100 protein-coding genes and 1 tRNA gene (1 of these 101 running past the window's edge) are annotated in these 111,717 nt (G+C 75.4%); 53 read left to right on the forward strand and 48 right to left on the reverse strand.

The genetic code is table 11. The features are described 5' to 3' along the window. The coding region (locus IEX99_RS01795; RefSeq protein WP_268237448.1) for an SbcC/MukB-like Walker B domain-containing protein at window positions 1-927 on the forward strand (927 nt) is incomplete at its 5' end. A 24-nt stretch (window positions 928-951) separates the two neighbouring features. Here IEX99_RS01795 and IEX99_RS01800 read toward each other — a convergent pair. Continuing rightward, window positions 952-3,843 (reverse strand): [protein-PII] uridylyltransferase, encoded by a 2,892-nt coding sequence (locus IEX99_RS01800; protein ID WP_188897805.1) that lies wholly within the window; start codon window positions 3,841-3,843, stop codon window positions 952-954. Then, on the reverse strand, window positions 3,843-6,557 hold the full coding sequence (gene mutS, locus IEX99_RS01805; protein WP_188897807.1) for a DNA mismatch repair protein MutS: 2,715 nt from the start codon (window positions 6,555-6,557) through the stop codon (window positions 3,843-3,845). Before mutS ends, IEX99_RS01800 begins: the two co-directional genes overlap by 1 nt. 129 nt (window positions 6,558-6,686) lie before the next feature. On the opposite strand from mutS, the gene IEX99_RS01810 reads away from it, so the two are divergent. Both IEX99_RS01810 and IEX99_RS01815 read left to right on the forward strand, forming a co-directional pair. After that, on the forward strand, window positions 6,687-8,990 hold the full coding sequence (locus tag IEX99_RS01810) for an NADP-dependent malic enzyme (protein ID WP_188897809.1): 2,304 nt from the start codon (window positions 6,687-6,689) through the stop codon (window positions 8,988-8,990). Next, window positions 8,987-9,415 (forward strand): DUF488 domain-containing protein, encoded by a 429-nt coding sequence (locus IEX99_RS01815; protein WP_229677742.1) that lies wholly within the window; start codon window positions 8,987-8,989, stop codon window positions 9,413-9,415. Before IEX99_RS01810 ends, IEX99_RS01815 begins: the two co-directional genes overlap by 4 nt. A gap of 22 nt (window positions 9,416-9,437) precedes the next feature. On the opposite strand, the gene IEX99_RS01820 is transcribed toward IEX99_RS01815, so the two are convergent. The 6 genes from IEX99_RS01820 to IEX99_RS01845 form a co-directional block, all read right to left on the reverse strand. Then, window positions 9,438-9,737 carry a hypothetical protein gene (locus tag IEX99_RS01820; RefSeq protein WP_188897810.1) on the reverse strand — a complete coding sequence of 100 codons (300 nt, stop codon included), beginning with the start codon at window positions 9,735-9,737 and terminating at the stop codon, window positions 9,438-9,440. 2 nt (window positions 9,738-9,739) lie between these two features. After that, the gene (locus IEX99_RS01825; protein WP_188897812.1) at window positions 9,740-10,729 is read right to left on the reverse strand and encodes a Bug family tripartite tricarboxylate transporter substrate binding protein; all 990 of its coding nucleotides are present in this window, start codon (window positions 10,727-10,729) and stop codon (window positions 9,740-9,742) included. A gap of 69 nt (window positions 10,730-10,798) precedes the next feature. Then, window positions 10,799-11,734: an AEC family transporter gene (locus IEX99_RS01830; RefSeq protein WP_188897814.1), complete on the reverse strand. Its 936-nt coding sequence runs from the start codon at window positions 11,732-11,734 to the stop codon at window positions 10,799-10,801. Between the two features lie 30 nt (window positions 11,735-11,764). Then, window positions 11,765-12,304, reverse strand: a complete 540-nt coding sequence (locus IEX99_RS01835; protein WP_188897816.1) for a hypothetical protein — start codon at window positions 12,302-12,304, stop codon at window positions 11,765-11,767. 462 nt (window positions 12,305-12,766) lie between these two features. Next, a complete protein-coding gene (locus tag IEX99_RS22775; protein ID WP_188897818.1) occupies window positions 12,767-13,501 on the reverse strand; it encodes a bactofilin family protein in 735 nt (244 codons plus the stop codon). A 131-nt stretch (window positions 13,502-13,632) separates the two neighbouring features. After that, window positions 13,633-14,355 (reverse strand): EI24 domain-containing protein, encoded by a 723-nt coding sequence (locus IEX99_RS01845; protein WP_188897820.1) that lies wholly within the window; start codon window positions 14,353-14,355, stop codon window positions 13,633-13,635. Between the two features lie 56 nt (window positions 14,356-14,411). Here IEX99_RS01845 and IEX99_RS01850 point away from each other — a divergent pair, with 56 nt between their 5' ends. The 7 genes from IEX99_RS01850 (at window position 14,412) to IEX99_RS01880 (ending at window position 22,185) form a co-directional block, all read left to right on the forward strand. After that, complete coding sequence (locus IEX99_RS01850) at window positions 14,412-15,407, forward strand: adenosine kinase (RefSeq protein WP_188897822.1); 996 nt, start codon at window positions 14,412-14,414, stop codon at window positions 15,405-15,407. 250 nt (window positions 15,408-15,657) lie between these two features. Then, the gene (locus IEX99_RS01855; RefSeq protein WP_188897824.1) at window positions 15,658-16,233 is read left to right on the forward strand and encodes a hypothetical protein; all 576 of its coding nucleotides are present in this window, start codon (window positions 15,658-15,660) and stop codon (window positions 16,231-16,233) included. Between the two features lie 500 nt (window positions 16,234-16,733). Next, on the forward strand, window positions 16,734-18,149 hold the full coding sequence (locus IEX99_RS01860; protein ID WP_188897826.1) for a sensor histidine kinase: 1,416 nt from the start codon (window positions 16,734-16,736) through the stop codon (window positions 18,147-18,149). Beyond that, the gene (locus IEX99_RS01865; RefSeq protein WP_188897828.1) at window positions 18,146-19,468 is read left to right on the forward strand and encodes a sigma-54-dependent transcriptional regulator; all 1,323 of its coding nucleotides are present in this window, start codon (window positions 18,146-18,148) and stop codon (window positions 19,466-19,468) included. Before IEX99_RS01860 ends, IEX99_RS01865 begins: the two co-directional genes overlap by 4 nt. A gap of 24 nt (window positions 19,469-19,492) precedes the next feature. After that, window positions 19,493-19,942: a tripartite tricarboxylate transporter TctB family protein gene (locus tag IEX99_RS01870; RefSeq protein ID WP_188897830.1), complete on the forward strand. Its 450-nt coding sequence runs from the start codon at window positions 19,493-19,495 to the stop codon at window positions 19,940-19,942. Next, a complete protein-coding gene (locus IEX99_RS01875) occupies window positions 19,942-21,474 on the forward strand; it encodes a tripartite tricarboxylate transporter permease (protein WP_188897833.1) in 1,533 nt (510 codons plus the stop codon). Before IEX99_RS01870 ends, IEX99_RS01875 begins: the two co-directional genes overlap by 1 nt. Before the next feature lie 27 nt (window positions 21,475-21,501). Beyond that, complete coding sequence (locus tag IEX99_RS01880; protein ID WP_229677743.1) at window positions 21,502-22,185, forward strand: DedA family protein; 684 nt, start codon at window positions 21,502-21,504, stop codon at window positions 22,183-22,185. Between the two features lie 61 nt (window positions 22,186-22,246). On the opposite strand, the gene IEX99_RS01885 is transcribed toward IEX99_RS01880, so the two are convergent. Next, window positions 22,247-23,503 (reverse strand): molybdopterin molybdotransferase MoeA, encoded by a 1,257-nt coding sequence (locus IEX99_RS01885; protein WP_188897835.1) that lies wholly within the window; start codon window positions 23,501-23,503, stop codon window positions 22,247-22,249. Beyond that, the gene (gene mobB / locus IEX99_RS01890) at window positions 23,491-24,015 is read right to left on the reverse strand and encodes a molybdopterin-guanine dinucleotide biosynthesis protein B (RefSeq protein ID WP_188897836.1); all 525 of its coding nucleotides are present in this window, start codon (window positions 24,013-24,015) and stop codon (window positions 23,491-23,493) included. Before mobB ends, IEX99_RS01885 begins: the two co-directional genes overlap by 13 nt. A gap of 130 nt (window positions 24,016-24,145) precedes the next feature. Here mobB and IEX99_RS01895 point away from each other — a divergent pair, with 130 nt between their 5' ends. Together IEX99_RS01895 and IEX99_RS01900 are read left to right on the forward strand one after the other, a co-directional pair. Then, a complete protein-coding gene (locus IEX99_RS01895) occupies window positions 24,146-25,165 on the forward strand; it encodes an NADP-dependent oxidoreductase (protein ID WP_188897838.1) in 1,020 nt (339 codons plus the stop codon). 1 nt (window position 25,166) lies between these two features. Further along, a complete protein-coding gene (locus tag IEX99_RS01900) occupies window positions 25,167-26,030 on the forward strand; it encodes a hypothetical protein (RefSeq protein WP_188897841.1) in 864 nt (287 codons plus the stop codon). On the opposite strand, the gene IEX99_RS01905 is transcribed toward IEX99_RS01900, so the two are convergent. From IEX99_RS01905 to pdxH, 4 genes are all read right to left on the reverse strand, one after another. Further along, window positions 26,005-26,715 carry a pirin family protein gene (locus IEX99_RS01905; protein ID WP_188897842.1) on the reverse strand — a complete coding sequence of 237 codons (711 nt, stop codon included), beginning with the start codon at window positions 26,713-26,715 and terminating at the stop codon, window positions 26,005-26,007. The genes IEX99_RS01900 and IEX99_RS01905 overlap by 26 nt on opposite strands. Before the next feature lie 242 nt (window positions 26,716-26,957). Next, window positions 26,958-27,836 carry a universal stress protein gene (locus IEX99_RS01910; RefSeq protein ID WP_188897844.1) on the reverse strand — a complete coding sequence of 293 codons (879 nt, stop codon included), beginning with the start codon at window positions 27,834-27,836 and terminating at the stop codon, window positions 26,958-26,960. Window positions 27,837-27,908: 72 nt separating this feature from the next. Further along, window positions 27,909-29,423 carry a bifunctional aminoglycoside phosphotransferase/ATP-binding protein gene (locus IEX99_RS01915; RefSeq protein WP_188897847.1) on the reverse strand — a complete coding sequence of 505 codons (1,515 nt, stop codon included), beginning with the start codon at window positions 29,421-29,423 and terminating at the stop codon, window positions 27,909-27,911. Then, a complete protein-coding gene (pdxH, locus tag IEX99_RS01920; RefSeq protein WP_188897849.1) occupies window positions 29,420-30,046 on the reverse strand; it encodes a pyridoxamine 5'-phosphate oxidase in 627 nt (208 codons plus the stop codon). Before pdxH ends, IEX99_RS01915 begins: the two co-directional genes overlap by 4 nt. A 117-nt stretch (window positions 30,047-30,163) precedes the next feature. Here pdxH and fabI point away from each other — a divergent pair, with 117 nt between their 5' ends. The 4 genes from fabI (at window position 30,164) to IEX99_RS01940 (ending at window position 33,859) form a co-directional block, all read left to right on the forward strand. Next, complete coding sequence (gene fabI, locus IEX99_RS01925) at window positions 30,164-31,009, forward strand: enoyl-ACP reductase FabI (protein WP_229677744.1); 846 nt, start codon at window positions 30,164-30,166, stop codon at window positions 31,007-31,009. A gap of 35 nt (window positions 31,010-31,044) precedes the next feature. Beyond that, window positions 31,045-32,151, forward strand: a complete 1,107-nt coding sequence (gene aroC / locus IEX99_RS01930; protein WP_188897851.1) for a chorismate synthase — start codon at window positions 31,045-31,047, stop codon at window positions 32,149-32,151. A gap of 98 nt (window positions 32,152-32,249) precedes the next feature. After that, the gene (locus IEX99_RS01935; RefSeq protein WP_188897853.1) at window positions 32,250-33,482 is read left to right on the forward strand and encodes a hypothetical protein; all 1,233 of its coding nucleotides are present in this window, start codon (window positions 32,250-32,252) and stop codon (window positions 33,480-33,482) included. Between the two features lie 158 nt (window positions 33,483-33,640). Then, window positions 33,641-33,859, forward strand: coding sequence for a hypothetical protein (locus IEX99_RS01940; RefSeq protein WP_188897857.1), 219 nt, complete (start codon window positions 33,641-33,643; stop codon window positions 33,857-33,859). 126 nt (window positions 33,860-33,985) lie between these two features. On the opposite strand, the gene IEX99_RS01945 is transcribed toward IEX99_RS01940, so the two are convergent. The 6 genes from IEX99_RS01945 to IEX99_RS01970 all read right to left on the reverse strand — a co-directional run bounded on the left by IEX99_RS01945 (window position 33,986) and on the right by IEX99_RS01970 (window position 39,219). Further along, window positions 33,986-34,750 carry a TlyA family RNA methyltransferase gene (locus IEX99_RS01945; protein ID WP_188897859.1) on the reverse strand — a complete coding sequence of 255 codons (765 nt, stop codon included), beginning with the start codon at window positions 34,748-34,750 and terminating at the stop codon, window positions 33,986-33,988. Then, on the reverse strand, window positions 34,747-36,672 hold the full coding sequence (gene dxs, locus IEX99_RS01950) for a 1-deoxy-D-xylulose-5-phosphate synthase (RefSeq protein ID WP_188897861.1): 1,926 nt from the start codon (window positions 36,670-36,672) through the stop codon (window positions 34,747-34,749). The genes IEX99_RS01945 and dxs overlap by 4 nt, the downstream gene beginning before the upstream one ends. 4 nt (window positions 36,673-36,676) lie before the next feature. Continuing rightward, window positions 36,677-37,597, reverse strand: a complete 921-nt coding sequence (locus IEX99_RS01955) for a polyprenyl synthetase family protein (RefSeq protein ID WP_188897863.1) — start codon at window positions 37,595-37,597, stop codon at window positions 36,677-36,679. A 19-nt stretch (window positions 37,598-37,616) separates the two neighbouring features. Then, on the reverse strand, window positions 37,617-37,883 hold the full coding sequence (locus IEX99_RS01960) for an exodeoxyribonuclease VII small subunit (RefSeq protein WP_188897865.1): 267 nt from the start codon (window positions 37,881-37,883) through the stop codon (window positions 37,617-37,619). A gap of 131 nt (window positions 37,884-38,014) precedes the next feature. Further along, entirely contained in the window at window positions 38,015-38,947 is a 933-nt protein-coding gene (locus IEX99_RS01965; RefSeq protein ID WP_188897867.1) for a histone deacetylase family protein, read from the reverse strand. Then, complete coding sequence (locus IEX99_RS01970; protein WP_188897869.1) at window positions 38,944-39,219, reverse strand: sulfurtransferase TusA family protein; 276 nt, start codon at window positions 39,217-39,219, stop codon at window positions 38,944-38,946. Before IEX99_RS01970 ends, IEX99_RS01965 begins: the two co-directional genes overlap by 4 nt. A gap of 97 nt (window positions 39,220-39,316) precedes the next feature. On the opposite strand from IEX99_RS01970, the gene IEX99_RS01975 reads away from it, so the two are divergent. Both IEX99_RS01975 and IEX99_RS01980 read left to right on the forward strand, forming a co-directional pair. Beyond that, on the forward strand, window positions 39,317-40,225 hold the full coding sequence (locus IEX99_RS01975) for an ROK family protein (protein WP_188897871.1): 909 nt from the start codon (window positions 39,317-39,319) through the stop codon (window positions 40,223-40,225). Window position 40,226: 1 nt separating this feature from the next. Further along, window positions 40,227-41,486 (forward strand): DNA polymerase IV, encoded by a 1,260-nt coding sequence (locus IEX99_RS01980; RefSeq protein WP_188897873.1) that lies wholly within the window; start codon window positions 40,227-40,229, stop codon window positions 41,484-41,486. Between the two features lie 73 nt (window positions 41,487-41,559). Here IEX99_RS01980 and IEX99_RS01985 read toward each other — a convergent pair whose 3' ends face one another. Next, a complete protein-coding gene (locus tag IEX99_RS01985; RefSeq protein ID WP_188897875.1) occupies window positions 41,560-42,324 on the reverse strand; it encodes an HpcH/HpaI aldolase family protein in 765 nt (254 codons plus the stop codon). 153 nt (window positions 42,325-42,477) lie between these two features. Here IEX99_RS01985 and panC point away from each other — a divergent pair, with 153 nt between their 5' ends. From panC to IEX99_RS02025, 8 genes are all read left to right on the forward strand, one after another. Continuing rightward, complete coding sequence (panC, locus tag IEX99_RS01990) at window positions 42,478-43,341, forward strand: pantoate--beta-alanine ligase (protein ID WP_188897877.1); 864 nt, start codon at window positions 42,478-42,480, stop codon at window positions 43,339-43,341. A gap of 71 nt (window positions 43,342-43,412) precedes the next feature. Continuing rightward, on the forward strand, window positions 43,413-44,198 hold the full coding sequence (locus tag IEX99_RS01995) for a uracil-DNA glycosylase family protein (protein ID WP_188897879.1): 786 nt from the start codon (window positions 43,413-43,415) through the stop codon (window positions 44,196-44,198). An 89-nt stretch (window positions 44,199-44,287) separates the two neighbouring features. Beyond that, the gene (locus IEX99_RS02000; RefSeq protein ID WP_188897880.1) at window positions 44,288-45,157 is read left to right on the forward strand and encodes a dimethylarginine dimethylaminohydrolase family protein; all 870 of its coding nucleotides are present in this window, start codon (window positions 44,288-44,290) and stop codon (window positions 45,155-45,157) included. Further along, window positions 45,154-46,554, forward strand: a complete 1,401-nt coding sequence (locus IEX99_RS02005; RefSeq protein ID WP_188897883.1) for an FAD-binding oxidoreductase — start codon at window positions 45,154-45,156, stop codon at window positions 46,552-46,554. Before IEX99_RS02000 ends, IEX99_RS02005 begins: the two co-directional genes overlap by 4 nt. 9 nt (window positions 46,555-46,563) lie before the next feature. Beyond that, on the forward strand, window positions 46,564-47,811 hold the full coding sequence (locus IEX99_RS02010; RefSeq protein ID WP_188897885.1) for an MFS transporter: 1,248 nt from the start codon (window positions 46,564-46,566) through the stop codon (window positions 47,809-47,811). A gap of 402 nt (window positions 47,812-48,213) precedes the next feature. Then, the gene (locus IEX99_RS02015; protein WP_229677745.1) at window positions 48,214-49,446 is read left to right on the forward strand and encodes an efflux RND transporter periplasmic adaptor subunit; all 1,233 of its coding nucleotides are present in this window, start codon (window positions 48,214-48,216) and stop codon (window positions 49,444-49,446) included. Window positions 49,447-49,462: 16 nt separating this feature from the next. Next, a complete protein-coding gene (locus IEX99_RS02020; RefSeq protein ID WP_188897889.1) occupies window positions 49,463-52,615 on the forward strand; it encodes an efflux RND transporter permease subunit in 3,153 nt (1,050 codons plus the stop codon). Between the two features lie 144 nt (window positions 52,616-52,759). After that, complete coding sequence (locus IEX99_RS02025) at window positions 52,760-55,120, forward strand: xanthine dehydrogenase family protein molybdopterin-binding subunit (protein WP_188897891.1); 2,361 nt, start codon at window positions 52,760-52,762, stop codon at window positions 55,118-55,120. A 28-nt stretch (window positions 55,121-55,148) separates the two neighbouring features. Here the strand turns inward: IEX99_RS02025 and IEX99_RS02030 are convergent, their stop codons facing one another. The 3 genes from IEX99_RS02030 to IEX99_RS02040 form a co-directional block, all read right to left on the reverse strand. After that, entirely contained in the window at window positions 55,149-55,937 is a 789-nt protein-coding gene (locus IEX99_RS02030) for a Crp/Fnr family transcriptional regulator (RefSeq protein ID WP_188897893.1), read from the reverse strand. A 216-nt stretch (window positions 55,938-56,153) separates the two neighbouring features. Beyond that, window positions 56,154-58,097: an acetate--CoA ligase gene (acs, locus tag IEX99_RS02035; protein WP_188897895.1), complete on the reverse strand. Its 1,944-nt coding sequence runs from the start codon at window positions 58,095-58,097 to the stop codon at window positions 56,154-56,156. Window positions 58,098-58,408: 311 nt separating this feature from the next. Beyond that, window positions 58,409-59,365 carry a serine/threonine dehydratase gene (locus IEX99_RS02040; protein WP_188897897.1) on the reverse strand — a complete coding sequence of 319 codons (957 nt, stop codon included), beginning with the start codon at window positions 59,363-59,365 and terminating at the stop codon, window positions 58,409-58,411. 192 nt (window positions 59,366-59,557) lie between these two features. Between IEX99_RS02040 and IEX99_RS02045 the strand changes: the two genes are divergently transcribed. The 7 genes from IEX99_RS02045 (at window position 59,558) to ahcY (ending at window position 65,984) form a co-directional block, all read left to right on the forward strand. Continuing rightward, window positions 59,558-60,076, forward strand: a complete 519-nt coding sequence (locus tag IEX99_RS02045) for an HPr kinase/phosphorylase (protein WP_188897899.1) — start codon at window positions 59,558-59,560, stop codon at window positions 60,074-60,076. A 2-nt stretch (window positions 60,077-60,078) separates the two neighbouring features. Next, window positions 60,079-61,080: an RNase adapter RapZ gene (gene rapZ / locus IEX99_RS02050; RefSeq protein ID WP_188897901.1), complete on the forward strand. Its 1,002-nt coding sequence runs from the start codon at window positions 60,079-60,081 to the stop codon at window positions 61,078-61,080. After that, window positions 61,077-61,628: a PTS sugar transporter subunit IIA gene (locus IEX99_RS02055; protein ID WP_456304517.1), complete on the forward strand. Its 552-nt coding sequence runs from the start codon at window positions 61,077-61,079 to the stop codon at window positions 61,626-61,628. The genes rapZ and IEX99_RS02055 overlap by 4 nt, the downstream gene beginning before the upstream one ends. A gap of 125 nt (window positions 61,629-61,753) precedes the next feature. Beyond that, complete coding sequence (locus IEX99_RS02060; RefSeq protein WP_229677761.1) at window positions 61,754-62,023, forward strand: HPr family phosphocarrier protein; 270 nt, start codon at window positions 61,754-61,756, stop codon at window positions 62,021-62,023. Further along, entirely contained in the window at window positions 62,013-63,884 is a 1,872-nt protein-coding gene (gene ptsP, locus IEX99_RS02065) for a phosphoenolpyruvate--protein phosphotransferase (protein WP_188897903.1), read from the forward strand. Before IEX99_RS02060 ends, ptsP begins: the two co-directional genes overlap by 11 nt. A gap of 212 nt (window positions 63,885-64,096) precedes the next feature. After that, complete coding sequence (locus IEX99_RS02070; protein ID WP_188897905.1) at window positions 64,097-64,393, forward strand: hypothetical protein; 297 nt, start codon at window positions 64,097-64,099, stop codon at window positions 64,391-64,393. A gap of 184 nt (window positions 64,394-64,577) precedes the next feature. Further along, window positions 64,578-65,984 (forward strand): adenosylhomocysteinase, encoded by a 1,407-nt coding sequence (ahcY, locus tag IEX99_RS02075; RefSeq protein ID WP_188897907.1) that lies wholly within the window; start codon window positions 64,578-64,580, stop codon window positions 65,982-65,984. Window positions 65,985-66,006: 22 nt separating this feature from the next. Here ahcY and IEX99_RS02080 read toward each other — a convergent pair whose 3' ends face one another. Further along, window positions 66,007-66,846: a class I SAM-dependent methyltransferase gene (locus tag IEX99_RS02080; RefSeq protein ID WP_188897909.1), complete on the reverse strand. Its 840-nt coding sequence runs from the start codon at window positions 66,844-66,846 to the stop codon at window positions 66,007-66,009. A 224-nt stretch (window positions 66,847-67,070) separates the two neighbouring features. On the opposite strand from IEX99_RS02080, the gene IEX99_RS02085 reads away from it, so the two are divergent. The 4 genes from IEX99_RS02085 (at window position 67,071) to IEX99_RS02100 (ending at window position 70,470) form a co-directional block, all read left to right on the forward strand. Then, complete coding sequence (locus IEX99_RS02085) at window positions 67,071-68,171, forward strand: TRAP transporter substrate-binding protein (protein WP_188897911.1); 1,101 nt, start codon at window positions 67,071-67,073, stop codon at window positions 68,169-68,171. A gap of 140 nt (window positions 68,172-68,311) precedes the next feature. Further along, window positions 68,312-69,121 (forward strand): undecaprenyl-diphosphate phosphatase, encoded by an 810-nt coding sequence (locus IEX99_RS02090; RefSeq protein WP_188897914.1) that lies wholly within the window; start codon window positions 68,312-68,314, stop codon window positions 69,119-69,121. Window positions 69,122-69,524: 403 nt separating this feature from the next. After that, window positions 69,525-69,800 (forward strand): hypothetical protein, encoded by a 276-nt coding sequence (locus IEX99_RS02095; protein ID WP_188897916.1) that lies wholly within the window; start codon window positions 69,525-69,527, stop codon window positions 69,798-69,800. 217 nt (window positions 69,801-70,017) lie between these two features. Continuing rightward, window positions 70,018-70,470, forward strand: coding sequence for a hypothetical protein (locus IEX99_RS02100; protein WP_188897918.1), 453 nt, complete (start codon window positions 70,018-70,020; stop codon window positions 70,468-70,470). A 128-nt stretch (window positions 70,471-70,598) separates the two neighbouring features. On the opposite strand, the gene IEX99_RS02105 is transcribed toward IEX99_RS02100, so the two are convergent. Then, complete coding sequence (locus IEX99_RS02105; RefSeq protein ID WP_188897920.1) at window positions 70,599-71,807, reverse strand: MFS transporter; 1,209 nt, start codon at window positions 71,805-71,807, stop codon at window positions 70,599-70,601. Window positions 71,808-72,070: 263 nt separating this feature from the next. Here IEX99_RS02105 and IEX99_RS02110 point away from each other — a divergent pair, with 263 nt between their 5' ends. After that, the gene (locus tag IEX99_RS02110) at window positions 72,071-73,777 is read left to right on the forward strand and encodes a GMC family oxidoreductase (RefSeq protein WP_188897922.1); all 1,707 of its coding nucleotides are present in this window, start codon (window positions 72,071-72,073) and stop codon (window positions 73,775-73,777) included. Window positions 73,778-73,798: 21 nt separating this feature from the next. On the opposite strand, the gene IEX99_RS02115 is transcribed toward IEX99_RS02110, so the two are convergent. Then, a tRNA-Leu gene (locus IEX99_RS02115) sits at window positions 73,799-73,880 on the reverse strand. Window positions 73,881-74,176: 296 nt separating this feature from the next. Here IEX99_RS02115 and IEX99_RS02120 point away from each other — a divergent pair. Then, on the forward strand, window positions 74,177-74,869 hold the full coding sequence (locus tag IEX99_RS02120; RefSeq protein WP_188897925.1) for a hypothetical protein: 693 nt from the start codon (window positions 74,177-74,179) through the stop codon (window positions 74,867-74,869). A 342-nt stretch (window positions 74,870-75,211) separates the two neighbouring features. Continuing rightward, window positions 75,212-76,090, forward strand: coding sequence for an MBL fold metallo-hydrolase (locus IEX99_RS02125; protein WP_188897927.1), 879 nt, complete (start codon window positions 75,212-75,214; stop codon window positions 76,088-76,090). A 99-nt stretch (window positions 76,091-76,189) separates the two neighbouring features. On the opposite strand, the gene mce is transcribed toward IEX99_RS02125, so the two are convergent. Continuing rightward, on the reverse strand, window positions 76,190-76,597 hold the full coding sequence (gene mce / locus IEX99_RS02130; RefSeq protein WP_188897929.1) for a methylmalonyl-CoA epimerase: 408 nt from the start codon (window positions 76,595-76,597) through the stop codon (window positions 76,190-76,192). A 151-nt stretch (window positions 76,598-76,748) separates the two neighbouring features. On the opposite strand from mce, the gene IEX99_RS02135 reads away from it, so the two are divergent. From IEX99_RS02135 to IEX99_RS02160, 6 genes are all read left to right on the forward strand, one after another. After that, window positions 76,749-78,059: an aspartate aminotransferase family protein gene (locus IEX99_RS02135; RefSeq protein ID WP_188897931.1), complete on the forward strand. Its 1,311-nt coding sequence runs from the start codon at window positions 76,749-76,751 to the stop codon at window positions 78,057-78,059. Window positions 78,060-78,145: 86 nt separating this feature from the next. Continuing rightward, complete coding sequence (locus IEX99_RS02140) at window positions 78,146-79,162, forward strand: Bug family tripartite tricarboxylate transporter substrate binding protein (protein ID WP_188897933.1); 1,017 nt, start codon at window positions 78,146-78,148, stop codon at window positions 79,160-79,162. Further along, a complete protein-coding gene (locus IEX99_RS02145; protein ID WP_229677746.1) occupies window positions 79,159-79,941 on the forward strand; it encodes an N-acyl homoserine lactonase family protein in 783 nt (260 codons plus the stop codon). Before IEX99_RS02140 ends, IEX99_RS02145 begins: the two co-directional genes overlap by 4 nt. 22 nt (window positions 79,942-79,963) lie before the next feature. Beyond that, complete coding sequence (locus tag IEX99_RS02150) at window positions 79,964-80,956, forward strand: Bug family tripartite tricarboxylate transporter substrate binding protein (protein ID WP_188897937.1); 993 nt, start codon at window positions 79,964-79,966, stop codon at window positions 80,954-80,956. A 17-nt stretch (window positions 80,957-80,973) separates the two neighbouring features. After that, the gene (locus tag IEX99_RS02155; protein ID WP_188897939.1) at window positions 80,974-82,146 is read left to right on the forward strand and encodes a 2-methylaconitate cis-trans isomerase PrpF family protein; all 1,173 of its coding nucleotides are present in this window, start codon (window positions 80,974-80,976) and stop codon (window positions 82,144-82,146) included. 69 nt (window positions 82,147-82,215) lie between these two features. Further along, window positions 82,216-83,094, forward strand: coding sequence for a TauD/TfdA dioxygenase family protein (locus IEX99_RS02160; RefSeq protein ID WP_188897941.1), 879 nt, complete (start codon window positions 82,216-82,218; stop codon window positions 83,092-83,094). Between the two features lie 10 nt (window positions 83,095-83,104). On the opposite strand, the gene IEX99_RS02165 is transcribed toward IEX99_RS02160, so the two are convergent. From IEX99_RS02165 to IEX99_RS02180, 4 genes are read right to left on the reverse strand one after another with little or no spacing between them, the layout of a single operon-like run. Next, window positions 83,105-83,773, reverse strand: coding sequence for an RraA family protein (locus tag IEX99_RS02165; RefSeq protein WP_188897943.1), 669 nt, complete (start codon window positions 83,771-83,773; stop codon window positions 83,105-83,107). A gap of 23 nt (window positions 83,774-83,796) precedes the next feature. Beyond that, window positions 83,797-84,621, reverse strand: a complete 825-nt coding sequence (locus IEX99_RS02170; RefSeq protein ID WP_188897945.1) for an ABC transporter permease — start codon at window positions 84,619-84,621, stop codon at window positions 83,797-83,799. Further along, window positions 84,618-85,466, reverse strand: coding sequence for an ABC transporter permease (locus tag IEX99_RS02175; protein WP_188897947.1), 849 nt, complete (start codon window positions 85,464-85,466; stop codon window positions 84,618-84,620). The genes IEX99_RS02170 and IEX99_RS02175 overlap by 4 nt, the downstream gene beginning before the upstream one ends. A gap of 20 nt (window positions 85,467-85,486) precedes the next feature. Continuing rightward, window positions 85,487-86,602, reverse strand: coding sequence for an extracellular solute-binding protein (locus IEX99_RS02180; RefSeq protein ID WP_188897949.1), 1,116 nt, complete (start codon window positions 86,600-86,602; stop codon window positions 85,487-85,489). Between the two features lie 185 nt (window positions 86,603-86,787). Between IEX99_RS02180 and IEX99_RS02185 the strand changes: the two genes are divergently transcribed. Then, window positions 86,788-87,780, forward strand: coding sequence for an LLM class flavin-dependent oxidoreductase (locus IEX99_RS02185; RefSeq protein ID WP_188897951.1), 993 nt, complete (start codon window positions 86,788-86,790; stop codon window positions 87,778-87,780). Between the two features lie 34 nt (window positions 87,781-87,814). Here IEX99_RS02185 and IEX99_RS02190 read toward each other — a convergent pair whose 3' ends face one another. Beyond that, window positions 87,815-88,426, reverse strand: coding sequence for a hypothetical protein (locus tag IEX99_RS02190; protein ID WP_188897953.1), 612 nt, complete (start codon window positions 88,424-88,426; stop codon window positions 87,815-87,817). A gap of 150 nt (window positions 88,427-88,576) precedes the next feature. Here IEX99_RS02190 and ggt point away from each other — a divergent pair, with 150 nt between their 5' ends. Both ggt and IEX99_RS02200 read left to right on the forward strand, forming a co-directional pair. Continuing rightward, window positions 88,577-90,256: a gamma-glutamyltransferase gene (gene ggt / locus IEX99_RS02195; RefSeq protein ID WP_188897955.1), complete on the forward strand. Its 1,680-nt coding sequence runs from the start codon at window positions 88,577-88,579 to the stop codon at window positions 90,254-90,256. Between the two features lie 228 nt (window positions 90,257-90,484). After that, window positions 90,485-92,230 (forward strand): DEAD/DEAH box helicase, encoded by a 1,746-nt coding sequence (locus tag IEX99_RS02200; RefSeq protein WP_188897958.1) that lies wholly within the window; start codon window positions 90,485-90,487, stop codon window positions 92,228-92,230. 26 nt (window positions 92,231-92,256) lie between these two features. Here the strand turns inward: IEX99_RS02200 and IEX99_RS02205 are convergent, their stop codons facing one another. The 4 genes from IEX99_RS02205 to tcuA all read right to left on the reverse strand — a co-directional run bounded on the left by IEX99_RS02205 (window position 92,257) and on the right by tcuA (window position 96,546). After that, window positions 92,257-92,646, reverse strand: a complete 390-nt coding sequence (locus IEX99_RS02205; protein WP_188897960.1) for a Zn-ribbon domain-containing OB-fold protein — start codon at window positions 92,644-92,646, stop codon at window positions 92,257-92,259. A gap of 5 nt (window positions 92,647-92,651) precedes the next feature. Then, entirely contained in the window at window positions 92,652-93,818 is a 1,167-nt protein-coding gene (locus IEX99_RS02210; RefSeq protein ID WP_188897962.1) for a thiolase domain-containing protein, read from the reverse strand. A 118-nt stretch (window positions 93,819-93,936) separates the two neighbouring features. Further along, window positions 93,937-94,926 carry a Bug family tripartite tricarboxylate transporter substrate binding protein gene (locus IEX99_RS02215; protein WP_188897964.1) on the reverse strand — a complete coding sequence of 330 codons (990 nt, stop codon included), beginning with the start codon at window positions 94,924-94,926 and terminating at the stop codon, window positions 93,937-93,939. Between the two features lie 111 nt (window positions 94,927-95,037). After that, the gene (tcuA, locus tag IEX99_RS02220; RefSeq protein WP_188897966.1) at window positions 95,038-96,546 is read right to left on the reverse strand and encodes an FAD-dependent tricarballylate dehydrogenase TcuA; all 1,509 of its coding nucleotides are present in this window, start codon (window positions 96,544-96,546) and stop codon (window positions 95,038-95,040) included. Window positions 96,547-96,751: 205 nt separating this feature from the next. Here tcuA and IEX99_RS02225 point away from each other — a divergent pair, with 205 nt between their 5' ends. The 3 genes from IEX99_RS02225 to IEX99_RS02235 all read left to right on the forward strand — a co-directional run bounded on the left by IEX99_RS02225 (window position 96,752) and on the right by IEX99_RS02235 (window position 101,287). After that, window positions 96,752-99,172 (forward strand): sensor histidine kinase, encoded by a 2,421-nt coding sequence (locus tag IEX99_RS02225; RefSeq protein WP_188897968.1) that lies wholly within the window; start codon window positions 96,752-96,754, stop codon window positions 99,170-99,172. Between the two features lie 178 nt (window positions 99,173-99,350). Further along, window positions 99,351-100,529, forward strand: coding sequence for a fumarylacetoacetate hydrolase family protein (locus tag IEX99_RS02230; protein ID WP_188897970.1), 1,179 nt, complete (start codon window positions 99,351-99,353; stop codon window positions 100,527-100,529). Continuing rightward, window positions 100,526-101,287 (forward strand): alpha/beta fold hydrolase, encoded by a 762-nt coding sequence (locus tag IEX99_RS02235; protein ID WP_188897972.1) that lies wholly within the window; start codon window positions 100,526-100,528, stop codon window positions 101,285-101,287. Before IEX99_RS02230 ends, IEX99_RS02235 begins: the two co-directional genes overlap by 4 nt. Here IEX99_RS02235 and IEX99_RS02240 read toward each other — a convergent pair. Continuing rightward, window positions 101,240-102,178 carry a Rossmann-fold NAD(P)-binding domain-containing protein gene (locus IEX99_RS02240; protein ID WP_188897974.1) on the reverse strand — a complete coding sequence of 313 codons (939 nt, stop codon included), beginning with the start codon at window positions 102,176-102,178 and terminating at the stop codon, window positions 101,240-101,242. The two genes, IEX99_RS02235 and IEX99_RS02240, sit on opposite strands and share 48 nt — an antisense overlap. 117 nt (window positions 102,179-102,295) lie before the next feature. Between IEX99_RS02240 and IEX99_RS02245 the strand changes: the two genes are divergently transcribed. Next, window positions 102,296-103,168 carry a tetratricopeptide repeat protein gene (locus IEX99_RS02245; RefSeq protein ID WP_188897977.1) on the forward strand — a complete coding sequence of 291 codons (873 nt, stop codon included), beginning with the start codon at window positions 102,296-102,298 and terminating at the stop codon, window positions 103,166-103,168. A 68-nt stretch (window positions 103,169-103,236) separates the two neighbouring features. Here the strand turns inward: IEX99_RS02245 and IEX99_RS02250 are convergent, their stop codons facing one another. The 10 genes from IEX99_RS02250 to phnN form a co-directional block, all read right to left on the reverse strand. After that, the gene (locus IEX99_RS02250) at window positions 103,237-104,955 is read right to left on the reverse strand and encodes an N-acyl-D-amino-acid deacylase family protein (protein WP_188897979.1); all 1,719 of its coding nucleotides are present in this window, start codon (window positions 104,953-104,955) and stop codon (window positions 103,237-103,239) included. Between the two features lie 308 nt (window positions 104,956-105,263). Then, window positions 105,264-105,935 (reverse strand): DUF1045 domain-containing protein, encoded by a 672-nt coding sequence (locus IEX99_RS02255; RefSeq protein WP_188897981.1) that lies wholly within the window; start codon window positions 105,933-105,935, stop codon window positions 105,264-105,266. Window positions 105,936-105,950: 15 nt separating this feature from the next. Continuing rightward, complete coding sequence (phnL, locus tag IEX99_RS02260; RefSeq protein ID WP_188897983.1) at window positions 105,951-106,643, reverse strand: phosphonate C-P lyase system protein PhnL; 693 nt, start codon at window positions 106,641-106,643, stop codon at window positions 105,951-105,953. Further along, complete coding sequence (gene phnK / locus IEX99_RS02265; protein WP_188897985.1) at window positions 106,640-107,413, reverse strand: phosphonate C-P lyase system protein PhnK; 774 nt, start codon at window positions 107,411-107,413, stop codon at window positions 106,640-106,642. Before phnK ends, phnL begins: the two co-directional genes overlap by 4 nt. After that, window positions 107,410-108,264 (reverse strand): alpha-D-ribose 1-methylphosphonate 5-phosphate C-P-lyase PhnJ, encoded by an 855-nt coding sequence (locus IEX99_RS02270; protein WP_188897987.1) that lies wholly within the window; start codon window positions 108,262-108,264, stop codon window positions 107,410-107,412. Before IEX99_RS02270 ends, phnK begins: the two co-directional genes overlap by 4 nt. Beyond that, window positions 108,261-109,358, reverse strand: a complete 1,098-nt coding sequence (locus IEX99_RS02275) for a carbon-phosphorus lyase complex subunit PhnI (RefSeq protein WP_188897989.1) — start codon at window positions 109,356-109,358, stop codon at window positions 108,261-108,263. The genes IEX99_RS02270 and IEX99_RS02275 overlap by 4 nt, the downstream gene beginning before the upstream one ends. Before the next feature lie 4 nt (window positions 109,359-109,362). Then, a complete protein-coding gene (gene phnH / locus IEX99_RS02280; RefSeq protein WP_188897991.1) occupies window positions 109,363-109,935 on the reverse strand; it encodes a phosphonate C-P lyase system protein PhnH in 573 nt (190 codons plus the stop codon). Next, window positions 109,932-110,405, reverse strand: coding sequence for a phosphonate C-P lyase system protein PhnG (gene phnG, locus IEX99_RS02285; RefSeq protein WP_229677747.1), 474 nt, complete (start codon window positions 110,403-110,405; stop codon window positions 109,932-109,934). Before phnG ends, phnH begins: the two co-directional genes overlap by 4 nt. Window positions 110,406-110,537: 132 nt before the next feature. Further along, window positions 110,538-111,179, reverse strand: a complete 642-nt coding sequence (locus tag IEX99_RS02290) for an LbetaH domain-containing protein (RefSeq protein ID WP_188897993.1) — start codon at window positions 111,177-111,179, stop codon at window positions 110,538-110,540. Next, window positions 111,176-111,717, reverse strand: partial view of a phosphonate metabolism protein/1,5-bisphosphokinase (PRPP-forming) PhnN gene (phnN, locus tag IEX99_RS02295; RefSeq protein WP_188897995.1) — the 3' portion only. The gene runs 28 nt beyond the window's last position; 542 of the gene's 570 nt are visible here — the last part of the coding sequence; its start codon lies off the right edge, out of view; it ends in the stop codon at window positions 111,176-111,178. Before phnN ends, IEX99_RS02290 begins: the two co-directional genes overlap by 4 nt.

The following is a 111,717-nucleotide window of genomic DNA, read 5'->3' on the forward strand; positions in this document are numbered from 1 at the left end:
GCCGCCCGCGCCGCGACCGAGGCGGACCGCCGGGCGGCGCAGGAGGCCGCCTTCGCCCGCCTGTGCGCGGAGGCGGGCTTCGCCGGCATCGCCGCCTTCGAGGCGGCGCGCCTGCCGCCCGGCGCAGCCGACGCCCTGGAGGGGCGGATCGCCGGCTTCGACCAGGCGCTGGCGACCGCGCGCGCGGCCGAGGCGGCGGCGCGGGCGGCGGCGGAGGGCCTCGCGCCGCCCGACCTCGCGGCGCTCGAACGGGCCGCGGAGGAGACCGCCGCCGGGCAGCGCGCCGCCACCGCGGCGGCGGCGGCGCTCCGCCAGCGCCTGAGCGATGCGGACCGCCTGCTCGCCGCCATCGCCGAGGCCGGGCGCGACCTCGCCGCCGCGCGCGGGGCGCTGGAGCTGCGCCAGGAGCTCGCCGCGCTGGTCGCGGGCAGGAACCCGCAGAACCTCAGCCTCGAGGGCTTCGTGCTGCGCAGCCTGCTCGACGAGGCGCTGTCCGCCGCCAACCGGCGCCTCCGCGCGATGCTGCGCGGGCGCTACCAGCTCCGGCGGGTCGAGGACCCGGTGCGGCGGGGCGTCGGGCTCGACATCGAGGTGCTGGACGAATGGAACGGCGGCGTGCGTCCGCCCGGCACGCTCTCCGGCGGCGAGGGGTTCTGCACGGCGCTGGCGATGGCGCTCGGCCTCGCCGACACCGTGCAGGCGCACGCCGGCGCGCGGCGGATAGATGCGCTGTTCGTGGACGAGGGGTTCGGCACGCTCGACGAGGAGGCGCTCGACACGGCGATGGAGGTGCTGGCCGGCCTCGGCGGCGGCGACCGGCTGGTGGGGGTGATCAGCCACGTCGCGGAGCTGCGCGCGCGCATCCCCGCGCGGCTCGAGGTCACGCCCGGCCGCCGCGGCAGCGCCGCGACGTTCCGCATCGGCTGAGCGCGGCCGGGCGGCCGCGGCGCCTCAGGCGGCGCCCGCGACCGCCTGGCGCGGCGCCGCCGCCTCCGCCTCGGGCGGCGTCAGCGCCTCGAGCAGCGCCTCGCGCAGCGCGGCGAGCTTGCGCTCGTTCTCGACCTTCAGGCCGAACACGTCCTTGACGTAGAACACGTCCACCGCGCGCACGCCGTAGGTGGTGATGTGGGCGGAGGCGATCTGCAGCCCCTGGGCGCTGATCGCGGCGGTGACGTCGTGCAGCAGCCCGGGCCGGTCGCGGCCGTTCACCTCGATCACCGTGTGGGTGTTGGAGGCGTGGTTGTCTATGACCACCCGCGGCGGCACGGTGACGGCGCGCAGCCGCGCCGGCTCGCGCCGCACCTTGCGGATCTCCTCCGCCACGCGCAGCCGGCCGGAGAGCGCCTGCTCGATCAGCACGGAGAGGCGGGCGAGGCGGTGCGGCGCATCGAAGGCCCCGCCCGCGGCGTCCTGCACCCAGAAGGTGTCGAGCGCCATGCCGTTGGTCAGGGTGTGGATGCGCGCGTCCACGATCGAGGCGCCGGCGACGGCGAGCGCGCCGGCGATGCGGCTGAACAGGCCCGGGTGGTCGGCGGCGTAGACCGTCACCTCGGTGACGCTGCGCGCCTCGAGCACGCGGGTGCGCACGGTGAGCGGGGCGTCGGCGGCCGCGGCCTCGCGGATCAGGTGGGCGTGGCGGGCGTGGGTCTCGGGGTCGAAGGAGAGCCAGTAGCCGGGGTAGCCGAGGGCGAGGAAGCGGCGCACCTCCTCCTCCGGCCAGTCGGCGAGCATGGCGGCCGCGGCCTGCTTCGCCTGCGTCACGCGCAGGTCGCGCTCCGGCACGGAGAGGCCGCCCGCCAGCACCTCGGCGACGCGCCAGTAGAGCTCGCGCAGCAGCGTCGCCTTCCAGTTGTTCCACACCTTGGGGCCGACGGCGCGCATGTCGGCCACGGTCAGCACCAGCAGCAGGCGCAGGCGCTCGGGCGACTGGATCAGGTCGGCGATGTCGAGGATGGTCTTGGGGTCCTCGATGTCGCGCTTGAAGGCGGTCTGGCTGATCAGCAGGTGGTGCAGGACGAGCCAGGAGACGGTCTCGGTCTCCTCCGGCGTCATGCCGAGCGCGGGGCAAATCTCCTGGGCGATGCGCGCGCCGAGCTCGGAGTGGTCGCCGCCGCGGCCCTTGGCGATGTCGTGCAGCAGCACCGCCATGTAGAGCGCGCGGCGCGACTGGAGCTGGCCGATCAGCTCGGAGGCGACTGGCGCCACCTCGACCAGATCGCCGCGGTCGAGCTGGCCGAGGACGCCGATCGCCTCGATCGTGTGCTCGTCCACGGTGAAGACGTGGTAGGTGTCGAACTGCATCAGCCCGACGATGCGCGCCCAGTCGGGCAGGTAGCGCGACAGGAATCCCGCCTCGTTCAGCGCCCGCAGCCAGCGCGCGCCGTCGCGCCCCGTCAGCAGGTCGAGGAAGATCGCGCTCGCCTCCTCGTCGCCGCGCAGGGCGACGGCGCAGCGGGCGTTGCGGATCAGCGCGCGCAGCGCGAGCGGGTGGATCTCCAGGCCGCGGTCGCGCGCCATGCGCACCAGGCGCAGCATCAGCACCGGCTCGCGCCCGAAGTCCCGGCCCGGCGCCGCGATCAGCTTGCCGTCGGCGAGCGCGAAGCCGGCGCGCGAGAGGGTCTTGTCCGGGGCCGGCAGCACCGCGGGCGGACCGAGCGCCGCGCGCTCGATCGCGGGCTCGAGCAGGCGGGTGAGGCGGACGGTGTCGCGCGCCGTCAGGAAGAAGTGCTTCATGAAGCGCTCGACGCCGTCCTGCAGGCCGTGGCGGGTGTAGCCCATGCGGGCGCCCACCACCGGCTGGAGGTCGAAGGTCAGGCGCTCCTCGGCGCGGCCGGTGACGTAGTGGAGGTGGAAGCGCACGGTCCAGAGGAAGGACCAGGCGCGGCGGATCGCCTTCGCCTCCTGCTCGGTGAGGATGCCGCCGCCCGGGCTGTCGGGGCCGACCAGCTCGGGCATCTTCTGCACGCCGAAGGCGTAGCGCGCGATCCAGTAGAGGGTCTGCAGGTCGCGCAGGCCGCCGCGGCCCTCCTTGATGTGCGGCTCGACCAGGAAGGGGCTGTCGCCGTAGCGCTTGTGGCGCTCCAGGCGCTCGGCCCGCTTGGCGGCGAGGAACTGGCCGAGGCCCCATTCGGCGCGGGCGCGGGCGAAGTCCTCGGCGAAGCGGTCGAACACCGCCCGCTCGCCGGCGAGGAAGCGGGCGTCGAGCAGCGCCGTCTGCACCGTCGCGTCGGCGCGCGCGTCCTCGATGCACTCCGCCACGGTCCTGGTCGCGTGGCCGACCTTCAGCCCGAGGTCCCAGAGGAGGTAGAGCATGAACTCGACGGCGCGCCGGCCGCGCGGGCCGATCGGCCGGTCCTCGCCCGCCGGGCCGGGCGTCAGGAACAGCAGGTCGATGTCGGAATAGGGCGCCAGCACGCCGCGGCCGTAGCCCCCGGTGGCGACGAGGGCGAAGGGCGCCTCCTCCGCCTCCGCCGCGCCGCGCGGCGGCACCATGGCCGCGGTGTAGGCGTGGATCGCCTGCACCAGCCCGTCCATCAGCGCCGCGAGCCAGCGCGCGGCGGCGAGGCCGGAGAGCTGGCGCGCCTCGAAGCTCTCCTGCACCCGCGCCTGCAGCAGGCCGAGATGGCGGCGCAGCAGGCCGAGCGCCTGGTCGCGCGGCAACGGGGCGCCGCCACGGTCCGGCGCGAGCAGCGCGGCGACCAGGTCGGCCGCCACTTCCGGCGCCGGAACGTCGGGCGCCGATGCCGGCGGGATGGCGGAGGGGGGCGGCGGGACGGCCGTGCTCTCCCGCGCCGGCGCGGGGCGCCGCGGTGCGGCTGCGCGGGATACGGCCTTGCTGTTCATCATGTTGACTCTGGGGAGTTTTGCACCGCAGCAACAGGGGCGGCAAGCGATTTGAGACGGTAGAGCGTCGCCTGCGCCTCGCGCGGCGTCAGCGCGTCCGGGTCGAGATCGGCCAGGGCGGCGAGCACGGGGTGGGGCGCGGCCGCGCCGCCCGCATCGCGCGGCGCGCCCTGCGGGGCCGGGGCGGCGGCCGGTCCGGCGAACAGCGGCAGCTCGTCCGACAGCGGATCGAGGCCGCGGGCGCGGTCCTCCAGCGCCTTCAGCACCGCCTCCGCCCGCGCCACCACCGGCCGCGGCACCCCGGCGAGGCGGGCGACGTGCAGGCCCCAGGACCGTTCCGCCGCGCCGGGCGCGACGCTGTGCAGGAACACCACCTCGCCCCGCCATTCCCGCACCCGCATGGTGGCGAGGGCGAGCTCGGGCAGCCGGCCGCCGGCGAGCGTCACCAGTTCGTGGAAATGCGTGGCGAAGAGCGCGCGGCAGCGGAGGCGGTCGTGCAGCGCCTCCAGCACCGCCCAGGCGATGGCGAGCCCGTCCCAGGTCGCGGTGCCGCGCCCGACCTCGTCGAGCACGACGAGGCTGCGGGGCCCGGCCTGGTTCAGGATCGCGGCGGTTTCCGCCATCTCGACCATGAATGTGGAGCGCCCGCCGGCGATGTCATCGGCGGCGCCGACGCGCGAGAACAGGCGATCCACGAGGCCGAGCCGCGCGCGCTCCGCCGGCACGAACAATCCCGCCTGCGCAAGGACGACGAGCAGCGCGTTCTGGCGCAGATAGGTGGACTTGCCGGCCATGTTCGGGCCGGTGAGCAGGCAGATGCGCCGGCCCGGCGAGAGGTCGCAGTCGTTGGACACGAAGGCCGGGCCGCGGGCGCGGGCGAGCGCCGCCTCGACCACCGGATGGCGGCCGGCGGTGACGGCGAACTCCGGCCGCTCGACGATCTCCGGCCGGCACCAGACGCCCGAGGCGGCGAGCTCGGCCGCGGCGGCGTGGACGTCGAGCTCCGCCAGCGCCTGCGCCGCGGCGGCGATGCCGGGCGCGGCGTCGAGGCAGAGCCGGCGCAGGTGCTGCACGACGAGCCGCTCGCGCCGCTGCGCCTGCTCGCCCGCCTCGGCGACGCGGCGGTCGAGGTCGGCGAGCGCGGCGCAGGTGAAGCGCATCGCGTTCGCCATGGTCTGGCGGTGCACCGGGGCGTGCGGCCCCCCGGCGGGCGGGGCGCGCAGCAGCTTCTCGCCGGCGGCGGCGGGGACCTCGGCGAGGAAGCCGAGCTGCTGGTGGTGGCGGATCTTGAGCGACGCCACGCCCCAGGCCTGGGCGAGGTCGAGCTGCAGGGCGGCGATCGCCTCGCGCGCGCCGTCGCGCAGGCGGCGCAGCGCGTCGAGCTCGCCGTCGTAGCCGGGGGCGACCACGCCTCCGTCCTCGACGCGGGCGGGCAGGGTCTCGGCGAGGGCGCGCTCCAGCGCGGCGCGCGGGTCCGGATCGGGGCGCAGCGCGCGCAGCGCCGCGGCGAGCAGCGGCGGCAGCGGCGGCACGCCGCTCGCCTCGGCGAGCGCGGCGGCGATCGTCCCGGCCCGCGCCAGCCCGTCGCGGACCGCCGCGAGGTCGCGCGGGGCGAAGCGGTCGAGCGAGAGCCGCGCCAGCGCCCGCGCCATGTCGGGCGCGCCCTTGAGCGCCGCGCGCACCGCCGCCCGCACCGCGCCGGCGGCGAGCAGGAAGCCGACCGCGTCGTGGCGGGCGGCGATCGCCTCGGCCTCGGTCAGCGGCGCGGCGAGGCGGGCGGCGAGCTCGCGCGCGCCGGCGGCGGTCAGGGTGCGGTCCACGGCGCCGAGCAGGCAGTCGCGCGTGCCGCCGCGCTGGTCGCGCAGGATCTCGAGCGAGCGCCGGGTCGGCGCGTCCATCTGCAGCACGCCGCGCCCGCCCCGCGGGGAAGGGGGCGCGAGGCGCGGCAGGCCGCCGGCCTGGGTGGCGCGGACGTAGTCCACGGCCATGGCGGCGGCGGCGATCTCGGCCTCGGTGAAGGCGCCGAAGCCGTCGAGGGTCGCGACCTCGAAGGCGGCGGCGAGGCGCCGGGCGCCGTCGCGCGGCGGCTCGGCATGGGCGACCGCGCCGGCGTAGGGCGCGAGCGCCGGATCGGCGGCGAGCCCCTCGGGCGCGAGGATCTCCGCCGGCTCCAGCCGCGCCAGCAGGGCGGCGAGCTCGCCGCGCGGCACCGCCTCCGTCTCGAAGGCCCCGGTCGAGACCTCGAGCCAGGCCGCGCCGACCACGGCGCCCGCGGGCGCCAGCGCCAGCAGCCAGGCCGGGCGCGCGGCCTCGAGCAGCGCCTCCTCGGTGACGGTGCCGGGGGTGACGACGCGCACCACCTCGCGGCGGATGGTGGCGGCCCTGCGCCGCTTCGCCTCCTCCGGCGTCTCGAGCTGGTCGCAGATCGCCACGCGGAAGCCGCGGCGGATCAGGCGCGCCAGGTAGCCCTCGACGCTGTGGGCCGGCACGCCGCACATCGGCACCGGGCGGCCCTGGTGCTCGCCGCGGAAGGTGAGCGCGATGTCGAGCGCCTGGGCGGCGGCCTCGGCGTCGGCGAAGAACAGCTCGAAGAAGTCGCCCATGCGGAAGAAGACGAGGGCGTCCGGGTGCGCCGCCTTGGCGGCGAACCACTGCGCCAGCGCCGGGGTGGCGCCCGCGGCGCTGGGAATCGTGCTCGGCTCTCTCCGGTCCATGGGGGCGGCGACCCTAGCCCGGCTTGCCGCAGGCGCGAAGGGCCGGCCCCCGGCCGCAAGGGACTCGCGCCGGGGCGCCGGGCGCCGCATCATCGTCCCCCGAGCGACCCGAGGGGGAGGAACCGGAGGATGGACGACGTGGCGAAGGACGCGCCGCTCGGCGATGCGCGCACCGCCCGGATCACCGCCGAGGAGGCGCTGGCGCTGCACGCCGAGGGCCGGCCCGGCAAGCTGGAGACGCGGCTGACCAAGCCGCTGGTGACCGCGCGCGACCTCTCGCTCGCCTACTCGCCCGGCGTCGCCGAGCCCTGCCTGCACATCCACCGCAACCCCGCGCTCGCCTACGACTACACGAGCAAGGGCAATTTCGTCGCCGTCGTCTCGAACGGCACCGCGGTCCTCGGCCTCGGCAACCTCGGGGCGCTGGCGGCGAAGCCGGTGATGGAGGGCAAGGTCGCCCTCTTCAAGCGCTTCGCCGACGTGGACGGCATGGACCTCTGCGTCGCCACCGAGGACGTGGACGAGTTCGTCGCCGCCGTGCGCTTCCTCGGCCCCTCCTTCGGCGGCATCAACCTCGAGGACATCAAGGCGCCGGAGTGCTTCGTCATCGAGCAGCGCCTGCGCGAGCTGATGGACATCCCGGTCTTCCACGACGACCAGCACGGCACGGCGATCGTCGCCGCCGCCGGGCTGATCAACGCGCTGCACCTGACCGGGCGCGACATCGCCGAGACGCGCCTCGTCATCAACGGCGCGGGCGCGGCCTCGATCGCCTGCGCCGAGCTGCTCAAGGCGATGGGGATGCGGCCCGAGAACGTCGTCCTCTGCGACACCAAGGGCGTGATCTGGCGCGGCCGGCGCGAGGGCATGAACCAGTGGAAGTCGGCCCACGCGGCGGAGACCGGGGCCCGCACGCTGGCGGAGGCGCTGGAGGGGGCGGACGTGTTCTTCGGCCTCTCGGTCAAGGGCGCGCTGACGCAGGAGATGGTGCGCGCCATGGCGCCGAAGCCGATCATCTTCGCCATGGCCAACCCCGACCCGGAGATCACGCCGGAGGAGGCGAAGGCGGCGCGGCCGGACTGCATCATCGCCACCGGCCGCTCCGACTACCCGAACCAGGTCAACAACGTGCTCGGCTTCCCCTTCATCTTCCGCGGCGCGCTCGACGTGCGCGCGAGCACGATCAACGACGCGATGAAGATCGCCGCCGCCGAGGCGCTGGCGATGCTGGCGCGCGAAGACGTGCCGGAGGAGGTGTCCGGCGCCGGCGCCGGCAAGGCGCTGCGCTTCGGCCCCGACTACATCATCCCCAACGCCTTCGATCCCCGCCTGATCTCCCGCGTCCCGCCCGCCGTCGCCAAAGCGGCGATGGATTCGGGGGTGGCGCGGCGCCCGCTGATGGACCTGCGCCGCTACGCGCGCGAGCTCGCCAGCCGGCTCGACCCCACCGCGGCGGCGCTCGAGGCGATCACCGAACGGGTGCGGGCCAACCCGCGCCGCGTCGTCTTCGCCGAGGGCGAGGAGGAAAAGGTGATCCGCGCCGCCATCGCCTTCCGCAACGCGGGCTACGGCACCCCGGTGCTGATCGGGCGCGAGGACCGCATCCACGCCAGCGTCGCCGCGCTCGGCCTGCCGATGCCGGACGGCATCGAGATCCACAACGCCCGCCTGTCCGAGAGCAACCGCCGCTACGCGGAGTTCCTCTACGCCAGGCGCCAGCGCCAGGGCTTCCTGTTCCGCGACTGCCAGCGCCTGGTCAACCAGGACCGCAACGTCTTCGCCGCCTGCATGGTGGCGATGGGCGACGCCGACGCGATGGTGACGGGCGTGACGCGCAGCTACTCCGTCGCGCTCGAGGGCGTGCTGACGGCGATCGACCCGGAGCCGGGCGGCGTGCTGTTCGGGCTGACGCTGATGCTGGCGAGCCGCTCCGGCACGGTGCTGGTCGCCGACACGGCGATCCACGAGCGGCCGGACGCGCCGACGCTCGCCGAGATCGCGACCAAGAGCGCGGCGGCGGCGCGCCGGCTCGGGCACGAGCCGCGGGTGGCGTTCCTCTCCTTCTCGACCTTCGGCGACCCGAAGGGGGTAATCCCGGGCTCGATCCGCGACGCGGTGAAGCTGCTCGACGCGCGCGGCGTGGACTTCGAGTACGACGGCGAGATGGGCGCGGACGTGGCGCTCGACCCGGCGCTGCGGGCGGCGCTCTACCCGTTCTGCCGCCTGACCGGGCCGGCGAACGTGCTGGTCTGCCCGGGCCTGCACGCGGCGCACATCCTGACCAAGGCGGTGCCGCGCCTGACCAGCGCGACCTCGATCGGGCCGCTGCTGGTGGGGCTCTCCCGCCCGGCGCAGATCGTGCCGGTGGAGGCGGGGGTGAACCAGATCCTGGAGGTCGCCTGCCTCGCCGCGCACACCGCGATCCCGCGGTGAGGCTCTTCACCATCGGCTACCCCGAGGCGACGCCGCCGCGGTTGATCGAGGCGCTGCGCGGCGCCGGCGTGCGCACGGTGGTGGACGTGCGCGCGCTGGCGAACAGCCGCCGCCCGGGCTTTTCCAGGCGTGCGCTCGCGGCGGCGCTGGAGGAGGCCGGGATCGGCTACGTGCACGAGCCGGCGCTGGGCACGCCGGCGGAGGGGCGCGCCGCGGTGCGCGCGGGGCGGCCGCAGGCGATGCGGCCGGTCTTCCTCCGCCACCTCGCCGGGGTGGAGGCGCAGGCGGCGCTCGCCGCGCTCAGGGCGCGCGCGCGGCGCGAGGGACCCGTCTGCCTGCTGTGCCTGGAGGCCGACCCGGCGCATTGCCACCGCACGCTGGTGGCGGAGGCGGTGGGGCTGCCGGTGGTGCATTTGCGGGCATGACGGCGCGCCGTCCGCGCGGCCGTCAGTCGGCGATCCCGACGCGCTCCGCCGCGCGGCGCACCTTGCGCTCGGTCCAGTTCCCGGCGCGCTGCAAAGCCGCGCCGGTCTGCCGCGCGCGCTTCTCCAGATGCGCGGCGGTGCGCCGCCCGGCGCGATCGAGCGCGGCGCCGGTGCGCTGCGCCCCGCGCTCCACCGCCGCGCCGGCGCGCTGGATCGCGCCCGGCGGCTCCTCGGCGCGCGCCGCCGCGCGCGGCGCGGCGGCGCCGAGCGCGAGCAGCGCCATCGCCAGCGCCCACCCGGTCGCTGCGCGAGCGCGGCGCATGCTCAACTGTCCACCCGGATGCCCAGCTCGCGGATCAGCGGGCGCCAGAAGCCGCACTCGCGCTGGACGAAGGCGTTGAACTGCTCGGGCGTCATGTTCACCACCTCGACGCCGATGTTGCGCGCGTGGGCGGTGAGCTCCGGCGTGCCCATGGCGCGCACCAGCTCCTCGTTCAGCCGGCGGATCACCGGCGCCGGCGTGCCCGCGGGGGCCGACAGCGACTGCCAGCCGTAGGCCACCGCGCCCTCGTGGCCGAGCTCGACCAGCGTCGGCACGTCCGGCAACTGCTCGGACCGGCGGTCGCCGAGCTGGGCCAGCACGCGCACGCGGTCGGCGCGCACGAAGGGGATGCCGGTGGAGGTGTCGATCAGCACCAGGTCCACCCGCCCGCCCAGCAGGTCGTTCATGGCCAGCGGCCCGCCGCGGTAGGGCACGTGCGTCGCGTCGAGCCCGGTGCGCTTCTTCACCATCTCGCAGGCGAGGTGGTGCGGCGAGGCGACGCCCGGCGTGCCGTAGGTCAGCCCGTGCCGCTTCGAGGCCTCCACGAGCTCGGCGAAGCTGCGGTGCGGGCTCTCCGGCGCGACGACGAAGAACAGCGGCCAGCGGCCGATGAAGCCGATCCCGGTCAGGTCGCGGTCGGGGTCGTAGGGCAGGCGCCGGTAGAGCGCCGGGTTGTACACCAGCATGCCGTTGTCGGAGTGGAGCAGCGTGTGCCCGTCCGGCGCGGCGCGGGAGACCTGCTCGCTGGCCAGCACGGCGCCGCCGCCGGGCCGGTTCTCGACCACGATCGGCTGGCCGAGACGGGTGCCGATGGCGTTGGCGATCAGCCGCGCCATGGCGTCGGAGGCCCCGCCCGGCGGATAGCCGACGATCCAGCGGATCGGCCGGTCCGGCCAGGCGCCACCGCCCTGGGCGCGGGCCGCGCGGCTGCCCCGGGTCGCCGCCAGCGCCACCCCCGCCATGCCCAGCACCGTGTCCCTGCGTCGCAGCATCCGCTCCGTGCTCCCGTTCCCCGCGGCATTCCTCGAGGCGCGCATAATGCGCCGCGCGCCGGCGTCGCGCTACGGGGCGGCGATCGCGTAGGCGCCGACGAGCAGGGAGAGCCAGAACGGCAGGGTCGCCGCCGCGGCGACATGTTCGGTGGTGGTGATCGCCGCCATGAGCGGCGCGTCGCCGCCCATCGCGCGCGCCATGACGTAGCTCGTCGGTGCCGTCGGCAGGGCCATGAAGGTGACGGCGACCGCGGTCTCCAGCGGGGGCAGGCCGAGCAGCGCCGCCAGCCCCCAGGCCAGCGCCGGCATGCCGACCAGCTTGAGCGCCCCGGTCAGCGCCTGGGTCGGCGCCTGCGCCCCCAGCGTGCCGAGCGAGAGCGCCGCGCCGACGCACAGCAGGCCAAGCGCGATCGAGCCCTGCCCGAGCGCGGCGACCAGCCGCGAGAGGCCCGGCGGCAGCCCGCCCAGCGCGGCGAGACCGAAGCCGATCAGGCAGGCGAGCATCAGCGGATTCGCCAGGACCTGGCGAAGCAGCGTCAGCGGCCCCGGTGGCGCGCCGCCACGGCCGAGCAGGAAGGCGAGGACCGTCACCGTCTGCACCACCGGCACGATCAGCCCCGTCGAGACCGCGGCGAGGGCGAGGCCGGGGGCGCCGAACAGCGCGCCGCAGATGGCGAAGCCCATCAGGTTGTTGAACCGGATGCCGCCCTGCAGCACCGAGGTCATCGCCGCGTGGCCGTGGCCGAGGGCGCGGGCGAGCGCGGTGCTCGCCACCGTCCCGACCGCCAGCGCGCCCCAGATCGAGAGCGCCATGCGCCCGAGCGGCAGCGTCGCGAGGTCCACGGCCGAGAGCGCGGTGACGATCAGCGAGGGGAGCAGCACCCAGAAGGTCAGGCGCTCCATCCCCGCCCAGATCGCCTCGTCGCGCAGCAGCACGCGCTTCAGCGCGGCGCCGAGCAGCAGCAGCCCGAAGGCCGGGACGAAGGCGTCGAGCCAGGGGGCCATGCGGAACGGCGGGCGGCTGGCCGGACGACCTCAGTCCCCGCCGCCGAGGAGCGCCACCACCGGCCCCCTCGCCTCGCGTCGCCTGGGGCCGCCGGAGGCCTCGAACGGGGCGGCGTCGCGCGGCGATGCCGCCCGGCCGGACGCATCCGGCCCGTGCCCGCCCGCCGCGATGTCGCGCAGGCAGGCCGCCTCGGTGCGCGCCTCGGAGCCGGAGGCGCGGGCGGCGGCGAAGGCGACGCGCAGCGTCGCGGCCGCGCCGTCCGCGCCCTCGCGCGGGCCGCCTGCCGCGCGCACCGGCGCGGGCTGCGCCGGCTCGTCGCGGTAGAGGATGACGTCGAGCGCGCAGGAGCGCGCCGTGTAGAGCCAGACCTCGGCCGGCCCCTCGGGCCGTCGCAGCGCCGGCTCGCCGAGCCTCCGCACCACCGCCTCGGCCGGCAGGCCGAGCAGTTCCGCCGCCTCGGACGGCGGCGGACCGGCTTCGGCGCCGCGCCGCGCCGCGGCCGCGCCGAGGACGGCCAGGGCGACGGGACGCGCCCGCAGCGGCGCATCCGGGTCGGGCGACGACGACACGGCATCGGGCCCGGCGCCCCGGGCCGCCACTGGCGACGCGCCACGCGGCGGCCGCGGGACGACGGCCCCGGCCGCCGGCCGCGACGCGCCGGCCAGCAGCGGGCCGCCCGCGGGTTCGAGGGCGGCGAGGCTGGCGCGCGTGCTCGCCAACGAGGCCCGGAGGCTGGCGGCGACGGCCGCCGGATCGGCCCCGCGATCCGCGCCCGCGCACCCCGTGGCGGCGGCGGTCGCGCCCCCCGCCAGCAGCGCAAGCCGGCGCAGCGTCCGCACAGTCCGCCGCGAGCCCGGACGCCGGGCGGCAGCCGGCGCCATGCCGGCGGCGGAACCGGCGACGGGCCGCGGCCCGTCCCCGGGCGCGGACGGTCCCGCGCTCATGCCCGCGGCGGATGGCGACGACGCACCGGACGCGCCCCCCTCCTCTCCCCCTGCCCCCTCGCACCAGCGCGGAGGCCTATTGCGCCGTCAGGCCTCGGCGGGCTCCGGGGTGCGGGCGGGCGCGGCGGTCGGCATGGCCGGCGGCACCGGGGCACGGGCGGCGGCGCCGCTCAGCGCGGCATCGGTCAGCATCTCCATGCGGCCGGTGATCTGGCCGCCCTCCTCGACCTGGAGGCGCCGGCAGCGCGCCACGCCGAGAACCTTGCCGGTGGCACGGATGACGAGGCTGCCGGTGGCGGTGAGGGTGCCGTCGAAGGTGCCGGCGACCTCGGCGTCCTCGATCTGCACCTCGCCCTTGAACACGCCCGAATGCGTGATGAGGAGCTCGGCCGCCTGGATCATCTGCGACTCGACGGTGCCCTCGACGACGAGGCGCTCCGCGTCGCTGACCGTGCCCTGCAGGCTGATGCCCTTGCCCACGACCAGCGTGCGGCGATCGCCCGCCTCGGCGCGCGGCACGCCCCCGCCCTGCGTCACCGCGGCGGCGCCGACCGAACGCGCGCCGGCGAGCGTCGGCGTGCCGGGACGCGCCGCGCCAGCGACCGGCGAGGCGGGCGCGGCGTTGGGGCGCGGCGCGGTCGCGCCGACCGCCGGCGGCTCCTTGGGCGCCGGGCGGAACGGTGGCACGCCGAGTTCCGGATCGCGCGCCACCGGCACGCTCGCGCCCGGCTTGTCGGCCGAATCGGCGCCCCCCGAGGACGGCGAGGCGGCGCCCGGCGCGGCGCCCGGTGTCTCGTCACGGCGGCGGCGGAAGACGGACATGCTGTTCCCCCTGTCACAGCGGTGTGGGCCCCGCGGCGCGCGCTCTCCCCCGCGCCGCGCACCTCCCGGTCCTGCGGCTAGCACGCTCGGACGATCGCATACAACCGGTAAGCGAGGGGTTATCCCCAGCTTCATGCGCCCCGGCTCGCGCCAGGCCCGCCCCGACCGCCAGCCGTGCCGGCACCCCCGTGCAGCAGATGCGTCGCCGCCGCGAGCCCGAGGACCGGGACCAGCAGGTTGAGCAGCGGCACCGCGGCCGCCAGCACCCCGAGCGCGCCGAGGCCGAGGACGGAGAGCCGTTGCCGCCGGCGCTCGGCCCGCGCCGCGGGCGCCCCCATGCGGCGCATCGCCACGGTCTCGAACAGGCCGGCGCCGAACGCCCAGGCCCCGACCGCGAAGGCCAGCGCGGCGCCGACGCCCGGCAGCACCAGCGCCACAGGGATCAGCGCGAGGTGCAGCGCCAGCAGCCGTGCCCCGAGCCGCAGCCCGGCGCCGAGCTGCGCCGCCAGCGACGCCCCCACGGCAGGCGGCAGGCCCGGATAGTGCCGGCGTTCCACCGCCGCGGCCACCGGATCGGCGAACTGTGCCGCCAGCGCGACCACCGCCGGTACGAACAGCCAGGCCGCGAGCAGCAGGGCGAGCAGGCCGCCAAGCGCCTGCGCCGCCCAGTCCAGCGCCGGCCCGGCCAGCCAGTCCGGGGCGCTCGCCGCGAGCCGCGCCGCGCCGCGCCAGGCGAGCCAGAACAGCAGCGCGAAGGCGGCGGCGGCCAGCGCCGCGGCGCGCCACAGCGGGCGGCGCAAGGCGGGGTCGTCGAGCTGGGCGACGGCGAGCAGGACGGCGCGCAGGAGCGACATGTTGCGGCCCCGGGTGGTGACGGGTATGCGGAGCGGCCCCCGCCGCGAGGTCCCGCATGTCCCACGCCACCGAACTCGACATCCTCGGCATCGGCAACGCCATCGTGGACGTGCTGGCGCGCGCGGAGGACTCCTTCCTCCACGAGCACGGCATGGTGAAGGGCGCCATGCGGCTGATCGACGCCGCAGAGGCGGAGCGGCTCTACGCGGCGATGGGCCCGGCGGTCGAGAGCTCCGGCGGCTCGGCGGCGAACGCCTGCGCCGCGGCGGCGGCGCTCGGCGCGCGCGTCGGCTTCCTCGGCAAGGTGGCGGCGGACCAGCTCGGCGCGGTGTTCCGCCACGACATCACCGCGGCGGGCGTGCGCTTCCCGACGCCGCCGCTCGACGGCGGGGCGCCGACCGCGCGCTGCCTGATCCTGGTGACGCCCGACGGGCAGCGGACGATGAACACCCATCTCGGCGCCTGCGTCGCCTTCGGCGAGGGCGACCTCGACATCGCGGCGCTGCGCGCGGCGCGGATCACCTACCTCGAGGGCTACCTGTTCGATCCGCCGGCGGCGCAGGCGGCGTTCCGCGCGGCCTCGGCGGTGGCGCACGCGGCGGGGCGGAAGGTGGCGATCACGCTGTCCGACCCGTTCTGCGTCGCGCGGCACCGCGAGGCCTTCCTCGCCTTCGTCCGCGAGGAGGCCGACATCCTGTTCGCCAACGAGGCGGAGATCCGCGCGCTCTACGAGGTCGAGCGCTTCGAGCACGCGGCGATGCTGGCCCGCGCCGACGTGGACCTCGCGGTGCTGACGCGCGGGGCGCAGGGCAGCGTGATCGTCGCCGGCGAGGCGACGCACGAGGTCCCGGCCATGCCGGTGCGGGTGGTGGACACGACCGGCGCGGGCGACGCCTACGCGGCCGGGTTCCTCGCCGCGCTCGCGCAGGGCCGGGCGCTGCCGGAGTGCGGCCGCTGGGGCGCGGTGGCGGCGGCGGAGGCGATCAGCCACTTCGGCGCGCGGCCCCAGGCCGACCTGAAGGCGCTGGTCGCCCCGCGCCCGCATCGCTGAGCCGCCGGAACGGACGGCCCGCGTCCCGGACGCCCTGCGCGCCGCGCCTCCACGACCGGGGGCGCGGAGGGCGGCGGGCGCGTCGCGCACGCTCGGCCCGCCCTGCCGACCGGTCGCGCCTTCGCCGGTCCCCGGGGAAACCCCGGGGAGGCGTCCGTGTTGATTCGGCGATCGGGCGGCGGGGCCCGGTTCGCCGGGGCGCCGCCGCATCCGTCGTCCCATCCGAGACCAGCACGGAGACGTGATCGCGATGCGCAAGGTCCAGCTTCTCGCCACGGTGTTCGGCGCCGCGCTGCTCGTCGCGGCGCCGGGGGCGCTGGCGCAGCAGGCCGGCTCCGACCTCGGTCGTCCCGGCGGCGCCGGCTACGGCTTCACCCCGCCTCCGGGCACGCCCCTGACGCCGCACACCGAGGGCGGCGCAGGCCTGATCCCGCCGGTCGGACAGCAGTACGACGCGGCGCGCCGCGCCGAGGCCATATCGCGCGACGTGGACGCCCTCCTGCGCCAGGCCGACTCGGCGATGGCGCGCGGCAATTTCGCGCTGGCGAACGAGCTTCTCGAGCGTGCCGAGACCGAGCTGCTGAACCGCGAGGCGATCGCCGGCGGAATGACGCCGCAGGGCTCGGAGCTGCAGCGCCAGATCGCCGAGGCGCGCCAGGCGCTGAGGAACCGCGACCGCGCGGCGGCCCAGCAGCACATGCGGCTGGCGATGGACATGACGGCCCGCGACGCGGGCGCGGCGACCGGCGCCGGCGTCGCGGGGACGGCGCCGGCGCACGGCGGCAGCGGACCCGGCGGCGCCGGGCAGGGCGGCAGCCCGCGGTGATGCCGGCCGCCGGTCGGCCGACCGGCGGTCGTTGCGCCTTCGGCAGGGCCGGGGCCCCAGTCCCGGCCCTGCCTTCCTTCCTGCGGAACCGCACCGTCGGAGCCTGCGCAGCGGCGACCCCATCGCGGGCGCGGAGGCGATACGATGACAATGCGCAGCGCTCCGGCGTGACGCGCGGAGGCGCGCCGCCCGGGCGCGGCGCGGGCCTGTTGTCCGGATTCCCGGACATTCTCCCCGGGCGCCGGCCGGAAAGCTGAACGGCAGCACCGCGGAACCGGCCGGCGAGGCCCCGATTCCCCCCGATCCCGGCGCGGCGGCACGCTGGCACGCCGCTTGCTGCGGTGGGTCGCCATGCAGGTCCCCGCGTCGTCCCCTCCATGCGCCTTGCGTCCCGCCCGGGTGCTGGGACGGCCCTGCGCCGCTGCTATGAGGCCCCCGGCTCTCGCGCGCCCCGGGGAACGGCCTCGGTTGCGACGAGGCCGGAGGCGACGCGTCGAACCATGCCGAAACCTTCCCGTCCGCCCTGGACGATCGCCGTGCGGCTGCCCCTCTTCGTGGGCGTCGCCGTCTTCCTCTCCGCCGTCGGCACCACCCATCTCGCGCTCTACGTGATGGGACGCGAGCTCGACCAGGAGATCGCGCAGATGGCGGATGTCTACATCGACAGCCTGGCCGGCGCCGTACTGCCGGCGCTGGTGCGCGACGACCGGGTCGAGCTGCAGGAGGTGCTGGAGCGCGGCCTCGGGCTGCAGCGGGGCGTCACCGACCTCGGCATCGTCGTCACCCGGCCGGATGGCGCGCCCATCGCCCGGGTCGGCGACCCGCAGGGCGACCCGCCGTGGAACCGGGGCGGCGGCAACGTCGCCTGGACGCGGACCGCCGGTGGCGCGACGGCCTGGGCGCAGCGCGAACTGGTCGCGGACGGCGAGCCCATCGCGCTGATCGCCGCGCAGCTCGCCTTTCCCGAGCAGGTCACGCGCCGCAATCGCGTCGGCATCGCGCTCACCGTCGCCGACCTGGTGCTCGCGGCCCTGGCAGCGGCTCTCGCCATGCACTTCGCACGACGACTGATACGTCCCTTCGCCGCCGTGACGGCGGCGATCGAGCGGGCCGGCAGCGGTCGGCCGGAGCCGCTGCCGCCGCTCGACGCCGCCGCCGCGCAGGACGCCGAGATCAGCCGGCTGGTCGCGGCCTACAACCTGATGGTCGAGCGCCTGCGCGACCGCCAGGAGCTCGCCGCCCGCCTGGAGGAGCAGGAACGCGCCGCGGTGCTCGGCCGGCTCGCCGCGACCGTCGCGCACGAGGTGCGGAACCCCCTCGCCGGCATGCTGACTGCGCTCGACACCATCCGGCGCTTCGGCGCGGACGCGGCGGCGCGCGAGCATGCGGTCAGCCTCGTGGAGCGCGGGCTGATGCAGATCGAGGCCGTGGTGCGCACCACCCTCGCGACGCACCGCGAGGCGGCCGAGCCGCGGCCGCTTTCCGACGCGGATCTCGAGGACCTGAAGGTCCTGGTGCAGCCGGAGGCGCGCCGCCGCGGCGTCGACCTCGCCTGGCGGGTCGATCTGCGCGGCGACGTGCCGACCGATGCGGTGCGCGTGCGGCAGATCGTGCTCAACCTCCTGCTCAACGCCGTCACCGCGACGCGGCAGGGCGGCCGCGTGACGCTCGAGGCCGGCCGGCGCGGCGACGATCTGGTCATTGCGGTCGAGGACGAGGCCGGCGGGCTGCCGCCGGAGCTGGCGCGGCGCCTGGGCGGCGACGAGGGGGGGGCCGGGACCTCGCAGGGCCTCGGGATCTCGATCGCCGCCCGCCTCGTGGAGTCCCTCGCCGGCCGGATCGAGGTGGAGGCGGGCCGCAGCGCCGGCACGCGCATCGTGCTGCGCCTGCCGGCCCGGCGCGAGGGCGCGGCATGAGCGCGCCCGCCGCCATGCGCCGGTCGGTGGTCCTGATCGAGGACGACGCCGTGCTCGGCGAATCGCTGACGCAGCGCCTCGCCCTCGAGGGGATCGACGTCTGGTGGGCGCGCAGCGCGGCGGAGGGCGAGGCGCTGCTGCGCCGCCGGCGGCCCACCATGATCGTCTGCGACATCCGCCTGCCGGACGGCGACGGCGAATCGCTGCTCACGCACCTGATGCCGCAGCTCGGCGGCACGCCGATCGTCGTCGTCACCGCCTATGGCGACGTCGGGCAGGCGGTGCGGATGCTGCGCGCCGGCGCCGACGACTACGTGGAGAAGCCCTTCCCCGCGCAGCTCCTGATCGACAAGCTCGACGCCTTCGCCGCGTGGTCGCCGCCGGCCGAGCCGCCCCCCGACGCCGCGGGCTGGGCGTCGCCCTCGATGCAGACCCTGCGCCGGCACCTGCTGAAGCTCGGCCGCGTGGACACGACCGTGCTGCTCGTCGGCGAGAGCGGCGCGGGCAAGGAGGTCGCCGCCCGCGTCCTGCACGAGGCGGGCCCGCGCGCCGCCGCCCCGTTCCTCGCGGTGAACTGCGCCGCGATCCCGAGCGACCTGCTCGAGAGCCAGATCTTCGGGCACGAGCGCGGCGCCTTCACCGGGGCCAACGAGCGCCAGATCGGCCTCGCCGAGCGGGCGGCAGGGGGCACGCTGTTCCTCGACGAGGTGGCGGAACTCGCCCCCCCCTCGCAGGCCAAGCTGCTGCGGCTGCTGCAGGAGAGACGTTTCACGCGCCTCGGCGGACGGGAGGAACTCGCCCTCGGCGCGCGCATCGTCGCCGCGACCAACGCCGATCTGCGCGCGCGCGTCGCCGAGGGCCGGTTCCGCGACGACCTCTACTACCGGCTCGCGGTCGTCGAGCTCCAGGTGCCGCCGCTGCGCCAGCGCCCGGAGGACGTCGAGGAGCTCGCCGCCCACTTCCTCCGCCACTTCGCGCGCAGCCTCGGCAGGGACGTTCCCGCGCTCGACGCCGAGGCGCTCGGCGCGCTGCTGCACCACGGCTGGCCGGGCAACGTGCGCGAGCTGCGCAACCGGATCGAGCGCGCCCTGGTGCTGGCCGAATCGCAGCGGCTTGGCGTCGCCGACCTGTTCCCCGAACGCCAGGCGCAGGAGGCGCCCCCGCTTTCGCTGGCGGCGGCGCGGGAGGCGGCGGAGCGCGAGCACATCCGGCGGATCCTGGCGCGCTGCGGCGGCCGGATCGGCGACGCCGCGCAGATCCTAGGCGTGTCGCGCACCACCCTGTGGGAGCGCATGCGCCGCCTGGGCATCAAGGACTGACCACGACACATCGGGAGGGTACGCTTGAAACGCGCACGCGATTACGGCGACATCGTCGGGGGCCTGCTCCTGATCGGCGCCGGGGCCTGGTTCGGCATCTACGCCCTCGAGTACCCGGTCGGGCAGCTGCGCCGCATGGGTCCCGGATTCTTCCCGGCCGTGCTCGGCGCGCTCGTCGCCCTCTTCGGCGTGCTGGTGCTGATCCCGGCGCTGTTCCGCGGCGCCGAGCTGCCGAAGATCGAGTGGCGGCCGTTCTTCATGGTCTGCGCCGCGCTGCTCGGCTTCGCGCTGGCGGTCGAGCGCGTCGGCCTGGTGCCGGCCACCTTCGTGCTCGTCATCCTGGCCTCGATCGGCCGGCGCGGCTTCAGCCTGTTGCCGACTCTGGTGCTCGCCGCCGCGCTCGCCGTCATCGCCGTGGTGATCTTCAGCAAAGGGCTCGGCATCCCCATCTACGCCTTCCGGTGGAATTTCTGATGGACCTCATCGCGAACCTGGCGCTCGGCTTCGAGCACGCCTTCTCGCCGACGAACCTGCTCTACTGCTTCATCGGCGTGTTCCTCGGCACCTTCGTCGGGGTGCTGCCCGGGATCGGCGCGCTCGCGACGATCTCGATGCTGCTGCCGCTCACCTTCCACGTTCCGCCGACGACGGCGCTGGTGATGCTGGCGGGCATCTACTACGGCGCCGCCTACGGGGGCTCGACGGCGTCGATCCTGCTGAACCTGCCGGGCACGCCCTCGGCCGCCGTCGCCTGCCTCGACGGCTATCCGATGTCGAAGCAGGGCCGGGCCGGGGTGGCGCTGCTGATGACGACGGTCGCCTCCTTCTTCGGCGCCACCATCGGCATCATCATCCTGACCCTCTTCTCGCCCGTGCTGGCGGAGGTCGGGCTCGCCTTCGGGCCGGCCGACTACTTCGCGATGATGGTGCTCGGCCTGGTCGCGGCGGCGACGCTGACCCAGGGCTCGCCGATCAAGGGCATCGCGATGGTGCTGGTGGGACTCTGCATCGGCATGGTGGGCACCGACGTGCAGACCGGCCAGCAGCGCTTCACCTTCGGCATCCCGGAGCTGTCGGACGGGTTCAGCCTGGTCGCCATGGCGATGGGCCTGTTCGGCGTGGCCGAGGTGATCGCGAGCGTGCATCGCATCCGCGACCAGCGCGCGGCCGATCGGCCGAAGATCACCTTCCTCTCGATGCTGCCGACGCGCGACGACGTGCGCCGCTCCTGGTTCCCGATGCTGCGCGGCAGCGGCATCGGTTCGATCTTCGGCGCGCTGCCGGGCACCGGCCCGACCATCGCCTCCTTCATGTCCTACGCGGTGGAGAAGCGGGTCTCGAGGGAGCCATCGCGCTTCGGCAAGGGCGCGATCGAGGGCGTCACTGCCCCGGAATCGGCCAACAACGCCGCGGCGCAGACGGGCTTCATCCCGACCCTGACCCTCGGCATCCCGGGGGACGCGGTGATGGCGCTGATGCTCGGCGCGATGATCATCGCCGGCGTGCAGCCCGGCCCGCGCCTCGTGGTCGAGCATCCCGAAATCTTCTGGGGCCTGGTCGCCAGCTTCTGGATCGGCAACGTGCTGCTGGTGATCCTGAACATCCCCCTGGTCGGCATCTGGGTGAAGATGCTGCAGATCCCCTACCGCATCCTCTATCCGGCGATCCTGCTGTTCATCTGCATCGGCGTGTTCAGCGTGAACAACAACACCTTCGACATCCTGATGGTGATGATGTTCGGGATCTTCGGCTACGTGCTGATGCTGCTGCGGTTCGAGCCGGCGCCGATGGTGCTCGGCTTCATCCTCGGGCCGCTGATGGAGGAGCATCTGCGGCGGGCCATGCTGCTCTCGCGCGGCGACCCGGCGGTGTTCGTGCAGCGGCCGATCAGCGCCACCCTGCTCGCGCTCACCGCGCTGCTGCTGATCTGGGCGATGATCTCGCTGCTGCGCTCCAACGGCGCCAAGCAGCGCGGGGCGGCGGCCGTCGCCAACGAGGCCGCATGAGCGCGCGGGCCCGGGGGGGCGCGGACCTTGATCGGGGATCTCGCCGCGCCGCTGCTCGGCTGGGTGGAGGCGAACGGGCGCTGGGCGCCGCTGGTGCTGCTCCTGGTCGCCTTCCTCGAGTCGCTTCCCGTGGTCGGCCTCTTCGTCCCGGGCTCGCTGGTGCTCGTGGGCGCCGGGCTGCTGGTCGCGGCAGGGGTGCTCAGCCCGCTGCCGGTCCTCGCCGCGACCGTGCTCGGGGCGGTGGCGGGCGACCTGGTCGGCTTCCGCCTCGCCCGCGCCTTCGGCCCGGCGGCGGTGCGCCGGCACCTGCCGAGGCGCTACCGGCGAACCTACGCCCGGTCGCTGCTCGGCTTCCGGCGGTTCGGCTGGTGGGCGGTGTTCGTCGGGCGCTTCCTGGCGCCGCTGCGGGCCTTCGTTCCGATCGCGGCCGGGCTGTCGCGCATGCCCGAGCGCAGCTTCCAGACCGCGAACGTCGCCTCGGCGCTGGTCTGGGCCCCGTTGCTGCTGCTCCCCGGCTGGCTCGCGGGCTCCGCGACGGCGCTGCCGGCCGGGAGCGGGGGGCCGCATGCGGGGCTGGTCCTCCTCGCCATCGCCGTTGCCGCCGGCGTGGTCGCCTTCCGCCGGTGGCGCGCGGAATCCGCCCCGTCCGGGCACCTGGTGAGGACGGCGCCGGGCGCCCCGACAGTGCCGGGACGACCGGCCCAGGGGTGATGCCGCGTGGCCTCGACCGGCGCGGCCGCGCGACCATGCCGGGACCGGCCGCGGCGCGAGGTCAGAACAGCGCCGCGAAGGGCAGCACGGCCAGGCGATCGCCAGGCGTCACCGCCACGGTCTCCTCCGGCAGTTCCGCGAAGGCGTCGGAACCGGTGAGCGAAGACAGCAGCCCGGCCCCTTCGCGCGGAAAGATCCGCGCCCGCGGCAACGGGTCGCCCGGGACGAGCGAGACCCGCACATACTCCCGCCGTCCGGCCTTCTTCCGGTAGGCGAACGCCGCCTCGGCCGGGAAGCGCGGCAACGCCTCCGCCAGCGCGCCGGCGCGCCGCAGCACCAGCGGCCGCGCGAGCTGCAGGAAGGTGACGACCGCCGCGACCGGGTTGCCGGGCAGCCCGATCACCGGCGTGCCGCCGACCACGCCCATCGCCGCGGGGCGGCCGGGCTTCACCGCGAGGCGCCAGAACACCAGGCTGCCGCCGCGCTCGATGGCGCCGCGCACATGGTCCTCCTCGCCGGTCGAGACGCCGCCGGAGGTCAGCAGCAGGTCGTGCGCCCGCGCCGCCTCGGCCAGCGCCGCCGCCGTCGCCTCGGGACGGTCCGGCAGGATTCCGAGGTCGGTCGCCTCCACCGGCAGGCGCGCGAGCAGGGCGAGCAGGGTGAAGCGGTTGCTGTCATAGGTCCTGCCCGGCCCGAGCGGCGCCGTTCCCGGCTCGGCCAGCTCGTCGCCGGTGGAGAAGACGCCGACGCGCAGCCGCGGCCGCACCGGCAGCGCCGCCTGGCCGAGCGCCGCCGCAAGGCCGATCTCCGCCGGGCCGAGCCGCCGCCCCGCCGGCAGCGCCACCGTGCCCTCCGCCACGTCCTCGCCGGCCGGGCGCGCGTTGGCGCCGGGCTTCAGCCCCTGCGGCACGAGCACCGCGCCGGGCTCGAGGCGGACGTCCTCCTGCATGACGACGGTGTCGGTGCCCGGCGGCATGGGCGCGCCGGTGAGCACGCGCAGCGCCTCGCCGGGGCCGGGGGCCGCAGGCGCGCCGGCCGCGCCCGCGGCGACCCGGCCGACGATCGCGAGCCGGGTCTCGCCCGCCGCCGCGAGGTCGGCGTGGCGGAAGGCGTAGCCGTCCACCGCGGAATTCGTGAAGGGCGGCAGTGGCAGCCGGGCGACCAGGTCGCGGGCCAGCACACGGCCGAGCGCGGCGCGCAGCGGCACCTCCTCCTCGCCGCCGAGCGGCGGGATGCGCGCCTCGATCAGCGCCTGGGCCTGCTCGATGCGCATCAGCGGGCCGGAGAAGGCGAAGCAGTCGTCGCTCAACTGGGCCATGGCACCGTCTCCACCCCGACGGCGAAGCGCAGCACGAATTCCGCGACGCCCTCCACGTCGTCGAGGCCGACCCAGGGCAGCGCGCGGCCGCGCCCGGGCGGCGGGGCGTCGGCGGCGAGGGCGACCACGGCCGGGTCGTCCGGATGCAGCCAGGGTTTTCCGTTGGCGGCGCGATGCACCTCGATCTTCGGCACGGGGTCGCGTTTGAAGCCCTCGACCAGCACGAGGTCCACCGGCGCGAGACGGGAGAGCAGGAAGCGCAGGTCGGGCTCCGGCGCGCCGCGCAGCTCCGTCATCAGCGCCCAGCGATGGGCCGAGCTGATCAGCACCTGGGAGGCGCCGGCGGCACGGTGCTCGTAGGAATCCTTGCCGGGCTGGTCGAGGTCGAAGCGGTGGTGCGCGTGCTTGATCGTCGAGACCCTGAGGCCGCGGCCGGTCAGGCGGGGGATGACCCGGGTGAGCAGCGTGGTCTTGCCGGCCCCGCTCCAGCCGGCGAAGCCGATCAGGCGCATGCCCCGGTTCCTAGCCCGGCGGGCCGGGAGCGCCAAGCGGAAGCGGCGCCGGCCTCGCCCCCCTGGCGTGGCGGGGCGCACGGGGCGATCCTGCCGGCCGACCGTCCGTCGCGACCAGGGAGCCCGTGCCATGGCCGAAACCAACCTCCAGGTCCTGCTGCGCCGCCGCCCGGTCGGCGCGCCCACGCCCGAGGATTTCGAGATCGTCGAGACGCCCCCGCCCGCGCCCGGCGAGGGCGAGGTGCTGGTGCGGGCGCGCTACCTCTCGCTCGACCCTTACATGCGCGGCCGGATGTCCGACGCCCCGTCCTACGCCAAGCCGGTCGCGATCGGCGCGGTGATGGAGGGGCGCACGGCGGGCGAGGTCGTCGCCTCGCGCGATCCGCGCTTCAAGCCCGGCGATCTGGTGGCCGGCGGCTACGGCTGGCAGCGCTATTCGGCGGTGAGCGGCGAGCGCCTGATCAAGGTGGACGAGGCGGAGGCGCCGCTCTCCGCCTGGCTCGGCGTGCTGGGGATGCCGGGGCTGACCGCCTGGGTCGGACTCGAGGACATCGGCCAGCCGAAGCCGGGCGAGACGGTGGTGGTGAGCGCGGCCTCGGGCGCGGTCGGCCAGGTCGCCGGGCAGATCGCCAGGATCCGCGGCTGCAAGGTGATCGGCATCGCCGGCGGTCCGGCGAAGTGCGACTTCGTGGTGCGGGAGCTCGGCCTCGACGCCTGCCTCGACCACCGCGGCGACCTTCCCGCGCAGCTCGACGCCGCCTGCCCGGAGGGGATCGACGTCTATTGGGAGAACGTGGGCGGCCCGGTGCAGGCGGCGGTGTTCCCGCGGCTGCGCGACTTCGCCCGGATGGTGATGTGCGGCATGATCGCGCAGTACAACGAGGCGCCGGGCGCCGACGCGGCGGGCGCGCCGCCGGGGCCGAACCTCGGGCCGGTGGTGAGGAAGCGCCTGCGCATCCAGGGCTTCATCGTCAGCGACACGGGCTGGCCGCGCTATCCGCGGTTCCGCGCCGAGATGCTGGGCTGGATGCGGGAGGGGCGGATGAAGTGGCGCGAGGACGTGGTGGAAGGATTGCGCAACGCGCCGGCGGCGTTCATCGGGCTGCTCAAGGGGCAGAATTTCGGCAAGCTGGTGGTGAAGGTGGACTGACGTGGCCGCCGGCGGCGCGGCGCCGGGCCGGAGCCGCGCGGCGGGGGTGACGGAGGAGGACGCGGCGCTCGCCGCTGCGCTGGCGGGCCATCGCGTGCTGCTCGCCTACGGGCTGCTGGGCGAGGTGGTGGCGGCGCTGCGGCCGATCGGGCTCGACTACATGGGCGAGCAGGCCGACTGGCTGCGCCACGGCCTCGGCCTGCCGGCGGTCGCGGTGGCGCGGCTGCCCTCCGCGGCGCCGGTGGCCGACAACGCCGCCCTCCTGCGCGGGGTGCTGCTCGGCGATCCGCGCCCGGCCGTCCTGGTCGCGCACAGCAAGGGCGGGCTGGAGGCCCTCGCGGCCCTGCTCGATGCGGAGGCCGCGGCGCGCTGCCGCGGCTTCCTCGCCCTGCAGTCGCCCTTCTTCGGCTCCCCGATCGCGGATGCGGTATGCGGAGTGTGGCCGGTGTTCGGAGCCGCGGACCAGGTGCTGCGGCTGCTGCGCATCGGCTCCGGCGAGGGGGTGCGCGACCTGACCACCGCGAGGCGCGCCGCCTGGATGCGCCGGCATGCGGCGGCAGTGGCCGAGGCCGCCCGGCGCCTGCCGGTGCTGTGCGCCGCCACCGTGCTGGACGAGGCGGCGCGCGGCCCGGACCGCATCTACCTGCCGCTGGCGCGCTGGATGGCGCGCCAGGGCGCCGGACCGAGCGACGGCCTGGTGCCGCTCGCCTCGGCCCTGCTGCCCGGCGTGCCCTCGGTGGTGCTGTGCGGCGGGCACCGCGCGCTGGTCAGCCGGGCTTCGGGACACGATCCGGTGGCCGCGCTGCGCCGGCTGCTGCGGCAGCTCCTCGGGCTCGCCCCTACCCGGCCGCCGTCTCCACCATGACCAGCTCGGCGTCCTCCCGCGCGGCGATCGCGATCTCCGCCTCGTCGCGGATCGCGACGCCGTCGCGGGCGGTGGCGGCGACGCCGTTCACCGCCACCGCCCCGGTCGCGGGCACGAGGTAGGCGACGCGGCCGGCGGCGAGGGGATGGCGCAAGGTCTGGCCGGCCCTGAGCGTCGCCGCCAGCACCGCCGCGTCGGCGTGGATCGGCAGCGCGGCGGTGCCGGCGTCCTGCGGCCGGCCGCCGGCGAGCACCGCGAGGCGCGCCTCGCGGCCGGCCCGCGGGAAGCGCCGCGCGCCCCAACCCGGGCGGGCGCCGCGGCGGTCGGGCAGGATCCAGATCTGGAAGATCCGCGTCGTGACGGGCTCCAGGTTGTATTCGCTGTGGACGATGCCGGTGCCGGCGGACATGACCTGGACGTCGCCGGCCGCGGTGCGGCCCTCGTTGCCCAGGTCGTCGCGGTGGGTGATGGCGCCCTCGCGGACGTAGGTGACGATCTCCATGTCGCGGTGCGGGTGGGGATCGAAGCCGGCGCCCGGCGCGATCTCGTCGTCGTTCCAGACGCGGAGGCGGCCCCAGCCCATGCGGGCCGGGTCGCGGTAGTGGGCGAAGGCGAAGTGGTGCCGCGCCTTCAGCCAGCCGTGATCGGCGCCGCCGAGGGTGGCGAAGGGTCGGATCTCGATCATGGTGCGCGCTCCCGAACGCGCGCGGCCTCGGCCTCCGCCGGCCGCGCGCCCTTCCGCGCTCCGAGATGGCGGCGACGCCGCGCCCCCGCCATGCAGCCGGGGCGATGGTGGCCATCACGGCAGGAAATGCCCGAAGCCCGCCGCCCCCCGCAGGCGCGGAGGCCGGCGCGCCCCGGGCGCGGATCGCCGGCCCGCGCGAGGCCGGACCCGAATCGTCCGGACGCGGCCGGGGCGATCCGGGCCTAGCGGCACATCTGCACGGGCAGGTCGGCGTTCTCCAGCACGTGCCGGGTCACGCCGCCCAGGATGAGCTGGCGCAGCCGCGAGTGGCTGTAGGCGCCCATCACCAGCAGGTCGGCGCCGAAGTCGCGCGCCGCGCCGAGCAGCCCGGCGCCCACCTCGCGCGTCTGCGGCTTGAACAGCACCGCCTCGGCCTCGATCTCGTGCCAGCGCAGATAGGCCTGGATGCCCTCGGCGCTCGGGCCGCGGCGCTGGTACTCGTCGGCGTAGAGGATGCGCACCTTCTCGGCGCGGTGCAGCCACGGCAGCGCCGCCGCGACCGCCGCGGCGCTCTCCGCCGTGCCGTTCCAGGCGACGCAGACCCGGGTGCCGATCGAGGCCGGCGCGGTGCGCGGGGCGATCAGCACCGGGCGGCCGGAATCGAACAGCACCGCGTGCAGCGCGTCGGAGGAGGAGACGTCCTCGTCCGCCTCCGGATGCGGCACCACGGCGAGGTCGTAGAGGCGCGACTGCTGGGCGACGATGTCCTCCTCCCGCCCCGCGATCGAGGCGAAGGAGAGGGTCGGGCCCTCGTGCTTCCGCGCGGCCTCCGCGCTCTCGGCCAGCGCCACGTCGCCGTGGGTGTGGGCGAAGCGCTCGAACAGCGCGCGCACGCGCGCGGCGCGCTCGCCGCTCTCGCGCTCGGTCGCGGCCATCATCTCCTCGATCATGGCGCCGGAGAGGCCCTCGCCGGCGAGCGGGGCGACGTCGCGGGCGTCCACGCGCACGTGCAGGCAGTGCAGATGGGCGTTCCAGATCCGCGCCACCATCAGCGCGGTGGTGAGCGCCGCCTCGCCGGCGGCGGTGCTGGTCAGCGGCAGCAGAATGCGGCGATAGGCCATGGCCGCGTCTCCTTCGGTCGAACTTCGTCTCCCTGGCGAATCCTAGCACGGACCCGCGGGCGGGGGGCGAGATCAATGCACGCCCAGCACGGACCGCGCCAGCGGCACGGGATCGCCGGAGGCGTCCACCCGCCGCCAGGCGATCGGGCCGGGATCGGTCCGCGCCGCCCGCTCCAGCACCGCCGCCGTGGCGTCGGAGGCGTCGTGGCGCCGCGCCCCGATCCGCCGGCGCAGGACCTCGAGCGGCGCCTCCAGCCAGAGCCCGTCGAAGCGGGCGCCGGCGGCGCGCGCGACGGCCTCGATCCCCGCCCGGTTGGCGGGATCGAGGAACACCGCGTCGGCGATCACCGCATGACCGGCGCGGACGGCCGTCCCGGCGGCGGCGAAGAGCTCGGCATGCACCGCGGCGCTCACCGGCTCGGCGTAGGCCTCCGGCGGCAGGCGCCGCTCGGGCGGCACGCCGAAGCGGCGCTTGCGGATCTCGTCGGTGCGCAGGATCACGGCGCCCGGTGCCGGGCCGAGGGCGGGGGCGAGGGCGCGGGCGAGGCGGCTCTTGCCGGTGCCCTGCAGGCCGCCGATGGCGACCACGCGCGCCTCGGCCGGCCGCAGGAAGCCCTCGGCCGCGTCGAGGTAGGAGGCGGCGTCGGCGGCGCCGCGCGTCGCCTCGACATGGGCACGGATCATCGCGCGCAGCGAGAGCCAGAGCGGCAGCGGGGCGAGCAGGCCGTAATCGGCGCTGCGCGCGAGCAGCCGGTTCAGCACGCGGTTCGCCGCCGCGCGCCCGCCGAGGCCGCGGCGCCACTCCTCCTCCGCCTCCCCCGCCACGGCCCGCGCCTCGAGGTCCATCAGGAGGAAGGCGAGGTCGTAGCCGACGTCGATCCGCGCCAGGGATTCGTCGAATTCCAGCGCGTCGAAGGGCGTCGGCTTGCCGTCCCAGAGGCAGAGGTTGCCGAGATGGAGGTCGCCGTGGCAGCGGCGCACCCGCCCCTCCGCCGCCCGCGCCGCGAGCAGCGGGGCGAGGCGGTGCAGCGCCGCCTCGGCCGCCGCCGCCCAGGCCGCGACGCGCGGCGCCGGCAGGCCGGCGGCCAGCGCGGCGGCGCGGTTGCCCTCCAGCACCTGGCGCATCGCCCCCGGCGCGTCGGGCTCGGCGACGCGTTCCGCCGCCTCGTGCATCGCCGCGACCGCGTCGGCGAGGGCGTCGAGCAGCGCCGGCGTCAGGCCGCCGCGCGCGGCGATGCGGTCGAGGAAGGCGTCCTCCGGGATGCGGGCCATGCGCAGCACCCACTCCACCGCCGCGGCCGGCTCGCCGCCGAGGCGGAGCGCGCCGTCCGGGCCGCGGGTGAGCGGCAGGACCTCGCGGTAGATGGCCGGGGCGGTGCGGCGGTTCAGCTCCAGCTCGCGCCGGCAGAAGCGCTCCCGCGCGGCGAGGCTGGTGAAGTCGAGGAAGCCGAGCGCGACCGCCTTCTTGAGCTTGAACGCCTCGTCGCGGCCGACGAAGACGGCGGAGATGTGGGTCTCGACCGGCGCCGCCCCCGTCAGCCGCGCGAGCAGCGCCGCCGCCTCGGCCTGGGGGGCGGGGACGGTCACGGGTAGAGCAGCTCCACCCGCCAGCCGCCGCCCGCCTCGTCCCGGCGGAACAGGCGGCGCTCGTGCAGGCGGAAGGGCATGCCGCGCCAGAACTCGATGCGCTCGGGCAGGACGCGGAAGCCGGACCAGAAGGGCGGGCGGGGCACCTCGCCGAGGCCGAAGCGCAGCGTGTGCTCGGCGACGCGCTTCTCCAGCGCCCAACGGCCCTCGAGCGGGCGGGATTGCGCGCTGGCCCAGGCGCCGATGCGCGAGCCGCGCGTGCGCGAGGCGAAGTAGGCGTCCGCCTCGGCGTCGGAGACGCGCTCGACCGGGCCCTCCACGCGCACGCTGCGCTCCAGCGACTTCCAGTGGAAGCAGAGCGCGGCGTGGGGGTTGGCGGCGAGCTCGCGCCCCTTGCGGCTCTCGAGATTGGTGTAGAAGACGAAGCCGCGCGCGTCCACGCCCTTGAGCAGCACCATGCGCGCCGAGGGCCGCCCCTCCGGCGTGGCGGTGGCGAGGCAGACCGCCTCGGGATCGTTCGGCTCGCTCCGGCGCGCCTCGGCGAGCCAGGACTCGAACAGCGCGATCGGGTTCTCGGCGGTCGCGGCGGTGGCGGTCGGATCGGCGGCGGAGTCGGCGCACATCCTCGGCGACCTCGTGGTGGTTGGCGGGCCGGCGGGCCGGGCCCCCTTGCCCGGGCGGCGGGTGTGTGCCACCACGGACCGGCACTCGCAACCAACAACGCCGCCGGTCACAGTCCGATGCCTGACGCCACGCCCGCCAAGTCCGACGTCGCCACAGGGACGCTGATGGCGGGCCGGCGCGGCCTGGTCATGGGCGTGGCGAACGACCGCTCGATCGCCTGGGGCATCGCGCGGGCCTGCGCCGCGCAGGGCGCGGAGATCGCCTTCACCTACCAGGGCGAGGCGCTGGAGAAGCGCGTGCGGCCGCTGGCCGAGAGCGTCGGCTCCCGCCTGGTGCTGCCCTGCGACGTGACCGACGACCCGAGCGTGGACGCGGTGTTCGAGACGCTGGCGGCGGAGTGGGGGTCGCTCGACTTCCTCGTCCATGCCATCGCCTGGTCGGACAAGGACCAGCTCAAGGGCCACTACGTGGACACGACGCGGGAGAACTTCCTGCGCACCCTCGACATCTCCTGCTACTCCTTCACCGCGCTCTGCCGCCGCGCGGCGGCGCTGATGCCGAACGGGGGCTCGCTGCTGACGCTGACCTATCTCGGCGCCGAGCGCGTGATGCCGCACTACAACGTCATGGGCGTGGCCAAGGCGGCGCTCGAGGCCTCGGTGCGCTACCTCGCCGCGGACCTCGGCGGGCGGGGGATCCGGGTGAACGCGATCAGCGCCGGCCCGATCAAGACCCTGGCGGCGAGCGGGATCGGCGACTTCCGCTACATCCTGAAGTGGAACCAGTACAACTCGCCGCTCAAGCGCAACGTGACCATCGAGGAGGTGGGCGGCGCGGGCGTGTACCTGCTCTCCGACCTCGGCGCGGGCGTGACGGGCGAGGTGCACCACGTGGACTGCGGCTACCACGTGGTCGGGATGAAGGCGGTGGACGCGCCGGACATCACGGTGGTGAAGGACTGAGGCGCGCCCGCCCGGGCGGGCGGAGGCTCCAGGCCATGTCCCACAACAGCTTCGGCCACCTGTTCCGCGTCACCACCTGGGGCGAGAGCCACGGGCCCGCCATCGGCGGCGTCGTGGACGGCTGCCCGCCGCGCATCCCGCTCGCCGAGGCCGACATCCAGCCCTTCCTCGACCGCCGCCGCCCCGGCCGGTCGAAATTCGTCACCCAGCGGCAGGAGCCGGACCAGGTCCGCATCCTCTCCGGCGTGTTCGAGGGCCTCACCACCGGCACGCCGATCAGCCTACTGATCGAGAACCAGGACCAGCGCTCGCGCGACTACGGCGAGATCAGGGACCGGTTCCGCCCCGGCCACGCCGACCTGACCTACCACCTGAAGTACGGCGTGCGCGACTACCGCGGCGGCGGCCGTGCCTCGGCGCGCGAGACGGCGGTGCGCGTCGCCGCCGGCGCCATCGCGCGCAAGGTGCTCGGCGAGGGCGTGACCATCCGCGGCGCCCTCGTCGCCATGGGCGGCGACGCCGTGGACCGCGCCAACTGGGACTGGGCCGCCGTCGAGGAGAACGCCTTCTTCTGCCCCGACCGCGCCGCCGCCGCGCGCTGGGAGGAGCGGCTGCTCGCCGCGCGCAAGGCCGGCTCCTCGCTCGGCGCCGTGGTCGAGATCGTGGCCGAGGGCGTGCCGGTCGGCCTCGGCGCGCCGGTCTACGGCAAGCTCGACGCCGAGATCGCCGCGGCGCTGATGTCCATCAACGCGGTCAAGGGCGTGGAGATCGGCGAGGGCTTCGCCGCCGCCGCCCTCAGCGGCGAGGAGAACGCCGACGAGATGCGCATGGGCCCGGACGGGCGCGTGCGCTTCCTCTCCAACCGCGCCGGGGGGATCCTCGGCGGCATCTCCACGGGCCAGCCGATCGTGGCGCGCTTCGCGGTCAAGCCCACCTCCTCGATCCTGGCGCCGCGCCGCGCGGTGGACCGCTTCGGGGAGGAGGTGGAGGTCGTGACCAGGGGCCGGCACGACCCCTGCGTCGGCATCCGCGCCGTGCCGGTGGGCGAGGCCATGCTCGCCTGCGTCCTCGCCGACCACCTGCTGCGCCACCGGGCGCAGAACCCCGACGCACCCGCCGAGGCCCGGCTGCCGCGGAATTGAGGGGCGGGCCTCCCGCGCCCGACCCGGCGCGGTTCTTGACTCGGTCCGGCCGGGTCGGCTTAGGCAGGTCCCAGCGAGAACGCGGGACGAGCCGAGCCATGTCCGTCGCCGATCCGCGGCCCGACCCGGCCGCGTTGCCGGCCTTCGCCGCGCTGGCGGGGGAGAGGCGCTGGGCCGCCCGGCTCTCCGAGCTTGCCCGCCGCGTGCAGCCTCCCTCCGGCGGGACCTGGCGCGGCCGGGCGGCGCAGCGCCGGCACGCGCTGGAGCTCGCGCTCGCGCGCCTCGGCGACGACCCGCGCGCCCTCGCCCGCGCGGGCCGCGGCGAGCGGCGGCTGCTCGCGATCGCCGCCGAGGCGGTGCGCCTTGCCGATACCCTCCCGGCGCGCGGGCGCGCCCGGCTGCGGGAGCGCCTGGCCGCCGGCCTCGAGGGCGAGGCGACCCTGGTGCCCCTGTTCCACCTGCTGCGCAGCGCCGCGCGCTACCGCGCCCGCGGCTTCACCGTGGAATTCCCGGGCCTCACCGAGGGCGCCGCCTTCGACCTGCTGATCCGCCGCGCCGGGGCCGAGGCGGCGGTCGCCTGCGAGACCTTCTCCGCCGAGGAGGGGCGCTCGCTCCACCGCGGCGACTGGTACGCGCTGGTGGACCGCGTCCATCCCGAGCTGCAGACCTGGCTGGCCGCGCATCCGGGCCGCTACGTCCTCAAGATGACCCTGCCCGAGGGCCTCGGCGGGCCGGACCGGCTGGCGGAGCTGCACCGGCGCATCAGCCAGCTCCTGGCCGCGCAGGAGCGGCAGGACTCCAGCGCCGACGCGGTGCTCAAGCTCGATCCGCTGGTGCTGGCGGGCGCCCAGGCGGCGGGCCAGGGGAGGCTGCTGCCGGAACGGCTGCGCGCCCAGTTCGGCCCCGAGGCGCACCTCGCCGTGACCGCCGACCCCTCGGGCGGCAGCGTCTTCGTCATGGCGGCGCGGGCAGGCCGGGACGACGCGATCGCCGGCGCGTTCGGCCGGCGCCTCGCGGAGGCGGCGGAGACGCGCCTCGGCGAGGCGGCGGGCGGGCGGCCGGGCATCCTCGCGGTCTTCGTCGAGGACGTGGACCGCGCGGAGTGGCGCGCGCTGCGCGAGAGCCTGGAGCTGGAGGGGGCGGCGCGGCGCTTCCTCACCACCGCGGCGGCGCGACCGGTGGTCGCGGTCACCTGCTGCTCGCGGATGGAGCTGCTCGGGCTGGAGGCGCCGGACGCGGCGCCGGAGGGGGAGCTGCGCTTCCGCAACCCGGCGCATCCGGCGGCGAAGCAGCCGGGTGGCCTGGCGCCGGCGATCGAGCCCCTGCCGTAGCGCGGCCGCGCGGGGCCGCCAGTCGGGCCTGGCGGTCCGCCACCGGACCGACACGAAGGCGCTCCGGCCGCGCCACGCAACCGGCTGCTTTCCGCCACGTTCCTCGGGTTGATTGCGTGCGGCGGGCCGATCCGGCGCCGCCCCGAGGACCCGCCCCGATGACCGAGCTGGAGTTCGAGAGCAAACTTGCCGAGCTCGACCGGTTGCTGAACGACCCGGAGGTGCAGATGGACCCGCACCGCATCTGGTCGTTGCTGGCCGAGCTGAGCGCCCACGAGTTGCGCGGACGGCCGGCGAGGGTCGCCGCGAGGGGACCGGGCGCGATGGCGGGCGCGGCCGCATCGGCGGCCGCGGCGCGCGGCGTGGCGCAGGGTTAGGGCGGATCGCGGACGGCGGCTACGGCCGCGAGCGCGAATCGCTCGGCAACCGACGGGCGAGGGCCGGCGCCGTGGACGCGGCCCAGCCGAGGGGCGCTTCGGCACGCGCCCCCGCGTGACCGGCACTCAGGGCGCCGGTGCGGCCGATCCCTCGCGCCGCGCGGCGATCAGGAACTCGCGGTTCCCCTCCGGCCCCAGGATCGGGCTGGGGGTGATGCCGATCACCCGCCAGCCCGGCAGGCTCGACCACCAGGCCTCGATGGCGGCGCAGACCGCGGCGTGGACCGCGGGGTCGCGCACCACGCCGCCCTTGCCCACGGCCTCCGGCCCGGCCTCGAATTGCGGCTTGATCAGCGCCACCGCCCAGGCGCCGGGGGCGCAGAGGGCGAGCGGCGCCGGCAGGATCGTGCGCAGGCCGATGAAGCTCGCGTCGCAGGTCAGCGCGCCGACCGGCTCCGGCACCTCGGCGGCGCTGAGGTAGCGGGCGTTGGTCCGCTCCAGCACCACCACCCGCGGGTCGTTGCGCAGCGACCAGGCGAGCTGGCCGTGCCCGACGTCCACGGCATAGACCCGCGCCGCCCCCTGGCGCAGCAGCACGTCGGTGAAGCCGCCGGTCGAGGCGCCGATGTCGAGGCAGACGCGCCCCTCCGGCGAGAGGCCGAAATGCGCCAGGGCATGGGCGAGCTTCACCCCGCCGCGCGACACCCAGGGGTGGTCCTGCCCGCGCAGCTCGAGCGGCGCGTCCTCGCGCACCGCCTCGCCGGGCTTCTCCACCCGGCGTCCGCCGGAGAACACCCTCCCGGCGAGGATCAGCGCCTGGGCGCGGGCGCGGCTCTCGGCGAGGCCGCGCTCGACGAGCGCCTGGTCGGCGCGGCGCCTCGGCGCCTTCAAGCCCGCGCCGGCCGCGCCGCCGCCGACTCGTCCCGGCCGAGCGCGCCGAGCGCCGCGGCGACGATGTGCGGCGCGTTGAGCCCGGCCTCGTCGTACTGCCGGCGCGGCGTGTCGTGGTCGATGAAGCGGTCGGGCAGGCAGAGGGTGCGGATCTTCAGCCCCTGGTCGAGCATCCCGCGCGCGGCGAGGTGCTGCAGCACGATCGCGCCGAAGCCGAGCATGGCGCCCTCCTCGATCGTGATCAGCACCTCGTGCTCGCGCGCCAGGCGCTCGACCAGCGCGGCATCGAGCGGCTTGGCGAAGCGGGCGTCGGCGACGGTGCAGGAGAGGCCGCGCGCGGCGAGCTCCTCGGCGGCCTTCAGGCACTCGCCGAGCCGCGCGCCGTAGGAGAGCAGCGCGATCGCCGTGCCCTCGCGCAGCACGCGGCCCTTGCCGATCTCGAGCACGCTGCCGCGCGCCGGCACCGGCACCCCCACCCCCTCGCCGCGCGGGTAGCGGAAGGCGCTGGGCCGGTCGTCGATCGCCGCCGCGGTGGCGACCATGTGGGCGAGCTCGGCCTCGTCGGCCGCGGCCATCAGCACCATGCCCGGCAGGCAGCCGAGATAGGCGATGTCGTAGGCGCCGGCGTGCGTCGCGCCGTCGGCGCCGACCAGCCCGGCGCGGTCCATGGCGAAGCGCACCGGCAGCGACTGCAGCGCCACGTCGTGCACCACCTGGTCGTAGGCGCGCTGGAGGAAGGTGGAGTAGATGGCGCAGAAGGGCTTCATCCCCTCGGTCGCCATGCCGGCGGCGAAGGTGACGGCGTGCTGCTCGGCGATGCCGACGTCGAAGGTGCGCTTCGGGAACCGCTTCGCGAACAGGTCGAGCCCGGTGCCGGAGGGCATGGCGGCGGTGATGGCGACGATGCGCTCGTCGGCCTCGGCCTCGGCGATCAGGGCGTTGGCGAACACCTTGGTGTAGCTCGGCGGGCCGGGCGGGGCCTTGGCCTGCTCGCCGGTGATGACGTTGAACTTGGCGACGCCGTGGTACTTGTCGGCGCTCTGCTCCGCCGGCGGGTAGCCCTTGCCCTTCTGCGTCACGACGTGCAGCAGGACCGGCCCGTACTCGTCCGCCTCGCGCAGGTTGCGCAGCACGGGGAGCAGGTGGTCGAGGTCGTGCCCGTCGATCGGCCCGACGTAGTAGAAGCCCAGCTCCTCGAACAGCGTCCCCCCGGTGAGCAGGCCGCGGGCGTACTCGTCGGCGCGCTTGGCGGCGCGCTCGAGCGGCGCCGGGAAGCGACGGGCGAGGCGCGCCATCAGGTCGCGCATCGAGAGGAACGGGCGCGAGGAGATCAGCCGCGACAGGTAGGCCGACATGGCGCCGACGGGAGGCGCGATGGACATGTCGTTGTCGTTGAGGATGACGATCAGCTTCGCCCGGATCGCCCCGGCGTTGTTCATCGCCTCGTAGGCCATGCCGGCGCTCATCGCCCCGTCGCCGATGACGCAGACGACGTGCCGGTCCTCGCCCTTGAGGTCGCGCGCCACCGCCATGCCGAGGCCGGCGGAGATGGAGGTGGAGGAGTGCGCCGCGCCGAACGGGTCGTACTCGCTCTCGCTGCGGCGGGTGAAGCCGGAGAGGCCGCCGCCCTGGCGCAGCGTGCGGATGCGGTCGCGCCGGCCGGTGAGGATCTTGTGCGGATAGGCCTGGTGCCCGACGTCCCAGATCAGCCGGTCGCGCGGCGTGTCGAACACCGCGTGGACCGCGACCGTCAGCTCGACGACGCCGAGCGAGGCGCCGAGGTGCCCGCCCGTGGTGCTCACCACGTCGATCGTCTCGGCCCGCAGCTCGTCCGCCACCTGACGCAGCTGCGCGGCGGAGAGGTTGCGCAGGTCCGCAGGCGCGCGGATGCGGTCGAGCAGCGGGGTCGCCGGGCGGGTCATCCGGTCAGTTCCTCCGATGGATGGCATAGGCGGCGAGCGCGCGCAGCAGGTCCGCGCGCTCGCCCAGGGCGTCGAGGTGCCGCCGCGCCTGCTCGGCGAGGCGCTCGGCCTGCGCGCGGGCGCGCGCCTCGCCGAGCAGGCCGACCAGGGTGGCCTTGCCGGCACCGGCGTCCTTGCCGGTGCGCTTGCCGATCTCCTCCGCCGTCGCGGTCGCGTCGAGCAGGTCGTCGGCGATCTGGAAGGCGGCGCCGAGCTCGCGCCCGTAGGCGGCGAGGGCGTGGCGGAGCGGCCCCGGCGCCTTGCCGAGGATCGCCCCGGCCTCGGCGGCGAACTCGATCAGCTTGCCGGTCTTGAGGAGCTGCAGCCGGCCGATCGCCGCCTCGTCGAGCGGCGCGGCGCGCTCCTCGGCCAGCATGTCGAGCATCTGGCCGCCGCACATGCCGCGCGGCCCCGCGGCGCGGGAGAGGCAGCGCACCAGCTCGGCGCGCACCGCCGGGTCGGCGTGGGTGTCCTCCTCGGCGAGCACGGTGAAGGCGTGGGCCTGCAGGGCGTCGCCGGCGAGGATCGCGGTGGCCTCGTCGAAGGCCCGGTGGCAGGTGGGCTTGCCGCGGCGCAGGTCGTCGTCGTCCATCGCCGGCAGGTCGTCGTGCACCAGCGAGTAGGCGTGCACCATCTCGATCGCCGCGGCGACGCGCAGCGCCGAGGCGCGGGCGACGCCGAACTGGCGCGCGCCCTCGAGGACGAGGAAGCCGCGCAGCCGCTTGCCGCCGCCCATCGCGGCGTAGCGCATCGCCTCGAGCAGCCGCGCCTCGTCGCCCGCGGCCGGCGGCAGCAGCGCGTCGAGCGCCTGCTCGATCTCCGCCGCCGCCTCGGCGAGCGCGGCGCGGAGGGCGACCTGCCTCGCCTCGCCCCGGATGGCGTCCATCGCGCGCGTGCTCCTGCCGCTACTCGACCTCGCGCAGGGTCGGGCCGGCGGACCCCTCGACGATCGCCTGCACCTTCTGCTCCGCCTCGGCGAGCTTGCGCTCGCAGTGCCGGCGCAGCGCGGCGCCGCGCTCATAGGCCTCGATCGACTCCTCGAGCCGGCGCTGGCCGGATTCCAGGCTCTTGACGATGGTCTCCAGCTCGGCCAGCGCCTCCTCGAAGGACAGGGCGGCGATGTCCGGCGGGTCCTGCGGCGGCACGGCGGGGCTTGCGGGCGGCTCCTGCATCCGAATCTCCAGGCTCGGCCGTCAGGATACCGGGATCGGCCGGCCGCGGCCAAGGCGCGCGGCATAGCGCGGCCGCGTCGATCGGTCATCAGGCGGGGCCGCCGGCCTGGCCGCCCGCGCGCCCGGGCCGCTCAGGCCCGCAGCAGCGTCCGCAGGTGGGCGGCGGCGGAAGCCCCCAGCGCCTCGAGGTCGTAGCCGCCCTCCAGCAGCGAGACCACGCGCCCGCGGCAATGCCGCTCCGCCACGGCGCACAGCTCGGCCGTCAGCCAGGCGAAATCCGCCTCGCGCACCCTGAGCTGCGCCAGCGGGTCGCGCGCATGGGCGTCGAAGCCGGCGGAGACGACCAGCAGCCCCGGCGCGAACGCGTCGAGCGCAGGGAGGATCCGCTCGCGCCAGGCGGCGCGGAAGGCCTCGCCGTCCGCGCCCGGCGGCAGCGTGGCGTTGACGACGTTGCCCGCCACGCCCCGCTCGCGGGGATCGCCGGTGCCGGGATAGAGCGGCCATTGGTGCGAGGAGCCGTAGAACAGGGTCGCGTCGGTCTCGGCCACCGCCTGGGTGCCGTTGCCGTGATGGACGTCGAAATCCACCACCGCCGCGCGGGCGATGCCGTGCGCCGCCTGGGCGTGGCGCGCGGCGACGGCGGCGTTGGAGAACAGGCAGAAGCCCATCGGGCGCGCCGGCTCCGCGTGGTGGCCCGGCGGGCGGACGGCGCAGAAGGCGCGGCGCGCCTGCCCCCCCATCACCGCGTCCACCGCCGCGCAGGCGGCGCCGGCGGCGCGCAGCGCGGCCTCGGCCGAGCCCCAGGACATCAGCGTGTCGGCGTCGAGCGCGACGCGGTCGTCCGGCTCGGGCCGGATGGCGAGGATGGCCTCGACGTAGTTGCGCGGATGCACGCGGCAGAGCTGCTCGACCGTGGCGCGCGGCGCCTCGCCGCGGATGACCCCGGAGAACTCCTCCGCGTCGAGGGCGCGCAGCACCGCGCGCAGCCGGTCCGGGCATTCCGGGTGGTAGGGGCCGGGGTCGTGGTCGAGGCAGGCGCGATGGGTCAGCAGCAGCACGCTCACGGCGGCGTTTCCCGGCCGGGGGAGGGCGGCGCCGACGGCTCCTCGCCGCGCCGGCGCAGGGTGAAGCGATAGACGCCTCCGGCATCCTCGCTGAACGCGACGAGGGCGTGGCCGGTCTCCCGGCAGAAGGCCTGGAAGTCCTTCACGCTGGCGGGATCGGTGGCGAGCACGACGAGGCGGGCCCCGGGCGCCAGGCCGCGCAGCGCCCTGTTGGCCTTGAGGACGGGCAGCGGGCAGGAGAGGCCCCGCAGGTCGAGGAGGGTTTCGGACATGGCGCGGCGGACTCCAACACCGGGGCGGGGCGGCGTCCAGCCTTCCGGCGGCGTCGCGGCCCTTGCCGAGGCGCGCGCCGGCCCGCACCCTGCCGCCATGCGGCGCTTCAGAATCGGCATCGACCTGGGCGGGACCAAGACCGAGATCGCCGTGCTCGGCCCAGCGGGCGAGGTCCTGCTGCGCCGCCGCGCGCCGACCCCGCCGACCTACGAAGGCGTGATCGAGCGGATCGCCGCGATGGTCGAGGCGGCGGAGCGCGAGCTCGGCGCCGCGCCGGGCGAGGCGAGCGTGGGCATCGGCATCCCGGGCAGCCTCAGCCCGGCGACCGGCCTGGTCCGCAACGCCAACACGGTCGCCCTGAACGGCAAGCCCCTGGCCGAGGACCTGGAGGCGCGGCTCGGCCGGCCCTTGCGCTTCTCCAACGACGCCAACTGCATGGCGATGAGCGAGGCGACGGACGGCGCGGGGGCGGGCTACGGGACGGTGTTCGCGGTGATCCTCGGCACCGGCGTGGGCGGCGGGATCGTGGTGAACGGGCGGCTGCTGGAGGGCCCGAACCGCGTCGCCGGCGAATGGGGCCACACCCCCCTGCCCTGGATGACGCCGGAGGAATTCCCGGGGCGCCGCTGCTGGTGCGGGCGGCTCGGCTGCATCGAGACCTTCGTCAGCGGCCCGGCCCTGGCCATGGAGTGCGACGGGCCGGACGCGCGGGACGCGACCGGCGTGCCCGCGCGCGCGGCCGCCGGCGACGCGCGGGCGGCGGCGGCGCTGGAGCGCCACGCGGACCGGCTGGCGCGGGCGCTCGCGGGCATCGTGAACATCCTCGACCCGGACGTGATCGTGCTCGCCGGCGGGGTGTCCAACATGAGGCACCTCTACGAGCGGGTGCCGGCGCTGATGGCGCCGCACGTCTTCAGCGACGTGGTGCGCACGCCGGTCCTGCAGGCCCGGCACGGCGATTCGAGCGGCGTGTTCGGCGCGGCGCGGCTGTGGGATTCGACGTGAGATGGCCACCCTCTGCCGCGACTGCCTGAGGGTCACGGCGGAGGACCTCGCGGCCTGCCCCTCCTGCGGCTCGCACCGCCTGGTGCGGCACCCGGAGCTGCTGCGCCTGACGGTGGCGCATGTGGACTGCGACGCCTTCTACGCCGCGATCGAGAAGCGCGACCGGCCGGAGCTGCTGGCCCGGCCGGTGATCGTGGGCGGGATGAGGCGCGGCGTGGTCGCGGCCTGCTGCTACGTCGCGCGCACCCGCGGCGTGCGCTCCGCCATGCCGATGTTCCAGGCGCTGCGCGCCTGCCCGGACGCGGTGGTGATCCGCCCCGACATGGCGAAGTACGCGGCCGAGGGCCGGCGCATCCGCACGCTGATGGAGGCGCTGACGCCGCTCGTCCAGCCGCTCTCGATCGACGAGGCGGTGATGGACCTCGCCGGCACGGAGGCGCTGCACGGCGCGCCGCCGGCCGCGGTGCTGGCGCGCTTCGCGCTGCGGGTGGAGCGCGAGGTCGGCGTCACGGTCTCGATCGGCCTGGCGCCGAACCGGCTGCTCGCCAAGATCGCGGCGGAACGCGACAAGCCGCGCGGCTTCGCCGTGATCGGCAGGGCGGAGGCGGCGGCGCTGCTGGCGCCGGAGCCGGCGACGCTGCTGCCCGGCGTCGGCCCGGTGCTGGCGCGGCGGCTGGCGGCGGCGGGGGTGACGCGGCTCGGCCAGCTCCAGGCGCTGTCGGACAGGGAGGCCCTCGCCCGCTTCGGCGAGGAGGGGCCGGGCCTGGCGGCGCGCGCCCGCGGCGAGGATCCGCGGCCGGTGCGCCCGGAGCGCGAGGCCAGGAGCATCAGCGCCGAGACCACCTTCGAGCGCGACCTGCGCGAGGCGGCGGAGCTGGAGCGGCCGCTCTGGCACCTGTGCGAGAAGCTGGCCCGCCGGCTGGGGGAGAAGGGGCTGGCCGCGGGCGGCGTCGTCCTGAAGCTCAAGACCGCGGGCTTCGCGCTGCGCACGCGCCACGCCCGCCTGCCCGCGCCGACGCGACTGCCGGAGACGCTGTTCGAGGCGGCGCAGCCCCTGCTGCGGAAGGAGGCGGACGGGACGGCCTTCCGCCTGGTCGGCATCGGCGCCCAGCCGCTGGCGCCGGCGGCGGAGGCGGACCGCGGCGACCTCGCCGACCCGGAGGCGCCGCGGCGCGCGGCGCGCTGGGCGGCGGTGGAGGCGCTGCGGGCGAGGTTCGGCGAGGGCGCCGTGGTGCGGGGGCGCGGGCTGCGGACCCGCTGAGGGGCGCGGACCGCGCCGGACCGCGCGAGGCGGCGGGGCCGGGCGGGATGCCTCCCGCCCTTCCCGCCCGCGCTCAGCCGCCGCGCGCCTCCTTCACCGCCGCGCGCGCCGCGTTGACCATCAGCCCGACGTCGTTGGCGATCGTCACCAGCCTGAAGCCCATCTTGATCATGCGGTGCGCGTAGGCCGCCGTGCCGTTGTGCAGGCCGGCGGCGATGCCGCGCTTCGCCGTCTCCTTCAGCAGCCGCTCGTAGATGCGCAGCACCTCCGGCTCCTCGCGGTCGAGCTTCGGCGCGAGGCCGAGCGACAGGCCGAGGTCCGAGGGGCCGACATAGATCGCGTCGATGCCCGGCACGTCGAGGATCGCCTCCAGGTTGTCGAGCGCCTGCTGCGTCTCGATCATCGGGATGACGAGGACCTCGTCGTTGGCGGTCGCCTGGTAGCTGGTCGCCTCGCCGTAGAGGGCGGCGCGGATCGGGCCGTTGCTGCGCGTCCCCTGCGGCGGGTACTTGCAGTACTGCACCAGGGCGCGCGCCTCGGCCGCGGTGTTCACCATCGGGCAGATGATGCCGTAGGCGCCGGCGTCGAGCACCTTGCCGATGATGCCGGGCTCGTTCCAGGGCACGCGCACCATCGGCACCAGGCCGGGCACGCGCTGCATGCCCTGGAAGCAGGCGACGCAGGAGAGGTAGTCCTGCACGCCGTGCTGCATGTCCACGGTCACGCTGTCCCAGCCGGCCTGGGCGTACATCTCGGCGCTGAAGGCGCTGGGGATGGCGAGCCACCCGTTGACCACGGCCTGGCCGGCCTTCCAGGCGTCCTTGACCTTGTTCGGCATCGCTTCCCCCGGGGATGGACATCGGCCGGGACGCTAGAGCACGGCCGCCCCGGCTTGCAAAGCCCCGCCTCCGCACGGCCGGGCCGCGGGACGCCTTGCCGGCGGACGCCGGGCGGGGAATCTAGCCCCGCACGGCGGAGGCGACGGCTCACCATGCGGATTGCCCGGGATCTCGACTCGCTGCGGCGGGAGGCGGCGGCGCTGCGCGCGGCGGCAGGCGGCGGCGCCCTGGCGCTGGTGCCGACCATGGGGGCGCTGCACGCCGGGCACCTGGCGCTGGTCGCGGCGGCGCGGCGGGCGGCGCCCGTCGTCGCCGTCTCGATCTTCGTCAATCCCCTCCAGTTCGGACCGCACGAGGACCTCGCCACCTATCCGCGCGACGAGGAGGGCGACCTCGCGAAGCTGCGCGGGGCGGGATGCGACCTCGTCTGGCTGCCGAGCGTGGAGGCGATGTACCCGCCCGGCTCGGTCACCGTCGTCGAGGTCGCGGGGCCGCCGGCCGAGGGCTTCGAGGGCGCGCACCGCCCCGGCCACTTCCGCGGCGTCGCGACGGTCTGCGCCAAGCTGTTCCTGCAGACCGGCGCCGAGGTCGCGCTGTTCGGCGAGAAGGACTGGCAGCAGCTCCAGGTGGTGCGGCGGATGGTGCGCGACCTCGACCTGCCGGTGCGGATCGAGCCGGTGCCGACGGTGCGCGAGGCGGACGGCCTGGCGCTCTCCTCGCGCAACCGCTTCCTCACGGCCGAGGAGCGGGCGCGGGCGCCGCTCCTCGCCGCCTCGCTGCGCGAGGCCGCGGCGGCGCTGGCGGCGGGCGGGCCGGCGGCGCCGGTGCTGGCCGAGGCGACCGCGGCGCTGGCCGCGGCCGGCTTCGCCGTGGACTACTTCGCCCTGGTCGAGGCGGAGTCGCTGCGGCCGATCGAGGCGCTGGGCGACCGGCCGGCGCGGCTGGTCGCGGCGGCGCGACTCGGCCGCGTGCGGCTGCTCGACAACATCGGCGTCCCGCCGCCGGAGGGCCGCTGAGCGCGGCGTCCGGCCCGGAGGCGCCCTCGGCGGCGACCGCTTCCCCCATCCGACCGCAGGACGAGCCCAGGATGCCCGACCCGACGCCGGTCGCCGCCGCGCTGCTCGGTGCGGCGCGCGCGCTCTCCGACGCCCTCGCCCCGATCGGGTTCGCGCCCCCGGTCGCGCATGTGTACGACCCCCACCGCTACGCCTGGGCGCCCTACGAGGAGTACGTCACGCGCTACGGCGCGACGCGCAAGCGCGTGGTGCTGCTCGGCATGAATCCGGGCCCGTTCGGCATGATGCAGACGGGCGTGCCCTTCGGCGAGGTCGCCGCGGTGCGCGACTGGATGGGCATCCGCGCCCCGGTCGCGCGGCCGGAGCGCCAGCACCCCAGGCGGCCCGTCGAGGGCTTCGCCTGCGCCCGCTCGGAGGTGAGCGGGCGAAGGCTGTGGGGCTGGGCGGCGGCGCGCTTCGGGACGGCGGAGGCGTTCTTCGCGGAGTGGTTCGTGCTCAACTACTGCCCGCTCGTCTTCCTCGAGCCGTCGGGGCGCAACCTCACGCCGGACCGGCTGCCGGCGGACGCGCTCCGGGCGGTGCAGCAGGCCTGCGATCGCCACCTCGCCGCGGCGCTGGCGGCGCTGGCGCCGCAATGGGCGATCGGCATCGGCGGCTTCGCCGAGCGGCGGCTGCGCGCGGTGCTGGCGGGCGACCAGGCCGGGCCGGGGCGCGCGCGGGCGGTCAGCATCGGGCAGATCCTGCATCCGAGCCCGGCCAGCCCGGCCGCCAACCGCGGCTGGGCAGAGGCGGTGGACGCGACCTTCGCGGCGCTCGGCATCGAGGCCCGGCCGCGGCACGGCGCGCCCGCCCGCTGACGCCGCCGGCCCGCGCCGGCACCGCGGCGCGCCCGCTCCGCCCCCCGCGCTGGACGACGGGCGCCGCGCGGCCCACCCTGCGGACCGCCATGCCGAACTGGACCGTCGCCTCCGAGACCGGGCGGCTCGCCGAGGTGCTGGTCTGTCCGCCGGACCACTACCGGTGGCTTCCGACCAACGCCGTCGCCCGCCGCAGCCTGGGGGCCGGCCGCCAGCCCGGGCGCGCCGCCCTCGCCGCGCAGCACGCGGAGCTGTGCGACGCGCTGGCGCGGGCGGGCGCCACGGTGCACCGGCTGCCGCCGCAGCCGCACCTGCCCTACATGGCCTATACGCGCGATCCGGTGGTGGTGACGCATCGCGGGCCCGTGCTCTGCCAGCTCGAGCGCCCGCAGCGGCGCGGCGAGTACGCGCATCACCTGGAATGGCACCAGGCCCAGGGCTCGGCGATGTGGCGCCTGTCCTCCGCCGGCACTCTGGAGGGGGGCGACGTGCACATCCTCCGGCCCGGCCTCGCCGTGGTCGGCGCCTCCGGCGGGCGCACGGACCGCGCCGGCGCGGAACAGTTCGCGGGCTGGCTGCGCGCGGAGGGCTGGGAGGTGCGGATCGAGCCCTTCGACGAGCACTTCCTCCACCTCGACCTGCTCTTCTGCATGGCCGCGCCCGGCCTCGCCGTCGCCTGCACCGAGGCGCTGCCGGACGATTTCCTCGCCTGGCTGCGCGCGCGGGCGATCCGCGTCCTGCCCACCACCTACCGCGAGGCGATGGCGCTCGCCGGCAACATCCTTTCCCTCGGCGCCGGCCGCGTGGTATCGGCCCGCGCCAGCGCCCGCCTCAACGCCGCGCTGCGCGCCGAGGGGCTCGAGGTCCTCGACCCCGACCTCTCGCTGTTCGCCGCGGGCGGCGGCGGCCCGCACTGCCTGACCTGCCCGCTGCGGCGGGAGGAGCCCGACGCCGGATGAGCACCGCCACTGCCGCCCTTCGCCCCGCCGACGCCGTGATCCCCGCGCTGCGCGCGCTGCTCGGCGAGCGCCTCTCCACCGGCGCCGCCGTGCGCGAGCAGCACAGCCGCGGCGAGGACACCACCACGCCCCACCTGCCCGACGCGGTCGCCTTCGCCGCGACGACGGAGGAGGTGAGCCGCATCCTCGCCCTCTGCCACCAGCACGGCGTGCCGGTCGTCCCCTTCGGCGCCGGCACCTCGCTCGAGGGCCATGTCACGCCGGTGCGCGGCGGCATCTCGCTCGACCTCTCGCGCATGACGGCGGTGCTGGAGGTCAACGCCGAGGACATGGACTGCCTGGTCGAGCCCGGCGTGACGCGCCAGCAGCTCAACGATTTCCTGCGCGACCGGGGGCTGTTCTTCCCGGTGGATCCCGGGAGCCACTGCACCATCGGCGGCATGTGCGCGACGCGCGCCTCCGGCACCAACGCCGTGCGCTACGGCACCATGCGCGAGAACGTGCTCGGCCTCGAGGTGGTGCTCGCCGACGGGCGCGTGATCACGACCGGCGGACGCACGCGCAAGGCGGCGAACGGCTACGACCTGACGCGGCTGTTCATCGGCTCGGAGGGCACGCTCGGCGTCATCACCAAGGTCCGGCTGCGCCTGCACGGCATCCCTGAGGCGATGAGCGCCGCGGTCTGCCAGTTCCCCACCCTGGCGGCGGCGGTCGGGACGGTGATCGCGACCATGCAGTCCGGCATCCCCGTCGCGCGGATCGAGATCCTCGACGAGGTGCAGATGGCCGCCTGCATCCGCCACTCGAGGCTCGAGGGCTTCCGGACGCTGCCGACCCTGTTCCTGGAGTTCCACGGCACGCCGGCGGGGGTGAAGGAGCAGGCGGAGGCGGTCGAGGCGATCGCCGCCGAGGCGGGCGGCACCGGCTTCGCCTGGGCGACCGACGCGGAGAGCCGCAACCGCCTCTGGCAGGCGCGCCACGACGCCTACTGGGCGGCGATCGCGCTCCGCCCCGGCGCGCGCAGCGTCACCACCGACATCTGCGTGCCGATCTCGCGCCTCGCCGAGGCGCTGCTCGGCGCCAAGCGGGACATCGAGGAGTCCGGCCTGGTGGCGCCGATCGTCGGCCATGTCGGCGACGGCAACTTCCACACCTGCATCGTCGTCAACCCCGACGACCCGGCGGAGATCGAGCGCGCCTGGGCGCTCGACCGGAAGATCGTCGCGCGGGCGCTCGACCTCGGCGGCACCTGCTCGGGCGAGCACGGCGTCGGCCTCGGCAAGCGCGAGTTCCTCGAGCGGGAGCACGGGCCGGAGGCGCTCGCCGTGATGCGCGGCCTCAAGGCGACGCTCGACCCGAAGGGCATCCTCAACCCGGGCAAGATGTTCCGGAACTGAGCGCGCGGCATGGGCCTCCCTGCAGCGGCGGCCGCCGCCGGGCCCGCCTCGCGCGCCCTGGCCCTCGCCATCGTCGTGCTCGCGCTCGGCCATGTGTTCTCGAACGCGGTGCGGACCCTGCCCGCGGTGGCGGCGGACGTGCTGCAGCGCGACCTCGGCATCGCCGCGGACGAGCTCGGCGCCATCACCGGGATCTTCCCCCTCGCCTTCGCCGCGACGATGGTGCCGGTCGGCGTGGCACTCGACCGCTACGGGGTGAAGCCGGTCGCGCTGGTCCTCCTCGCGGTCTCGACGGCGGGGGCGGCGCTGGCCGCGGTGGCGCCGGGGCCGCTCGGCATGGCGCTGGCGCAGGCCGTGCTCGGCGTCGGGTGCAGCGGGATGCTCATGTGCCCGATGACCTACGCCGGGAAGACGCTGAGCCCCGCCCGCTTCGGCCTGTGGTCCGGGCTGATCACGACGATCGGCAACACCGGCATGCTACTCTCGGCGAGCCCCCTCGCCTGGCTGGTCGAGGCGAGCGGCTGGCGCGCCGGCTACTGGTCGGCCGCGGGCTTCGCCGCGCTGGCCGCCTTCCTCATCGCCCTGATCGTGCGCGAGGCGCCACCGCCGCGGCGCGATCCCCGACACACGGTGTGGGCCGATGCGCGGGAGGTGGTCGCGCTCGGCCTGTCGCGCCGGCTGCGCGCGCCGATGGTGCTGGCGCTGGCGAGCTTCGCCGCGGTGCTCGGCGTGCGCGGACTGTGGGGCGGGCCGTGGCTCATGGAGGTGAAAGGGATGCCCCGCATCCCGGCGGGCAACCTGCTGCTCGCCTGCACCGTCGCGATGACGGTGGGGCCTGCCCTGGCCGGCTGGGTGGCGCGGCGGTCGGGCGGGCGGGAGCGGGCGCTGCTCGCCGGCGGGCACCTCGCCGCCGCGGGGCTGCTCGTGCTGCTGCTGGCGGGCGGCCCGGGGGGGCCGTTCGGGCCGTTTCCGCCGGCGCTCGACGGGGCGCTGCTGGTCGGCTTCGGCCTCGCCATCGGCTCGCAGGTCCTCGCCTTCCCGATGGTGCGCGCGGCGGTGGCGCCGGAGCAGACGGGGCGCGCGCTCTCGGCCATGAACATCGCCTACTTCGGCGGGGCGGCCGCGCTGCAGGCGATCTCCGGCGCGGCCGCGGCCTCGGGCGGGATCGGGGCGGCGATCGCGAGCTTCGTCCTCGCCCTCGTGCTGTGCACCGCGGCCTTCCTGCTGCTGTCGCGCCGCGGCGGGGGGCGCCGATGAGCCGCGGCCTCCCGCGCGCCCTGGACGATGTGGGCGGTGCCCCCGCCGCGCGACCCGCAGGCACGCGGCGGCGACGCCGCGCAGCCGGCCGCGCGGCGATCTGGTGAAGTCGGCGCCCCTCGGCTATGAGGGACGGCTGCCGGCGTTCCGGGCGGTCCGGCTCCGCGCCCCGCCCGGCCCGTGCGAGGGAGGAATGGCGCGCTTGCCGCGCGCCGGGTGCGCGGCCTCGCGCCCCTCGCCGCCGGCATGCCGGCGGGGTTGCTGGCGCGGGCGCTCCCTGCCGGCGCGACGCGATGCGCCGGCGGGCGTCGCGCCTCGGGGCGGCGGGATCCGGCGCCCGCCGCTTGACCTTTGTCGCCGCACCGCAACATGGGCGCGGCGTCCGCTTGGGAGTTCCGGGCCATGCCTCCGGTCAAGGCGCGCGCTCCGTTCCGCGCGCTGCTCGTCTGCCTGCTCCTCGCCGCCGGCCTCCTCGCGGGCCCGGCCATGGCGCAGTTCGGCGCGGCGGGACCGCCGGCCGTCGGCGTCGTCACCGCCGAGCGCCGCCCCGTGACCGAACGGACCGAGTTCGTCGGCCGCATCGAGGCGATCCACCGCGTGGATCTGCGCGCCCGCATCACCGGCTTTCTCGAGGAGCGCCTGTTCGAGGAAGGCCAGGAGGTGCGGGCCGGCGAGCCGCTGTTCCGCATCGAGCGCGCGCCCTACGAGGCGCAGCTCGAGCAGGCCCGCGCCAACCTCGCTTCGGCGCAGGCGACGCTCGAGAACGCCCGCGTCGCGCTCGCCCGCGCGCGCGAGCTGCGCGCGAGCGGCGCCGGCACCCAGGCGCAGCTCGACAACGCCATCGCGCAGGAGCGCACCGCCGACGCCGGCGTGCTCGCCGCCCGGGCGGCCGTGCGCGTCGCCGAGATCAGCCTCGGCTACACCGAGATCGCCGCGCCGATCGACGGCAAGATCGGCCGCTCGACCTATTCCGTGGGCAACGTGGTGGGGCCGCAGAGCGAGCCGCTGGCCACCATCGTCAGCCAGGACCCGATGCGGGTGGCGTTCCACGTCAGCCAGCGGCAGTCGCTCGAGCTGCGCAGCCGCTACGACGCGCGCGGCGGCCTCGGGGCGACGGTGGTGCGCGTGCAGCGCGCCGACGGCACGCTCTACCCGCATGCGGGGCGGATCGACTTCATCGACACCCAGCTCGACCGCAACACCGACACGATCCTGGTGCGCGCGGCGATCCCGAACCCGCCGCACCGGGCGCCGGCCGGGACCGCCCGCGGCACCGGCGCCCGCGAGCTGATCGACGGCGAGTTCGTCACCGTCTTCCTCGAGGGGGCGGAGCCGGTGCAGGCGGTCGTCATCCCCCGCGCGGCGGTGCTGCAGGACCAGGGCGGCAGCTTCGTCTTCGTCGTCGGCGAGGGGAACCGCGCGGAGCGCCGCAACGTGCGGCTCGGCCGCGGCACCGCCGAGGTCGCGGTGGTCGAGGAGGGCCTCTCCGGCGGCGAGACCGTGATCGCCGAGGGCCTGCAGCGCGTCCGCCCCGGCCAGCCGGTGGATCCCGCCCCCGCGGCGCCGGCGGGCCCGCCGGCGGCCGCCGGCGGCGCGCGGCCGCCCGGCCCCGCCGCGGCCGGCCGGCGGGGCTGAGGCGCGGACGGCGCCGATGCTCTCCTCCGTCTTCATCGCCCGCCCGCGGCTCGCCATCGTCATCGCGATCGTGACGACGCTGGCGGGGCTGATCGCGATGCTGCGCATCCCGGTCAGCCAGTTCCCGGACATCGTCCCACCGCAGGTCTCGGTGACCACGCGCTACCCGGGCGCCTCCGCCGCGGTGGTCGAGACCACGGTCGCCCAGCCGATCGAGAGCGCCGTCAACGGCGTGGACGGCATGCTCTACATGCGCTCCAACAGCGGCAACGACGGCAGCTACACGCTGAGCGTCACCTTCGCCCTCGGCACCAACCCGGACGTCAACACCGTCAACGTCAACAACCGGGTGCAGGCGGCGATGGCGCGGCTGCCGCAGGAGGTGCAGCGCAACGGCGTGACGGTGCGCAAGCAGTCCTCCGCCGTGCTGCAGTTCCTCGCCCTCTATTCGGAGAGCGGCGAGCACGACCGGCTGTTCCTGTCCAACTACGCGACGATCAACATCCTCGACACCCTCGCGCGCGTGCCCGGCGTCGGCCAGGTGAACCTGTTCGGCGCGATGGACTACTCGATGCGGATCTGGTTCGAGGTGGACCGGCTGATCAGCCTCAACGTCACGCCGCAGGACGTGATCGCCGCGATCCAGGCGCAGAACGTGCAGGCCGCGGTCGGGCGGATCGGGGCGCAGCCCACGGGCGAGGAGCAGCAGTTCCAGCTCAACATCCAGACCCAGGGCCGCCTCTCCACGCCGGAGCAGTTCGGCAGGATCGTGATCCGGGCGAATCCCGACGGCTCGGTCCTGCGCCTGCGCGACGTGGCGCGCGTCGAGCTCGGCGCGGCCAGCATGGACACCGAGAGCCGCCTGAACGGCCGGCCGACCGTGACCATGGGCGTCTACCTCTCGCCCGGCGCGAACGCGGTGCAGGTGGCGCGGTCGGTGCGCGACACGCTGGCGCGCCTCTCCGAGCGCTACCCCGAGGGGGTGCGGCACCTCGTCGTGTACGACACCTCGGACTTCGTCTCCGACACCATCCGCGAGGTGCTCAAGACGCTGCTCGAGGCCTTCGTCCTCGTCGTGCTGGTGGTCTACCTCTTCCTCGGCAGCCTGCGCGCGACGGTGATCCCGACCATCGCGGTCCCGGTGAGCCTGATCGGCACCTTCGCGGTGCTGCTCGCGGTCGGCTACACGGCGAACACCATCTCGCTCCTCGCCCTCGCGCTCGCGATCGGCATCGTGGTGGACGACGCCATCGTCGTCGTCGAGAACGTCGAGCGGGTGATGGAGGAGAACCCCGACCTGCCGCCGGCCGAGGCGACGCGCAAGGCGATGCGCGAGATCACCGGGCCGATCATCGCCATCACCCTCGTCCTCCTCTCGGTCTTCGTGCCGGTCGCCTTCATCCCGGGCGTCTCCGGCGTGCTGTTCCGCCAGTTCGCGGTCACGATCTCGGTGGCGATGCTGATCTCGGCGGTCAACGCGCTCACCCTCTCGCCCGCGCTCTGCGCGCTGGTGCTGCGGCCGCGCCACGGGCCGCGGCGCGGTCCGATCCGCCACGTGCTGCGGGGGATCGACGCGGTGCGCGACGGCTACGCCTGGATCGTGGCGCGGCTGACGCGCGTCGCCGCGCTCTCGCTGCTGCTGATCGCGGTGGTGGGCGCCGGCATCTGGGGCCTCGCCGCGCGCACGCCGCAGGGCTTCCTGCCGCAGGAGGACCAGGGCGCCTTCTTCGTCCAGGTCCAGCTCCCCCAGGGTGCCTCGGTCGCGCGCACCCGCGCCGCGGTCGAGCAGGTGGAGGCGATCCTGAGGCGGAACCCGGCGATCGAGCACGTCCTCGCCATCGTCGGCTTCAGCCTGATCGACCAGGGCGCGCAGCCCAACTCCGCCTTCATGGTCGCGCGGATGAGGCCCTTCGAGGACCGCACGCGGGTGCAGGATTCGGTCTTCGCCGCGATCGGGCAGGTGTTCGGCGCGGCGCAGGGCATCCGGGTGGCCAACGTCTTCGCCTTCAACATCCCGCCGATCATCGGCCTCGGCACCGGCGGCGGCTTCGACTACCAGCTCCAGGACTTCGAGGGGCGGGACCCGGCCGAGCTCGGCGCCACCATGCTCGGCCTGGTCGTCGCGGCCAACCAGGACCCGCGCCTCGCCGCCGTCTTCTCCACCTTCTCGCCGACCACGCCGAGCCTGTTCCTCGACGTGGACCGCGACAAGGCGCAGGCGCTCGGCGTGCGCATCGCCGACATCTTCACCGCGCTGCAGGCGACGCTCGGCGGATTCTACGTCAACGACTTCAACCTGTTCGGGCGCACCTGGCAGGTCAACGTCCAGGCCGAGGCCACCGACCGCGACGACGTGCCCGACATCTGGCGCATCCACGTCCGCAACCGGAACGGCGAGATGGTGCCGCTGCGCGCCTTCGCCGACGTGCGCGTCGTCGTCGGCCCGCAGACCATCAGCCGCTACAACAATTACCGCTCCGTGCTGATCAACGGGGCACCGCGCCCGGGCGTCTCCTCCGGCGACGCGCTGGCGGCGATGGAGGAGATCTCGGCCCGCGTGCTGCCCGCGGGCTACGGCTACGAGTGGACCGGCACCGCCTACCAGGAAAAGCAGGCCGCCGGGCAGACCGGCTTCCTGGTCGGCCTCGCCATCCTCTTCGCCTACCTGTTCCTCGTCGCGCTCTACGAGAGCTGGACCATTCCGGTGCCGGTGCTGCTCTCGGTCACGGTCGGCGGCCTCGGCTCCTTCCTCGCGATCCTCGTCGCGGGGATGAGCCTCGACGTCTATGCGCAGATCGGGCTCGTCGTGCTGATCGCCCTGGCGGCGAAGAACGGCATCCTGATCGTCGAGTTCGCCAAGGAGGCGCGCGAGCGCGGCCTCCCGATCCGCGAGGCCGCGGTGACCGGGGCGCGGCTGCGCTTCCGCGCGGTGATGATGACCTCGCTCGCCTTCACCCTGGGGCTGGTGCCGCTCGTGCTCGCGACCGGGGCGGCGATGCTGTCGCGCCGCGCGGTGGGCACGCCGGTGTTCGGGGGCATGCTGGCGGCGTCGCTGGTCGGCATCTTCTTCATCCCCATGCTCTACGCCGTGTTCCAGACCGCGCGCGAGAGGGTCAAGCGCGGCCTGCGCCGGCACCCGGCGAGGCGGGAGCAGCTTCCGGCCGAATGAACCGCGGACGGGGCGACGGCCGGCGCCTCACCGCCGGGAGGCGCGTCATCTCTCCGTGCCCCCCTTGGCGGCGACGCCGGACCTGGCGGATGATGCGGCGACGGAGACCCGATGGTCCCTTTCCACGCGGGGGAGCGAGCGAACATGGCGAAGTTCGGACTGAGCCAGCCGGTCCGGCGGATCGAGGACCCGAGACTCCTGCTCGGCCGCGGGCGCTACACCGACGACATCGCGCTGCCCGGCCAGGCCCACGGCGTCGTCCTGCGCAGCCCGCACGCGCACGCCCGCATCCTGCGCATCGACACGGCGGCGGCCGCAGCCCTGCCGGGCGTGCTCGGCGTCTTCACCGCGAAGGACCTGCGGGCGGAGGGCCTGGGCGAGCTGCCCTGCGCCATCCCCCTGCGCAACGCCGACGGCACGCCGCGCGCCGACACGCCGCACTACGCCCTCGCCGAGGACCGCGTGCGGTACGTCGGCGACCCGGTCGCCTTCGTCGTCGCGGAGACCGCCAAGGCCGCGCGCGACGCCGCCGAGGCGGTCGAGGTGGACTACGAGGTCCTGCCCTCCGTCACCGACCTCGCCACCGCGACCGAGCCCGGCCAGCCGCAGGTCTGGGACGCGGCGCGGAACAACGTCTGCTTCGACTGGGAGGCCGGCGACAGGGCCAAGGCCGACGCGCTGTTCGCGCAGGCCGCGCACGTGACGCGGCTCCGCGTCGTCAACAACCGCGTCGTCGTCGCCAGCATGGAAGCGCGCGCCGCCCTCGCCCTCTACGACGAGCAGGACCGCGGCGGGCGGTTCACGCTCTACGCCAACACGCAGGGCTCCTGGCTGGTGCGCGGCCTGCTCGCCAACGCGGTTTTCAGGCTGCCGGAGGACCGCTTCCACGTCATCACGCCCGACGTCGGCGGCGGCTTCGGCATGAAGCTCTTCCTCTATCCCGAGCACGTGCTGGTCTGCTTCGCCGCGCGCCGCCTGAGGCGCCCGGTGAAGTGGACCTCCGAGCGCACCGAGGCCTTCCTCGCCGACACCCACGGCCGCGACAACGTCACCGAGGGCGAGCTCGCGCTCGACAAGGACGGGCGGTTCCTCGCGCTGCGCACGCGCAACCTCGCGAACATGGGCGCCTACCTCTCCACCTTCGCGCCGTTCATCCCGACCGGGGCGGGGACCAAGGTGCTGGCGAGCGTCTACGGATTCCAGGCGGTCCACGCGCGGGTGATCGGCGTGCTGACCAACACCGTCCCGGTGGACGCCTACCGGGGCGCCGGCAGGCCGGAGAGCAACTACCTGGTCGAGCGCCTGATCGACACGGCGGCGCGCGAGCTCGGGATCGACCGGGTGGAGCTGCGCCGACGCAACATGGTGCCCCCGGATGCCATGCCCTTCGTCACCGCGATGGGGCAGCGCTACGATTCGGGCGACTTCCCCCGGGTCCTCGACGCCGCGCTGGCGAAGGCCGACTGGGCCGGCTTCCCCGCGCGCAGGGCGGAGGCGGCGCGGCGCGGCCGGCGGCGCGGCATCGGCCTCGCCTACTACCTCGAGGCGACCGGCGGCGACCCGACCGAGCGCGCCGCCGTGCGCTTCGCCGCGGACGGCATGGTCGAGGTCGTCGTCGGCACCCAGAGCACGGGCCAGGGGCACGAGACCGCCTACGCCATGCTCACCAGCCACGAGCTCGGCATCCCGATGGAGAAGATCCGCATCGTGCAGGGCGATTCGGACTCGCTGCCGAGCGGCGGCGGCACGGGCGGGGCGCGCAGCCTCTACTCGGAGGGCCAGGCGATCCTCGTCACCGCCGCTGCGGTCGTGGAGAAGGGGAAGCGGGCGGCGTCCGAGCACCTCGAGGCCGCGGTCGCCGACATCGAGTTCTCCGCCGCCGGCGGCGTGGGGCGGTTCGCCGTGGCCGGCACCGACCGCGCGGTGGACATCCTGACCCTCGCCCGCATCCAGCGCGAGAAGGCGGCGCGCGGCGAGGCCGCGACGCAGCTCGACGCGGCGGAGCAGGCGCAGATCCAGGCCCACACCTTCCCGAACGGCTGCCACGTCGCGGAGGTGGAGGTGGATCCCGACACCGGCCGCGTCGAGATCGTGCGCTACGTCGTCGCCGACGACTTCGGCCACCCGCTCAACCCGCTGATCGCGCGCGGGCAGGTGCACGGCGGCGTCGCGCAGGGCGTCGGCCAGGCGATGCTGGAGCGCGCCGCCTACGACCCCGACAGCGGCCAGCTCCTCTCCGCGAGCTTCATGGACTATGCGCTCCCGCGCGCCGACGACCTGCCCGACATCCAGGTGGACCTGCTGGAAATCCCCTGCGAGACCAACCCGCTCGGCGTCAAGGGCGCGGGCGAGGCGGGGGCGGTCGGCTCGCCGCCGGCGTTCGTCAACGCGCTGGTGGACGCGCTCGCCGAGGACGGCGTGCGCCACCTCGACATGCCGGCCACGCCCGAGGCGGTGTGGAGGGCGCTGGCGGCGGCCGGGGGCGGGGCGAGGCGGGCGGCCTGACGCGGCGGGCGGCGCGCGGGGCCGCGCCTCATCCGCGGTTGTTCGCCGCCTCGCCCGCTCCGCCCGGCAGCAGCTCCGGCGCGATCCGCCGGACGTGGCGCTCGACGGCGCGGTAGCACTCGCAGGCGCCGCGCTCGATCGGACGGCGGTCGCGCAGGACGATGCAGCCCCGCCGCTGGTCCAGCGCGCGCGCCTCCGCGAGGCCGGCGAGCACCCGGGTGACGGTGGTGCGCTGCACGCCGAGCATCTCGGCGAGGAACTCCTGCGTCAGCGGCAGCTCGTCCGTGCCGGCGCGGTCGTGGATCATCAGCAGCCAGCGGCAGGCGCGCGCCTCCACCGGATGCAGCGCGTTGCAGGCGGCCGACTGCATCACCTGGGCGAGCAGCAGGTCGGCGTAGCGCGCGAGCAGGCCGCGGAGCGGCGCGGAGGCGGCCTTGGCGGCCTCGAGCCGCGCGATGTCGATGCGCAGCGCGGGACCGGGCACCTGAACCTCGGCGCGCGCGGAGGCGAAATGCCGCCCGGCGCTGATGATGCCTCCGGCCGCGCCTTCGGCCCCGATGACCGCGACCTCCGCGACCCGGCCGTCGGACATCGCGCCGGCGAGCGAGATCACCGTGCCCGCGCAGGGAAAGTGGGAGAACGCGATCTCCTCGCCGGCCTCGAACAGCACCTGGCGCGGAGCGAGGTCCACAGGGACGAGGTGCGGCTCGAGCAGCGCGCGGTCCGCCTCGCGCATCGCGCCGATCAGCCGGTTGCCGCAGGCGGCGAGAGGGCACGTCTTCTCCTGCGCGCGCGGATCGGGGCGCGTCCCGTCCATTCCTGCGAAGCCTCCTCGGGAGAAAACGGAAGCGGGTCGGCCGGTTGCAAGAACCGGGTGACGCCCGTGCGAGCCTTGCCACGCCGATGTGATGGCGTCTGTCGCGAAGGCGACACAACGGGCCGGATCGGGTCGCGCGCGGGCTCGCTCCGCGGCCGGCACGACCGCGGATCGGCCGGCGCGCCGCGGCGGCGCGGCACGCCGGCGCGGCGGCGGTCAGGCGCTCAGCCGGTTCGCCACCAGGTCCGCCACCACGGCGGGATCGGCGAGGGTCGAGGTGTCGCCCAGGTTCCCGGTCTCGTTCGCCGCGATCTTGCGCAGGATGCGGCGCATGATCTTGCCGCTGCGCGTCTTCGGCAGGCCGGGCGCCCACTGGATCGCATCCGGCGTGGCGATCGGCCCGATCTCCTTGCGCACCCAGGCGACCAGCTCCTGGCGCAGCGCCTCCGAGGGCTCCACGCCGAGCTTCAGCGTGACGTAGGCGTAGATGCCCTGGCCCTTGATGTCGTGCGGCATGCCGACGACCGCGGCCTCGGCGACCTTCGGGTGCGCCACCAGCGCGCTCTCGATCTCGGCGGTGCCGAGGCGGTGGCCGGCGACGTTGATCACGTCGTCCACCCGGCCGGTGATCCAGTAGTAGCCGTCCGCGTCGCGCCGCGCCCCGTCGCCGGTGAAGTACATGCCGGGGAAGGTCGAGAAGTAGGTCTGCACGAAGCGCGCGTGGTCGCCGAAGACGGTGCGCATCTGCCCGGGCCAGGAGTCGAGCAGCACCAGGTTGCCCTCGGTCGCGCCCTCGAGGATGCGGCCCTCGCCGTCCACGATCGCGGGCTTCACGCCCGGCAGCGGCAGCGTCGCGGAGCCGGGCTTCAGCGGGGTCGCGCCGGGGAGCGGCGAGATGAGGATGCCGCCGGTCTCGGTCTGCCACCAGGTGTCCACCACCGGGCAGCGCTCCTCGCCGACGACGCGGTAGTACCAGAGCCAGGCCTCGGGGTTGATCGGCTCGCCTACCGTGCCGAGGATGCGCAGCGACCTGCGGCTGGTCCGCCGCACCGGGCCCTCGCCCTCGCGCATCAGGGCGCGGATCGCGGTCGGCGCGGTGTAGAAGATGCTGACCCCGTGCTTGTCCACCACCTGCCAGAAGCGGGAGCTGTCGGGCCAGCTCGGCACGCCCTCGAACATCAGCGTGGTGGCGCCGTTGGCGAGCGGGCCGTAGACGATGTAGGTGTGCCCCGTCACCCAGCCGACGTCGGCGGTGCACCAGTAGATCTCGCCCGGGCGGTAGTCGAAGACGATCTCGTGGGTGAAGCTCGCCCACACCAGGTAGCCGCCGGTGGTGTGCAGCACGCCCTTCGGCTTGCCCGTGCTGCCCGAGGTGTAGAGGATGAACAGCGGGTCCTCGGCGCCCATCGGCTCCGGCGCGCAGTGCGGCGCGGCCTCGGCGCAGAGATCGTGCCACCACAGGTCGCGTCCGGCGCGCATCGGCACCGGCGCGCCGGTGTGGCGCACCACCACCACGTGCCGGATCGAGGGGCAGGTCGCGAGCGCCTCGTCGGCATTGGCCTTGAGCGGCACGGCGCGCCCGCCGCGCCGGCCCTCGTCGGCCGTGATCAGGATCGAGCACTCGCTGTCCTGGATGCGCGAGGCGAGGCTGTCGGGCGAGAAGCCGCCGAAGACGACGGAGTGGATCGCGCCGATCCGCGCGCAGGCGAGCATCGCCACCGCCGCCTCGACGATCATCGGCAGGTAGATGCAGACGCGGTCGCCCTTCTTCACGCCGAGCGCCTTCAGCGCGTTGGCGAGGCGGCAGACGCGCTCGTGCAGCTCCCGGTAGGTGACCTTGGCGTCGGTGCCGGGATCGTCGCCTTCCCAGATGATCGCGACCTGGTCGCCGCGACCGGCCTCGATGTGGCGGTCGAGGCAGGAGACGGAGGCGTTGAGCACGCCGTCCTCGAACCAGCGGATGCGGACGTCGCCGGTGAAGTCCGCGTCCTTGATGCGCGTCGGCTCCCTCATCCAGGCGATGCGGCGCAGCTCCCTGCGCCAGAAGGCCTCCGGATCGCGCGCCGCCTCCTCGGCCATCGTCCGGTAGCGGGCGGCGTCCACCCGGGCCCGCGCGGCGATCTCGGGCTTGACCGCGATCAGCGTGTCGCTGTCGGGCATCGGCGGCCTCCACTCCTCGGCAGCGGTGGTTCCGGTTTCCGGAATTGCCCGGCCCCGGCCCGCCGCGTCAACCGTGGCCCGGCGCCCGGTCGCCTCGTGGTCCTCGCGACCCGCGCCGCCGCGGCGAGGCGGCCTCCGGCGGGCTCAACCCGTTCGGGTCATCGTGGTCGCGCGCCACCGGCCGTTCTCCCGGCCCGGCCGTACGGCGGAGGTGGGCTACACGCCCCTGCGGCATCCTCGGCGCGATCGCGGCGGCGCCGGTGCTGCTGCGGGCGGGCCGGCGCCGCGGCACGGCGCCGCCGGCCCGCGCCTCAGCCCGGCGGCGCGGCGACCTCGCCGGGGTCGGCATTGGCGCCGCAGACCACCACCCCCACCCGCGCGCCTTCCGGCGGCGTCCAGGCGCCAGAGACCAGCGCCGCCAGCGCCGTCGCCCCGCCCGGCTCGGCGGCGATGCGGCAGGCCCGCCAGAGGCGCCGCTGCGCCTCGGCGATCGCGGAGTCCGCCACCACCACGCCGCGCGCGAGACGGCGCCCCGCCAGCGCGAAGGCGATCCGGCCGATCCGGCGCGCGCCGAGGCTGTCCGCGGCGATCCCCCCGACCGGCGCAGGCTGCGGCCGGCCGGCCAGCATCGCGACGGTCAGCGTCGGGCAGTTGCCCGGCTCGACGGCGATGACCTCGACGCCGCTGTCGGCGTACCAGGCGAGCACGCCGCCGAGCAGCCCGCCGCCGCCGACCGCGACCAGCACATGGGTCAGCTCCGGCGCGTCCGCCTCCAGCTCGCGCGCGAGGGTGCCGGCGCCGGCGACCACCTCCTCCTGGTCGTAGGCGTGCACCAGCAGCGCGCCGGTCTCGGCGGCGCGCGCCCGGCACGCCTCGAACGCCGCCTCGTAGTCGCGGCCGGCGGCGACGAGGCGGGCGCCGTGCTGCTCGATCAGGGCGCGCTTGGCCGCGGGCGTCGCCTCGGGCACGAAGATCTCCGCCCGCAGGCCGAGGGCACGGGCGGCATGGGCCACCGCGGCGCCGTGGTTGCCGCCCGAGGCGGCGATCACGCCGGCCTCCGGCGCCGGCGCGGCGGCGAGCATGCGGTTGAAGGCGCCGCGCGGCTTGAAGCTGCCGGTCACCTGCAGCGAGTCCAGCTTGAGGGTCACCGGATGGTCGAGCCCGAGGCCGCCGGCCTCGCCGGCGGCCAGGCGCAGGACGGGGGTGTGGCGGATGTGCGGGGCGACGCGCCGGGCGGCGGCCTCGATGTCGGGGCGTTCCACGATCATGGCGGCGGCAGGCTGTCATCCCCGGGGCGGCGGAACAAGCGCGCCGCGGGCAGCGGGCAGGGCCGCAGCCGATCGGGGGGCAGGCGCCCGCCCCCCCCCGGGATCCGCTGCCGGCCGGTCACGTTCCGGGGACGCTTTCCCCCTTGCCGCGTTTCTGCCACAGTCCCGCCCCGACGCGAGGGTCTGCCGGGAATGCTGGTCCACGGGAGCTGCGCCGCGCGCAATGGGGAGGCGGTCCTGTTCCTCGGCCCTCCGGGCGCGGGGAAGTCCGATCTCGTCCTGCGCCTGCTGGATCGGCCTGGCTGGCGCCTGGTGGCCGACGACCAGGTGCGGCTGACGCCCGAGGAGGCGGCGGACGATGCGGGGCCGGCGCCGCCGCAGGCGCGGCGCGGCGCCCTGCGCGCCGAGCCCGCGCCCGCCTTGCGCGGCATGCTGGAGGTGCGCGGCCTCGGCCTGTTCGCCGACCTGCCGGTGGAGGCCGGGGCGCGGCTGTGCCTCGCCGTCGAGTGCACGGCGAGCCGCGACGCCGTTCCGCGCCTGCCGGAGCCCGCGCGCTTCGCCTGCGGCCGCCTCTCGGTCCCGCTGGTGCGGCTGCACGCCCTCGACGGGTCCGCCCCCAGCAAGGTGGAATGGGCGCTCGACGCCGCGACGGCGCGGACGCGGATGCGGGCCGGCGCCTTCGAAACCGTCGCCGCCGGCGCGGGACGCTGAGCATGGACGCCCTGCCGCCGCCCGGCGGCGCGCCGCCGGCCCGCCCCGCCCCGCGCCCGTTCGTGCTGGTGACCGGCCTGTCGGGGGCCGGCAAGGCCTCGATCCTCCGGGCGCTGGAGGACCTCGGCTTCGAGACGGTGGACAACCCGCCGCTCGCGGTGCTGGAGGCGCTGGTCGGCGACGGCGACCTGCCGCTCGCCGCGGGCATCGACAGCCGGACCCGCGACTTCGATCCGGCCGCCGCCCTGCGGCTTCTGGAGCGGCTGCGCCGGCGCCCCGAGATCGCGGTCGCCCTGGTCTTCGCCACCGCGGAGGAGGGCGTGCTGCTGCGCCGCTACACGGAGACCCGCCGGCGCCACCCGCTCGCCCCGGGCGGGCCGCTCGGCAGCCGCGTGGCCGACGGCATCGCGCGGGAGGCGGCGCTGCTCGGGCCGCTGCGCGAGGTGGCGGACTGGGTGATCGACACCTCGGAGCTGCCGCTGCCCGAGCTCAGGCGGATGATCGCGCGCCGCTTCCAGGGCGAGGCCGCGGCGGGCGCCGGGCTGGCGATCACCGTCGTCTCCTTCGCCTATTCGAGGGGGCTGCCGCGCGAGGCGGACCTGGTGTTCGACCTGCGGTTCCTGCGCAACCCGCACTACGATCCGGCGCTGCGGCCGCGGACCGGCCGCGACCCGGCGGTGGCCGCGCACATCGAGGCCGATCCCGGCTTCGCGCCATTCTGGGAGCGCATGACGGCCTTCCTCGACCCGCTGTTGCCCCGCTACGTGGCGGAGGGGAAGAAGTACCTCACGATTGCGCTCGGCTGCACCGGCGGCCGGCACCGGTCGGTGCTTGTGGCGGAGCGCCTGGCGAACCATCTCTTGCGGCAAGGCTGGCGGGCCGAGACCGTCCACCGCGAGTTGGCGGGGGCGGCGCCCGGGAACGACGACGCGCAAGGCGGCGGCGCCCCCACCGGGACGGCCCAGCCCATGACGGGGCGGGAGGCCCTTTTGTACATCCCATGATCGGCCTCGTACTGGTCACCCACGGCCGCCTGGCCGAGGAGCTTCGGCACGCCATGGAGCACGTGGTGGGGCCGCAACGCGGCGTCGCCACGGTGTGCATCGGCCCCGAAGACGACATCGAGGACAGGCGCGCCGACATCCGCGAGTGCATCCGCGCGGTGGACGAAGGCGACGGCGTCGTGGTGCTGACCGACATCCTGGGCGGCACGCCGTCGAACCTCGCCATGTCGCTGCTCGACCAGCGCCCGGACGTGGAGGTGATCGCGGGGGTGAACCTGCCCCTGCTGGTGAAGCTCGCCAAGGTGCGCGGCAGCGAACCGCTGGCCGAGGCGGTGGACCACGCGCAGACGGCGGGCCGGAAGTACATCGCCTGCGGCTCCGAGATGCTGAACGGCCATGCGCCGTTGCCGCCCGGCGCGGCGCGCGGCCGCGGTCGCGCCCCGGCGCAGCCGGAGCCGCCGGTCGTGCCGGCCGAGGGCGGTGCCGACATGGCCGCCGCGGCGAGGGGCCGCGCCGCGCCGCGGGAAGCGGGGCGGCGCTCGCCGTGAGCGCCCCCCCTTCCGGTCCGCGCGGGCCCGAAGAGGCCGCCGCGGCAGCCATCCAGGGCGGGGGCGAGCCCGAACCGCGGCGCGAGGACTGCGGCTGCGCGCCCGCCCCCGACGCGGCGGACGCGCTGGTGCTGCGCCGGACCGTGGCCATCCGCAACAGCCGCGGGCTGCACGCCCGCGCCGCGGCGAAGCTGGCGACGCTGGCGGAGCGCTACTCGGCCTGCGTGCGCATCACGCGCGGCGGGCAGAGCGTCCCGGCCTGCTCGATCATGGGGCTGATGATGCTCGGCGCCGGACAGGGCAGCGAGATCACGATCGAGGCCGAGGGCTGGGACGCCAAGGAGGCGCTCGAGGCGATCGCCGGCCTGATCGAGGCCGGCTTCCATGAAAGCTGACCCCGACGCCGAGACCGTCGTGTCGGCGCCGCGCGGCGCCGACGGGCGCGCACGGGCCGGTTCGCCCCATGGCCGCCGCGGGGCGGCGCGCGAGACGCGGCTCAAGGGCATCCCGGTCTCGCCGGGCATCGCCATCGGCGCGATCTTCGACACCACCGAGGCGCCGGCCGAGGCGCCGCGCCGCAGCATCACCGCCGCCGAGGTCGAGGCCGAGCGACAGCGCCTGGCCGAGGCGGTCGCCGCCTCGCGCAAGCAGGTGGCGAAGCTCAAGACGCGCATCGGCGTGCTGCCGGAGGAGGCGCAGGAGGAACTCTCGCCGCTGCTCGACGCCTACGCGATGATGCTCGCCAACTCCCGGCTCATCCGCGGCGCCCGCAAGCGCATCGAGAGCGACCTGGTCGCCGCCGAGACCGCGGTGCAGGACGAGGCGGAGAGCATCGCCGCGGCGATCCTCGCCACGCGCGACGACGACAAGACCGGACTGCTGCGGCGCGCCCAGGAGGTGCGCGAGATCGCCCGGCGGCTGACGCGCAACCTCACCGCCCTGCCCTTCCGCGCTCTCAAGGACATCCCGCAGGGTGCGATCCTGATCGCCGAGGAGCTGACGCCGGCGGACGCCGCCCTGCTCAACCCCGCGCGCATCGCAGGCGTCGCCACCGAGGAGGGCGGCGCCGACGGCCACACCGCGATCATGCTGCGCGCGCTCGGCATCCCCTCCGTCCTCGGCTGCCACGGGCTGACGGGCACGGCGCGGCGCGGCGATCCCTGCGTGCTCGACGGCACGGCGGGCACGGTGGCGCTGAACCCCTCCCCGGCGACGCTCGCCGCGGCGCGCGAGTCGCTCGCCGCCTTCGCGCGGGAGCGGGCGAAGCTCGCCAAGCTGCGGCGTCTGCCGGCGGTCACCACCGACGGGGAGGAGGTGGAGCTCCAGGCCAACCTGGAGATCCCGGCGGAGCTGCCGCTGATCGCGCAGGCGGGCGCGCAGGGCATCGGCCTGCTGCGCACCGAGTTCCTGTTCATGAACCGCGAGGACCTGCCCGACGAGGAGGCGCAGGTCGCGGCCTACGCCGAGATCCTCGAGGCGATGGACGGCGAGCCCGTCACCATCCGCGTCCTCGACTGGGGCGGCGAGAAGGACATCGAGGCGCTGGCCGAGGGCATACCCGCGCTGGGCGGGCCGAACCCGGCGCTCGGCCTGCGCGGCGTGCGGATGCTGCTGAAGCGGCCGGAGCTGCTCGAGGTGCAGTTCGCCGCCATCCTGCGCGTGGCGGCGAAGGGCCCGGTGCGCATCCTGCTGCCGATGGTCACCATCCCGGCCGAGGTGAAGCAGGCGCGCGAGATCTACGAGCGCGTCGCCCGCCGCCTGCGCCGCCGCGGCGAGAGGCTGCCCGACCCCCTGCCGCCGCTCGGCGCGATGATCGAGACGCCGGGCGCGGCCCTGGCGGCGGACGCGATCGCGCTGGAGGCCGACTTCTTCGCCATCGGCACCAACGACCTCGCCATGTACACGCTGGCGGTGGACCGCTCGGAGGCGGAGGTCGCGCACCTCTACGATCCGCTGCACCCGGCGGTGCTGCGGCTCGTGCAGTTCTCCACCGAGGCGGCGCTGCGGCTGCGCATGCCGGTCTCGGTCTGCGGCGAGATGGCGGGCAATCCGCGCCTGGTGCCGCTGCTGCTCGGCCTCGGGATCCGCTCGCTCTCGATGAACGCGAGCGCGATCCCGCGCGCGAAGCAGGCGGTGCGTTCGCTCGACATCGCCGACTGCGCCCGCTTCGCGCGGCGCGTGATGGAGCAGAGCGACCCGGCGCGGATCCAGGAGCTGGTGATGGGCTTCGCCGAGGGCCTGACCGAGCGGGCCTGAGGGCGCCCCCGGGCGGTGCCGCGCCCGGCCGCACGCCGACCTCGCCGCCAGGACAACTCGTCGAGCCGGCGATCACGTTTTCTTGGCGGCCGCAGAACGCACGCGTGCCACTGACGCATGTCAAGGGCCGAGAGCGCGTCCCGCGCCAGTCTCGCTCCGTTCCCGGGGGACCGGACAGTTCCGCGGTGCTGCCCGGGAACCGGAGAGACATCATGCAGCGCACATTCGCCTTCACGCTGATCGCCGCGGGCTTCCTGCTCGCGGCGTGCGAGACCGCGGCGCCGCCGATGGCGGGAACCGCCGCGGGCACCGCCCCGGACACCACGATCGGGGCCGCGGCCAGGGAACGGGCCGGCGGCGGCTGTCCCCCCACCACGGCCGGCATGCCTCAGGTGGTCACGCGCGGCGACGGCCCGCTCGTGCTCCGCACGACGCCGGGTGCCGGCACTGCCGGCGCGCAGGTCGCCCAGGCGATTCCGCCCGGCGGCACCGCCGAGAGCTGCCCGTGACGCGCAGGGCGGCGTCTCGCGCCGCCCCGCGCCCGTTCGGCAAGGGCCCGCTGCGCCGGGCCCGTCCGGTCGCCGTCGCAGGCCGGCGGCGGCTCGCGACGAGGCGCATCGGACCGGACCTCCCCCCTCGCCACCGCACGGGCCGCATGCTAGGGCGCCGCCGGCATTCCGGAGGCACCTGCGGATGGGCGCTGTCGCAGCCGAATACGTGGTGAAGGACCTCTCCCTGGCCGAGTGGGGCCGGAAGGAGATCGCCATGGCCGAGGACGAGATGCCCGGCCTGATGGCGGTGCGGAAGGAGTACGGCGCGGCGAAGCCGCTCAAGGGCGCGCGGATCGCCGGCTGCCTGCACATGACGATCCAGACCGCGGTGCTGATCGAGACGCTGAGGGCGCTCGGCGCCGATGTGCGCTGGTCCTCCTGCAACATCTTCTCGACCCAGGACCACGCCGCCGCCGCGATCGCCGCGGCCGGCGTGCCGGTCTTCGCCGTGAAGGGCGAGACGCTGCCCGAGTACTGGCGGTACGTCCGCCGCACCCTCGAATGGGGCGACGACGGCGAGCCCAACCTGCTGCTCGACGACGGCGGCGACCTGACGCTGTTCGTCCATCTCGGCCACCGCGCCGAGCAGGGCGACACCGCCTTCCTCGGCGGCGCCTCGAACGAGGAGGAGGAGGTCCTCTTCGCCCTCGTCAGGGACACGCTGCAGACGAAGCCCGGCTGGTTCGGCCGCCTCGCGGCGAGCATCCGCGGCGTCTCGGAGGAGACGACGACCGGCGTGCACCGCCTCTACCAGATGGCGAAGGAGGGGCGGCTGCTGTTCCCCGCCATCAACGTCAACGACAGCGTCACCAAGAGCAAGTTCGACAACCTCTACGGCTGCCGCGAGTCGCTGGTGGACGGCATCCGGCGCGGGACCGACGTGATGATGGCGGGCAAGGTCGCCATGGTCTGCGGCTTCGGCGACGTCGGCAAGGGCAGCGCCGCCTCGCTCCGCAACGCCGGCTGCCGCGTGATGGTGAGCGAGGTGGACCCGATCTGCGCCCTGCAGGCGGCGATGGAGGGCTACCAGGTGACGACGATGGAGGAGGCGGCGCCCGTCGCCGACATCTTCGTCACCGCCACCGGCAACGTGGACGTCATCACCGTCGAGCACATGCGGCGGATGAAGCACCGCGCGATCGTGTGCAACATCGGCCACTTCGACTCCGAGATCCAGGTCGCGGCGCTGCGCAACTTCAAGTGGCACAACGTCAAGCCGCAGGTGGACGAGATCGAGTTCCCGGACGGCAAGCGGATCATCCTGCTCTCCGAGGGCAGGCTGGTGAACCTCGGCAACGCCACCGGCCACCCGAGCTTCGTGATGAGCGCGAGCTTCACCAACCAGGTGCTGGCGCAGATCGAGCTGTGGACCAGTCCGGGCAGGTACGAGCGCAAGGTGTACACGCTGCCCAAGCGCCTCGACGAGAAGGTCGCCGCGCTGCACCTCGAGAAGGTCGGGGCGAGGCTGACGAAGCTGACGCCGAAGCAGGCCGAGTACATCGGCGTGCCGCCCGAGGGGCCGTTCAAGGCCGACCACTACCGCTACTGAGCCGCTCCGGCCCGGTCAGCCGTCAGGCGGCGCGGCAGACGATCTCGGTCGGGGCGATCACCCCCCGCTCGAGCGCGTCCGCCATGTTGGCGATCTTCTGCGCCGCCGTCGCGCCCATCACGATGTGCAGGCCGAGCGGCGGCGGGCCGCCGCGCCGCGCCGTCTCCTCGCCCAGGCGCCGGAAGAACGCGATCGCGGAGTCGCGGCGGTTGCGCTCCGCCCGCACCTCGAACCCTGCGGCTTCGAGCAGGCGCCGGTAGGCGGCCGGCGTCTCGAGGAAGCTGGTCGCGGGGTCAGAGGCCCAGGGGACCGGAAAGCGCAAGGCGCCCTCGTCGCCCTCGCGCATCACGTCGTAGACCGCGAACACGCCGCCGGGCCGGAGCACCCGCCGGACCTCGGCGAACAGCGCCGCCTTGTCCCCGATGTTCATGCCGACGTGGAGCATGGTGGCGCCGTCGAACTCCGCCGGACCGAAGGGCAGGGCGAGCGCGCTGCCGCACCGGTACGACACGCGCCCGGCCAGCCCGACGCGGCGGGCGAGGCCCTCCGCGACGCGCACGAACTCCTCGGTCAGGTCGATGCCCGTGACCAGGCAGCCATGCGCCTGCGCGAAGTGGCGCGAGGCCCCGCCGAGGCCCGAGCCGACGTCGAGCAGGCGCATCCCCGGCGCGAGGCCGAGCCGTGCGGCGAGGTCGATCGTTGCCTGGCGCCCCCCGATGTGGAACTCGTCCACCGGGGCGAGGTCCTGCGGCGCGAGGCGGTCGGGGTCCACCCCGGCCGCGGCCAGCGCCTCCAGTATCGCGCGTTCCAGCGCGCCATGCGCGTAGTGCTCGGCGACGCGTCGCTCGGTGCCGTCGGCCATCGCCCTCTCCTCCCTGCCCCTGCCCGCCGGCCTGGCGCCGGCGCGCGGCGACGGATCCTGGCGGGCTCGTCCGCGGCCGGGCAGGGCGCGCGCGAGGACGTGCGGGCAGGCCCCGCGCCCGGTCGCCAGGCCGGGGGCGTTCCCGGCTTGCCTCGCGCCGCCGCCCTGATATTCCACACCCGCCCGCCGTACCGCTGCAACGCCGAACCGGGAGACGGACTTCCATGACCAGCCGCCGCCGCGCCCTGCTGGGCGCCGCCGCCGCCGCGCCGGCCGCGGCCCTCGCCGCGCCCGCCATCGCCCAGACCGCGAGCCCCGAGATCCGCTGGCGCCTGACCAGCTCCTTCCCGCGCAGCCTCGACATCCTGTTCGGGACCGCGGAAGGCATCGTGCGGCGGGTCGCCCAGCTCACCGACAACCGCTTCCAGATCCGCGTCTTCCCGGGCGGCGAGATCGCGCCGCCCTTCGCCGCGCTCGACGCGGTGCAGTCCGGCTCGGTCGAGTGCTGCCACACCGCCGCCTACTACTACGTCGGCAAGGAGCCTTCCTTCGCCTTCCTCACCGCCTATCCCTTCGGCCTCAACACCCGGCAGATGACCGCCTGGTTCCGCCACGGCGGCGGCAACCAGCTCGCCGCGGAGCTGCTGCGCGACTACTCCGTGGTCGGCTTCCCCTCCGGCGACACCGGGGCGCAGATGGGCGGCTGGTTCCGCAACGAGGTGCGCTCGCTGCAGGACCTGCAGGGCCTCAAGTTCCGCATCGCCGGCTTCGCCGGCCAGGTGTTCCAGCGCCTCGGCGCCGCGCCGACCCAGGTGCCGGCGGCCGACATCTATCCCTCGCTCGAGCGCGGCGTGCTCGACGCGGTCGAGTTCGTCGGGCCGCACGACGACGAGAAGCTCGGCTTCGTGCGCGTCGCCCGCTACTACTACGCGCCCGGCTTCTGGGAGCCCGGGGCGCGGCTGCACTTCATGGTCAACCAGCGCGCCTGGGACTCGCTCCCCGACGCCTACAAGCACGCGATCGAGGTCGCCTGCGCCGAGGCCGACAGCGAGATGGTCAGCCGCTACGACCACTCCAACCCGCAGGCGCTGCGCCGCCTGGTCGCGGCCGGGGCGCAGCTCCGCTTCTGGCCGCGCGACCTGATGCAGGCCGCCTGGCGCGCCGCCCACGAGGTGACGGAGGAGACCGCCGGCCGCAACGAGCGGTTCAAGAAGTTCTGGGAGAGCTACCGCCGCTACCGCGACGAGGAGTACCAGTGGTTCCGCATCGCGGAGAACAGCTTCGACAACTTTGCCTTCGTCGCCGCCGCCCAGCAGCAGCGCTGACCGGATCCGGCACGCGGTGCGGCGCCGCCCTCCGCGCTCCGCCGCCACGGCCGGGCCGCCGTCGGGCGGCGCGCCGCGGCGGCGCGGCCTCGGCCCGCGCGTGATCCCTGCCGTCGTGCCGCGCTAGCCCGCACCGTCCCATGGCGGAATCCAGCCCGCTGCTCTCCGCCCTGCTCATGGGGGTCGTGGAGGGCCTGACGGAGTTCGTGCCGGTCTCCTCGACCGGCCACCTGATCCTGCTCGGCGAGGCGATCGGCTTCCAGGGCCCGCCGGGCAAGACGTTCGAGATCGCGATCCAGCTCGGCGCCATCCTCGCCGTGGTCTGGGTCTACCGCGCCATGCTCTGGCGCATCGCCCTCGGGATGTGGCACGCGCGGACGACCGAGCGCTACTACGCGGTCAACCTGGCCCTCGCCTTCCTGCCGGCCGCGGCGATCGGCGCCACGCTGCACGGACCGATCACGACGCTGCTGTTCACGCCCTGGGTCGTCGCCGTCGCGCTCATCGTGGGCGGCGTCGTCATCATCGCCATCGAGCGGTACCAGCCGCACGCCTGGATCCGCACCGTGCCGGAGATTGGGCCGCTCACCGCGCTCCTGATCGGGTTCGGGCAGGCGCTGGCGATGATCCCGGGCACCTCGCGCTCGGGCGCGACCATCATCGCGGCGCTGGCGCTCGGCGTGGCGCGGCGCGCGGCGGCCGAGTTCAGCTTCGTCCTCGCCATCCCGACGATGCTCGCGGCGACCGCCTACAGTCTCTGGAAGGCCCGGGAGGCGCTGGACTTCGGCGCCGGGGGGCTGATCGCGGTGGGGTTCTGCTCGGCCTTCGCGGTGGCGCTGGTGACGGTGCGCGCCGTTCTCGCCGTGATCGGGCGGATCGGCTTCACCCCCTTCGGCTGGTATCGCATCGCGCTCGGCTCGGCGATGCTGGTCTGGCTTGCGTTGCGTTGAGGCGCGGCCGGCACGGGCCGCCGCCCGGCCGGGCGCCCGCGGAGCTGGCGCCGCCACAACTCCGACACCGCCGCGCCACCGCCCCGCCGCCTCGGGCGCGGAGGCTTCCGGCGATGCCGGCGCGCGCGAGGGCCGAAGCGCGCTTCGCAGCACCGCTCGAAGATCCGGATCACGCGATGCCATCCCGCCACCGCCGCCGCCTGCCTCGCCCTCTCCTGTTCCTGGCCTCGCTCCTTCCGGTCGCCGCGGCGGGCTGCGTCCAGGACGGTCCCTACGGCTCCTACGATCCCTATTATGCGGAGCGGGCGCGCGCCTGGCAGCAGGAGGAGGCCGCGCGCCGCGCCGGCTCCGCCGCCCGCTACAGCGATTTCGAGGCCGAGCGGCAGGCCCGCTGGCGCGAGAGATGGAGCGCCGTCGCGCCTGGGCGGCGCAGCAGCGGGCCTGGGAGCGCGCCCGCCGCGCCGAACTCGGCGGCGGTTACGGGGCGCAGGGCGGCGAGGTGAGGCGCGAGGACCTGCCGCCGGGCACGGCGCCGCCCTACCCGCAGGCCCATGGCTACGCGCCGCCGCAGCCCTCCCCCTATGCGGCGCCGGCCGCGCCATACGGCTACCCGGGAGCGGCGCCCTACCCGCCTGCGGCCTATGGGGCGCTGCCGCCGCCGCAGCAGGGCTGGTACTGACGGGCGCACCGTCCCCCGGCCCGCCCTGCTCCACGCCAGGGCGCAGGGGATGCGCGGGCCGGAGCCCCGCCGCTCGGCGCGGTGGCGCCCCTGGCCCGGATCGCGACCCTCGTGCCGAGGCCGCAGCGCTCGCTCCGGGCGGCGTCGGGAGGTGGAACCGGAACGGGCGTGCGGCCGGGAAATGCCATACTCTGCGGCGCGGGAGATCCGACCGGCCATGCCGTTCCTGACCCGCTCCCCGCCATGCCCCGTCGCGCCGCCGGCCTGCTGCCGCCTCGCCGCCGCCGTCCTGGCCGCCTCCGCCTGGGCCTTCCCCGTCGCGTCCGGGGCGCAGCGCGCGCCCGCATCGGCCGCGCAGGAACCGGCGGCGCTCGACGGTCTCTACACCGGCACGCTGGTCGAGACCTGGCGCCACCCGGAGGCGCACTGCCCCTGGGCCTCGCCGCGCCCCCTGCTGCGCATCGCCGAGGGGCGCGCGGCGCTGCGCTTCCACGAGGATCCGCCCTGGGAAGCGACCGGCCCGGTCGCGCCGGGCGGCCGCATCCGCCTGGAATTCGGCCGCGGCACCGAGATCGACGTCGAAGTGGTCGGCGCCGTCGAGGGCACCGCCTTCCGCGGGATTCTGCGCACCCCAACCTGCGCCTTCGCGCTCGAACTGGTCCGGCGCTGAGGCGGCTGAGGCGGGCGGCGCACCCTTAGCGCCGTTTTCGCTCGGCTGTGCTCGCTGCAACGACTCCTGCTCGTCGTTGGCCGAGCCGATTCACGCTTCCGGCTGTTTCCGGCCGTCCGCGATCGGCTCTAGCCGGGCCGGCGGCGCGCCTCCACCGGGCGCAGCAGGTCGATCCCGACCAGCAGCGCCGGCAGCCCGCTGACGAGGAAGCCGAGCCCGTGCCCGCCGGTCGCCCCGAGCAGCGCCGCGTAGAGCAGCGGCATCAGCAGCGCCCCGATCTGGCCGAAGGACAGCACGCCCCCGGTCACCGCGCCGCGCATCCCCTCGGGCGCGAGGCGCGCCGTCTCCGACAGCAGGACGCCGTGCCAGGAGAGGGCGGTCATGCTGAGGAGCGTCGCCACCGCGCCGATCGCCACCGTCGGCCAACCGGGCGTGAACAGCGCCATCAGCCCCGCGCTGCCGGCCATGCCGAGCGCGAGCAGGGCCAGCATCCGCCGCGGAGGCACCAGCACGCTGCCGAGCCATCCCCAGAGCACGCGCCCCGGGATCGCCACCAGCGTCGCCACCGAGAAGACGAGGCCGGCCGCGGCGAGGGTGTAGTCGAGCGCCACTAGGTAGATGACGAAGTACGACGTGAACACGGTCTGCAGCCCGTTGAAGGCGAAGCAGGCGAGCGACAGGCCGCGCAGGTCGTGCGTGCCGACCACGGAGCCGAGCGTGGTGGCGAAGTCCGACAGCCGGAAGGAGCGGCTCCGCACCCGGTCGGCGTCGAACTCGGCGCGCAGCGGTTCGAGCAGCACGGCGACGACGAGGCTGGCCGCGGCGGCGGCGAGCAGCGCGCCGCGCCAGCCCCACAGCCCGGTCATGAACGGGCCGAGCAGGCCGGCGAGCAGCAGCCCCATCGGCACCGCCGTCTGCTTGATGGAGAACACCAGCGGCGCATAGCGGGGCGGCGAGTAGCGGCCGAGCAGATGCGAACTGGCCGGCGTGGAGATCGCCGCGCCGCCGCCGGCGATGACCGCCGAGAGCGCGAAGAGCGCGAGCGTCCCGCCGGCGGCGAGCGACAGGCCGATGGTCAGCATCACCAGCGCCGCCTGGCTCATCCGCAGCGCGCCGTAGCGCAGGATGAAGCTGCCGCAACCCATCTGGAACACCAGCGCCGCCGCCGCGGCGACGCCGACATAGACGCCGACCAGGGCCGGGTCGAGCCGCAGCTCCTCGACGATCGCGGGCGCGATCACGGGAGGCAGGATCCGGCCGAGCGCGGCGAAGGTCTGCTGCCAGAAGGTCGCGGCCAGGGCGAGCAGCAGTAGGGTCAGCGGACGGCCGAGGCGCATCCGGGCGGGTCCGTCGTGGTCGTCGTCGCGCGGCCGGGGCGCGCCGCTGCCGGGCGATGCGCGCCGCGCCGCTGCGAGGGGGATGGTTCGAGGACGCAACAGGCCGGCGGCGCCGGAGGGACGCCGGCAGAGGCGGTATCGGATCGCATCGGGACGACAGTCTCCGCCCCGGGGGAAGGGCTGGCAAGCCCGCCGCCCCGTGACCCGTGCGGCGCTGCCATGCTAGGGGGGTGCGAACCGATCCAAGGGGGAAACGCGCGGTGGTGTACGACACGATCATCGTCGGCGGCGGCTCGGCCGGTTCGGTGCTCGCCCACCGCCTCTCGGCGCGGAGCGCGCACCGGGTCCTGCTCTGCGAGGCCGGGCAGGACACGCCGCCGGGCAAGGTGCCGCCGGAGATCCTCGACAGCTACCCGGGCACCGCCTACTTCGACCCGCGCTTCCACTGGACCGAGCTCAAGGTCCACACCCAGGTCGTCTCGCACAACGCGCCCGATTCCGACCGCCCGCCGCTGCGCAAGTACGAGCAGGCGCGGGTGCTCGGCGGCGGCTCCTCGATCAACGGGCAGCTCGCCAACCGCGGCGCGCCGACCGACTACGCCGAGTGGGTGGCGCGCGGCGCCGAGGGCTGGGGCTGGGACGACGTCCTGCCCTATTTCCGCAAGGTCGAGCGCGACCTCGACTTCGACGGCCCGTTCCACGGCAAGGAGGGCCGCATCCCGGTCCGCCGCATCATGCCGGAGCACTGGGACGGCCACGCCAGGGCCGTGGGCGAGGCGTTCCGGCGCGCGGGCTACAGGTTCCTGCCCGACCAGAACGGCCATTTCGAGGACGGCTACTTCCCGATCACCATCTCCAACGCCGAGGAGCAGCGCGTCTCCGCCGCGATCGGCTACCTCGACGCGGAGACGCGGCGGCGCGAGAACCTCACCATCTCGACCGACACCCAGGTGATGGCGCTGCTGTTCGAGGGGACGCGCTGCATCGGGGTGCGCGCCCTCGTCGGCGGGCGGGAGCAGGAATTCCGCGGGAACGAGGTGATCCTCTCCTGCGGCGCGATCCACAGCCCGGCGCACCTGCTGCGCGCCGGGATCGGGCCGGCGGGGCACCTGCGCGACCTCGGCATCCCGGTGCGCGCGCACCTGCCGGGGGTGGGGCAGCGGCTGATGGACCACCCCTCGATCTCGCTCTCCTCCTTCATCCGCCGCGGCGCGCGCATGACCGGGCGCACCACGCGCCGGCACATCCAGGTCGGGCTGCGCTACTCCTCCGGCCTCGAGGGGGCGCCGCGCGGGGACATGTTCGTCGCGGTGGCGAGCAAGTCCGCCTGGCACGCGGTGGGCGAGCAGATCGCCTCCTTCATCCTGTTCGTGAACAAGACCTACTCGGAGACGGGCCAGGTGCGCCTCGCCTCGCCCGACTGGCGGGCCGAGCCGGTCGTCGAGTTCAACCTCCTCTCCGACCGGCGCGACCTGGAGCGGCTGATGGGCGGCTTCCGCCACCTCGCGGCGATCCAGCTCAGCGACCCGCTGCGCGCGGTGACGAGCGACCCCTTCCCGGCGAGCTACAGCGACCGCGTGCGCCGGATCGGCGTGGTGAACACGAGGAACCGCATCCTGACCAGGCTGATCGCCGGCCTTCTCGACGGCCCGGCGGCGCTGCGCGCCTGGCTCATCAACCGCTACGTCGTCGAGGGCTTCACCTTCGAGCAGGTGATGCGCGACGACGAGGCGCTGGAGGCCTTCGTGCGCAAGGCGGCGATCGGCGTCTGGCACGCCTCCTGCAGCTGCCGCATGGGGCGCGAGGACGACCCGATGGCGGTGGTGGACACGGCGGGCCGGGTGCGCGGGGTGGAGGGGCTGCGTGTGGTGGACGCCTCGATCTTCCCGGTCGTGCCCTGCGCCAACACCAACTTCCCGACGCTGATGACGGCGGAGAAGATCGCCGACGCGATCCTCGCCGGCGGCTGAGGCCGCGCGGCGGCGGCGGAATGCCCGCCGGGGGACTCGAACCCCCACGCCCTGTGGGCTGCGGATTTTAAGTCCGCTGCGTCTGCCATTCCGCCAGGCGGGCCGACCGGCCGGAACGCCGGCCCTGCCACAGGATAGCCGCCCGTCCGGCACGGGGGAGTGCGCGGCCGCCGCGCCTCCTTCACGCCCGGGCCGCCACCGCCGCCGGTCCCGATCGCGCGCGTTCCGTCACAAGCGGGTGAATGCCCCGCCTGCAATCGGCTGCATGCCATGCCCTCGCGCCCGGCGGCGCGAATTCCTTCACGGATCACAGCGCCTCCGGTGAAGCCGGCCGCCGGGCCGTGCGTTTGCCCAGAGCCCCCGGCCGCGCCGGCGGGGGCGGAGGAGCACCCGATGGAGATGGACCTGCTTCGCCTGCAGCGGGCCCTGGACCGCGTCGAGCTCGTCAGCGGGCTCGGCATCCCGGGCCGCGGACAGATGTGCATCATGGCGCTCGTCGCCTGCCTCGCCGGCGAGGGCCACACCGACCAGCCGCGCACCGCCTCGCCGCTGATCCGCGGCTTCGCCATCCCGGTGAACGACGAGATGCCGGACGCGATGCGCCAGCGCCTGAAGCCCTTCGCGCCGCGCATCCTCGGCACCAACGACGGCCGCGACGCGGAGCGCGCGGAGCTGCTGCGCGAGGCGCTCGTCACGCAGATCCTGCCGCGCGCGCGGCTGCGCTACGGGCCGGCGCCGCTCCAGGCGCGTCATCCGCTGCGCCTCGTCGAGCGGGTCTGGCACCGCATGCGGCGCGGCGAGATCCGCCGCCGCATCGACCGGCTGGTCGAGCAGTCCGAGCGCGGGCTGCGGCCGGGCCAGGAGGTGCAGCTCGCCGCCGCCACCGGCCGGCTGCTCGCGCTCTGCGCGCGCGACGCCTCCGATCCGCGCGAGGCCGACTGGTACTGGGGCACCGCGATCACGCTGCTCGACCGGATGTGCGAGGTGGGCGCCGAGACCCGGACGCCGCCGAAGATCCGCGCCGACCGGCTGGAGGCGCTGGGACCCGCGGCGCACCGCCTGACCTCGGACGGCGTCGCGGCGGCCGGCTGACCGGCCGGCGGCGCGGCGGGCCGGCCCGGCGGCGGACCGACCGGGCCCGCCCGCCTCGAGGCGGGCGAGGGCGCGCCTCCCGGGGCGCGCATGCGGCTGCCGGGCGGCGGCCGCGCGCAGGGGAGCGGCGTGCGCCTTTGCGGCCGCGTCCCTCCGCAGGCGCGTGGCGTGGCGATCCGGCGACACGCTCCGCCGGAGCGCAAGCCGGCGCGGGCCGCTGGTCCGTGCCCGGCGAGCGGGCCCCGCATCCCGGTAGAAGGTCCCCCTGCCCTCCGCAGCCACGGGTGACGCGGCCGCGCCGCCGGTGCATCATCGGCGCGGGAGCGGGAGGAACGCACGGCCATGCGCAACGGCATCACCATCGGCGACGTCACCATCACCAGCGTCATCGAGCGCGACGGCCCCTGGCGCACGCCGGAGGCGATGTTCCCGGCCTACGACCCCGAGGTGGGGCGCCGCCACCTGGCGGAGATGGACCCCTTCGTCTTCGACCCCGCCTCCGGCCGCATGGTCATCACCTACCAGACCTTCGTCGTCCGCACCCCGCGCCACACCATCCTGATCGACACCTGCACCGGCGAGGACAAGGGCTACGCCCCGCCCTTCGACTTCCCGAAGCGGGCCTGGCTGGACAACTTCGCCGCGCAGGGCCTGCGCTTCGAGGACATCGACTACGTCTTCTGCACCCACCTGCACATCGACCATTGCGGCTGGAACACGCGCCTGGTGAACGGCCGCTGGGTGCCGACCTTCCCCAGGGCGAAGTACGTCTTCCACAAGCGCGAATACGCCTTCTGGGAGGCCGCGACCGCGCGCGGCGAGAACCCGCCCGGCGAGGTCTGGCGCATGAACTGCCTGCCCGTCGTCGAGGCCGGCCAGGCGCTGCTGGTGGACGACGACTTCGCCCTCGACGACACGGTGACGCTGACGCCGACGCCGGGCCACGCGCCCTGCCACTGCTGCGTCAACATCCACTCGCGCGGGCAGCGCGCGGTCGTCACCGGCGACCTGATGCACCACGCGCTGCAGTGCCGCGAGCCGGACTGGTCCACGGTGTTCGACTGGGACCCGGCGCTGGCGGCGCAGTCGCGGCGCCGCTTCCTCAGCGCGACGGCCGGGACCGACACGGTCGTCCTGCCGGTCCACTTCCCCGCGCCCACCGCCGGCCGCATCGAGGCCGACGGCGCGGCGCGGTTCCGCTACCGCTTCCTGAAGCGCTAGAGCCGTTTTCGCTCGGCTGTGCTCGCTGCAACGGCTCCAGCTTGTTGTTTGCCGAGCCGATTCACGCTTCCGGCTGTTCCCGGCCGTCCGCGATCGGCTCTAGGCGGCCGGCGCCGCCATCTCCACCAGCTCGACCAGCACGCCCGCGGTCGAGCGCGGGTCGAGGAAGGCGATGCGGTGCCCGCCATGCCCGGTGCGCGGCGCCTCGTCGAGCAGCGCCACGCCCTTGCCGCGCAGCTCGGCGAGCGCCGCCTCGATGTCCTCGACCTCGAGGCAGATGTGGTAGAGGCCCTCGCCCCGCTGCTCGATCCACTCCCCGGTGCGGGTGCCCTCCCGCTGCGGCTCGAGCAGCTCCAGCGCGGATTCGCCGATCGGCAGCATCGCCAGGCGGACGCCGTTGATCGTCTCCTCGTGGTCGCAGGCGATCCCGAGCGTCTCGAAGGTGCGGCGCGCCGCGTCCAGGTCCCGCACCGCGATCGCGACGTGCTCGATGCGCTTGATCCTCATCCGCCGCTCTCCTTCCGGGCCGGGCCGCGGGCAGTCTGGCACGGCGCGGCGGCGGGCGGAACCGCCGCGGAGGGCATGGCGCCGCGGGCGGCGGGGGTCTAGGCTCGCCGCCGACCCCCGCGCCGGGGCGGCAGGAATCGGGAGCCATCGCATGAGTGGGATCACGCGCAGCGAGGCCGAGCTGGCGCTCGTGGAGCGCGCGCGCCGGGTGCTGCCGGCGGGCGGCTTCGGCAACGTCTCCTTCGACATCGTCATCCGCGAGGGCCGCGGCGGCCGGGTCTGGGACGTCAGCGGCAACGAGTACGTGGACTTCCTGCTCGGCTCCGGCCCGATGTTCGTCGGCCACGCCCATCCCGAGGTGGTCGCGGCGGTGCGGGAGCAGCTCCCGAAGGGCTTCACCTTCTTCGCCAACAACGAGCCCGGCATCGTGCTGGCGGAGAGGATCGTCGAGGCCGTGCCCTGCGCCGAGCAGCTCCGCTACGTCTCCACCGGCACCGAGGCCGACCTCTACGCCATGCGCGCCGCCCGCGCCTTCCGCGGGCGCGAGAAGATCGTGAAGTTCGAGGGCGGCTACCACGGCATGAGCGACTACTCGCTGATGAGCCTCGCCCCGAGGCGCCCGGCGAACTTCCCGCGTCCGGTGCCGGATTCCGCCGGCATCCCGCGCAGCGTCGAGGACGAGGTGCTGATCGCCCCCTTCAACGACGTCGCGGCGGTGGAGCGCCTGATCGAATCGCGCCACGACGAGATCGCCGGCGTGATCGTCGAGCCCTTCCAGCGCCTGCTGCCGCCCGCGCCGGGCTTCCTCCAGGCGCTGCGCGAGATCACCGCGCGCTTCGGCATCCCGCTGATCTTCGACGAGGTCGTCACCGGCTTCCGCTTCGCCTGGGGCGGCGCGCAGGAATACTACGGCGTCACGCCGGACCTCTGCACCCTCGGCAAGATCGTCGGCGGCGGCTTCCCGCTCGCGGCGATCGCCGGGCGGGCGGAGATCATGGCGCATTTCGACCGTTCGCGCGTCGGCGAGGACCGCTTCCTCTTCCAGGTCGGCACGCTCTCCGGCAACCCCGTCGCCGCGGTGGCCGGCCTCGCCACGCTCGACATCCTGCGCCGCCCGGGCGCCTACGAGCGCGTCTTCGCCACCGGCCGCGCGCTGATGGAGGGCTTCGCGCAAGTCCTCCGCGAGGCGGGCGTGCCGGGCCGGGTGGTGGGCGAGCCGCCGCTGTTCGACGTGTTCTTCGCCGAGGGCGAGATGCGGGACTACCGCGCCACGCTGCGCGCCGACGCGGCGAAGCAGCGCCACGTCAACGCGGCGCTCCGGGCGCGCGGCGTACTGAAGGGCGACAGCAAGTTCTACGTCTCGCTCGCGCACGACGAACGCGACGTGGCGCAGACGCTGGACGCCTTCCGCCACGCCATCGCCACGCTGCCGGGCGAGCGCGCTTCGGCCGCGCCGGAGTGAGGCGCGGCGCCGGCGCGGGGCGCTTGACCTCCGCGCCCGGTCGCCGCAGCCTCGCCATCGCCGGGCAAGAAGGGGGAGATGCCGTCATGCCGCACCCAGGCCGCCGCCTGCTGCTGGGGGCCGCAGCCCTCGCCGCGCTCGCCGCGCCGCGCGCCGCCGCCCTGGCCCAGCCGGCGGGCGGCGCAGCGGCCGCAGACTGGCCGCGCCGCACCGTCACGATCATCGTCCCCGCCGCGCCCGGGGGCACGCTCGACGCGCTGGCGCGCTTCCTCGCCCAGGCGATGGGCCCTGCGCTCGGCCGCAACGTGGTGGTGGAGAACGTCAGCGGCGGCAGCGGCCTCGTCGGGCTGCAGCGGGCGATGCGGGCGGAGGCGGACGGGCACACCCTGGTCTTCGGCAACATGGGCATCTTCGCCGCCCTCGTCGCGATGAACCCGGACGCCGGCTTCGATCCGCGCCGCGACCTCGCCCCGGTCGGGCTGGTCGCGCACGTGCCGATGGTGCTCTCCGCCGGGCCGCGCAGCGGCATCCGCACCCTCTCCGACCTGCTCGACCACATCCGCCGCAACGGCGACCGAGCGACCTTCGGCACCGCCGGCGTCGGCACGACGAGCCATCTCGCGCCCGCCTACCTGCTTCACCTGACGGGGCTGAAGGCCACGCTCGTCTCCTACCGCGGCGCGGGGCCGGCGATGAACGACCTCGCCGCCGGCGTGGTGGACGCGGTGATCGACCAGACCGTGACGATGATCCCGGCGCACCGCGGCGGCACCGCGGTCGCGCTCGCCGTCAGCGCGCGCGAGCGGATCCCGCAGCTCCCGGACATTCCGACCTTCGCGGAGGCCGGCGTGCCGGCCTTCGACCTCGTGGTGTGGAACGCTCTCGCCGCGCCGCGCGGCACGCCGCCGGGCGTGATCGCGCGGCTGGCGGAGGCGATCGAGGCGGCGTTGAACGACGGCGAGATGCGCCGGCGCCTCTCCGATCTCGCCGCGATCATCCCGGCGGCGGAGGAGCGCGGCCCGCAGGCGCTCGGCGCCCTGATCCAGCGCGACGTCGCGAAATGGATCGAGGTCGTGCAGCAGACCGGACTCTCGCGCCAGTGAGCGCGGAGTACGAGGTCCACGCGATCCGCTACGCCACGCGCGACGGGCGGCGCGACCACATGTTCGTGGACGCCGACCCGCACGACGGCCCGATGCCGATGGACTACTTCGTCTGGGTCGCGCGGAGCGCGGACCGCGTGGTCGCGATCGATTCCGGCTTCTCGCGCGAGGTCGCGGAGCGCCGCGGTCGGACCTTCCTGCGCTGCCCGGCGGAGTCGCTGCGGCTGCTCGGCATCGCGCCGGAGGCCGTCTCCGACGTGATCCTGACGCACCTGCACAACGACCACGCCGGCAACCTGGACAGGTACCCGAACGCCCGCTTCCACCTGCAGGAGCGCGAGATGGCCTTCGCCACCGGCAGGCACATGCGCTTCGCCTGCTGCGGCCGCGCCTACGAGCTCGACCAGGTGCTGGAGGCGGTGCGGCTGAACTACGCCGGCCGGGTGGAGTTCCACGCCGGCGAGGACGAGATCGCCGACGGCGTCACCGTCCATCCCGGCGGCGGCCACACGCCGGGCCTGCAGTTCGTGCGCGTGCGGACCCGGCGCGGCTGGCTCGTGCTCGCCTCCGACGCCAGCCACTACTACGAGAACATCGAGGCGATGCGGCCCTTCCGGCTGGTGTTCGACGTCGGCGCCGCGCTCGACTCCTTCCAGGCCGTGCGCCGGCTGGCGGGCGGCGACATCGGGCGGGTGATCCCGGGACACGACCCGGAGGTGATGCGCCGCTACCCGGCGCCGCGCCCCGAGCTCGAGGGCATCGTCGCGCGGCTGGACTGAACCCCGAGGGAGGAAACGCGCCATGACGCACCGCACGAAGACGCGCCGCCGCGCGCTGCTCGCCACCGCCGCCGCGGCCCCCGTGGCGCTCGGCCTCCGCCCCGCCGCGGCGCAGGACTGGCCGAGCCGGCCGATCCGCCTCGTCGTCGGCTTCCCGCCCGGCGGCTCCAACGACATCGTCGCGCGCATCCTCGCGCCGAAGCTCACCGCCCTGCTCGGCGGCGCGACCGTGGTGGTGGAGAACCGCACCGGCGCCAACGGCACGATCGGCGCCGACAGCGTCGCGCGCGCCGCGCCGGACGGCTACACCTTCCTGCTCGCCAGCGCGAGCGTCGTGGCCATCAGCATGGCCACCTTCCCGAACCTGCCCTACGACACGCTGCGCGACTTCGCGCCCGTCACCATGGTCGGCATGACGCCGGAACTGCTGGCGGTGAACCCGCAGGTGCCCGCGCGCACGCTGCAGGAGGTGATCGCGCTCGCCCGCACGCGCGACCTGCACTTCTCCTCCTCCGGCAACGGCGGCCTGCCGCACCTCGCGATCGAGCTGCTGCGCAAGGTCGCGGGGGAGCGCATCATCCACGTCCCCTATCGCGGCGCGGTCGCGGCGGCGGTGGACGCGATCAACGGCCAGGTGCAGGGCATCATCATGGACCTGCCGGCGATCCACAGCATGGCGCGCGAGGGCAAGCTGCGCGCGATCGCGGTCACCGCCAACGCGCGCTCGCCGCTGATGCCCGACGTGCCGACCTCGGTCGAGCAGGGCGTGCCCTCGCTGATCGCGGTCAACTGGTTCACCGTCGTCGCGCCGGCGCGCACGCCGGAGGCGGTCGTGAACCGGATGCACGCGGCGCTGACCCGGGCAGTCAACGATCCGGAGGTCCGCGAGCAGTACACCCGCGCCGGCGTGGAGCCGCTGACCTCGCCCTCCCCCGCGGCCTGCCGCGAGTACCTCGCCGCCGAGATCGAGCGCTGGGGCGCGATCGCGCGCGAGGCCGGGGCGCGGGCGTCGTAGCGGCGGGGGCGGCCGCGATGGCGAGGCCCGTGCGCTGCGTCATCATGCGCGGCGGCACCAGCAAGGCGGTGTTCCTGCGCGAGGCCGACCTGCCGCAGGACCGCGCCGAGCGCGACCGCATGATCCTCGCGATCTTCGGCTCCCCGGACCGGCGCCAGATAGACGGGCTCGGCGGCGCCGATCCGCTGACCAGCAAGCTCGCCATCATCGGCCCGCCGCGCGAGGACGATCCGCGCGCGGCGGGCACCCACCTCACCTACACCTTCGGCCAGGTGGAGATCGAGCGCCCGGAGATCGACTGGCTCAGCCTCTGCGGCAACATCAGCGCCGCGGTCGGCGCCTACGCGGTGTACGAGGGCCTCGTCGCGCCGCGCGCGCCGGTCACGGCCGTGCGCGCCTTCAACACCAATCTCGGCCGCGTGCTGACCATCGAGGTCCCGGTCGAGGGCGGGCGTCCGCTGGAGCGCGGCGACTACGTCGTGCCGGGCGTGCCGGGCAGCGGCGCGCGCATCCTGATCGACTTCGCCGACACCGCCGGCGCGGCGACGGGGCGCGGCGTGCTGCCGACCGGCAACCCGGTGGACGTGCTGGAGGTGCCCGGGCTCGGCGCCATCGAGGCCTCGCTCCTGGACATCGGCAACGCCCACGTGTTCGTCCGCGCGCGCGACCTCGGCCTCGCCGGCACCGAGGGCGCGGCGCGCCTGGATGCGGACCGCGACCTGCGCGAGCGCCTGGAGCGCATCCGCGGCGCCGCGGCCGAGCGCATGGGCCTGATCGCCGACGCCGCCCGCTCGCGCGAGGAGAGCCCGGCGGCACCGATCCTCGGCATCGTCGGCCCGCCCGCCGGCTACGCGCGCGAGCTCGGCGGCGGCACGGTGCGGGCGGAGGAGGTGGACCTGGTCGCCCGCCTGATGTTCATGCAGCAGGCGCACAAGACCTATGCCGGCACCAGCACCGTCTGCACCGGCGTCGCCAGCCGCCTGCCCGGCACCGTGGTGCACGAGGCCGCCCGGCCGGGCGCGCACAACCGGCTCACGCTGCGCATCGGCCACCCCGCCGGGGTGATCGAGACCGAGAGCGAGGTCGCGCAGCGCGCCGACGGCGCGATCTTGGTGCGGCGCGCCACGCTCGGCCGCACCGCAAGGCGCATCCTGGAGGGCACCGTCTTCGTGCCGGAGGCGGCGGGCTGACGATTCCCCTCACCCGCGCCGCCCGGCCGCGCTAGGCTTCCCCGGCGACGCGACGAGGAGGAGGCACGCATGGCCGACCTGTCCTTCCGCCCCCTGACCCCGGACGGGCGCTTCGGCGCCGAGGTGATCGGCGCGCCGCCCGACCTCGCGGTGGACGAGGCGGCGTTCCGCCGCATCGAGGACGCCTGGTACCGCCACTCCGTCCTGCTCTTCCGCGGCCTCTCCCTGATGCCGGAGCAGCATATCGCCTTCACCCGCCGCCTCGGCCCGCTGCACATCATGGTGCCGACGGACTACAACCTCGAGGGCCATCCGGAGGTCTTCGTCGTCGGCAATGCCGAGGAGGGCGGCAAGGCGGTCGGGCTGCGCCGCGCCGGCATGGGATTCCACAGCGACGGCGAGGACAAGGCGATCCCCAACGCGGGCTCCTTCCTCTACGCGATCCAGGTGCCGCCGGAGGGCGGCGACACGCTCTTCGCCGACATGTACGCCGCCTGGGATGCGCTGCCGGAGGCGACGAAGCGCCGCCTCGCCGGCCGCCGCGCGCGCTTCAGCCGGATCGCGCTGCACCACGTCCACTACCCCCACCTGCCGCCGCTGACCGAGCAGCAGAAGCGCGAGCGCCCCGACGTGTGGCACCCGATCGCCCGCAAGCATCCGCGCACCGGCCGCACGGCGCTCTACATCGGCCGCTGGGCGGTGGAGATCGAGGGCATCCCGGCGGAGGAAGGCAAGGCGCTGATCGCCGAGCTCGTCGCCTTCGCGCAGCGGCCGGAATTCCTCTACCGCCACGTCTGGCGGCAGGGCGACGCCGTGCTGTGGGACAACCGCTGCACCCAGCACTGCGCCACGCCCTTCGACGAGGCGCGCTATACGCGGCGCATGCACCGCACCACGCTGGAGGGCGAGGCGCCGCTGCTCGCGGAGGTGCCGCAGGCGGCGGCCTGACCGCAGCGGTTCAGCCGCGCTTCATCGCCGCGGCCACCTGCGCGCCGGCGCCGCTGATCTCATGCAGCCTCTCGCCGGCGCGCAGCCGGCGGATCGTCTCGGGTTCCGCCGCCTGGCGCCGCAGCGCCTCCTCCACGACCCATTCGATCTGTTCCGGACGGACGACGACGATGCCGCTCTCGTCGGCGAGGATCGCGTCGCCCGGGCGCACCATCACGCCGCCGCAGCTCACCGGCACGCAGAAGGCGCCGGAGAGGCCGAGGCGCTTCACCGTCACCGGCGAGGGACCGCGGCACCAGACCGGCACGCCGGTGCGGCGGATCTCCTCGAAGTCCGTCGCCGGCCCGTCGATCGCCGCGCCGGCGACGCCCGCGACCTCGGCGGCGATCTCCACCACGCCGCCCCAGCAGGCGTGGCGGTGGTCGCCCGCGCGGTCCACCACCATGAAGTCACCGGGCCGCGCATGGCCGATCGCGTAGTGCATCATCGTCCCGTCCAGCGGCGGCACCAGCACGGTGACGGCGGTGCCGGCGACGCGCCGGTCGGGGATCACTGCGCGCAGCGCCGGGTCCATGAACTGACTGTGCAGGAAGTGGCCGATCGTCGCGGTCTCGCATTGCGCGAGGCGGGCCAGGCGCTCCGGCGCGATCGGGGGTGGCAGCTCTCCGACGGTGAACATGGCGGACGGTCCCTCCTTGCGGTTCAGCGGCGCCGGCCGGGGTCGGCGTAGAGGAAGTCCCCGATCGGCACGAATCGCTCGAGCAGCGCGATCAGGACGAGCGGGATGACGAGGCTCAGCATGGACACCGCGGCGAGGGTCGGCGCGAAGCCGAACTCCAGGAAGGCGAGGATCGCCACCGTCACCGGCCGCTCGCCGGGGCTCGCCAGGAACAGCGAGAGGTTGACGTCGGTGAAGGAGTGCACGAAGGCGAAGGCCGTCCCGGCGAAGACGCCGCCGCTGATCACGGGGAAGGTGACGCGGCGCAGCACCACGTGCGGCGGTGCGCCGAGACTCGCCGCCGCTGCCTCGAGCTGGGGCGGCATGGCGCGCAGCGACACCGCGACGGTGCGCACGCAGAAGGGCAGGCTGATCACCACATGGCCGATCAGCAGGCCCCAGAACCCGACCAGCGCGCCGAGGCCGAGCACGTGCAGGAACTGCAGCAGCGCGATGCCGGTGACGAGCGTCGGCAGCACCAGCGGCCCGACGACCAGCGCCTCCACCAGCGCCTTGCCGCGGAACCGCCGGCGCACCAGCGCGAAGGCGAGCGGCGCCCCGATCGCGGCGCTGACCAGGGCGGTCAGCGCCGCGAGCCGCAGGCTGAACCCCATCGGCTCCCACCACCGCGCCGAGAAGGCCTCGCCCCACCAGCGCAGCGAGAAGCCCTCCGGCGGGAAGACAGAGCGCGCGCTGCCGTTGAACGACACCGCGGCGGTGATGAGGATGGGTCCCAGAGCGAAGGCGAACACCGCCGCGACGACGGCGCGCAGCGCGATCCAGGGCCCGTCCGCGCCGCCGCTCCTCATGCCGGCGCCGCCGTGCCGCGCCGCGCGCCGCCGCCCAGGAGGCCCGCGACCGCCAGCAGCGCGAGCGCGCTCGCCAGCAGGATGACGCCCATCGCCGAGCCGAGACCCCAGTCAAGCAGCACCAGCATGAAGTTGCGGATCATGGTCGCCATCGTCTCGGTCGCCGGGCCGCCGAGGATGGCTGGCGTCGCATAGGCCCCGATCGCGATCGCGAAGGCGAGGATGAAGCCCGCCGCCACGCCGGGCAGCGTCAGCGGCAGCGTCACCCGCCAGAAGGTGCGCGCGGGCGAGGCGCCGAGGCTCAGCGCCGCGCGCTCCAGCGCCGGGTCCATGGCGTTGAGCGCGCTCATGATGGACAGCACCCCGTAGGGCAGCAGCGCGTGCGCGAGGCCGACGATGATCGCCGGCGTCGAGGGCAGGAAGCGCAGCGGCCGCTCGACCAGTCCCGCCCAGAGCAGCAGCGAGTTCAGCGCCCCGTCCTGGTTCAGAATCACGTACCAGCCATAGGTGCGCACGATCACGCTCGCCAGCAGCGGCGCGAGCGAGAGCGCGATCAGCGCGCCCTTCCAGCGCGAGCGCGTGCGCACCAGGAAGTAAGCCAGCGGGTAGGCGAGCAGCACCACCAGCAGCCCGACGAAGAAGCCCACGACGAAGGTGCGCAGGATCACCCCGCGGTAGAGCGGGCTCGACAAAATCAGGCGGAAATTGTCGATCGTCGGCTGGTCCTGGGGGATCATGCCCTCGGCGATCAGCACGCTCGCCGAGAACAGGTAGGCCGTCGGCGCGGCGAAGCAGAGCAGCAGGAAGGCGCAGGGCAGGGCGACCAGCGGCAAGCCGCGGGGCATGGGCGGGTGGCGGCGCCGCCTCAGGTTCCCATGATCTCCTGCCACTTCAGCGTCCATTCGCGGCGCCGGCGGCCGATCACCTCGCTGTCGGGGAATTCGATCTGGCGCATCCGCTCCTCCGTCGTGATCTGGGCGGAGGCGAATTCCGCCGGCCAGTCGGTGATGTCGGGCCGCCCGGGGCTCGACTTGTAGGCCAGGCTGAAGGCGCGCTGCACCTCCGGGTCGAGGCGGAAGTTCAGGAACTCGAAGGCGAGGCGCTTGTTGCGCGCGCCCACCGGCACCGCGGCGCAGTTGCCGAGGCCGATCGTGCCCTCGCGCGGGATGGTGAGGTCGATCGGATGGCCGGTGTCGCGGTAGTACATGCTCCGCGCGCTCCAGTAGGGCGCGATCCACACCTGGCCGTTCTCGAAATAGGGCGCCGCCTGGGCGGAGGTGGTCACCACCACGCCGACCCAGGGCTTCTGCGCGCGCAGCATCGCCCAGGCCGGCTCCATGTTGTCCACGCCGCCGCCGCCGAGCTTCGCCGCCATGATCAGGGCATAGACGGCGAGCAGGTTGCCCGGGTTGAAGTTGATCACATGCCCGCGGATCATCTCGCCGTAGCGCGCGCCGGGCGACCAGTAGTCGGCCCAGGATTCGGGTCTCGCGATGCGGTCCCGGTTCCAGATCAGCGCGGTGTACTGGTAGCTGTGGACGATGCCGCGGTCGGGGATGATCTCGCGGCTCTTCGCCCAGACGTGGCGCAGGTTCGGCACCTCGCGCTCGGTGATGCGCTCGAGCAGGTTCTCGCGCGCGCCGAGGATGATCTCGGGCGGCGTCAGCTCCGCCGCCACGTCGAAGCCCGGCGCGCCGCGCGAGGCGCGGATGCGGGCGTAGTCCTCCGAGGCGGTGCCGGCGTCGTCGTAGATCACGCGCACGCCGAACTTCCGCTCGAAGGGGCGCACCACGGTCGGGATGAACACGTCCTGGAACTCGCCGCCATAGGCGTTGACGGTGAGCGTCTCCGGCGTCTGGGCGACGATCGCCGGGGCGGCGAGCGGGGCGGCCGCGCCGCCCGCCGCCAGGCCGAGGACGCCCCGCCGGCCGATCGTTCCGCTGCCTTCGCCGGCCGTGCCGGGTCGAATGCGGTCGCCCATGGCCCTGTCCTCCGCTCTCGCTGCGCTCGTCCGCGCGGCGCGCCTCCCGCGCGGATGGTAGGAACGCGCGGCCGCCAGCGTCAAACGAAAGCCGATGCCGCCCCGCCTTTCGCGCGCCGGTGTCCCCGTGGCAGCATGGCGGCCCGCCGCGGGCACGGCGGATCGAGGCCTGGGGAGCGCGAGACGTGCGGTTCGGCCTGTTCGGCGGCGCCCGGACCGGGCGTGGCGCCGGCCCCTCCGATAGCCACGGCTATCAGGACTTCATCGAATACGTCGTGGAGGCGGAGCGACTCGGCTTCCACGGCGTCTTCCTGGTGGAGCACCACTTCACCGGCCAGGGCCAGGTCTCGGCCTCGATGACGCTGCTCGCCTACCTCGCGGCGCGCACCTCGCGCATCCGGCTCGGCACGGCGGTGGTGGTGCTGCCCTGGCACAACCCGGTGCTGGTGGCGGAGCAGGCGGCGACGCTCGACCTGCTCTCGGGCGGGCGGCTCGACCTCGGCGTCGGCAAGGGCTACCGCCGGGCCGAGTTCGCCGGCTTCTGCACGCCGATCGAGGAGGCGCAGGAGCGCTTCGACGAGGCGATCGAGGTCATCCGCAAGGCCTGGACCAGCGAGGGCCGCTTCAGCCACCGCGGCCGGCGCTGGCAGTTCCGGGACATCGTGGTGGAGCCGGAGCCGCTGCAACGCCCCCACCCGCCGCTCTGGCTCGCCGCCGGCAGCGAGGGCTCGATCCGCCGCGCCGCGCGCGAGGGCTACAACCTGCTGCTCGACCAGATCGCCTCCACCGACCAGATCGTCGAGCGCGTCGCCCTGTTCCGCGAGGAATGCGCCCGCGCCGGGCGCGCCTACGACCCGGCGATGGTCGGCGTCGCGCGCGGGCTGCAGCTCATCCACTCCGAGGCGGAACGCGCCGCGGCCTACGAGACCCGCGCCCGCGTCGTCGAGCGGATCGGCGACATCGCGCAGGGCACGCGCCGCGACGTGCCGATCGAGCAGGACGACGCGCCGCTGCTCGGCCTGCCCTCCGAGGTCGTCGCGCGGCTGAGGCGGCTGGAGGCCGGCGGCGTCGGCTACGTGCTCCTCGTGGACCCCAACGCCAGCGTCGCCGGCCTGCGCGCCTTCGCCGCCGAGGTGATGCCCGCCTTCGCCGCCGGCGGCGCGGCGGCCGTGCGGTAGAGCCGATCGCGGCCGCGCCGCGCGCCCCTGCGCGTCAGGCGCGGATCCAGGTCTCCGAGAAGGCGAGCATCGCCGTGGTGATGCGCTGCCCGGCGATCTCGCGCGACGCCGGACGGCCCGGCCGCGCGCGGCCGTTCACCGTCACCGTCGCGCTCTCGCAGCCGACGAAGAGGCTCGGCATGTAATGCCGCCCGGTCGCCGACTTGTCCGGCGGCAGGGCGAAGCAGAAGGGCCTGCCGAGCCCGCTCCAGGCCAGTTCCACGGTCAGGTCGCCGGCGCGCACCGTCTCGCTGTAGCGGCTGCCCGGATCGCCCGAGGCGACGACGCTGTCGAGGCGGCGGTAGGCGAGGCCGGAGAGGCCAGGCAGCCCGCGAAAGGCGCCGAAGTGCGAGACGAACTCGGCGACCAGCCAGCGCGCCAGCGGCTCGTTGTCGTGCAGGCAGAGGTTCGCCCGCCCCGCCGGCGGGCTCGCCTCCTGCGGCGACTGCAGCAGCACCAGCGCGTGGCCGCGGCCATGCGGCGAGAGGACGACGCGGAAGAAGCTCGCCAGCGTGGTGAAGGGTCCGTCCGGGTCCTCCTTCAGCGAGATGCCGGGATTCTCGCCCGACCACTCGACGGTGCCGGGGAACAGGATGGGCTCGGCCATGGCGTCCTCCTCGCTCGGCGCATCCACCGGGATGCGGAGGGCAGCCTAGCCCGGCGCGCCGGCCGCGCGCGAGGCCGCGTCGCCGCCGGGCCCTTCACGCCGCCGCGGCGCCGTGCTGCGCTGGCGCCTCTTCGCATCGGGGGGCCGCCGATGACCGCCACATCCTTCGCCTGCGAGAAGCGGCCCGCGCGCGCCGCGCGCGGGATGGTCGTCACCAACCACCCGCTCGCCTCGGCCGCGGGCGCCGAGATGCTCGCCGCCGGCGGCAACGCCGTGGACGCCGCGGTCGCCGCGCTGTTCGCCCTCACCGTCGTGGAGCCGATGATGGTCGGCCTGCTCGGCGGCGGCATGACCCATCTGCGCCTGCCCGACGGCTCGCACACGGTCATCGACGGGCTGAGCACCGCCCCGCTCGCCGCGCGCCCCGACACCTTCCGCCCGGACCCCGCCGCGCCGCCCGGCTCCACCGAGGCGGCGGGGCGCGAGAACAGCATCGGCCCGCGCTCCGTCGCCGCGCCGGGCAACCTGCTCGCCTGGTGCGAGGCGCTCGCGCGCTTCGGCACCATGCCGCTCGCCGACGTGATGGAGCCGGCGATCCGCCACGCCGCGCGCGGCTTCGCCGTCACGCCCTACCTCTCCGAATGCATCGCGGAGGTCGCCGCCGACCTCGCGCGCGATCCCGCCATCGCCGCGCGCTTCCTGCCGGACGGCGCGCCGCTCCGCCCCGGCGCGCGGCTGGTGCAGCCGGACACCGCCGAGACGCTGCGCGCCGTCGCGCGCGAGGGCGCCGCCGCGCTGCACGGCGGCGCGATCGGCATCGCGGTGGCGGACCAGATCGCGCGCAGCGGCGGCCTGCTGTCGCGCCGCGACCTCATCGAATACCGCACCGTCGAGCGCGCGCCGGTGCGCGGCACCTATCGCGGCGCGACGATCCTCGGCCCGCCGCCGCCCTCCTCCGGCGGCGTGCACGTGATCCAGATGCTGAACATCCTGGAAGGCTACGACATCGCCGGCCTCGGCTTCGGCACGCCGGACTCGCTGCACCTGCTCGCCGAGGCGCTGAAGATCGCCTTCGCCGACCGCGCCGCCGCCACCGCCGATCCGGCCTTCGTCCCCGTCCCCGTGGCGCGCCTCACCGACAAGGCCTACGCCGCGGAGCGCCGCGCGCGCATCGCCCCGGACCGCGCGCGGGACTGGCCGGCCGGGGTCGCGCCCGCGGACTCGCCCAACACCACCCACCTCACCGTCGCCGACAGGGAAGGCCGCATCGTCTGCGCGACCCACACCATCAACAGCCTGTTCGGCGCGCGCTTCCTGATCCCCGAGGTCGGGCTGATCCCGAACAACTACATGGCGCTGTTCGACCCGCGCCCGGGCCGCGCCCTCTCCATCGCGCCGGGCAAGCGCATCACCACCTCGCAGGCGCCGGTCATCGCGCTGCGCGGGGACGGCAGCCCGCTCGTCGCGCTCGGCATGCCGGGCGGGCTGCGCATCTTCGGCTCGGTGATGCAGGCGCTGGTGAACCTGCTCGACCACCGCATGACCCTGCAGCAGGCGGTCGAGGCGCCCCGGCTCTGGACCCAGGGCGCGGCGCGGGTGGTGGAGGTCGAGACCGGCTTCCCCGCGCCGGTGCGCGAGGCGCTCGCCGCGCGCGGCCACGTCGTGCAGGCGGTGGCGCATGTCGGCGGCGGCATGTGCGCCATCGGCTTCGACCCCGACGGCACGCTGGAGGGCGCGGCCTGCTGGCGCGCCGACGGCACCGCGATCGGCCTCGGCGGCGGGCTGGCGCGGGAGGGCGCGCGCTTCTGGCCGGACGCGGCGCGCGGCTGAGCCGGCGCCCGGGCAGCCGCACCGGATCCTCCTCTGGCCGCGACGGCGGCCGTGCCAGCCTGGCAGCGGGCCCCGCGCGCCGGCGAGCCGCGGCCGGGCGCGCGGCGCGGCGCGTCTCGCAGAGGATTGCGCCGCGGCCGGCGGCGGCGGCGGCGGCCGCGGTTGCGCCGGGCCCCGCGTCTTGGCACACCCCGGCCTCCCCCGCCCCGGTCCAGATCGCCCGCCGCCATGCCCTTCCCCGAGAACGCGCACCCCCAGCTGCTCCGCGCCCTCGCCGAGCGCGGCTACGCCGAGCCGATGCCGGTCCAGGCCGCGGTGCTCGCGCCCGAGGTGGACGGCCGCGACCTGCTCGTCTCCGCCCAGACCGGGTCCGGCAAGACCGTCGCCTTCGGCCTGGCGCTCGCGCCCACCCTGCTCGACGGCGCCGACCGCTTCGGCCCGCCCGGCGCGCCGCTCGCCCTCGTCATCGCGCCGACGCGCGAGCTGGCCCTGCAGGTGCAGCGCGAGCTGGCCTGGCTCTACGCCCACACCGGCGCGCGCGTGGTCTCCTGCGTCGGCGGCATGGACATCCGCCGCGAGCAGCGCGAACTCGCGCGCGGCGCGCACATCGTCGTCGGCACGCCGGGGCGGCTGCGCGACCACCTGGACCGGCAGCACCTCTCCGCCGCCGCGATCCGCGCCGTGGTGCTGGACGAGGCGGACGAGATGCTCGACCTCGGCTTCCGCGAGGAGCTGGAGGCGATCCTCTCCGCCCTGCCCTCGGAGCGGCGGACGCTGATGTTCTCCGCCACCATCCCGCGCGAGATCGCGCGGCTGGCGCGGGAGTACCAGCGCGACGCGCTCCGCATCGCCGCCGGCGGCGAGGAGGAGGCGCACCGCGACATCGAGTACCGCGTCGCGCTCTGCGCCCCGCACGAGACCGAGAAGGCGGTGGTGAACCTGCTGCGCTGGTACGAGGCGCGCGGCGCCCTCGTCTTCTGCCAGACGCGCGAGGCGGTGGCGCGGCTGCACGGCAACCTGCTGGAGCGCGGCTTCGCCGTCGTCGCGCTCTCGGGCGAGCTCTCCCAGGCCGAGCGCAACCGCGCGCTGCAATCCCTGCGCGACGCGCGGGCGCGGGTGTGCGTCGCGACCGACGTGGCGGCGCGCGGCATCGACCTGCCCGATCTCGGCCTCGTCATCCACGCCGACCTGCCGCGCGACCGCGAGACGCTGCTGCACCGGAGCGGCCGCACCGGGCGGGCGGGGCGCAAGGGCATCTCCGTGCTGGTCGTGCCCTTCAACCGCCGGCGCATGGCGGAGCGGCTGCTCGCCGCGGCGCGCGTGCAGGCGAGCTGGTCCGGCGCGCCCTCGGCCGACGCGATCCGCGCCCGCGACCAGGAGCGGCTGGTGCAGGAGGCGCTGCCGGCGGAGGAGGCGCTCGCCGAGGAGGACCTGGCCGCGGGGCGCGCCCTGCTCGCCCGGCGCAGCCCGGAGGAGATCGCCGCGGCGCTGGTGCGCCTGCACCGCGCCCGCCTGCCCGCGCCGGAGGAGCTGCAGGAGGCGCTCCCGGCGCCGCCGCCGCGCGGCGCCCCGGAGGAGCGCCGCCGCGCCCCGCCGCCGCGCCGCGGCGAGGAGGCGGGCGGCGTGTGGTTCCGCATGAGCGTCGGCCGCAACGCCAACGCCGACCCGCGCTGGCTGCTGCCCTTCCTCTGCCGCCGCGGCCAGGTGACGCGCCAGGAGGTCGGCGCGATCCGCGTCATGGACCGCGAGACGCGCTTCGAGATCGCGCCGCACGCCGCGGCGCGCTTCGCCGCCGCGCTGCGCCGGCCGGACAGCCACGACGAGGGCATCCGCATCGAGCCGATGGAGCCGCTGCCGCGGCCCCGCCACGCCCCGGCGCCGCGCCCGCATTTCGCCCGCGGCGGGCCGCCGGGCCGCGCCCCCGCGCGGCGCGGGGGCGGCGGCTACGAGCCGCGCAAGCGCCGGCCGGCCTGAAGCCGCCGGCGCCGCGCGCCGCGCCTTCAGGCCGGGGTGAACATCGGGAAGGGCGGGCCGTCGCCCTCCGTCGGCTTGAACACCAGCTTGACCTTCTGGCCGATCTTCAGCGCGTCGAAGTCGCAGTCGACGATGTTGGTCATCATCGTCGGCCCTTCCTCGAGCGTGACATAGGCCATCACGTAGGGCTCCGGCGCCCGCTTCATCACGCTCAGGCTGTAGATCACGCCCCTGCCGGAGGCCGGGCGCCATTCCGTCCGGTCGCTGAAGCAGAACGGGCAGATGGCGCGCGGGTACCAGTGGTTCTTCCCGCAGCTCGCGCAGCCCTTGACGAGGAACCGGCCCTCGCGGGCCGCGGTCCAGAAGGGCTCGGTCTCCGGGTTGACGCCCGGGGCGGGAATCTTGCGGTCCGCCATCTCTCTCACTCCCGCTCCATGATCAGCGTCGCGGCGCCGTGGCGGCTGCCGAGCAGCCCGCCGGTGCCGTGCGCCAGCGCCAGGTCGCAGTTCTTCACCTGCACCGCCGGATGCGCCTCGCCGCGCAGCTGGCGGACGGCCTCGATCACCTTGGTGATGCCGCCGCGGTTCGCCGGGTGGTTGTTGCAGAGCCCGCCGCCGTCGGTGTTGAAGGGCAGCTTGCCGACGCCGGAGATCAGGTTGCCGTCGGCGACGAACCTGCCGCCCTGGCCCTTCTCGCAGAAGCCGAGGTCCTCGATCTGGATCACCACCGTGATGGTGAAGCTGTCGTAGATCGAGGCGTACTTGATGTCGGCGGGCTTCACCCCCGCCTCGGCGAAGGCCGCGGGGCCGGAGCGCACGCCGGCGGAGTAGGTCAGGTCCACCTCGCCGCCCATCTGCCCCTTCATGGACTCGCCGGCGCCGAGCACCTTCACTCTCGGCCGCTTCAGCGACTTCGCGATCTCCGGCGCCACCACCACCAGCGCGCCGCCGCCGTCGGAGACGACGCAGCAGTCGAGCCGATGCAGCGGCGTCGCGATCAGCGGCGACTTCACCACGTCCTCGACCGTCACCACGTCGCGCAGCATGGCGTGCGGGTTGTGCTGCGCGTGGTGCGAGGCCGCGACCTTGACCCAGGCGAGCTGCTCGGAGGTGGTGCCGTACTGGTACATGTGCCGCGCGGCGCACATGGCGTAGGCGTTGATGGTGGCGACGCCGAGCGGGAACTCCCACTGCGTGTCGGGCGCGTCGGCGCCGCGCATGCGCGGCACGGCGCCGCTGTGCCCCTCGCTGCGCGGCCGGCCGGCGAGGGTGATCAGCGCCACGCGGCACTTGCCCATCGCGATCGCCTGCGCCGCGTGCGCGACGTGCGCGATGTAGGAGCAGCCGCCCATGTCGGTGGAGTCGAGGTGGCGGAGCTTCAGGTTCATGTAGTCCGCCATCGCGAGCGGACCGAGGCCGGGCGCGTCGCCGGCGCAGAAGTACCCGTCCACGTCCTCCTTGGAGAGACCCGCATCGGCGAGCGCGCCGAGCGCGCACTCCGCATGCAGCTGGGCGACGGACTTGTCCTTCGCCAGCCGCGTCGGGTGTTCGTAGGCCCCCATGATGTAGGCCTTGCCCTTGATGGTCATGCGACGGCGTCCCCTCCTCCTCGCTGCGATGCGGAACGGCGGGGCAGCTTACCGGTGCGGGGGGCGGGCGCAAGCCGGGCGCGGGCCAGGCGCGGCCCGCGCGCTCGTACTCCCGGCGTCAGCCGCCCTGCAGCAGCCCCGCGGCCTGCGCGGCGCGGCGCGACAGCTCGCGTTCGCGCTCCATCAGCCGGGCGAAGCCCTCGGGCGTCACGTCCTCGCCGGTCGCGACCACGCTGCCCAGCCCCTCGATCCGCTCGCGCGTCGGCGGGTCGGCGAGGGCGGCGGCCAGCGCGTCGCGGATCCTCGTGATCGCCTCCCGCGGCGTGCCGGCGGGCGCGAGCAGGCCGATGAAGGCGACCAGCCCGCCGTCCGGCAGCCCGACCTCCGCCAGGGTCGGCACGTCCGGCAGCAGGGGCGAGCGCTGCGGCATGGCGATGCCGATGATGCGCACCTTCTCGTCGCGGTGCAGCGGCAGCGCGGTGGTGATCTGGTCGAGCGAGCAGGCGAGGTTCCCCGCCATGAGATCGGGGGCCGAGCCGCTGGAGGCGCGGTAGGGCACGTGCACCAGCCCCGCCCCGGTCGTGATGCTGAACAGCTCGATCAGCAGGTGGTTGGAGCTGCCGCTGCCGGGCGAACCGCAGGCCACCTGCCCCGGCCGAGCCTTGGCGTAGGCGATGAAGTCGGCGAGCGTCGTCACCGGCAGCCGCCGGCTGATCACCAGCACGTTCGGCGTGCGGAACCCGAGCGCGATCGGCGCGAAGTCGCGCACCGGATCGTAGGGCACGCGCGGCATGACGATCGGGTTGATCACCATCGCCGAGTTCGAGCCGACGAGGATGGTGTAGCCGTCGGGCTGCGACCGCGCGACGTGCTCGGTGCCGATGGTGCCGGTCGCGCCGGCGCGGTTCTCCACCACCACCGGCTGGCCGAGGTGCTGCGACATCACCGGCGCGACGATGCGGATCAGCGTGTCCAGGTTGCCGCCCGGCGCGAAGGGGACGACGACGCGGATCGGCCGTTCCGGCCAGGCCGCGCGGGCGATGCGCGGCGCTCCCAGCGCCGCGGCCGCGCCGCCGCTCCCGAGCAGATGCCGGCGTGTGACGATCATGGGCCGTTCTCCTCCCGATCCGAAAGCCGCGTCCCGGGCTCCAGCCGGGGCCGGCGCCCTCCCCCGCCGGCGGCGCGGCGGGGAACCTGCCGGGGCGGCCCGGCCGCCCCCTTAGGCGTTCCGGCGCAGGTCGGCGACCGCGGTCGCCCCGGCGATCTTGCCGAACACCGCGCCGTTGATCAGCCCCGAGCCGCCCGGATAGTTGAAGTAGAAGATGCCGCCGACCAGCTCGCCGCAGGCGTAGAGCCCGCCGATCGGCTCCTGGTCCTGGTCGAGCACCCGCGTCTCCGGGTCTATGCGCAGCCCGCCGAAGGTGAAGGTGATGCCGCAGCCGACCTGGTAGGCCTCGAAGGGCGGCTCCTCGATCGTGTTCGCCCAGTTGGACTTGTTGATCGCGAGCCCCTCGGTGCGGCGCCCGTCCTTGACGTTCGGGTTGAACGGGATGTCGGTGCGCACCGCGGCGTTGTAGGCGCGGATCTCCTCGAGGAACGCCTTGCCGTCCACGCCCTCCAGCTTCTGCGCCAGCTCCTCCAGCGTGTCGGCCCGCACCTTGGTCACCTGCTTGATGCGGTACTCGTCGCGCAGCAGGTGCAGCACCTTCCTGTCGAAGACCTGCCAGGCGAAGTTGCCGGGCTGCTCCAGCACCACGCGGCCGTACTTGGCGTAGGTGTAGTTGCGGAAGTCCGCGCCCTCGTCGAGGAAGCGCCGGCCGTTGGCGTTGACCAGCACCGACCAGGGATAGGAGTGCTTCTGGAAGGCGTCGCCCACGGCGAGGTCGCCGTACTCGGGGGCGTTGAAGTCCCACTGCACGGCGTGGCAGCCGGACCAGTTGCCGAAGGGCGAGGCGCCGATGTCGAGCGCCATCTTGATCCCGTCGCCGGTGTTGAAGCGCGTGCCGCGCACCTTCGCCAGCTCCCAGCCCGGCCCGAGGTAGCGCGTGCGCATCTCCGCGTCGCCCTGGAAGCCGCCGGCGGCGAGGATCACCGCCGGGGCCCGCAGCTCGTAGAGGCGGCCCGGCGTCTTCACCTGCACGCCCTGCACGCGGAAGCCGTCGGTCAGGATGCGCGTCGCGCGGCTGCGGTAGCGGATCTCGATCCCGCGCTTCCGGCACGCCTCGGTCTCGGCCTGGACGAGGCCCGGCCCGCCGCCCCAGGCCTCCACCGTCAGGCCGCCCCAGAACTTGAACTTCCCGTCCACCTTGAAGGCCTGGCGGCCCCAGATCGGCTGGAAGCGCACGCCCTTGCCGCGCAGCCACTTCAGCGTCTCGAAGCTGCGCCGCACCAGGATCTCGCACAGCACCGGGTCGGTGCGGTTGCGCGTGACCCGGAACATGTCGTCGAAGAACTGGTCCTCGGTGTAGGTGCCGAAGTCGGTCTGCGCGATCTCGTCCTCGGTGAGGTCGGGCATCAGCTCGCGCAGGTCGTCCACCCCGCGGTAGGCGACGCGGATCGCGCCGGCGGTGAAGCGGGAATTGCCGCCCGATTCCTCCTCCGGCGCCCGCTCCAGCACCACCACCCGCGCGCCCTGCTCCTGCGCCGAGAGCGCGGCGCAGAGCGCGGCGTTGCCGGCGCCCACGACGATGACATCGAAACTGTCGCCCGAATTCGCCGCGTCCGGCATGTGCAAGCCACTCCGCCTGTGGGTGAGAAGGTCGTTGCGTCGCCTTGTATCACTCCGGCGGGGGCGGTCCAGACGCGCCCTTCCCGGACTCGCGCCCGTCCCCGCCGTCGCGCTCCGCCGCGCCGGCGGAACGGTCGCGGGATTGTGAGGGCAAGCCGATCCGGGGCGGGGCGGGCTTTCCGGCGGCCCCGGTTAGAACGCCCGCGTGCCGCGCCTTCGCCAGCCCCCCACGCTGCTACAGCGCCTGTTCCTTCTCGTCGCCTTCGCGCTGCTGCCGGCGGCGCTGCTGCTCGTCGGCGCGGTGGCCGCGCTGCGCGCCCAGCACGCCGAGGCGGCCCGCGACCAGGCCCGCCGCATCGCCGACAACGCCGCGGCGCGGCTGGAGCGCGTCATCGAAGGCACGCGCCAGACGCTGCTCGTGCTTTCGGAGAGCGACGCGGTGCGCGACGCGGTCCGCGACGGCGACCCCGGGGTCTGCGCGGCGCGGTTGCACGGCCTCGGCCAGCGCCTGCCGGAGCGGATCCGCGTCGGCGTCCTCGACCGCGGCGGCCGGATCCTGTGCGACACCATCGGCTCGCCGCCCGGTGGCGGGTTCGGCGGCGCACCGGGCCTGCACCCGCTGGACGCCGTGCTCTCCTCGGACAGTCTCGCCGTCGCCGGTTTCGGGCCCGAGCCGGCCGAGACAGGCGCCGCCCGCACCGCAGGCGGCGCTCCGCTCGCGCTCCACCTCGCCCTGGCGGTGCGCCGGGCGCCGGAGGAGCCCCCGCCCGGCGTGGTCGCCGCGGCGCTGGGGCTGCCCTGGATCGCCGCCCAACTCCGCCCGATCGGCCTGCCGCCCGGCGCCGAGCTGTTCCTGCTCGACCGGGAAGGCGATGTCGTCCTGCGGCTCCGCGCCCACCCGGCCTCGTCCGACGACCACGCACCGCCGCGCGCCGGCACGGAGACCGCCGAGACGCTCGCGGCGCTCCTGGCGTTCCGCCCGGCCGTCACCCCGGCGGACGGCACGGCGCCTCCCCCGACCGCGGGCGGCAGCACGTCCGGCGCGGTCGCGGACACGCGGCTGCCGTACCATTCCCCCCGTGCCGCCCTCCTCCGCGACGCCCCCGGGCCGGACGGGACGCCACGGATCTACGCCCTGGCCCCCGAGATCGCGCCGGCCCAGGGCGCGCTGCACCTTGTGGTCTCGCTGGACGCCGCCGCCGCCCTCGCTCCCGCCGCCGAGGTCGGGCGGCGCTGGGCGGTGCTGCTCGCGCTCGGCCTGGTCGCCTCGTTCGCCGCCGCCGGGATCGGCGCGCAGCGCTTCGTGCTTGCCCCGATCCGCGCGCTCCAGCAGACGGCGAGGCACTGGGCGAGGGGCGAGTACGGCGCGCGGGCGACGCCCGTCCTGGTCGCGCCGCCGCCCGAGTTCGCCCGCCTCGCCGCCGCGCTCGACCGCGTCGCCGAAGCGGCGGAGCAGCGCGACCGGGCCGCCGCGGCCCTGGCCGAGAAGGAGGCGCGGCTCTCGCTGGCGCTGGAGGCGGGCGGCCTCGGCGCCTGGGAGATGGACCCGCGCAGCGGCTCGGTGGTGCGCTCGCCGCGCCACGACGCGCTGTTCGGCTACCCGCGGCCGCAGACGCGGTGGAGCTACCGCCGGATGCTGCGCCACGTCCTGCCGGAGGACCGCCCGAGGGTCGAGGCCGCCTTCCGCCGGGCCTTCGCGGAGGCGGCGCCGATCCGCGTGGAGTGCCGCATCCGCACCGCCGGCAAGGGCGAGGCGCGCTGGCTGGAGGCGAGCGGCGCCCCCCACCGCGGGCCGGACGGCCGCGTGAAGTTCCTCGGCGTCGTCGCCGACACGACCGAGCGCCGCCGCACCGAGGAGCGGCTGCGCCTGGTCGCCGGCGAACTGAACCACCGGGTCAAGAACACGCTGGCCGCGGTGCAGTCCATCGCGGCGCAGACCCTGCGTTGGCCGGCCGGCGATCTCCCCGCCGCCGAGGCCGCCCGCGCCGCCTTCCAGTCGCGGCTGCTCGCCCTCGCGCGCTCGCACGAGCTGCTCACGCGGGAGGGCTGGACCGGCGCCGACCTCGCCGAGCTCGCGACGCACGCGCTGGCGCCGCACGCCGGGGCGCGCGGGGGGAGCGGCGACGCGGTGCCGACGCGGGTGACGATCGCCGGGCCGCCGGTGCGGCTCGCCCCGCGGTGCATTGTCCCGCTCGCGATGGCGCTGCACGAGCTGGCGACGAACGCGGCGCGCCACGGCGCGCTCTCGCGGCCCGAGGGGCGCGTCACGGTCCGCTGGTCGGTGCGTGCGGCTCCGGCGGAAGGCGCTGCCGCCGGCGGTGTCGCCGGGCCGGCCCCCGGCGCGGAGGTCCTGACCCTGCGCTGGGAGGAGAGCGGCGGCCCCCCGCTCGCCGGGCCGCCCACGCGGCGCGGCTTCGGGACGCGGCTGCTGGAGCGCGGCCTGGCGATGGAGCTGCGCGGAACGGTGCGGCTCGACTTCGCGCGCGACGGCTTGCGCTGCGAGGTCGAGGCGCCGCTCGCCGCCGCCGGTGCTCCCCCCGGCGAGGAACCGAAGGCCGCGGTCCGCCCGGCGCCCTGCGCGCCGCGGCGGGCGGCGGTCGGCGCGGCGGCGGCCGCGTCGGGCTGATCGCGCGCGGACCCCAGCCCGCCATGGCGGCCCGGGCGCAGCGCGCGGCGGGCGAGCTGCCGACCCGCGCTGCGCGTGCCGAGCGATGTGCGGGGGCGCTCGCCGCCGCCCCTTGGCAGCGGACCGCAACGCCGGCAGCCTGCGGCCCGCCAGGCGCTGCAGCAGAAGGATCCGCCGCATGCGGCTCGACCATACCGCCGTGCTGCCCGAGGACTGGCCGCGAGGGAGCTACGCCGCGCGGATCATGACCGAGGCGGGCCCGGTTGTCCTCGGCATCGCCGACGGCGAGCCCTTCGACCTCACCCCCGCCTTCGGCACCGTCAGCCGCTGGCTCGAGGAGGAGGACGCCCCGGCGGCGATCCGCGCGCGCGGCGAGCCGATCGCCCTCGATCTCGCCGCGCTGATCGCGAATTCCGCGCACGACGCCCGCCGCGCCGACCGGCCCTGGCTGCTGGCGCCGGTGGACCTCGCCACGGTGAAAGGCGCGGGCGTGACCTACGTGCGCTCGATGCTGGAACGCGTGATCGAGGAGCGCTGCCGCGGCGACGCGCTGCGCGCCGAGGCGGTGCGCGCCGAGGTGCGCGCCATCATCGGCGACGAGATCGCCGACCTGCGCCCCGGCAGCCTCGAGGCCGAGCGGGTCAAGCACGTCCTCGTCGCGCGCGGCTGGTGGAGCCAGTACCTGGAGGTCGGCATCGGTCCCGACGCCGAGATCTTCACCAAATGCCCGCCCATGGCCGCGGTCGGCCTCGGCGCCAAGGTCGGCGTGCACCCGATGAGCGCCTGGAACAACCCGGAGCCCGAGGCGGTCTTGGTGGTGAACGCGCGCGGGCGCATCGTCGGCGCCACGCTCGGCAACGACGTGAACCTGCGCGACGTGGAGGGGCGCTCGGCGCTGCTCCTCTGCCGGGCGAAGGACAACAACGCCTCCTGCGCGCTCGGTCCGATGATCCGCCTGTTCGACGGCTCCTTCACGCTCGAGGACGTGCGCCGCGCCACGCTCTTCCTCGCGATCGAGGGCCGCGACGGCTTCCGGCTCGAGGAGTGCGGCGCGATCGGCGCGATCAGCCGCGATCCGGTCGAACTCGTCGGCCAGCTCATCGGACCGCACCACCAGTATCCGGACGGCGTGGCGCTGTTCCTCGGCACCCCCTTCTCGCCGGTGAAGGACCGCGGCGCGCCGGGCATGGGCTTCACGCACAGGGAGGGCGACCTGGTCACCATCCGCACCCCGCTCCTCGGCGCCCTGGTCAACGAGGTGGACCGCACCGACGAGTGCCCGCCCTGGACCTTCGGCGCCGGCGCGCTGTTCGCGAGCCTCGCCCGCCGCGGCCTGCCGCGGAGCATGCGCCGATGACGCACGAGGAGAGCGGCACCCTCGCGCGCCCCGACGGCGTGCCCCTCGCCTGGCGGCGCCTGCGCGGGCGCGGCCCCGGCGTGGTGTTCCTCGGCGGCTTCCGCTCCGACATGACCGGGCAGAAGGCGGAGGCGCTGGCCGCCTTCTGCGCCGCGCGCGGCCAGGCCTTCCTGCGCCTCGACTACTCCGGCCACGGCGCGAGCGGGGGGCGGTTCGAGGACGGCACCATCGGGATCTGGACCGACGATGCCGCGCTGCTGATCGAGCGGCTCACCGAGGGCCCGCAGGTCCTGGTCGGCTCCTCGATGGGCGGCTGGATCGCGCTGCTGCTGGCGAAGCGGTGGCCCGGGCGCGTCGCCGGCCTGATCGGCATCGCCGCCGCGCCCGACTTCACCGCCGAGCTGCCGGAGCGCCGCATGACGCCGGAGCAGCGCGCGGCACTCGCCCGCGACGGCATCGTCCGCCTGCCGAGCGCCTATGGCGACCCGACGCCCGTCACCCGCGCGCTGATCGAGGACGGCAACCGCCACCTGGTGCTGCACGCGCCGATCCCGCTTGCCGGTCCGGCGCGGCTGCTGCATGGGCAACAGGACCCGGACGTGGACTGGCGCCTCTCGCTGCGCACGGCGGAGGCGCTCGCGTCGCCGGACGTGCACGTGATCCTGGTCAAGGACGGCGACCACCGCCTGTCGCGGCCGCAGGACCTCGCGCTACTGACGCGGACGCTCGACGCGCTGCTCTCTGCCGCCGCGTGCTGAGGCGCCCGCCGCCTCCTCGGCGAGGATCGCGCGCAGCCCCTCGCGGTAGGTCGGATGGCGCCACGCGATGCCGAGCGCCGCCTTGGTGCGCGCGTTCGCGACGCGGCGGTCCTCCTCCCAGAAGCCGCGCGCCATCGGCGACATCGCCCGCACCGCCTCCTCGAAGGGCACGGCCGGCGGCGGCGCGACGCCGAGCAGGCGCGCCGCCTCTTCGATCACCGTCGCGGGTTCCGCCGGCTCGTCGTCCACCAGGTGCAGCACGCGCGCGCGTCCGGGCGCCGGGGGCCGCGCGGCCGCCGCGAGCACCGCGCGCGCGAGATCGTCGCGGTGGATGCGCCCGAAGGCGTGGCCCGGCTTGATCACGCGTCGCGCCGTGCCGGCGCGCAACGCGTCGAAGGGGGAGCGCCCCGGACCGTAGATGCCGCCCGCGCGGAGCAGGTCGAGCGCCGGCCGGCCCGCCATGGCCGCCGCCAGCGCGCGCCATGCCTCCTCGGCCGCGAGGCGCCTGCGGCTGCGGTCTTCGGTCGGCGCGGGCGGCGTGATCTCCTCGACCTGCCCGCCCTTGCGGTCGCCATACACGCCGGTGGTCGAGACATAGCCGATCCAGACGATCGCCGGCGCGGCCAGGATCGCATCGCGATGCGCGGCGATCACCGGATCGCCCTCCTCTCCTGGCGGCGCCGTCACCAGGAGATGCGTCGCACGCGCCAGCGCGGGCGCGGCCTCCGCGAAGGCGACCACCTGCACGCCCTCCGGCGCGCCGGCGCGCCGGCGCGCCGGGTCGCGCGCGGTGCCCGCGACCCTCCAGCCGCGCCTCGCCGCGCACCGCGCAACCGCCGTGCCCGCATAGCCGAGCCCGAAGATGAGGAGATGCGGTGGCGCCCCGTCCATCGCCCCCCCTCTGCCGCAACGGCGCGCGGTGCGCCAGGGCCGAGACCGGCGCGCCCGGACCGGGCGACCGGCAGCGCGCCATGGCGCGGGCGGGGTCCGGCGCATAGAGTCCGTGGCATGCCGCCGCCACCGCATCGGCTCTTCCGGCCCCGCCCCGCCGGCGCGTTCCTCGCCGCGTCCCTCCTGCTTCTCCTCCTCGTCCTCGCCCGGGGCGGCGTGCCGTGGCGCGCCCAGCACGACGCCGGGGAGGCGGCCGGCGGAACCCTCCCTCTCCCGCCCGAGCCGCCGCGCCTGGTCGAGGGCGAGCCCGACTACGACCGCTGCCTGGTCCTGCTGCGCGACGATCCCGAAGCCGCCCGCGCCTTCGCCGAAGCCTGGGCGGCACGCGACGGCCGCGCCGCCGCGCAGGAGGGCGCGCGGCACTGCCTCGCCCTGGCCCTGCTCGCCGCCGACGAACCCGCCCGCGCGGCGGAGCGGCTTGAGGCGCTCGCCGCCGCCACCAGCGCCGGCCCCGCCGCGCGCGCCGCGCTGCTCGCCGAGGCGACGCAGGGCTGGCTGATGGCCGGCGATCCGGCGCGCGCGTGGCGGGCCGCCGGCGCGGGGCTCGCCCTCGTCCCGTCCGATGCCGGGCTGCTCGCCGACCGGGCGCGGGCGGCCGGGCAGCTCGGCCGCACGGAGGAGGCGCTGGAGGACCTCGCCCGCATCGTCGCCCTCGACCCCGCGCGCACCGAGGCGCGCATCGCGCGCGCCGCGCTCCTTCGCCGCCTCGACCGGACCGCGGAGGCGGAGGCGGAGATCGAGGCGCTGCTGCGCGCCGTCCCGGACCACGCCGAGGCGCTGCTCGAGCGCGGCATCCTCCGCCAGCTGCGCGGCGACGCGGCGGGCGCGCGCGCCGACTGGGAGCGCGCCATCGCGCTCGCCCCGGACTCGGCGACCGCGGATCTCGCGGAGCAGAACCTCGCGCTCAGCGCGGCGGGGCCGGCGCCCTAGCCGCCGTTGCCGAGGCTGAGGGACGGCTTTCCGCCACCGGGCCGGCTGCCGGTGGCGTCACGAGGCGCTCAGATCCGGCCGGCGCGCACCAGCTTGCCGGGCAGGGCGCCGGTATGCGCGCCGTCCTCGAAGACCGGCACGCCGGAGACGAAGGTGGCCTTGTAGCCGTCCACCTTCTGCACCAGGCGCCGCCCGCCGGCGGGCAGGTCGTAGACGACCTCCGGCTTCCGCACGCGCAGTGCGGCGTGATCGATCACGTTCACGTCGGCCTTCTTGCCCGGCGCGAGCACGCCGCGGTCGGTCATGCCGAAGAACTGGGCCAGCTCGCTGGTCTGCCGCTTCACCACGAATTCCAGCGGCAGCCGCGGCCCCCGCGTGCGGTCGCGCGCCCAGTGCGTGAGCATGAAGGTCGGCATGCCCGCGTCGAGGATCGAGGAGCAGTGCGCGCCGCCGTCGGAGAGGCCGAGCATCGTCGCCTCGTCCGTCAGCATGCTGCGGGTGATCTCCAGGTTGTCCTCGTTGTAGCCGGTGACCGGGAAGAAGATCAGGTTCGCCGGATCGGCGGCCATGTAGTCGTAGGCGACCTCGTCCGGGGTGCGGCCTTCGCGCTCGGCGATCGCGGCGATGCTCTCGCTCGCCGGGGGCTCGTAGTTGGGCGGGTCGCCCAGCCTGAACATGCGGTGCCAGCGGCGGACGATGTGCTGGCGGAACTGCGAGAGCCGCTGGACCAGCTCCTCCGCCGGCCTGTCGGCCAGGATCTCCGCCCGCACGGCGGGGTCGCGCAGCCGCGCCATCCGCTCCGCGATCGGCAGCCCCAGCAGGCGCTGATAGCTGGGCCGGATCGAGAAGGGGTTGAGCGCGGTGTCGGCGCCGAGCAGCACGCCGACGGGCCGCCCCGGCACCTGCGCCGTCACGTACGCCCCCCTGGCGCGGGCGGCGCGCACGCCCTGCATCAGCCGCTGCCAGCGCTCCGTGTCGGTCGGGCGGTCGGTCAGCAGGAACCACATCGGCCGCCCGGTCTCCAGGCCCAGCCGGGTGAGCCACTCGAGCTCCGTCTCCTCGATGTCGAAGTCGGAGTTCATGCCGAAGGCGCCGTGGCCGACCCTGCCGAGCGCGCGGCCGATGCCCATCAGCTCGTCCACCTGGGAGTACCGGCTCGGCACCATCCCGCCGGTCAGGGTCTTGTGGGAATTGGTGCGGGAGGTGGTGAAGCCGAAGGCGCCGGCCCGCAGCCCCTGCTCCGTCAGCCGGTGCATCTCGGCGATGTCGTCGGCCGTCGCTGGCTCGAGGTTGATCGCGCGCTCGCCCATGACATAGACGCGCAGCGGGTGGTGGGGGATCTGCGCGGCGACGTCGATGGTCCGTCGCATCCCCTCCAATGCGTCGAGATAGTCGGGGAAGCTCTCCCAGTTCCACCTGAGCCCTTCGGCGAGAGCGATGCCCGGGATCTCCTCCACCGCCTCCATCAGGCCGATGAGCTGCTCGTGGTCCGCCGGGCGCACGGGGGCGAAGCCGACGCCGCAATTGCCGAAGAGGATGGTGGTGACGCCGTGCCAGGAGGAGGGCGCGAGTTCCGGGTCCCAGGTGGCCTGGCCATCGTAGTGCGTGTGCGCGTCCACCCAGCCGGGCGTGACCAGCAGGCCGTCCGCCTTGATCTCGCGCCTGGCGGGGCCGGCCTTGCCGCCGACCTGGGTGATGCGATCGCCGTCGAGCGCCACGTCGCCGGTGAAGGCCGGTTTGCCCGTGCCGTCCACGATGGTGCCGCCGCGTATGACGGTGTCGTGCATGCTCCGCTCCCTCCAGGGCCGCGCCGGATGACGCGCCCGTGGCCGTGGTGTCGTCTCTCGGGCGGATTGGGGCACCCTTGACACGGGGGGTCAAGCCGGGCGGTCGGGCCGCGCGCGGACGCCGCGATCGGGCGTCCGCGCGCGGGCGACGGCCGCGGCAGAAGCGCCGCGCCCCCAGCCGCGGGCGCCGACCAGGCCGGCGACCGGACCGAGCGCGAAGGCATGGGCGGACGCGAAGGCTGCTCCGGGCGCCGCTGCCGCCCATGAACGGGCGCGGATGCCCGCCGGCGCCCCGCTGGCCGGGGTGGTCAGCCCCGCAGCGGCAGCCGGTCCGCGATCAGGAAAGGCGCATCGGGCGCCGCCTGGGCGAACAGGCAGAGTTCCCGCACCCGGCGGGGGCGCCCCGCGGCGGCGCCCAGCAGGGCCTCGGCCGCCGTCCGCACCGCGGGCAGGTCGGCCGGCGCGAGCCGGCACGTCAGCGTCACGTGGAAGCGCCACTCCTCCAGCACGTAGGGATAGCCCCAGCGCCGCAGCAGGGCCTGCTGCGGCGGGCTGAGATCGTGCCGCCGCCGCCGCTCGATCTCGTCGGCCGATGGCGGGGCGCGAAAGGCGTCGAGCTCCACCACGCAGGCATCGGCAAGGCGGCGGAGCTCGGCGCAAGGCACCGTCTCGCGCAGCGCCAGGAAGCCGTGCAGCGGCGCGACGCGCAGCGGCGGCAGCAGAAAGGGCCGGGTCCGCGCCGCCAGGGCCGCGGCCGCGGCATGCAGCTCCGGCCAGGGCGCGGCGAGGCGAAAGGGCGGCTTCAGCGTGGCGTGCAGGCCGTAGCGCCGCGGCTCTTCGGTCAGCGCCGCCAGGTCCAGGCCAGGGATCGCCGGCTGCGGCACGACTGCCCCGGTCTCGGCGTCGCGCCCCAACCAGCGGCTGCCCAGCGCATGCAGCGGGTCCGAGCGTTCCGGCGCCCAGTAGAGGGCCGCGCGCATGGTCGATTCCCCCGCCTATGCGGCCGGCCGCACCTCGAACAGCCGGGTCGCCACCCGCTCCCGCACATCGGCGTCGTGGAAGATGCCGACCACGGCGCTGCCGGCCGCCTTGGCCTCCTCGATCAGGTCCACCACCACCTCGCGGTTCGCCGCGTCCAGGCTGGCGGTCGGCTCGTCCAGCAGCAGCACCGGCCAGGGCGCGACGAAGCCGCGCGCCAGGTTCACCCGCTGCTGCTCGCCGCCCGAGAAGGTGGCCGGCGGCAAGGCGTGCAGCCGCGGCGGCAGGTTGAGCCGCGCCATCATCGCCGCCGCCCGGGCCAGCGCCTCCGCCTCGGCCACGCCGCGGGCGCGCAACGGCGCCGCCACCACCTGCACCGCCGGCACGCGCGGGATCACGCGCAGGAACTGCGAGACGTAGCCGATGGTCTCGCGCCGCACCGCGCGCACCTCCTGCGCGTCGGCGGCGGCGAGGTCCAGCGTCCGCCCCCCATGGCGCAGGAGGATGCGGCCGCCGCCGGCGCCGTAATTGCCGTAGAGGCAGCGCATCAGCGTGGACTTGCCGGCGCCGGAAGGCCCGTGCAGCGCCACGCATTCGCCGGGCGCGACCGAGAGCCCCACCCCGTCCAGCACCGGGATGCGGACGCCGCCCTGCAGGTGCAGCAGGAACTCCTTGCGCAGGCCTTCGGTCCGGAGCGCCCAGTCGGTCATGCCGCGATCACCGAGCTGACGAGCAGTTGCGTGTATTCGTGCTGCGGGTCGTCCAGCACGCGGTCGGCGAGCCCGGCTTCCACCACGCGGCCGCGGCGCATGACCAGGATGCGGTGGGCGAGCAGCCGCGCCGCGGCGATGTCGTGCGTCACCAGCAGCACCGCGAGGTCCAGCTCCGCCACCAGGGCGCGGATCAGGTCGAGCAGCCGCGCCTGGACCGAGACGTCGAGCCCGCCGGTCGGCTCGTCCATGAAGACCAGGCGCGGACCGGTCACCAGGGCGCGGGCGATCTGCAGGCGCTGCTGCATGCCGCCGGAGAAGGCGCGCGGCAGGTCGTCCAGCCGGCCGGGATCGATCTCGACGCGCCGCAGCCAGGCCTCGGCGGTCTCGCGCAGCCGGCCGTAGTGGCGGGCGCCCAGGGCCATCAGCCGCTCGCCGATGTTGCCGCCGGCCGAGACGCCGAGGCGCAGCCCGTCGCGCGGACTCTGGTGGACGAAGCCCCACTCGGCGCGGCTCAGCCGGCGCAGCGCGGCATCCGACAGGCTCTGCACGGCATGCGCCACGCCCTCGGCATCGCGATAGGTCACCTGGCCCGATTGCGGCCGGAGCTGTCCGGCCAGCACGCGCAGCAGGGTGGACTTGCCGGAGCCGGATTCGCCGACGATCGCCACCACCTCGCCCGGCCAGAGATCGAGGCTGACGCCGTCGAGCGCCCGCAGGCCGCCGAAGGCCAGATGCAGGTCGCGCGCGGCGAGGATGGGGCCGTTCATGCCGCCTCCCCCCGCCGCTGCCGCGCCTGGCGCTCGCCGCAGTAGTCGGTGTCGGAGCAGACGAAGAGCCGTCCGCCGGCGTCGTCGGTCACCACCTCGTCCAGGTAGCTGGCGTCGCTGCCGCACAGGGCGCAGCGCGCATCGGCGCGGATCGGGCGGAAGGGATGGTCCTCGAAATCCAGGCTGTGCACGGCGGTATAGGGGGGCACGGCGTAGATCCGCTTCTCCCGCCCCGCGCCGAACACCTGCAGCGCCGGCATGCGGTGCATCTTCGGGTTGTCGAAGGCCGGGATGGGCGAGGGCGACATCAGGTAGCGATGGTTCACCATCACCGGGTAGTTGTAGGACAGCCCGACGTGGCCGAGCCGGGCGATGTCCTCGTACAGCTTCACCTGCATCAGCCCGTAGTCGGCGAGCGCGTGCAGGCGCCGGGTCTCGGCGACGCGCGGCTCCAGCCGGAACAGCGGCTCCGGCATCGGCACCTGGTAGACGAGGATCTGGCCCTCGCGCAGCGGGGTTTCCGGGATGCGGTGGCGGGTCTGGATGATCGTCGCTGCGGCCGTCCTCTCGGTGGTCGCGACGCCGGCGACGCGGGCGAAGAAGCGGCGGATGGAGACGGCGTTGGTGGTGTCGTCGGCGCCCTGGTCGATCACCTTCAGCACGTCGTCGCGGCCGATCAGGCTGGCCGTCACCTGGATGCCGCCGGTGCCCCAGCCGTAGGGCAGCGGCATCTCCCGCCCGCCGAAGGGCACCTGGTGCCCGGGGATCGCCACCGCCTTGAGGATGGCGCGGCGGATCATCCGCTTGGTCGCCTCGTCCAGATAGGCGAAGTTGTAGCCCGTCTCGGTCATTCCGCCGCCTCCGGCAGGGTTGCGGCCGCCGCCTGCGCGGCGGCGCGGATGCCGCGCAGGTTTTCCAGCTCGCTCTGGAAGTCCACGTGGTGCGGCAGCTTCAGGTGCTCGACGAAGCCGGTCGCCTCGACGTTGTCGGCGTGGTAGAGGACGAACTCCTGGTCCTGCGCCGGGGCCGTCACCTCCTCGCCAAGCTCCCCGGCGCGCAGCGCGCGGTCGACCAGCGCCATGGCCATCGCCTTGCGCTCGCCGCGGCCGAAGACCAGGCCGTAGCCGCGGGTGAACTGCGGCGGCTCCGTCCTCGAGCCGAGGAACTGGTTGACCATCTGGCATTCGGTGACGGTGATCTCGCCGATCTGGACGGGGAAGCCGAGCTCCGGCGGGGTGAACTCGACCGCGACGGCGCCCTGGCGGATCTCGCCGACGAAGGGATGGGCGTTGCCGTAGCCGCGCTGGGTGGAATAGCCGAGCGCCAGCAGGAAGCCCTCGTCGCCGCGCGCCAGGGCCTGCAGCCGGAGCGGCCGCGCGGCCGGACAGGCGAGCGGCTGGCGCGTCAGGTCGGGCGGCTCGGACTCGGCGCGCGGTTCGGGCTGCATCAGCCCCTCGTCGGCCAGCAGGTCGCTGACCCGCGGCGCCGCGGCCGCGGCGGCGCATGCCTCCTCGGCCGGCGCCGGTGGCGGCGCGCCAGGCGCCGCCAGGGAGAAATCGAGCAGCCGGTGGGTGTAGTCGAAGGTCGGACCCAGCAACTGGCCGCCGGGCAGGTCCTTGTAGGTGGCGCTGACCCGCCGCCACAGCCGCATCCGCGCCGTGTCCAGCGGCAGCGAGGCGCCGAAGCGCGGCAGGGTGGTGCGGTAGGCGCGCAGCAGGAAGGCGGCCTCGATCAGGTCGCCGCAGGCCTGCTTGATCGCCAGCGCCGCCAGGTCCGGATCGTGGCAGGCGCCTTCGGCCATCACCCGGTCCACCGCCAGGCCGAGCTGCTCGCGGATCTGCGCCAGCTCCAGCTCCGGCACGGCCGCCTCGCCGCGACGCAGCGCCGCCAGCCAGGCGTGGGCGTGGGAGATCGCCCTCTCGCCGCCCTTCACCGCGACGTACATCGGCTCAGCCCTGCCCCAGCGCGATGCCGCGCGGCAGGGCGGCGATCCGCGTGCCGGCGCACAGCAGCACGTCCACCCCGCGCGGGAAGCCGCGGCGCTGCGCCTCCCAGGCGGCCGGGAACCAGGACGGGAGCCCTTCCACCAGCAGCCGGTGCTCCTGCGCGATGCCGGGGCCGGTGAGGCGCCAGCCGCTCCCCTCGGCCAGGCCGGCGACCTGGACGAGCAGGGTGGCGGAGTCTTCCGGCGCCTCGTCGCTGCCCGCGTCCAGCTCGGAAAGCGGCGGCGGGGCGCCGCAGGCGAGCACGAGGCGCGCCTCGCCGGGACGGCCGGCCGCCGGGCTGCCGCAATGGAAGCGCAGCCAGGCGTCGGCGGCGGCGCCGGCATCGTGCCAGAGCGGCGTGTCGGCATCGGCCAGCGTCAGCAGCACCGCGGCGGCGGCCGGCAGCAACGGCGCCGGCGGTCGCAGCCCGGCGCCAAGGCTTTGCACGCGGCCGGGGCGGCTGAGCGCCGCCAGGATGGCGCGGAAGGACTGCTGCGCCTCGGCGACCGGATCGGCGAAACCGGGGGAAAGGGTCATCGCGTCGTCACCATGGTCAGGAACTCCACCCGCGTCGCCGCCGCGCGGCGCGCCTCCCGCGCCGCGGCCGCGGCCTGGGCGGCGGCGAGCGGCTCGATCACCGTCGCCAGCAAGACCTCGCGCCGGGCGGGGTCCTGCAGCAGCGCGTCGAGCAGCGCGGCGAGCTCCGCCTTGCGGGCGTCACGCCCGGCGACATAGGCGTGACCCACCGCGCCGCCCTCGAGCTGCACCGTGCAGCGCGTCACGGTCATCTCGCCGAGGTTGAAGGGCGCGCCGTCGCCGCCCAGGCGGCCGCGCACCATCACCAGCCCGGCCTCCGGCCCGCGCAGGCGGCGGTGCGGCGGGGGCGGCGTCAGCGTTTCCAGCCGCGCGGCGATCGCGGCTGCGTCGGCCCGCGCCAGCACGGCCATCCAGCGCTGTCGCTGCGGGTCGGCCGCCGTGCCGGCGGGGGAGGGCGGAGTGTCGTGCATCGGCTGGTCCGTGGCGGGTTCGTCTGGCTGGCGCGCCGCGTCATCGGCGGCCGGCGTCCGGCCGGCTCGCCGCGGCGATCGGCGCGGACGCTTGCCGCGGGCCCGAGGCGCGGGACGCGGCCGATCGTCGCCTCAGGCCGCAGGGTCATAGCGTCTGCAGAATTCGAGGGCGTCTAGCGCGCGGAAGTCGGCGAGCCTTTCGCGCAGCTGCTCGTGCGTCCAGTGCCACCAGGCGATGCGCAGCAGCGCCGCGCGCAGCGGCTCGGCGAAGCGGTAGCGGATCAGCCTGGCCGGCACGCCCGCCACCACCGCGAAATCCGGCACGTCCCTGGAGACGACGGCCCCGGCGCCGATGGCCGCGCCGCAGCCGACCGCGACGCCGGGCAGGATGATGGCGCCATGCCCGACCCAGACGTCATGGCCGAGCGTCACCTTCTGCGCGCGCCGCCAGTCGAAGAATTCGGCCTCGTCCTCGCCGAGGCCGTAGGCCGAGGAGCGGTAGGTGAAATGGCTCAGCGCCACGCGCTGCAGCGGATGGTTGCCGGGATTGATCCTGGCATGCGCGGCGATGGAGCAGAAGCGGCCGATCTCGGGGTAGATGATCTCGCTGTCGTGCACCACGTAGCTGTAGTCGCCGATGCGGGATTCGGCGATGCGGGTGCGGGCGCCGACCTCGCACCAGGCGCCGATGCGGCTGTCGCGCACGACCGCGCTCGGGTCTATCCGCGCCTGCGGACCAAGCGTCCGCGTGGCGGGGTCGCGATGCGCGGTCATGCGGGCATGGCCTCCGAGGCCGCGTCCGCCCGGGCGCGCAGGTGCGCCAGCAGGATCGCGGCGGCCGCTTCCGGCGTGCCGTCGTTGCGGATGGTGACGTCCGGGGCGGGGCCTTCCAACGGCACCGCCCGGCGCAGCCGGGCGGCGAGGTCGCCGTCGCTCGCCCGGACGCGGCCGGCGAGGCGCGCCGCCAGCACGAGGGGCGGCGCGGTGACCTGCACCACGCTCACCGCCGGCAGTCGCGCGCGCGCGACGCCGACGACGCCGCGCGAGACGTTGCAGACGGCCACCGCCCCCCGCCGCACCGCCGCCGCCACCGCGGCCGGAATGCCGTAGCTCAGGCCATGCGCCCGCCAGGAGAGGCAGAAGCCGCCTGCCGCCTCGGCAGCGGCGAATTCCGCGGGGCCCAGGCTGTCGTGCTCCTCGGCGGCGGAGCTTTCGCGGGTGACCACGCGCCGGGCGAAGACGAAACGCGCGTCGCCGGCCAGCGCCTGGCGCGCCAGGCGGATCAGCGTGTCCTTGCCGGCGCCGCTGGGGC

The sequence above is a fragment of the Caldovatus sediminis genome, from assembly GCF_014644455.1.
Taxonomy (GTDB): Bacteria; Pseudomonadota; Alphaproteobacteria; order Acetobacterales; family Acetobacteraceae; genus Caldovatus; species Caldovatus sediminis.

Bases quoted from the DNA above. Each gene is read 5' to 3' on its own strand.
- tcuA (WP_188897966.1), bottom strand. From the start codon at position 96,546: ATGCCGGACGCGGCGAATTCGGGCGACAGTTTCGATGTCATCGTCGTG.
- pdxH (WP_188897849.1), bottom strand. From the start codon at position 30,046: ATGTGCGCCGACTCCGCCGCCGATCCGACCGCCACCGCCGCGACCGCC.
- panC (WP_188897877.1), top strand. From the start codon at position 42,478: ATGCGGATTGCCCGGGATCTCGACTCGCTGCGGCGGGAGGCGGCGGCG.
- phnH (WP_188897991.1), bottom strand. From the start codon at position 109,935: ATGACCCTTTCCCCCGGTTTCGCCGATCCGGTCGCCGAGGCGCAGCAG.
- IEX99_RS02175 (WP_188897947.1), bottom strand. From the start codon at position 85,466: ATGCCCCGCGGCTTGCCGCTGGTCGCCCTGCCCTGCGCCTTCCTGCTG.
- IEX99_RS01985 (WP_188897875.1), bottom strand. From the start codon at position 42,324: ATGCCGAACAAGGTCAAGGACGCCTGGAAGGCCGGCCAGGCCGTGGTC.
- IEX99_RS01855 (WP_188897824.1), top strand. From the start codon at position 15,658: ATGCGCAAGGTCCAGCTTCTCGCCACGGTGTTCGGCGCCGCGCTGCTC.
- IEX99_RS02290 (WP_188897993.1), bottom strand. From the start codon at position 111,179: ATGACCGCGCATCGCGACCCCGCCACGCGGACGCTTGGTCCGCAGGCG.
- IEX99_RS01975 (WP_188897871.1), top strand. From the start codon at position 39,317: ATGCGGCGCTTCAGAATCGGCATCGACCTGGGCGGGACCAAGACCGAG.
- IEX99_RS01905 (WP_188897842.1), bottom strand. From the start codon at position 26,715: ATGATCGAGATCCGACCCTTCGCCACCCTCGGCGGCGCCGATCACGGC.
- mutS (WP_188897807.1), bottom strand. From the start codon at position 6,557: ATGGACCGGAGAGAGCCGAGCACGATTCCCAGCGCCGCGGGCGCCACC.
- IEX99_RS02045 (WP_188897899.1), top strand. From the start codon at position 59,558: ATGCTGGTCCACGGGAGCTGCGCCGCGCGCAATGGGGAGGCGGTCCTG.
- IEX99_RS02190 (WP_188897953.1), bottom strand. From the start codon at position 88,426: ATGGCCGAGCCCATCCTGTTCCCCGGCACCGTCGAGTGGTCGGGCGAG.
- phnL (WP_188897983.1), bottom strand. From the start codon at position 106,643: ATGACCGACTGGGCGCTCCGGACCGAAGGCCTGCGCAAGGAGTTCCTG.
- dxs (WP_188897861.1), bottom strand. From the start codon at position 36,672: ATGACCCGCCCGGCGACCCCGCTGCTCGACCGCATCCGCGCGCCTGCG.
- IEX99_RS02090 (WP_188897914.1), top strand. From the start codon at position 68,312: ATGGCGGAATCCAGCCCGCTGCTCTCCGCCCTGCTCATGGGGGTCGTG.
- IEX99_RS01910 (WP_188897844.1), bottom strand. From the start codon at position 27,836: ATGGCCTATCGCCGCATTCTGCTGCCGCTGACCAGCACCGCCGCCGGC.
- IEX99_RS01960 (WP_188897865.1), bottom strand. From the start codon at position 37,883: ATGCAGGAGCCGCCCGCAAGCCCCGCCGTGCCGCCGCAGGACCCGCCG.
- IEX99_RS01980 (WP_188897873.1), top strand. From the start codon at position 40,227: ATGGCCACCCTCTGCCGCGACTGCCTGAGGGTCACGGCGGAGGACCTC.
- acs (WP_188897895.1), bottom strand. From the start codon at position 58,097: ATGCCCGACAGCGACACGCTGATCGCGGTCAAGCCCGAGATCGCCGCG.
- IEX99_RS01810 (WP_188897809.1), top strand. From the start codon at position 6,687: ATGGACGACGTGGCGAAGGACGCGCCGCTCGGCGATGCGCGCACCGCC.
- IEX99_RS02080 (WP_188897909.1), bottom strand. From the start codon at position 66,846: ATGGCCGACGGCACCGAGCGACGCGTCGCCGAGCACTACGCGCATGGC.
- IEX99_RS02150 (WP_188897937.1), top strand. From the start codon at position 79,964: ATGACGCACCGCACGAAGACGCGCCGCCGCGCGCTGCTCGCCACCGCC.
- mobB (WP_188897836.1), bottom strand. From the start codon at position 24,015: ATGCGCCTGATCGGCTTCGCCGGCTGGAGCGGGGCCGGCAAGACCACG.
- IEX99_RS02100 (WP_188897918.1), top strand. From the start codon at position 70,018: ATGCCGTTCCTGACCCGCTCCCCGCCATGCCCCGTCGCGCCGCCGGCC.
- IEX99_RS02270 (WP_188897987.1), bottom strand. From the start codon at position 108,264: ATGACCGAGACGGGCTACAACTTCGCCTATCTGGACGAGGCGACCAAG.
- IEX99_RS01825 (WP_188897812.1), bottom strand. From the start codon at position 10,729: ATGCTGCGACGCAGGGACACGGTGCTGGGCATGGCGGGGGTGGCGCTG.
- IEX99_RS02155 (WP_188897939.1), top strand. From the start codon at position 80,974: ATGGCGAGGCCCGTGCGCTGCGTCATCATGCGCGGCGGCACCAGCAAG.
- IEX99_RS01800 (WP_188897805.1), bottom strand. From the start codon at position 3,843: ATGAACAGCAAGGCCGTATCCCGCGCAGCCGCACCGCGGCGCCCCGCG.
- IEX99_RS02030 (WP_188897893.1), bottom strand. From the start codon at position 55,937: ATGGACGGGACGCGCCCCGATCCGCGCGCGCAGGAGAAGACGTGCCCT.
- IEX99_RS01895 (WP_188897838.1), top strand. From the start codon at position 24,146: ATGGCCGAAACCAACCTCCAGGTCCTGCTGCGCCGCCGCCCGGTCGGC.
- IEX99_RS02105 (WP_188897920.1), bottom strand. From the start codon at position 71,807: ATGCGCCTCGGCCGTCCGCTGACCCTACTGCTGCTCGCCCTGGCCGCG.
- phnK (WP_188897985.1), bottom strand. From the start codon at position 107,413: ATGAACGGCCCCATCCTCGCCGCGCGCGACCTGCATCTGGCCTTCGGC.
- IEX99_RS02245 (WP_188897977.1), top strand. From the start codon at position 102,296: ATGCCGCCGCCACCGCATCGGCTCTTCCGGCCCCGCCCCGCCGGCGCG.
- IEX99_RS02040 (WP_188897897.1), bottom strand. From the start codon at position 59,365: ATGATCGTGGAACGCCCCGACATCGAGGCCGCCGCCCGGCGCGTCGCC.
- IEX99_RS01885 (WP_188897835.1), bottom strand. From the start codon at position 23,503: ATGGCCCAGTTGAGCGACGACTGCTTCGCCTTCTCCGGCCCGCTGATG.
- fabI (WP_229677744.1), top strand. From the start codon at position 30,164: ATGCCTGACGCCACGCCCGCCAAGTCCGACGTCGCCACAGGGACGCTG.
- ahcY (WP_188897907.1), top strand. From the start codon at position 64,578: ATGGGCGCTGTCGCAGCCGAATACGTGGTGAAGGACCTCTCCCTGGCC.
- IEX99_RS02170 (WP_188897945.1), bottom strand. From the start codon at position 84,621: ATGAGGAGCGGCGGCGCGGACGGGCCCTGGATCGCGCTGCGCGCCGTC.
- ptsP (WP_188897903.1), top strand. From the start codon at position 62,013: ATGAAAGCTGACCCCGACGCCGAGACCGTCGTGTCGGCGCCGCGCGGC.
- IEX99_RS02095 (WP_188897916.1), top strand. From the start codon at position 69,525: ATGGAGCGCCGTCGCGCCTGGGCGGCGCAGCAGCGGGCCTGGGAGCGC.
- IEX99_RS02055 (WP_456304517.1), top strand. From the start codon at position 61,077: ATGATCGGCCTCGTACTGGTCACCCACGGCCGCCTGGCCGAGGAGCTT.
- IEX99_RS02165 (WP_188897943.1), bottom strand. From the start codon at position 83,773: ATGTTCACCGTCGGAGAGCTGCCACCCCCGATCGCGCCGGAGCGCCTG.
- IEX99_RS02205 (WP_188897960.1), bottom strand. From the start codon at position 92,646: ATGGCGGACCGCAAGATTCCCGCCCCGGGCGTCAACCCGGAGACCGAG.
- IEX99_RS02235 (WP_188897972.1), top strand. From the start codon at position 100,526: ATGACGCACGAGGAGAGCGGCACCCTCGCGCGCCCCGACGGCGTGCCC.
- IEX99_RS01850 (WP_188897822.1), top strand. From the start codon at position 14,412: ATGTCCCACGCCACCGAACTCGACATCCTCGGCATCGGCAACGCCATC.
- IEX99_RS02230 (WP_188897970.1), top strand. From the start codon at position 99,351: ATGCGGCTCGACCATACCGCCGTGCTGCCCGAGGACTGGCCGCGAGGG.
- IEX99_RS01955 (WP_188897863.1), bottom strand. From the start codon at position 37,597: ATGGACGCCATCCGGGGCGAGGCGAGGCAGGTCGCCCTCCGCGCCGCG.
- IEX99_RS02255 (WP_188897981.1), bottom strand. From the start codon at position 105,935: ATGCGCGCGGCCCTCTACTGGGCGCCGGAACGCTCGGACCCGCTGCAT.
- phnG (WP_229677747.1), bottom strand. From the start codon at position 110,405: ATGCACGACACTCCGCCCTCCCCCGCCGGCACGGCGGCCGACCCGCAG.
- IEX99_RS02135 (WP_188897931.1), top strand. From the start codon at position 76,749: ATGAGTGGGATCACGCGCAGCGAGGCCGAGCTGGCGCTCGTGGAGCGC.
- IEX99_RS01995 (WP_188897879.1), top strand. From the start codon at position 43,413: ATGCCCGACCCGACGCCGGTCGCCGCCGCGCTGCTCGGTGCGGCGCGC.
- IEX99_RS02005 (WP_188897883.1), top strand. From the start codon at position 45,154: ATGAGCACCGCCACTGCCGCCCTTCGCCCCGCCGACGCCGTGATCCCC.
- IEX99_RS01860 (WP_188897826.1), top strand. From the start codon at position 16,734: ATGCCGAAACCTTCCCGTCCGCCCTGGACGATCGCCGTGCGGCTGCCC.
- IEX99_RS01865 (WP_188897828.1), top strand. From the start codon at position 18,146: ATGAGCGCGCCCGCCGCCATGCGCCGGTCGGTGGTCCTGATCGAGGAC.
- IEX99_RS02000 (WP_188897880.1), top strand. From the start codon at position 44,288: ATGCCGAACTGGACCGTCGCCTCCGAGACCGGGCGGCTCGCCGAGGTG.
- IEX99_RS02015 (WP_229677745.1), top strand. From the start codon at position 48,214: ATGCCTCCGGTCAAGGCGCGCGCTCCGTTCCGCGCGCTGCTCGTCTGC.
- IEX99_RS01845 (WP_188897820.1), bottom strand. From the start codon at position 14,355: ATGTCGCTCCTGCGCGCCGTCCTGCTCGCCGTCGCCCAGCTCGACGAC.
- IEX99_RS02240 (WP_188897974.1), bottom strand. From the start codon at position 102,178: ATGGACGGGGCGCCACCGCATCTCCTCATCTTCGGGCTCGGCTATGCG.
- IEX99_RS01875 (WP_188897833.1), top strand. From the start codon at position 19,942: ATGGACCTCATCGCGAACCTGGCGCTCGGCTTCGAGCACGCCTTCTCG.
- ggt (WP_188897955.1), top strand. From the start codon at position 88,577: ATGACCGCCACATCCTTCGCCTGCGAGAAGCGGCCCGCGCGCGCCGCG.
- IEX99_RS01970 (WP_188897869.1), bottom strand. From the start codon at position 39,219: ATGTCCGAAACCCTCCTCGACCTGCGGGGCCTCTCCTGCCCGCTGCCC.
- IEX99_RS02250 (WP_188897979.1), bottom strand. From the start codon at position 104,955: ATGCACGACACCGTCATACGCGGCGGCACCATCGTGGACGGCACGGGC.
- IEX99_RS02025 (WP_188897891.1), top strand. From the start codon at position 52,760: ATGGCGAAGTTCGGACTGAGCCAGCCGGTCCGGCGGATCGAGGACCCG.
- IEX99_RS02215 (WP_188897964.1), bottom strand. From the start codon at position 94,926: ATGATCGTCACACGCCGGCATCTGCTCGGGAGCGGCGGCGCGGCCGCG.
- IEX99_RS02125 (WP_188897927.1), top strand. From the start codon at position 75,212: ATGCGCAACGGCATCACCATCGGCGACGTCACCATCACCAGCGTCATC.
- IEX99_RS01935 (WP_188897853.1), top strand. From the start codon at position 32,250: ATGTCCGTCGCCGATCCGCGGCCCGACCCGGCCGCGTTGCCGGCCTTC.
- IEX99_RS22775 (WP_188897818.1), bottom strand. From the start codon at position 13,501: ATGTCCGTCTTCCGCCGCCGCCGTGACGAGACACCGGGCGCCGCGCCG.
- IEX99_RS01940 (WP_188897857.1), top strand. From the start codon at position 33,641: ATGACCGAGCTGGAGTTCGAGAGCAAACTTGCCGAGCTCGACCGGTTG.
- IEX99_RS02160 (WP_188897941.1), top strand. From the start codon at position 82,216: ATGGCCGACCTGTCCTTCCGCCCCCTGACCCCGGACGGGCGCTTCGGC.
- rapZ (WP_188897901.1), top strand. From the start codon at position 60,079: ATGGACGCCCTGCCGCCGCCCGGCGGCGCGCCGCCGGCCCGCCCCGCC.
- IEX99_RS02140 (WP_188897933.1), top strand. From the start codon at position 78,146: ATGCCGCACCCAGGCCGCCGCCTGCTGCTGGGGGCCGCAGCCCTCGCC.
- IEX99_RS02085 (WP_188897911.1), top strand. From the start codon at position 67,071: ATGACCAGCCGCCGCCGCGCCCTGCTGGGCGCCGCCGCCGCCGCGCCG.
- mce (WP_188897929.1), bottom strand. From the start codon at position 76,597: ATGAGGATCAAGCGCATCGAGCACGTCGCGATCGCGGTGCGGGACCTG.
- IEX99_RS02275 (WP_188897989.1), bottom strand. From the start codon at position 109,358: ATGTACGTCGCGGTGAAGGGCGGCGAGAGGGCGATCTCCCACGCCCAC.
- IEX99_RS02010 (WP_188897885.1), top strand. From the start codon at position 46,564: ATGGGCCTCCCTGCAGCGGCGGCCGCCGCCGGGCCCGCCTCGCGCGCC.
- aroC (WP_188897851.1), top strand. From the start codon at position 31,045: ATGTCCCACAACAGCTTCGGCCACCTGTTCCGCGTCACCACCTGGGGC.
- IEX99_RS02210 (WP_188897962.1), bottom strand. From the start codon at position 93,818: ATGACCATCAAGGGCAAGGCCTACATCATGGGGGCCTACGAACACCCG.
- IEX99_RS01820 (WP_188897810.1), bottom strand. From the start codon at position 9,737: ATGCGCCGCGCTCGCGCAGCGACCGGGTGGGCGCTGGCGATGGCGCTG.
- IEX99_RS01830 (WP_188897814.1), bottom strand. From the start codon at position 11,734: ATGGCCCCCTGGCTCGACGCCTTCGTCCCGGCCTTCGGGCTGCTGCTG.
- IEX99_RS02020 (WP_188897889.1), top strand. From the start codon at position 49,463: ATGCTCTCCTCCGTCTTCATCGCCCGCCCGCGGCTCGCCATCGTCATC.
- IEX99_RS02200 (WP_188897958.1), top strand. From the start codon at position 90,485: ATGCCCTTCCCCGAGAACGCGCACCCCCAGCTGCTCCGCGCCCTCGCC.
- IEX99_RS02070 (WP_188897905.1), top strand. From the start codon at position 64,097: ATGCAGCGCACATTCGCCTTCACGCTGATCGCCGCGGGCTTCCTGCTC.
- IEX99_RS02120 (WP_188897925.1), top strand. From the start codon at position 74,177: ATGGACCTGCTTCGCCTGCAGCGGGCCCTGGACCGCGTCGAGCTCGTC.
- IEX99_RS02180 (WP_188897949.1), bottom strand. From the start codon at position 86,602: ATGGGCGACCGCATTCGACCCGGCACGGCCGGCGAAGGCAGCGGAACG.